At 39.0% G+C, this 115,343-nt stretch carries 112 protein-coding genes, 1 tRNA gene and 1 pseudogene (2 of these 114 only partly in view); 71 read left to right on the top strand and 43 right to left on the bottom strand.

The genetic code is table 11. The features are described 5' to 3' along the window. From prfC to deoD, 9 genes are all read left to right on the top strand, one after another. Window positions 1-1,535, top strand: the 3' portion of a protein-coding gene (gene prfC / locus ACWPWK_RS07085; RefSeq protein ID WP_109374372.1) for a peptide chain release factor 3. The gene continues 55 nt to the left of window position 1, outside the view; the window shows 1,535 of its 1,590 coding nt (coding positions 56-1,590); the start codon falls outside the window, past its left edge; the stop codon is at window positions 1,533-1,535. A 1,129-nt stretch (window positions 1,536-2,664) separates the two neighbouring features. Beyond that, window positions 2,665-3,009, top strand: a complete 345-nt coding sequence (locus ACWPWK_RS07080; RefSeq protein ID WP_109372964.1) for a BON domain-containing protein — start codon at window positions 2,665-2,667, stop codon at window positions 3,007-3,009. A 129-nt stretch (window positions 3,010-3,138) separates the two neighbouring features. Further along, window positions 3,139-4,203: a patatin-like phospholipase family protein gene (locus ACWPWK_RS07075; RefSeq protein WP_109372965.1), complete on the top strand. Its 1,065-nt coding sequence runs from the start codon at window positions 3,139-3,141 to the stop codon at window positions 4,201-4,203. Then, window positions 4,196-4,990, top strand: a complete 795-nt coding sequence (locus tag ACWPWK_RS07070) for a TatD family hydrolase (RefSeq protein WP_109372966.1) — start codon at window positions 4,196-4,198, stop codon at window positions 4,988-4,990. Before ACWPWK_RS07075 ends, ACWPWK_RS07070 begins: the two co-directional genes overlap by 8 nt. Before the next feature lie 342 nt (window positions 4,991-5,332). Next, the gene (locus tag ACWPWK_RS07065) at window positions 5,333-6,634 is read left to right on the top strand and encodes a NupC/NupG family nucleoside CNT transporter (protein WP_109372967.1); all 1,302 of its coding nucleotides are present in this window, start codon (window positions 5,333-5,335) and stop codon (window positions 6,632-6,634) included. Between the two features lie 519 nt (window positions 6,635-7,153). Continuing rightward, window positions 7,154-7,933, top strand: a complete 780-nt coding sequence (gene deoC, locus ACWPWK_RS07060; protein ID WP_109372968.1) for a deoxyribose-phosphate aldolase — start codon at window positions 7,154-7,156, stop codon at window positions 7,931-7,933. A gap of 70 nt (window positions 7,934-8,003) precedes the next feature. Further along, a complete protein-coding gene (gene deoA, locus ACWPWK_RS07055; RefSeq protein WP_109372969.1) occupies window positions 8,004-9,326 on the top strand; it encodes a thymidine phosphorylase in 1,323 nt (440 codons plus the stop codon). 66 nt (window positions 9,327-9,392) lie between these two features. Then, a complete protein-coding gene (gene deoB / locus ACWPWK_RS07050; RefSeq protein ID WP_099074519.1) occupies window positions 9,393-10,619 on the top strand; it encodes a phosphopentomutase in 1,227 nt (408 codons plus the stop codon). A 77-nt stretch (window positions 10,620-10,696) separates the two neighbouring features. Then, on the top strand, window positions 10,697-11,413 hold the full coding sequence (gene deoD, locus ACWPWK_RS07045; RefSeq protein ID WP_100158856.1) for a purine-nucleoside phosphorylase: 717 nt from the start codon (window positions 10,697-10,699) through the stop codon (window positions 11,411-11,413). Between the two features lie 93 nt (window positions 11,414-11,506). Here the strand turns inward: deoD and ACWPWK_RS07040 are convergent, their stop codons facing one another. Then, the gene (locus ACWPWK_RS07040; RefSeq protein ID WP_109372970.1) at window positions 11,507-11,956 is read right to left on the bottom strand and encodes a hypothetical protein; all 450 of its coding nucleotides are present in this window, start codon (window positions 11,954-11,956) and stop codon (window positions 11,507-11,509) included. 693 nt (window positions 11,957-12,649) lie between these two features. Here ACWPWK_RS07040 and ACWPWK_RS07035 point away from each other — a divergent pair. Continuing rightward, window positions 12,650-14,386, top strand: coding sequence for a pyridoxal phosphate-dependent decarboxylase family protein (locus tag ACWPWK_RS07035; RefSeq protein ID WP_109372971.1), 1,737 nt, complete (start codon window positions 12,650-12,652; stop codon window positions 14,384-14,386). 96 nt (window positions 14,387-14,482) lie between these two features. Here the strand turns inward: ACWPWK_RS07035 and ACWPWK_RS07030 are convergent, their stop codons facing one another. The 4 genes from ACWPWK_RS07030 to ACWPWK_RS07015 form a co-directional block, all read right to left on the bottom strand. Beyond that, window positions 14,483-14,749 (bottom strand): DksA/TraR family C4-type zinc finger protein, encoded by a 267-nt coding sequence (locus ACWPWK_RS07030; protein WP_109372972.1) that lies wholly within the window; start codon window positions 14,747-14,749, stop codon window positions 14,483-14,485. A gap of 158 nt (window positions 14,750-14,907) precedes the next feature. After that, window positions 14,908-16,068, bottom strand: a complete 1,161-nt coding sequence (locus tag ACWPWK_RS07025) for an MFS transporter (RefSeq protein WP_099660231.1) — start codon at window positions 16,066-16,068, stop codon at window positions 14,908-14,910. A 27-nt stretch (window positions 16,069-16,095) separates the two neighbouring features. Beyond that, a complete protein-coding gene (locus ACWPWK_RS07020) occupies window positions 16,096-17,397 on the bottom strand; it encodes a hypothetical protein (protein WP_109372973.1) in 1,302 nt (433 codons plus the stop codon). Window positions 17,398-17,436: 39 nt separating this feature from the next. Next, complete coding sequence (locus tag ACWPWK_RS07015) at window positions 17,437-18,624, bottom strand: ROK family transcriptional regulator (RefSeq protein WP_244185045.1); 1,188 nt, start codon at window positions 18,622-18,624, stop codon at window positions 17,437-17,439. A gap of 285 nt (window positions 18,625-18,909) precedes the next feature. Here ACWPWK_RS07015 and ACWPWK_RS07010 point away from each other — a divergent pair, with 285 nt between their 5' ends. Continuing rightward, window positions 18,910-19,314 carry a Rap1a/Tai family immunity protein gene (locus ACWPWK_RS07010; RefSeq protein WP_109372974.1) on the top strand — a complete coding sequence of 135 codons (405 nt, stop codon included), beginning with the start codon at window positions 18,910-18,912 and terminating at the stop codon, window positions 19,312-19,314. 106 nt (window positions 19,315-19,420) lie between these two features. Here the strand turns inward: ACWPWK_RS07010 and pyk are convergent, their stop codons facing one another. Both pyk and ACWPWK_RS07000 read right to left on the bottom strand, forming a co-directional pair. Then, a complete protein-coding gene (gene pyk, locus ACWPWK_RS07005; RefSeq protein WP_109372975.1) occupies window positions 19,421-20,872 on the bottom strand; it encodes a pyruvate kinase in 1,452 nt (483 codons plus the stop codon). Between the two features lie 65 nt (window positions 20,873-20,937). Beyond that, window positions 20,938-22,275, bottom strand: coding sequence for an MFS transporter (locus ACWPWK_RS07000; RefSeq protein ID WP_109372976.1), 1,338 nt, complete (start codon window positions 22,273-22,275; stop codon window positions 20,938-20,940). 313 nt (window positions 22,276-22,588) lie between these two features. Here ACWPWK_RS07000 and ACWPWK_RS06995 point away from each other — a divergent pair, with 313 nt between their 5' ends. From ACWPWK_RS06995 to ACWPWK_RS06950, 10 genes are all read left to right on the top strand, one after another. After that, window positions 22,589-23,878 (top strand): ABC transporter substrate-binding protein, encoded by a 1,290-nt coding sequence (locus ACWPWK_RS06995; protein WP_109372977.1) that lies wholly within the window; start codon window positions 22,589-22,591, stop codon window positions 23,876-23,878. A 57-nt stretch (window positions 23,879-23,935) separates the two neighbouring features. Further along, window positions 23,936-26,311 carry an ATP-binding protein gene (locus ACWPWK_RS06990; RefSeq protein ID WP_109372978.1) on the top strand — a complete coding sequence of 792 codons (2,376 nt, stop codon included), beginning with the start codon at window positions 23,936-23,938 and terminating at the stop codon, window positions 26,309-26,311. After that, window positions 26,289-27,566: a sigma-54-dependent transcriptional regulator gene (locus ACWPWK_RS06985; protein WP_109372979.1), complete on the top strand. Its 1,278-nt coding sequence runs from the start codon at window positions 26,289-26,291 to the stop codon at window positions 27,564-27,566. Before ACWPWK_RS06990 ends, ACWPWK_RS06985 begins: the two co-directional genes overlap by 23 nt. A 1,232-nt stretch (window positions 27,567-28,798) precedes the next feature. Then, window positions 28,799-29,365, top strand: a complete 567-nt coding sequence (locus tag ACWPWK_RS06980) for a fimbrial protein (RefSeq protein WP_109372980.1) — start codon at window positions 28,799-28,801, stop codon at window positions 29,363-29,365. Window positions 29,366-29,457: 92 nt separating this feature from the next. Continuing rightward, window positions 29,458-31,953, top strand: a complete 2,496-nt coding sequence (locus tag ACWPWK_RS06975; protein WP_109372981.1) for a fimbria/pilus outer membrane usher protein — start codon at window positions 29,458-29,460, stop codon at window positions 31,951-31,953. Window positions 31,954-31,979: 26 nt separating this feature from the next. Then, a complete protein-coding gene (locus ACWPWK_RS06970; RefSeq protein WP_109372982.1) occupies window positions 31,980-32,726 on the top strand; it encodes a fimbrial biogenesis chaperone in 747 nt (248 codons plus the stop codon). A 4-nt stretch (window positions 32,727-32,730) separates the two neighbouring features. After that, window positions 32,731-33,216 carry a fimbrial protein gene (locus tag ACWPWK_RS06965; protein ID WP_109372983.1) on the top strand — a complete coding sequence of 162 codons (486 nt, stop codon included), beginning with the start codon at window positions 32,731-32,733 and terminating at the stop codon, window positions 33,214-33,216. 16 nt (window positions 33,217-33,232) lie between these two features. Beyond that, a complete protein-coding gene (locus tag ACWPWK_RS06960) occupies window positions 33,233-33,724 on the top strand; it encodes a fimbrial protein (protein ID WP_109372984.1) in 492 nt (163 codons plus the stop codon). After that, on the top strand, window positions 33,724-34,260 hold the full coding sequence (locus ACWPWK_RS06955) for a fimbrial protein (RefSeq protein WP_109372985.1): 537 nt from the start codon (window positions 33,724-33,726) through the stop codon (window positions 34,258-34,260). Before ACWPWK_RS06960 ends, ACWPWK_RS06955 begins: the two co-directional genes overlap by 1 nt. Before the next feature lie 6 nt (window positions 34,261-34,266). Next, window positions 34,267-35,118: an MrpH family fimbial adhesin gene (locus ACWPWK_RS06950; RefSeq protein WP_109372986.1), complete on the top strand. Its 852-nt coding sequence runs from the start codon at window positions 34,267-34,269 to the stop codon at window positions 35,116-35,118. Between the two features lie 105 nt (window positions 35,119-35,223). Here ACWPWK_RS06950 and dhaM read toward each other — a convergent pair whose 3' ends face one another. The 4 genes from dhaM to ACWPWK_RS06930 form a co-directional block, all read right to left on the bottom strand. Then, window positions 35,224-36,672 (bottom strand): dihydroxyacetone kinase phosphoryl donor subunit DhaM, encoded by a 1,449-nt coding sequence (dhaM, locus tag ACWPWK_RS06945; RefSeq protein WP_109372987.1) that lies wholly within the window; start codon window positions 36,670-36,672, stop codon window positions 35,224-35,226. Window positions 36,673-36,713: 41 nt separating this feature from the next. Beyond that, window positions 36,714-37,346, bottom strand: coding sequence for a dihydroxyacetone kinase subunit DhaL (gene dhaL, locus ACWPWK_RS06940; protein ID WP_109372988.1), 633 nt, complete (start codon window positions 37,344-37,346; stop codon window positions 36,714-36,716). Between the two features lie 29 nt (window positions 37,347-37,375). Beyond that, window positions 37,376-38,440 carry a dihydroxyacetone kinase subunit DhaK gene (gene dhaK, locus ACWPWK_RS06935; RefSeq protein ID WP_109372989.1) on the bottom strand — a complete coding sequence of 355 codons (1,065 nt, stop codon included), beginning with the start codon at window positions 38,438-38,440 and terminating at the stop codon, window positions 37,376-37,378. Window positions 38,441-38,712: 272 nt separating this feature from the next. Then, window positions 38,713-38,973 (bottom strand): ogr/Delta-like zinc finger family protein, encoded by a 261-nt coding sequence (locus ACWPWK_RS06930; protein WP_109372990.1) that lies wholly within the window; start codon window positions 38,971-38,973, stop codon window positions 38,713-38,715. Window positions 38,974-39,476: 503 nt separating this feature from the next. On the opposite strand from ACWPWK_RS06930, the gene ACWPWK_RS06925 reads away from it, so the two are divergent. Then, complete coding sequence (locus ACWPWK_RS06925; protein ID WP_109372991.1) at window positions 39,477-39,812, top strand: hypothetical protein; 336 nt, start codon at window positions 39,477-39,479, stop codon at window positions 39,810-39,812. Between the two features lie 63 nt (window positions 39,813-39,875). On the opposite strand, the gene ACWPWK_RS06920 is transcribed toward ACWPWK_RS06925, so the two are convergent. Next, window positions 39,876-40,820, bottom strand: a complete 945-nt coding sequence (locus tag ACWPWK_RS06920) for a diacylglycerol kinase catalytic domain-containing protein (protein ID WP_109372992.1) — start codon at window positions 40,818-40,820, stop codon at window positions 39,876-39,878. After that, entirely contained in the window at window positions 40,820-41,839 is a 1,020-nt protein-coding gene (locus ACWPWK_RS06915) for an SPFH domain-containing protein (RefSeq protein ID WP_109372993.1), read from the bottom strand. Before ACWPWK_RS06915 ends, ACWPWK_RS06920 begins: the two co-directional genes overlap by 1 nt. 153 nt (window positions 41,840-41,992) lie before the next feature. Here ACWPWK_RS06915 and ACWPWK_RS06910 point away from each other — a divergent pair, with 153 nt between their 5' ends. Then, the gene (locus tag ACWPWK_RS06910; RefSeq protein WP_109373136.1) at window positions 41,993-42,706 is read left to right on the top strand and encodes an NUDIX hydrolase; all 714 of its coding nucleotides are present in this window, start codon (window positions 41,993-41,995) and stop codon (window positions 42,704-42,706) included. On the opposite strand, the gene aes is transcribed toward ACWPWK_RS06910, so the two are convergent. Then, entirely contained in the window at window positions 42,703-43,671 is a 969-nt protein-coding gene (gene aes, locus ACWPWK_RS06905) for an acetyl esterase (RefSeq protein ID WP_109372994.1), read from the bottom strand. The genes ACWPWK_RS06910 and aes overlap by 4 nt on opposite strands. Window positions 43,672-43,928: 257 nt before the next feature. Between aes and ACWPWK_RS06900 the strand changes: the two genes are divergently transcribed. Continuing rightward, window positions 43,929-44,345, top strand: coding sequence for a TonB family protein (locus ACWPWK_RS06900; RefSeq protein ID WP_160230682.1), 417 nt, complete (start codon window positions 43,929-43,931; stop codon window positions 44,343-44,345). Between the two features lie 67 nt (window positions 44,346-44,412). On the opposite strand, the gene ACWPWK_RS06895 is transcribed toward ACWPWK_RS06900, so the two are convergent. The 12 genes from ACWPWK_RS06895 to ACWPWK_RS06840 all read right to left on the bottom strand — a co-directional run bounded on the left by ACWPWK_RS06895 (window position 44,413) and on the right by ACWPWK_RS06840 (window position 56,815). Continuing rightward, entirely contained in the window at window positions 44,413-45,912 is a 1,500-nt protein-coding gene (locus ACWPWK_RS06895; RefSeq protein ID WP_109372996.1) for a helix-hairpin-helix domain-containing protein, read from the bottom strand. A 27-nt stretch (window positions 45,913-45,939) separates the two neighbouring features. After that, the gene (locus ACWPWK_RS06890; protein ID WP_109372997.1) at window positions 45,940-47,436 is read right to left on the bottom strand and encodes a PP2C family serine/threonine-protein phosphatase; all 1,497 of its coding nucleotides are present in this window, start codon (window positions 47,434-47,436) and stop codon (window positions 45,940-45,942) included. Beyond that, window positions 47,436-48,476, bottom strand: a complete 1,041-nt coding sequence (locus ACWPWK_RS06885) for a TerY-C metal binding domain-containing protein (RefSeq protein WP_109372998.1) — start codon at window positions 48,474-48,476, stop codon at window positions 47,436-47,438. Before ACWPWK_RS06885 ends, ACWPWK_RS06890 begins: the two co-directional genes overlap by 1 nt. A gap of 105 nt (window positions 48,477-48,581) precedes the next feature. Further along, entirely contained in the window at window positions 48,582-49,220 is a 639-nt protein-coding gene (locus ACWPWK_RS06880) for a vWA domain-containing protein (RefSeq protein ID WP_075672662.1), read from the bottom strand. Further along, window positions 49,220-49,861, bottom strand: coding sequence for a TerD family protein (locus ACWPWK_RS06875; protein ID WP_109372999.1), 642 nt, complete (start codon window positions 49,859-49,861; stop codon window positions 49,220-49,222). The genes ACWPWK_RS06880 and ACWPWK_RS06875 overlap by 1 nt, the downstream gene beginning before the upstream one ends. A gap of 17 nt (window positions 49,862-49,878) precedes the next feature. Further along, complete coding sequence (locus tag ACWPWK_RS06870) at window positions 49,879-50,517, bottom strand: vWA domain-containing protein (RefSeq protein ID WP_109373000.1); 639 nt, start codon at window positions 50,515-50,517, stop codon at window positions 49,879-49,881. A 508-nt stretch (window positions 50,518-51,025) separates the two neighbouring features. Further along, window positions 51,026-51,526 carry a tellurium resistance protein TerW gene (locus ACWPWK_RS06865; RefSeq protein WP_454208581.1) on the bottom strand — a complete coding sequence of 167 codons (501 nt, stop codon included), beginning with the start codon at window positions 51,524-51,526 and terminating at the stop codon, window positions 51,026-51,028. A gap of 284 nt (window positions 51,527-51,810) precedes the next feature. Continuing rightward, on the bottom strand, window positions 51,811-52,755 hold the full coding sequence (locus ACWPWK_RS06860; protein ID WP_109373002.1) for an HpcH/HpaI aldolase/citrate lyase family protein: 945 nt from the start codon (window positions 52,753-52,755) through the stop codon (window positions 51,811-51,813). Next, complete coding sequence (locus ACWPWK_RS06855; protein ID WP_109373003.1) at window positions 52,755-53,831, bottom strand: cysteine protease StiP family protein; 1,077 nt, start codon at window positions 53,829-53,831, stop codon at window positions 52,755-52,757. The genes ACWPWK_RS06860 and ACWPWK_RS06855 overlap by 1 nt, the downstream gene beginning before the upstream one ends. 2 nt (window positions 53,832-53,833) lie before the next feature. Then, window positions 53,834-54,604 (bottom strand): HAD family hydrolase, encoded by a 771-nt coding sequence (locus tag ACWPWK_RS06850; protein WP_109373004.1) that lies wholly within the window; start codon window positions 54,602-54,604, stop codon window positions 53,834-53,836. Continuing rightward, complete coding sequence (locus ACWPWK_RS06845) at window positions 54,597-55,733, bottom strand: phosphoribosyltransferase domain-containing protein (protein WP_196564179.1); 1,137 nt, start codon at window positions 55,731-55,733, stop codon at window positions 54,597-54,599. Before ACWPWK_RS06845 ends, ACWPWK_RS06850 begins: the two co-directional genes overlap by 8 nt. Window positions 55,734-55,747: 14 nt before the next feature. Next, window positions 55,748-56,815: an ATP-grasp domain-containing protein gene (locus ACWPWK_RS06840; RefSeq protein WP_109373006.1), complete on the bottom strand. Its 1,068-nt coding sequence runs from the start codon at window positions 56,813-56,815 to the stop codon at window positions 55,748-55,750. A 324-nt stretch (window positions 56,816-57,139) separates the two neighbouring features. On the opposite strand from ACWPWK_RS06840, the gene ACWPWK_RS06835 reads away from it, so the two are divergent. From ACWPWK_RS06835 to ACWPWK_RS06810, 6 genes are all read left to right on the top strand, one after another. After that, complete coding sequence (locus ACWPWK_RS06835; protein ID WP_109373007.1) at window positions 57,140-57,724, top strand: TerD family protein; 585 nt, start codon at window positions 57,140-57,142, stop codon at window positions 57,722-57,724. Next, window positions 57,725-58,879: a TerD family protein gene (locus tag ACWPWK_RS06830; RefSeq protein ID WP_109373008.1), complete on the top strand. Its 1,155-nt coding sequence runs from the start codon at window positions 57,725-57,727 to the stop codon at window positions 58,877-58,879. A gap of 25 nt (window positions 58,880-58,904) precedes the next feature. Next, window positions 58,905-59,360 carry a tellurite resistance TerB family protein gene (locus tag ACWPWK_RS06825; protein WP_109373009.1) on the top strand — a complete coding sequence of 152 codons (456 nt, stop codon included), beginning with the start codon at window positions 58,905-58,907 and terminating at the stop codon, window positions 59,358-59,360. 34 nt (window positions 59,361-59,394) lie between these two features. Further along, window positions 59,395-60,435, top strand: a complete 1,041-nt coding sequence (locus ACWPWK_RS06820; protein ID WP_109373010.1) for a TerC/Alx family metal homeostasis membrane protein — start codon at window positions 59,395-59,397, stop codon at window positions 60,433-60,435. A gap of 53 nt (window positions 60,436-60,488) precedes the next feature. Beyond that, complete coding sequence (locus ACWPWK_RS06815; protein WP_100158820.1) at window positions 60,489-61,067, top strand: TerD family protein; 579 nt, start codon at window positions 60,489-60,491, stop codon at window positions 61,065-61,067. A gap of 79 nt (window positions 61,068-61,146) precedes the next feature. Next, complete coding sequence (locus ACWPWK_RS06810; RefSeq protein WP_109373011.1) at window positions 61,147-61,722, top strand: TerD family protein; 576 nt, start codon at window positions 61,147-61,149, stop codon at window positions 61,720-61,722. Between the two features lie 90 nt (window positions 61,723-61,812). Here the strand turns inward: ACWPWK_RS06810 and ACWPWK_RS06805 are convergent, their stop codons facing one another. After that, window positions 61,813-62,487 (bottom strand): HAD family hydrolase, encoded by a 675-nt coding sequence (locus ACWPWK_RS06805; RefSeq protein ID WP_109373012.1) that lies wholly within the window; start codon window positions 62,485-62,487, stop codon window positions 61,813-61,815. Between the two features lie 417 nt (window positions 62,488-62,904). On the opposite strand from ACWPWK_RS06805, the gene ACWPWK_RS06800 reads away from it, so the two are divergent. The 3 genes from ACWPWK_RS06800 (at window position 62,905) to ACWPWK_RS06790 (ending at window position 67,337) form a co-directional block, all read left to right on the top strand. After that, the gene (locus ACWPWK_RS06800; protein WP_109373013.1) at window positions 62,905-64,431 is read left to right on the top strand and encodes a methyl-accepting chemotaxis protein; all 1,527 of its coding nucleotides are present in this window, start codon (window positions 62,905-62,907) and stop codon (window positions 64,429-64,431) included. Window positions 64,432-64,698: 267 nt separating this feature from the next. Next, window positions 64,699-66,228, top strand: coding sequence for a methyl-accepting chemotaxis protein (locus tag ACWPWK_RS06795; protein ID WP_109373014.1), 1,530 nt, complete (start codon window positions 64,699-64,701; stop codon window positions 66,226-66,228). Between the two features lie 215 nt (window positions 66,229-66,443). Continuing rightward, window positions 66,444-67,337 carry a LysR family transcriptional regulator gene (locus tag ACWPWK_RS06790; RefSeq protein ID WP_198795410.1) on the top strand — a complete coding sequence of 298 codons (894 nt, stop codon included), beginning with the start codon at window positions 66,444-66,446 and terminating at the stop codon, window positions 67,335-67,337. Window positions 67,338-67,400: 63 nt separating this feature from the next. Here the strand turns inward: ACWPWK_RS06790 and ACWPWK_RS06785 are convergent, their stop codons facing one another. Beyond that, the gene (locus tag ACWPWK_RS06785) at window positions 67,401-69,686 is read right to left on the bottom strand and encodes an FdhF/YdeP family oxidoreductase (RefSeq protein ID WP_109373016.1); all 2,286 of its coding nucleotides are present in this window, start codon (window positions 69,684-69,686) and stop codon (window positions 67,401-67,403) included. Window positions 69,687-70,389: 703 nt separating this feature from the next. Then, window positions 70,390-71,241 (bottom strand): annotated as a pseudogene (locus ACWPWK_RS06780) (bestrophin family protein); the annotation flags it as partial. 189 nt (window positions 71,242-71,430) lie between these two features. Here ACWPWK_RS06780 and ACWPWK_RS06775 point away from each other — a divergent pair. Further along, window positions 71,431-72,132: a hypothetical protein gene (locus ACWPWK_RS06775; protein ID WP_109373018.1), complete on the top strand. Its 702-nt coding sequence runs from the start codon at window positions 71,431-71,433 to the stop codon at window positions 72,130-72,132. Window positions 72,133-72,305: 173 nt separating this feature from the next. On the opposite strand, the gene ACWPWK_RS06770 is transcribed toward ACWPWK_RS06775, so the two are convergent. The 3 genes from ACWPWK_RS06770 to ACWPWK_RS06760 are packed head-to-tail and all read right to left on the bottom strand — an operon-like array spanning window position 72,306 to window position 74,374. Beyond that, entirely contained in the window at window positions 72,306-73,343 is a 1,038-nt protein-coding gene (locus ACWPWK_RS06770) for a phage integrase (RefSeq protein ID WP_109373019.1), read from the bottom strand. Further along, complete coding sequence (locus ACWPWK_RS06765) at window positions 73,333-73,782, bottom strand: hypothetical protein (RefSeq protein WP_109373020.1); 450 nt, start codon at window positions 73,780-73,782, stop codon at window positions 73,333-73,335. The genes ACWPWK_RS06770 and ACWPWK_RS06765 overlap by 11 nt, the downstream gene beginning before the upstream one ends. 1 nt (window position 73,783) lies before the next feature. Continuing rightward, complete coding sequence (locus tag ACWPWK_RS06760; protein WP_109373021.1) at window positions 73,784-74,374, bottom strand: phage repressor protein CI; 591 nt, start codon at window positions 74,372-74,374, stop codon at window positions 73,784-73,786. 148 nt (window positions 74,375-74,522) lie between these two features. Between ACWPWK_RS06760 and ACWPWK_RS06755 the strand changes: the two genes are divergently transcribed. The 9 genes from ACWPWK_RS06755 (at window position 74,523) to ACWPWK_RS06715 (ending at window position 79,944) form a co-directional block, all read left to right on the top strand. After that, window positions 74,523-74,747 (top strand): regulator, encoded by a 225-nt coding sequence (locus tag ACWPWK_RS06755; protein ID WP_109373022.1) that lies wholly within the window; start codon window positions 74,523-74,525, stop codon window positions 74,745-74,747. 30 nt (window positions 74,748-74,777) lie between these two features. Next, window positions 74,778-75,287 carry a phage regulatory CII family protein gene (locus ACWPWK_RS06750; protein WP_109373023.1) on the top strand — a complete coding sequence of 170 codons (510 nt, stop codon included), beginning with the start codon at window positions 74,778-74,780 and terminating at the stop codon, window positions 75,285-75,287. Between the two features lie 6 nt (window positions 75,288-75,293). Further along, the gene (locus ACWPWK_RS06745) at window positions 75,294-75,575 is read left to right on the top strand and encodes a hypothetical protein (RefSeq protein WP_109373024.1); all 282 of its coding nucleotides are present in this window, start codon (window positions 75,294-75,296) and stop codon (window positions 75,573-75,575) included. Between the two features lie 172 nt (window positions 75,576-75,747). Then, a complete protein-coding gene (locus ACWPWK_RS06740; protein WP_109373025.1) occupies window positions 75,748-76,218 on the top strand; it encodes a hypothetical protein in 471 nt (156 codons plus the stop codon). Window positions 76,219-76,229: 11 nt separating this feature from the next. Further along, window positions 76,230-76,577: a DUF5347 family protein gene (locus ACWPWK_RS06735; RefSeq protein ID WP_109373026.1), complete on the top strand. Its 348-nt coding sequence runs from the start codon at window positions 76,230-76,232 to the stop codon at window positions 76,575-76,577. 76 nt (window positions 76,578-76,653) lie between these two features. Further along, entirely contained in the window at window positions 76,654-76,905 is a 252-nt protein-coding gene (locus tag ACWPWK_RS06730; RefSeq protein ID WP_109373027.1) for a DUF2732 family protein, read from the top strand. Between the two features lies 1 nt (window position 76,906). Then, entirely contained in the window at window positions 76,907-79,027 is a 2,121-nt protein-coding gene (locus tag ACWPWK_RS06725) for a replication endonuclease (RefSeq protein ID WP_109373028.1), read from the top strand. Window positions 79,028-79,235: 208 nt separating this feature from the next. Next, window positions 79,236-79,670, top strand: coding sequence for a hypothetical protein (locus tag ACWPWK_RS06720; RefSeq protein ID WP_109373030.1), 435 nt, complete (start codon window positions 79,236-79,238; stop codon window positions 79,668-79,670). A 91-nt stretch (window positions 79,671-79,761) separates the two neighbouring features. Continuing rightward, a complete protein-coding gene (locus tag ACWPWK_RS06715) occupies window positions 79,762-79,944 on the top strand; it encodes a hypothetical protein (RefSeq protein WP_109373031.1) in 183 nt (60 codons plus the stop codon). A 1-nt stretch (window position 79,945) separates the two neighbouring features. Here the strand turns inward: ACWPWK_RS06715 and ACWPWK_RS06710 are convergent, their stop codons facing one another. The 3 genes from ACWPWK_RS06710 to ACWPWK_RS06700 are packed head-to-tail and all read right to left on the bottom strand — an operon-like array spanning window position 79,946 to window position 83,075. After that, the gene (locus ACWPWK_RS06710) at window positions 79,946-80,254 is read right to left on the bottom strand and encodes an ogr/Delta-like zinc finger family protein (RefSeq protein ID WP_036935239.1); all 309 of its coding nucleotides are present in this window, start codon (window positions 80,252-80,254) and stop codon (window positions 79,946-79,948) included. Beyond that, window positions 80,251-81,285, bottom strand: a complete 1,035-nt coding sequence (locus tag ACWPWK_RS06705) for a phage portal protein (RefSeq protein WP_198630072.1) — start codon at window positions 81,283-81,285, stop codon at window positions 80,251-80,253. The genes ACWPWK_RS06710 and ACWPWK_RS06705 overlap by 4 nt, the downstream gene beginning before the upstream one ends. Continuing rightward, entirely contained in the window at window positions 81,285-83,075 is a 1,791-nt protein-coding gene (locus tag ACWPWK_RS06700) for a terminase large subunit domain-containing protein (RefSeq protein WP_244185046.1), read from the bottom strand. The genes ACWPWK_RS06705 and ACWPWK_RS06700 overlap by 1 nt, the downstream gene beginning before the upstream one ends. Before the next feature lie 161 nt (window positions 83,076-83,236). On the opposite strand from ACWPWK_RS06700, the gene ACWPWK_RS06695 reads away from it, so the two are divergent. From ACWPWK_RS06695 to ACWPWK_RS06585, 23 genes are all read left to right on the top strand, one after another. Continuing rightward, window positions 83,237-84,073: a GPO family capsid scaffolding protein gene (locus ACWPWK_RS06695; RefSeq protein ID WP_109373034.1), complete on the top strand. Its 837-nt coding sequence runs from the start codon at window positions 83,237-83,239 to the stop codon at window positions 84,071-84,073. 10 nt (window positions 84,074-84,083) lie between these two features. Then, window positions 84,084-85,115 (top strand): phage major capsid protein, P2 family, encoded by a 1,032-nt coding sequence (locus ACWPWK_RS06690; protein ID WP_109373035.1) that lies wholly within the window; start codon window positions 84,084-84,086, stop codon window positions 85,113-85,115. Between the two features lie 5 nt (window positions 85,116-85,120). Continuing rightward, entirely contained in the window at window positions 85,121-85,825 is a 705-nt protein-coding gene (gene gpM, locus ACWPWK_RS06685) for a phage terminase small subunit (protein WP_109373036.1), read from the top strand. A gap of 97 nt (window positions 85,826-85,922) precedes the next feature. Further along, window positions 85,923-86,354 carry a hypothetical protein gene (locus ACWPWK_RS06680; RefSeq protein WP_109373037.1) on the top strand — a complete coding sequence of 144 codons (432 nt, stop codon included), beginning with the start codon at window positions 85,923-85,925 and terminating at the stop codon, window positions 86,352-86,354. Then, on the top strand, window positions 86,348-86,800 hold the full coding sequence (locus tag ACWPWK_RS06675; RefSeq protein WP_036935256.1) for a head completion/stabilization protein: 453 nt from the start codon (window positions 86,348-86,350) through the stop codon (window positions 86,798-86,800). Before ACWPWK_RS06680 ends, ACWPWK_RS06675 begins: the two co-directional genes overlap by 7 nt. Further along, window positions 86,797-87,288 carry a phage tail protein gene (locus ACWPWK_RS06670; protein ID WP_109373038.1) on the top strand — a complete coding sequence of 164 codons (492 nt, stop codon included), beginning with the start codon at window positions 86,797-86,799 and terminating at the stop codon, window positions 87,286-87,288. The genes ACWPWK_RS06675 and ACWPWK_RS06670 overlap by 4 nt, the downstream gene beginning before the upstream one ends. Then, complete coding sequence (locus ACWPWK_RS06665) at window positions 87,285-87,989, top strand: hypothetical protein (protein ID WP_109373039.1); 705 nt, start codon at window positions 87,285-87,287, stop codon at window positions 87,987-87,989. Before ACWPWK_RS06670 ends, ACWPWK_RS06665 begins: the two co-directional genes overlap by 4 nt. 14 nt (window positions 87,990-88,003) lie before the next feature. After that, window positions 88,004-89,122: a DUF2586 domain-containing protein gene (locus ACWPWK_RS06660; RefSeq protein WP_109373040.1), complete on the top strand. Its 1,119-nt coding sequence runs from the start codon at window positions 88,004-88,006 to the stop codon at window positions 89,120-89,122. After that, complete coding sequence (locus ACWPWK_RS06655) at window positions 89,122-89,574, top strand: DUF2597 family protein (RefSeq protein ID WP_109373041.1); 453 nt, start codon at window positions 89,122-89,124, stop codon at window positions 89,572-89,574. Before ACWPWK_RS06660 ends, ACWPWK_RS06655 begins: the two co-directional genes overlap by 1 nt. Before the next feature lie 17 nt (window positions 89,575-89,591). After that, window positions 89,592-89,885, top strand: coding sequence for a phage holin family protein (locus ACWPWK_RS06650; protein ID WP_060554727.1), 294 nt, complete (start codon window positions 89,592-89,594; stop codon window positions 89,883-89,885). Continuing rightward, a complete protein-coding gene (locus ACWPWK_RS06645) occupies window positions 89,882-90,214 on the top strand; it encodes a M15 family metallopeptidase (RefSeq protein ID WP_109373042.1) in 333 nt (110 codons plus the stop codon). The genes ACWPWK_RS06650 and ACWPWK_RS06645 overlap by 4 nt, the downstream gene beginning before the upstream one ends. Continuing rightward, complete coding sequence (locus tag ACWPWK_RS06640; RefSeq protein WP_109373043.1) at window positions 90,214-90,588, top strand: hypothetical protein; 375 nt, start codon at window positions 90,214-90,216, stop codon at window positions 90,586-90,588. Before ACWPWK_RS06645 ends, ACWPWK_RS06640 begins: the two co-directional genes overlap by 1 nt. Beyond that, window positions 90,482-90,700 (top strand): Rz1-like lysis system protein LysC, encoded by a 219-nt coding sequence (gene lysC, locus ACWPWK_RS06635; protein WP_432277949.1) that lies wholly within the window; start codon window positions 90,482-90,484, stop codon window positions 90,698-90,700. The genes ACWPWK_RS06640 and lysC overlap by 107 nt, the downstream gene beginning before the upstream one ends. Then, a complete protein-coding gene (locus ACWPWK_RS06630) occupies window positions 90,697-90,966 on the top strand; it encodes a putative phage tail assembly chaperone (RefSeq protein ID WP_109373044.1) in 270 nt (89 codons plus the stop codon). Before lysC ends, ACWPWK_RS06630 begins: the two co-directional genes overlap by 4 nt. A 44-nt stretch (window positions 90,967-91,010) precedes the next feature. After that, complete coding sequence (locus ACWPWK_RS06625) at window positions 91,011-91,154, top strand: DUF6890 family protein (RefSeq protein WP_162837603.1); 144 nt, start codon at window positions 91,011-91,013, stop codon at window positions 91,152-91,154. Beyond that, complete coding sequence (locus tag ACWPWK_RS06620) at window positions 91,154-93,670, top strand: phage tail tape measure protein (protein WP_162558376.1); 2,517 nt, start codon at window positions 91,154-91,156, stop codon at window positions 93,668-93,670. The genes ACWPWK_RS06625 and ACWPWK_RS06620 overlap by 1 nt, the downstream gene beginning before the upstream one ends. An 11-nt stretch (window positions 93,671-93,681) precedes the next feature. After that, window positions 93,682-94,017, top strand: a complete 336-nt coding sequence (locus ACWPWK_RS06615) for a DUF2590 family protein (RefSeq protein ID WP_087803460.1) — start codon at window positions 93,682-93,684, stop codon at window positions 94,015-94,017. After that, a complete protein-coding gene (locus tag ACWPWK_RS06610) occupies window positions 94,007-95,191 on the top strand; it encodes a baseplate J/gp47 family protein (RefSeq protein ID WP_109373046.1) in 1,185 nt (394 codons plus the stop codon). Before ACWPWK_RS06615 ends, ACWPWK_RS06610 begins: the two co-directional genes overlap by 11 nt. After that, window positions 95,184-95,741, top strand: coding sequence for a phage tail protein (locus ACWPWK_RS06605; protein ID WP_109373047.1), 558 nt, complete (start codon window positions 95,184-95,186; stop codon window positions 95,739-95,741). Before ACWPWK_RS06610 ends, ACWPWK_RS06605 begins: the two co-directional genes overlap by 8 nt. 3 nt (window positions 95,742-95,744) lie before the next feature. Further along, window positions 95,745-97,748, top strand: coding sequence for a phage tail-collar fiber domain-containing protein (locus ACWPWK_RS06600; protein WP_109373048.1), 2,004 nt, complete (start codon window positions 95,745-95,747; stop codon window positions 97,746-97,748). A gap of 8 nt (window positions 97,749-97,756) precedes the next feature. Next, on the top strand, window positions 97,757-98,479 hold the full coding sequence (locus tag ACWPWK_RS06595; RefSeq protein WP_109373049.1) for a hypothetical protein: 723 nt from the start codon (window positions 97,757-97,759) through the stop codon (window positions 98,477-98,479). Then, a complete protein-coding gene (locus ACWPWK_RS06590; protein WP_109373050.1) occupies window positions 98,451-99,035 on the top strand; it encodes a baseplate complex protein in 585 nt (194 codons plus the stop codon). Before ACWPWK_RS06595 ends, ACWPWK_RS06590 begins: the two co-directional genes overlap by 29 nt. 3 nt (window positions 99,036-99,038) lie before the next feature. Continuing rightward, the gene (locus ACWPWK_RS06585) at window positions 99,039-100,685 is read left to right on the top strand and encodes a hypothetical protein (RefSeq protein WP_454208562.1); all 1,647 of its coding nucleotides are present in this window, start codon (window positions 99,039-99,041) and stop codon (window positions 100,683-100,685) included. Window positions 100,686-101,186: 501 nt separating this feature from the next. Here ACWPWK_RS06585 and ACWPWK_RS06580 read toward each other — a convergent pair. The 5 genes from ACWPWK_RS06580 to rpsU all read right to left on the bottom strand — a co-directional run bounded on the left by ACWPWK_RS06580 (window position 101,187) and on the right by rpsU (window position 106,095). Further along, a complete protein-coding gene (locus ACWPWK_RS06580) occupies window positions 101,187-101,411 on the bottom strand; it encodes a hypothetical protein (protein ID WP_109373052.1) in 225 nt (74 codons plus the stop codon). Between the two features lie 170 nt (window positions 101,412-101,581). Beyond that, window positions 101,582-101,658: transfer RNA gene (locus tag ACWPWK_RS06575), tRNA-Ile, on the bottom strand. Between the two features lie 317 nt (window positions 101,659-101,975). Further along, a complete protein-coding gene (gene rpoD, locus ACWPWK_RS06570) occupies window positions 101,976-103,832 on the bottom strand; it encodes an RNA polymerase sigma factor RpoD (RefSeq protein WP_109373053.1) in 1,857 nt (618 codons plus the stop codon). Between the two features lie 186 nt (window positions 103,833-104,018). Beyond that, window positions 104,019-105,767, bottom strand: coding sequence for a DNA primase (gene dnaG / locus ACWPWK_RS06565; RefSeq protein ID WP_109373137.1), 1,749 nt, complete (start codon window positions 105,765-105,767; stop codon window positions 104,019-104,021). Window positions 105,768-105,879: 112 nt separating this feature from the next. Next, window positions 105,880-106,095: a 30S ribosomal protein S21 gene (rpsU, locus tag ACWPWK_RS06560; protein ID WP_001144069.1), complete on the bottom strand. Its 216-nt coding sequence runs from the start codon at window positions 106,093-106,095 to the stop codon at window positions 105,880-105,882. A 342-nt stretch (window positions 106,096-106,437) separates the two neighbouring features. On the opposite strand from rpsU, the gene tsaD reads away from it, so the two are divergent. After that, a complete protein-coding gene (gene tsaD, locus ACWPWK_RS06555) occupies window positions 106,438-107,460 on the top strand; it encodes a tRNA (adenosine(37)-N6)-threonylcarbamoyltransferase complex transferase subunit TsaD (RefSeq protein ID WP_098941951.1) in 1,023 nt (340 codons plus the stop codon). Window positions 107,461-107,540: 80 nt separating this feature from the next. Here the strand turns inward: tsaD and plsY are convergent, their stop codons facing one another. Then, window positions 107,541-108,197, bottom strand: coding sequence for a glycerol-3-phosphate 1-O-acyltransferase PlsY (plsY, locus tag ACWPWK_RS06550; RefSeq protein WP_023582777.1), 657 nt, complete (start codon window positions 108,195-108,197; stop codon window positions 107,541-107,543). A 104-nt stretch (window positions 108,198-108,301) separates the two neighbouring features. Here plsY and folB point away from each other — a divergent pair, with 104 nt between their 5' ends. After that, a complete protein-coding gene (folB, locus tag ACWPWK_RS06545) occupies window positions 108,302-108,652 on the top strand; it encodes a bifunctional dihydroneopterin aldolase/7,8-dihydroneopterin epimerase (protein WP_109373054.1) in 351 nt (116 codons plus the stop codon). On the opposite strand, the gene ACWPWK_RS06540 is transcribed toward folB, so the two are convergent. Continuing rightward, the gene (locus ACWPWK_RS06540; protein ID WP_109373055.1) at window positions 108,653-109,891 is read right to left on the bottom strand and encodes a multifunctional CCA addition/repair protein; all 1,239 of its coding nucleotides are present in this window, start codon (window positions 109,889-109,891) and stop codon (window positions 108,653-108,655) included. Between the two features lie 26 nt (window positions 109,892-109,917). Continuing rightward, window positions 109,918-110,538 (bottom strand): TIGR04211 family SH3 domain-containing protein, encoded by a 621-nt coding sequence (locus ACWPWK_RS06535; protein WP_109373056.1) that lies wholly within the window; start codon window positions 110,536-110,538, stop codon window positions 109,918-109,920. A gap of 219 nt (window positions 110,539-110,757) precedes the next feature. On the opposite strand from ACWPWK_RS06535, the gene ACWPWK_RS06530 reads away from it, so the two are divergent. The 3 genes from ACWPWK_RS06530 to hldE form a co-directional block, all read left to right on the top strand. Continuing rightward, the gene (locus tag ACWPWK_RS06530; protein WP_109373057.1) at window positions 110,758-111,681 is read left to right on the top strand and encodes a CYTH domain-containing protein; all 924 of its coding nucleotides are present in this window, start codon (window positions 110,758-110,760) and stop codon (window positions 111,679-111,681) included. 26 nt (window positions 111,682-111,707) lie between these two features. Continuing rightward, a complete protein-coding gene (gene glnE / locus ACWPWK_RS06525) occupies window positions 111,708-114,548 on the top strand; it encodes a bifunctional [glutamate--ammonia ligase]-adenylyl-L-tyrosine phosphorylase/[glutamate--ammonia-ligase] adenylyltransferase (RefSeq protein ID WP_109373058.1) in 2,841 nt (946 codons plus the stop codon). Between the two features lie 95 nt (window positions 114,549-114,643). Then, window positions 114,644-115,343: the 5' end (the start) of a bifunctional D-glycero-beta-D-manno-heptose-7-phosphate kinase/D-glycero-beta-D-manno-heptose 1-phosphate adenylyltransferase HldE gene (gene hldE, locus ACWPWK_RS06520; protein WP_109373059.1), read on the top strand. Its footprint extends 725 nt past the window's final position; only the first 700 of its 1,425 coding nucleotides appear in the window; it begins with the start codon at window positions 114,644-114,646; its stop codon lies off the right edge, out of view.

Below are 115,343 nucleotides of genomic sequence, written 5' to 3'. Positions count from 1 at the left end.
TTTCCCACCCCGATGCGGGTAAGACAACCATCACTGAAAAAGTGTTGTTATTCGGACAAGCAATTCAACGTGCAGGAACCGTAAAAGGTCGCGGTTCAAATCAGCATGCAAAGTCTGACTGGATGGAAATGGAAAAACAACGTGGTATTTCTATTACAACCTCAGTCATGCAGTTCCCTTATGCAGATTGCTTAGTTAACTTATTAGATACCCCGGGGCATGAAGACTTCTCTGAAGATACTTATCGTACTTTAACCGCAGTTGACTGCTGTTTAATGGTTATTGACTCCTCTAAAGGGGTCGAAGATCGTACTCGTAAGTTAATGGAAGTAACACGTTTACGTGATACCCCAATTCTGACCTTTATGAATAAACTCGACCGTGATATTCGTGATCCAATGGAAGTCATGGACGAAGTTGAAACAGAATTAAAAATTGCGTGTAGCCCAGTTACTTGGCCTATTGGTTGCGGAAAGCTCTTCAAAGGGGTTTACCACATTCTGAAAGATGAAACTTATCTTTATCAAACAGGTCAAGGTCACACTATTCAGGATTCTCGTGTCATCAAAGGGTTAGATAACCCTGAGCTTGATGAAGCTATTGGTGATGATTTAGCAAGTCAATTACGTGATGAATTAGAATTAGTATTAGGTGCTTCTCATGAATTTGATCATGAGGCATTTTTAGCTGGCGAATTAACTCCAGTGTTCTTTGGTACAGCATTAGGTAACTTTGGTGTTAACCATATGCTTGATGGCCTTGTAAAATGGGCGCCAGCACCAATGCCTCGCGAAACCGATGTGCGTAAAGTTACCGCTTCTGAAGAAACTTTCACAGGTTTCGTCTTTAAGATCCAAGCAAATATGGATCCTAAACACCGCGACCGTGTTGCATTCTTACGTGTTGTATCTGGTATGTATGATAAAGGCATGAAACTGCATCAAGTTCGTCTCAAAAAAGATGTGGTAATTTCAGATGCATTAACCTTTATGGCGGGTGACCGTTCTCATGTTGAGCATGCTTATCCTGGGGATATTATTGGTCTTCACAACCACGGAACCATTCAAATTGGTGACACCTTTACTCAAGGTGAGATCCTGAAGTTTACAGGTATTCCAAACTTTGCCCCAGAATTGTTCCGCCGTATTCGTTTACGTGATCCGTTAAAACAGAAACAGTTGCTTAAAGGATTGGTACAGTTATCAGAAGAGGGTGCTGTACAGGTCTTTAGACCATTGGCGAATAACGATTTAATCGTAGGTGCCGTGGGTGTGCTTCAGTTTGATGTGGTTGTTGCAAGACTGAAGAGTGAATATAACGTTGAAGCGATTTATGAATCCGTTAACGTTTCAACAGCACGCTGGGTTGAATGTAATAACGAGAAAAAACTCGAAGAGTTTAAACGTAAAAATGAACAAAACTTGGCACTTGATGGCGGCGATAATTTAACTTATATCGCACCAACGATGGTCAATTTGAATTTAACGCGTGAGCGTTATCCTGAGGTTGAGTTCCATCAGACCCGTGAACACTAAATACTCGTCATACTTCAAGTTGCAGCGTTGTTGACTACGTTCATTCGCACTAGTCACATACTTTTGTATGTTCCTAGCGACTCATTCACTTGTCGCCTAGCTGCACCTTGAATTATTTAGAGTATTTATTTGCCATGTTTCAAGTTGCAGCGTTGTTGACTATGTTCATTCGCACTAGTCACATACTTTTGTATGTTCCTAGCGACTCATTCACTTGTCGCCTAGCTGCACCTTGAATTATTTAGAGTATTTATTTGCCATGTTTCAAGTTGCAGCGTTGTTGACTATGTTCATTCGCACTAGTCACATACTTTTGTATGTTCCTAGCGACTCATTCACTTGTCGCCTAGCTGCACCTTGAATTATTTAGAGTATTTATTTGCCATGTTTCAAGTTGCAGCGTTGTTGACTATGTTCATTCGCACTAGTCACATACTTTTGTATGTTCCTAGCGACTCATTCACTTGTCGCCTAGCTGCACCTTGAATTATTTAGAGTATTTATTTGCCATGTTTCAAGTTGCAGCGTTGTTGACTACGTTCATTTGCACTAGTCACATACTTTTGTATGTTCCTAGCGACTCATTCACTTGTCGCCTAGCTGCACCTTGAATTATTTAGAGTAAGAGTGCTGTTATGTTTCAAGTTGCAGCTCGAATTATTTAAAGTAAGCATGCTGAAGCTGCATCTAGACTTATTTTGAGTATTTAACTCAATGAAAAGGCTATATTTTTAATATAGCCTTTTTTGTTTTTTTACGTCATTGCACATTATTTAACAATAACACTCTGTGAGATACTCGATTTCTCTATTAAATTCGTTTTGTATACCCTGAATATCCTGCCCAAAAACCCTTCTTCATTCGGAATTACTCTTTTTTTTCTGCTAAAATTATACTCGTTTTTATACTTATTTATAAATAAATGTAAAATTTTTTATAGTTTTATGGGTTATTAATAGAATAAAATCATTAGGATTAGTCTTTATTTGTTATTTTTTGCTTTATTAAATGCCAATAGATTATTAGTGTAATAGCTTAGTTTGTTAAAATTTTTTAGTACTTAATAAAAATACACATATTAAAAATACACATATTTCCTATCGCAGTTATTGTGATTAGGGGGAGAGCAATGAAACAATATAAAACGCTAAAATTAGCGTTAGTAATGTCAATGGGCTTAACTTTTTTCAGTATGGGCGCGTCAGCCGAAACATCGTGGTATAGCGAAATTAATACTGTAACGAATAACACAGGGCAGAATCTAAGCGATACTTCTATTTCTAATAAAATTAAAGGTACGCTATTGCCAATGCAAGATATCGATAGTGACAATATTTCTATTCGTACTGAATTTGGGCATGTCTTTCTTTCAGGTTTTGTTGATAGTAAAGCGCAAGAAGAAAAAATATTGCAAGTTATTGAAAAAATTGAAGGAGTTAAAAGCGTAGACTCAGATGTAAATATCAAATCATAAACATGATTTTCTTTTATATTCGTCATATTCTAAGAAGATATTGTCTAAATTATTTGTATGAATACGTAAAAAGAATGACGTCAAAAAAATGTGAGGGTATCCTTTGTTAAGTTGTATAAAGGAGACATTATGGGGAAGTATATACCTGTCACATTAAATAATATTACGGCACTCGAATTTCAATCATCATTGCCACAAGGTAAAGTTGCTTTAGTTTGTGAAGGCGGGGGACAACGCGGGATCTTTACTGCGGGTGTCCTTGATGAATTTATGCGATCACAATTTGATCCCTTTGATATTTTACTTGGGGTATCTGCGGGAGCGCAAAATTTATCTGCTTTTGCCTGTGGTCAGCGTGGGTATGCACGTAAAATTATTAATCGCTATACAACTAATAATCAATTCTTCAATCCTATTCGCTTTGTTCGTGGCGGCAATTTACTCGATCTTGATTGGTATATAGAAACAACGGCTAAAGAAATGCCTCTTGATATGCCAACAGCACTACGCCGTTTTGATGCGGGTCGCGAATTTTATATGGTGGCAAGTCGTTCTGATAATTTTCAGGCAAATTATTTTCAGCCCGATGAACCGACTTGGCTTGAGATAATCAAAGCATCCAGTGCCATTCCTGCTTTTTATCGTAATGGTGTCTTATTTCATGATGTTGTTTATCATGATGGTGGTATCAGCGATGCTATTCCTGTGAGAGAAGCTTATCGACGTGGTTGTCGTACTATTGTCGTTGTTCGTACCGTTCCTTCTGAATATCAATACACAACAGAATGGGTTGAGCGTATGGGAAAATGGTTTGAAAATAGCCGTTTACAGCGCTTTATGGCGATGGCTCAAGTACATATCGAAACCTATACCGACACAATTAAATTTATCCAATCTCCCCCAGAAGATGTTGTTGTTATTGAAATATATCCACCAACTACATTGCAATCTAGTGCATTAGGAAGTCGTTTAAATGCATTAAATCATGATTATCATGTGGGGAGACGTTGCGGGCGTTATTTTCTGGCGACAATTGGTCAGCATTTCTCTAAGAAAAAATTCAAACAGTATGATAGAAAAGTCTTTAGCTTGTTTGAACAAGAAGCGAAGGCTGATAAAGCAGAGAATGCTTCTATTATTCAACAAGGAACTCGAAGCGTACATCCTGACGTGAGGCAAATTCAGAATGAATAAATTTATTGATACTCACTGCCATTTTGATTTTCCGGTTTTTTATGATGATATTGCCAACAGCTTGTCACTAGCGCATCAAGCTCATATTGAAAAAATAATTATTCCCGCCGTTGCACGTTGGAATTTTGATGTTGTTGCAGAGTTAGCGAATAATCATCATCAATTATATTGTGCATTGGGGTTACACCCTTTATATATTGAAGAGCACACTGAACAGCATCTCTTGGAATTAAAACAGAAATTAAAAACAGCTTCTCGTTGTGTTGCCATCGGAGAGATAGGGCTTGATGACTATATGGATAATCCTCAGCCTGAGAAGCAAGAGGCGTTTTTAATTGCACAGCTTAAACTAGCGATTGAATTTGATTTGCCTGTGATCCTACATTCACGTAAAACCCACGATAAGTTAAGTGCACTTTTACGCCGTTATGATGTGCCTCGCAAAGGGGTTATTCATGGTTTTGCAGGAAGTCTGCAACAGGCAGAAAAGTTTATTCAGCAAGGCTATTTTATTGGCGTTGGTGGAACTATTACTTATGAGCGAGCACAAAAAACTCGCCGCGCAATTGCCTCGTTACCACTAGAATGTCTGTTATTAGAAACAGATGCTCCTGATATGCCTGTGAGTGGTTTTCAAGGTGAACCTAATCGCCCTGAGCGTATTCAGAACGTTTTTTCCCAACTCTGTGATCTGCGTCAAGGATCACCAGAGGTGATCGCAGAGCAACTCTATCTCAATAGCCTACAATTATTCCAATTAAAAGATAACACCTCGTCTTTATCTTAAACTTATTTAATCAAAAAGATTAAAAATACGCCTTATTTTAATTGTACTTATACAAATAAAACGTTCATTTATTTCTGCTATTTAAGATTAAAGCCATCATTTGTTAATCGAATGATATTTTTTTTAAATTAGCCTATTCAATAAGTGCGTTTTTTAGGTTTGTTTATGTGATCTACTTCTCATTTGTGGGTTTTGTGTTGCTTTTTCCAAGCGCTATTTGTGATGGATATAGAGGGTTCTTTTTCTGGACTAGGTATAATTATCTGGCAAAAAGAGTCAATAATCTCAGGTTAGAGCATTATTGATAATCCATTAAATTTTTATGTGAACAGGGATCCTTCAATGCAACTCATTATGAGCTTGGTCGGAATGGCAACATTAATATTGATAGCCATTCTGTTTTCCAGCAATCGACGTGCAATTAGACTACGTACAGTTGGTGGCGCATTCCTTATTCAGATTGGCTTAGGTGCATTTGTTCTTTATTCCGACGGTGGTCGCGAAGTGCTTCTTGCGGTTTCTGATGGTGTTAAGAATGTTATTGATTACGGCAATAATGGGATGAGCTTCCTATTTGCAGGCCTAGTATCAGATAAAATGTTCGAGTTGTTTGGTGGTGGCGGTTTCGTATTCGCCCTACGCGTACTGCCTGTTATCGTGTTTTTCTCTTCTTTAATTGCTGTGCTGTATTACCTCGGCATTATGCAAATTGTGATTAAGATTCTTGGTGGTGGTTTACAGAAAGTCCTTGGTACATCACGCACAGAATCGATGTCTGCAACAGCCAATATCTTTGTGGGTCAGACCGAAGCTCCGCTTGTTGTTCGTCCTTATATTGCAAGAATGACAACCTCTGAGTTATTCGCTGTTATGTGTGGTGGCCTTGCTTCTGTTGCTGGTTCTGTTCTTGCTGGATATGCAAGCATGGGCGTGCCATTAGAGTATTTGATTACGGCATCATTTATGGCCGCACCAGGTGGTTTACTCTTTGCTAAGCTGTTGATCCCTGAAACAGAAACGCCAGACGATCAAAAAGATGCGCTGGATAAAATGACCGATGAAGAAAAACCAGCAAATATTATTGATGCAGCTGCAGCTGGGGCATCTTCAGGTTTACAGCTTGCTCTTAACGTCGGTGCTATGTTACTTGCTTTCGTTGCGTTAATTGCATTAGTCAATGGTATCTTAGGTGGCATTGGTGGCTGGTTTGGTTATGAGAATTTCTCATTAGAATTAGTATTAGGTTGGGTTTTTGCACCTATTGCTTTCTTAATCGGTGTACCTTGGAGTGAAGCGACCGTTGCTGGCTCATTTATTGGTCAAAAACTGGTTATTAATGAATTCTATGCTTACTCTGAATTTAGCAAATATCTACAAGATGAAGCTCAAGTTGCTGCATCAGGCTTAATCATCTTATCAGAACAAACAAAGATAATTATCTCCTTTGCACTGTGCGGTTTTGCTAACCTCTCTTCCGTTGCTGTACTGCTAGGTGGTTTAGGTGGAATGGCTCCAAATCGCCGTAAAGACGTGGCTCGTTTAGGGATGAAAGCCGTACTTGCTGGTACACTCTCTAACTTAATGAGTGCGACGATTGCAGGTTTCTTCTTTGCATTAACCGCAATGGCTGTTGTTGCTGCTTAATTGATTTTGATTATAAAGAGCAGATGGGTTTTGCCTGTCTGCTCTTTTATGTTTGTTTTCTGCTGTAATGTTAACTACTTTTATTGTGAGAGATATTTCGCAATTTGTATTGAATAGGGTCAATAGCGATATCATTTCATATTGATCTCGCTTTTTTTGCGTTATAAAGACGACTTAGAGGCGTTATTCGAGTAACATTAAACCAGAAAATGACCTAATTGTGATGTTGATCACACTTATATGTCATTGTTTGCAAGTTGCATTTGATTAGTGTGACGTAAAGCACATCTAATTGTTCCTTAGCGTGTTCAAATAAGATGTGCTGAAACTTCATGGAATGGCGAAGGCTCAATGACGGGTCGCCGAAGTGAGCATAGCGCGGTGAGAGGGAGCTCAGCTGTCGTTGTAGCGCAAGTTACAACAACATCTTCAAGGAACCAAGTCCGCTCGCCAACAAATTTAATCGCTAACCTTAAGCGTACGCCCAAAAGGGCTTGAGAAACATCGTTGGAGAGTTTTATGACAGATTTAACCGCTGCAGCGCGCCTTGCGCTGTCTTTGATGGATTTAACTACATTAAATGATGACGACACTGATGCAAAAGTGACTGCATTGTGTCATCAGGCTAAAAGCCCTGAAGGGAATACAGCCGCTATTTGTATCTATCCACGTTTTATTCCGTTAGCACGTAAAGTGTTACGCGAACAGGGTACTCCAGAAGTCCGTATCGCAACCGTAACTAACTTCCCTCATGGTAATGATGATTTAGATATCGCATTAGCAGAAACCAACGCGGCATTAGCTTATGGCGCAGATGAGGTTGACGTAGTTTTCCCTTACCGTGCATTTATGGCCGGTAACGAGCAAATCGGTTTTGATATCGTTAAAGCATGTAAAGAAGCTTGCGCAGACGCGGGTGCTTTACTGAAAGTAATTATTGAAACGGGTGAGCTGAAAGATCCAGCGCTTATCCGTAAAGCATCTGAAATTTCAATCAAAGCAGGTGCTGACTTTATTAAAACTTCCACAGGTAAAGTACCTGTAAATGCAACACTGGAAAGCGCTGAGTTAATGATCCAAGTGATCCACGATATGGGTGTTGGCAAAGAAGTTGGTTTCAAACCAGCGGGTGGTGTACGTACCGCTGAAGAAGCTGCTCAATACCTTGCATTAGCTAACCGCATTATGGGTGACAACTGGGTTGATGCCCGTCACTTCCGCTTTGGTGCGTCAAGCCTGTTAGGTAATTTATTAGCTACTTTAGGTCATGGCGAACAAAAATCGTCTAGTGGTTACTAATCCATTCGTGAAATACGCCCGCTTTTCGTTATTGTGGGCGTTACCAATGCTATAAAACCAGGAGGTTGCAGTGTTTCTTGCCCAAGAGATTATTCGTAAAAAGCGTGATGGTCATCCTTTAACTGAGGAAGAAATTCGTTTTTTCATTAATGGCGTCAGAGATAATACTGTTTCTGAAGGTCAAATTGCTGCCTTAGCAATGACTATTTATTTCCACGACATGACAATGCCAGAGCGTGTTGCTTTGACATTAGCTATGCGTGATTCCGGTTCAGTACTGAACTGGAAAAGCCTAAACTTAAATGGCCCAATTGTTGATAAACATTCAACCGGTGGTGTGGGTGATGTTACTTCACTGATGTTAGGGCCAATGGTTGCTGCTTGTGGTGGTTATGTTCCTATGATTTCTGGTCGTGGATTAGGCCACACAGGCGGAACATTAGATAAGCTTGAGGCAATTCCGAGCTTTGATATTTTCCCTGATGATGAGAAATTCCGCGACATTATTCGCAATGTCGGCGTTGCCATCATTGGACAAACTAATTCATTAGCACCTGCTGACAAACGCTTTTATGCTACCCGTGATATTACTGCTACAGTTGATTCAATCCCGCTTATCACTGCATCTATTTTAGGTAAAAAATTAGCTGAAGGCTTAGATGCATTAGTGATGGACGTTAAAGTTGGCTCGGGTGCTTTTATGCCGACTTATCAAAAATCGGAAGAGCTGGCTGAGTCAATTGTCCAAGTAGCAAATGGCGCTGGCTGTCAAACCACTGCACTGTTAACTGATATGAACGAAGTATTAGCTTCTAGCGCAGGTAATGCGGTTGAAGTTCGTGAAGCGGTTCAATTCTTAACAGGCGAATATCGTAATCCACGTCTATTTGAAGTCACTATGGCGCTGTGTGTTGAAATGTTAGTATCGGGTCGTTTAGCGGATGATCGTCAACAAGCTCGCCAAAAACTGCAAGATGTGTTGGATAACGGTAAAGCAGCAGAAGTCTTTGGTCGTATGGTTGCAGCACAGAAAGGCCCAACTGATTTTGTTGAAAACTACAATAAATACCTGCCAACTGCGGTATTAAGTAAACCTGTATTCGCTGAGAAAACAGGATTCATCACAGAGATGGATACACGTGCATTAGGTATGTCTGTTGTGACATTAGGTGGCGGTCGCCGTAAAGCGACTGATGCTATTGATTACAGTGTTGGCTTAAGCGACATCGCAGCACTTGGTGCCGAGATCAATACAGATACACCTTTAGCAATGATCCATGCTAACAGTGAAAAGTCATGGCAAGAAGCTGCGGCTGAAGTCCGTAAAGCGATGGTAATTGGTGACAGCAAACGCGAAGCTTCACCAATGGTGTACCGCCAAATCAGCGAATAAGAACTCAATTACGATTTATAAGTGACATATCCGTAGCCTACGGAGAATGACACTGGAGAGAGAATTATGAAACGTGTACATATCATGGTATTAGATTCCTTCGGTATCGGTGCTGCCGGTGATGCGGAGAAATTCGGTGACCAAGGTTCAGACACTTTAGGGCATATCGCACAAGCGTTTGCTGACGGTAAAGCAGATAGAGACGGTCGTAAAGGTCCTCTTCATTTACCTAATCTTTGCCGTTTAGGTTTAGGTAAAGCTGCGGAAGAATCAACAGGTAAATTCCCTATCGGTTTAGACAAAAACGCAGATATTATCGGTGCTTATGGCTACGCGAGTGAAATCTCTTCTGGTAAAGATACTCCGTCAGGCCACTGGGAAATCGCAGGTGTTCCTGTTCTATTTGATTGGGGATACTTCAAAGAACTGAAAAATTCATTCCCACAAGAGCTGTTAGAAAACATCGTTAAACGTGCCAAATTACCTGGATACTTAGGTAACTGCCACGCATCTGGTACAGTGATTTTGGATGAACTGGGTGAAGAGCATATGAAAACCGGTAAGCCGATTTTCTATACCTCTGCTGACTCTGTATTCCAAATTGCATGTCATGAAGAAACTTACGGTTTAGATGAATTATATGAGCTGTGTGAAATTGCTCGTGATGAACTAAACAAAGGCGATTACAACATTGGTCGTGTTATTGCGCGTCCATTTATCGGTGACAAACCAGGTAACTTCGCTCGTACAGGTAACCGTCATGATTTAGCGGTTGAGCCACCAGCACCAACTATGTTGAAAAAACTGGTTGATGAAAAACAAGGCCACGTTGTTTCTATCGGTAAAATTGCTGACATCTACGCAAACGTAGGTATCACTAAGAAAGTGAAAGCAACGGGTATTGATGCTCTGTTTGATGCGACACTTGAAGAAATGAAACTTGCGGGTGATAACACTATCGTCTTTACCAACTTTGTTGATTTTGACTCCTCTTACGGTCACCGTCGTGATGCTGTAGGTTATGGTGAAGCACTTGAGTTATTCGATCGTCGCTTACCAGAACTGATGGAACTGGTAAAAGAAGATGACATTCTTATTTTAACAGCAGACCACGGTTGTGACCCAACTTGGCCAGGTTCTGATCATACTCGTGAGCACATTCCTGTTCTGGTTTATGGTCCTAAAGTTAAACCAGGTTCATTAGGTCATCGTGAAACCTTCGCGGATATCGGTCAAACTGTCGTGAAATACTTCGGTTTATCACCAGTCGATTACGGTAAAGCGATGTTCTAATTTTATTTCGGTAGGTATAGCAATATACCTACCGAATAATATTTAAATAGTAAAAAGATCAATTAAAAGGAAGAGTTATGGCTACCCCTCATATTAACGCAGAAATGGGCGATTTTGCTGATGTCGTTTTAATGCCGGGCGACCCGCTTCGTGCTAAATACATCGCTGAAACTTTTTTACAAGATGTCCGTCAAGTAAATAACGTTCGTGGTATGTTAGGTTTTACAGGTACGTATAAAGGCCGTAAGATTTCTGTTATGGGTCACGGTATGGGTATTCCTTCTTGCTCAATTTACGCAAAAGAATTAATTACTGATTTCGGCGTAAAAGTGATCATCCGTGTGGGCTCATGTGGTGCAGTATTACCAGACGTTGAACTACGTGACGTTGTTATCGGTATGGGTGCATGTACAGACTCTAAAGTTAACCGTCTGCGTTTCAAAGACCAAGATTTTGCTGCTATTGCAGATTTTGAATTAGTTCAAAATGCAGTATCTGCAGCTAAAGCAAAAGATATTAAAGTTCGTGTTGGTAATATCTTCTCTGCTGATCTGTTCTACTCTCCAGATCCAGAAATGTTTGATGTTATGGAAAAATACGGCATCCTTGGTGTTGAAATGGAAGCTGCTGGTATCTATGGTGTTGCTGCTGAATATGGTGCAAGAGCACTGACTATCTGTACTGTCTCTGATCACATCAAAAAAGGGACACAAACTACAGCAGAAGAGCGTCAAACGACTTTTAACGAAATGATTGAAATTGCATTAGAATCTGTTCTGTTATTAGAAGACTAATCAATACATCTCGTTGCTTAATGTTGCTTAATAATAGTAAAAACCCAATTCTTTGAATTGGGTTTTTTTATGTCTAATCAATAATATGGCAAATTAAGGCGCATAAATATAGGTTTCTAAATAAGGATCCATTTTAATTGAGTAATTTTTTAAATTATCCAGGCTTGGTGTTAATGGCCCTTTGCACTCTTTTTTACTGAGAATATTATTGTCTTTATAAACAATAACACCATTAAATTGCCATCCTCTACCTTCACCGTCGTAAACAACGTAGCTGTAGTTCCCATTCTTAAATCGAACATAAGTCGATGCCCCTGCAACAAACATCTGATGTCCATAAAAGACATTATTATTGGGTTGTTGAGGTACTGGTAGTGTTATCTCTGTTTTAGCAAGTGTGCCATAACGATACACTGGGGGTTTTCCCTGTTCAGCGGATACACTGACATACTTACCATTTTCAAGTTGGCAGGTAAATTCTTCAGCATGGACACTTGCGGATAATAATACGAATACAGCAACAACAGCTATATGTGCTTTCATATTGTGTTCTCCGTTAATTACCTACTCTATTACTTTAAGTATCGGCAAAGAAAACAAAATATGTAGAGTAAATATTCTGATTATTTAGCCAAGTTACTAATTTTCATTTTAACCAATATTTGTGTTATTTCCAGAATAATCAACTGCGATAATTTCTTTGTTTATTTTTTCATTGAATGTTATCTGCCAAATCAGCCTTATCCAATATTTTATACCTAATAATACTTAAAATTAGAATTAATTTGCTAATTATGAAAAATATCATAGTGATTTCGTTTGATTTTGTTCTTTTTAATTAAATTAAATGTAATTTTCACTGTGCCAATTGTAGAAATAACAGATTAATTCAATTAATTAAATTAAGAGTTCAGTAATATCAGTTGGTTAGCATTCTATTGTTATATTTTGATTATATTTCAAATAGTTAATAGTATTGCAGATGATTATTTTTGTTTTTATCTTTATTTTCATTGTGATGTCAGTCACATAAGTATATAAATGAAATAATCATATCTGTAAATTTAACTTTCCGAAGATTTCTATTGTATTGATATTAAATAAAATATTTTGTTTTATGTGGTTGCCAGCAGAACCAATGCGATCGCGTGAAGCACTAACTAATTTAATTAGAAAATGTATAGTATTGCTATGCAATCAATTTAAAATTTTGTCGGTTTCTATTTGGAGAATATAGTGAAAAATCAAGATTTATTAGGTCTATCTTCTGCTAACATTCTAAATGCGGAATTTGAGAAGAAATACCACGACGTTATTGCTCACTTTTTCAGCCGAGATCCGAAGTATTGGCCGATATTTCAGGATAAAACCATCCAATCGATTACACAGTTTAGAAAAACAACGACTAATGATAATGACCAATTACAGCGTTATTCTAATGGGCCACAATTATTTGAACGTTTAATGGCAGATACACAAATCCAACAAAACATTAATTACCCAGAAAACGATCCTAATGAATTACTGATGTTAGTTTCGACACTGTGTAAAAACTGGGAAAACCCACTCGCCGTTGAAAACGTTATTGCGATGCCAAGTGATCCAGGTGTTTATGGATCAATCTTAGGATTAATGGGCAATCCTAATATGGTGTATTGCGAATATTCAGGTGTTGCTGATGCGTTAGAAAAAGTGACGATCAAAAAAGTCGCAAAATTAGTGGGATACGATCCTGAAGTTGCCTCTGGTGTATTCACTCAAGGTGGCACCATGTGTAACTTATATGGTTATCTTTTTGGTTTACGTAAATCTATGCCAAATTCTAAGCATTTAGGTATGGCAGCAGATCAAGACTATCGCATTATTAACTCTCAAGGTGGTCACTATTCAAACATGACCAACCTTGCACTATTAGGTGTTGATGTCGATAACAAAACGATCCGCATTAAAGTATCTGAAGATAATACTATTAATCTAGAACACTTAGAGCGTGAATTAAGAGCCTGCTTTACTGTTAAGTGTAAAGTGCCAACTATCATGTTAACCACAGGCACAACAGATACCTTTGGTGTCGATGATGTGAAAGGTGTTTGTGAATTACGTGACCGCTTATGTGAAGAATTTGAGATCCCTGTTAAGCCACATGTCCACGTTGATGCTGCCGTTGGTTGGCCGATTATTTTCTTCTTAGAATATGACTTTAGCGGTAACCCTCTAGCAATTAATGATGTCACTTTAGAAGGCTTACGCCAGAACGTTGAGAAATTCAAACATCTGAAATATGCCGACTCTATCACTATCGACTTCCACAAATGGGGATATGTACCTTACACCTCAAGCTTAGTACTAGTGAAAAATGGTAATGACTTCGTTGCACTGGAAAACGATCCTGAAAACTTCACCTATTTTGAGCACGAATTAGAAGGTCAAACCCACTTACAATCAACTATTGAATGTACACGTAGTGGTGTGGGTATTTTTGGTGCTTATTCTGCGATGCACTATATGGGCATTGAAGGTTACCAAACTATTATTGCCCACTGTTTGCAAAACGCGAACTATATGCGCCATCAGTTATTAGAGATGGGCAATGCAAAAGTGATCGTGCCACAAAACCAAGGGCCAAGTGTTGGCTTTAAATTGTATGATCCAAACTTAGTGAAAGATCCTAATGTTGCTTTTGATATAGAGTTAACGTGCGCTACAGACAAAGAAGCGTATGATTTTATGGTTCACAATACTCAGTGGCATAGAAAACTTTTCTTACAGCGTGGTAGAGAAGGCTTATTTACTAACTGGGTTGATTCTATTGCTTGTTCTAAATATGCAAAAAATAACCGTTATATTTATCTTCCAGGTGAAAAAGCGGTATTTATGAACCCAAATACTGAACGCGCACATATTGATAATTTCATGAAGATTTTAACTGAAATGAGTCAAAATATGAGCTCGAAAAAGGCTGCAAAAATCTAATTAAACCCTTGTCTGATTAAATAAAACAAACTGTACTTTAATAGAGGAAACTCATATTAAGGTACAGTTTTTGTTTTATATGATAATAGTTGCAGATTATCTGAGTTGGCTATCTTTACTACCACGGCGATTATATCCACTAAAGGTATTATTCTTTTTATCAATTACCTCTTGGCAATTTAAACAATAACGTACGCCAGGAACGGCTTTTTGCCGAGCCACAGAGATTGGATCACCGCACTCATCACAAAACGCAGCGCTTTCGCCTTGTGTCATTTGATTGCGAGCTCTTGCAATTGCATCATCAATGGTGGCATCGATTTGCTCTTGAACAGCACTATCATTAGCCCATCCACTTGCCATCATATTCTCCTACTTTAACAGTGAATATAAACATTATTATTGGGGCTTTGGTGAAAAAATCAACAGATGGAAAGGAGAAATGCGTCTTAGGATATTGCAAGAGAAATAAAAAACCCCTCATGCAGAGGGGTAAATTTTAGAGGCATAATACGTCGTTGTTATTGTTTTTGTTCTCTAATAAACAGAGAAATAATAAAGAAGAGGGCGACGAATACGATAATTAGGTTAAAGCCAACAGAAACATTATAGCTTTCTGAAACCTGACCAATTAATGAACCCGCTAAGGCTCCGCCCAATCCTGAAGCAACATAAATAAGTCCCATCACCGAGCCACTTTTGCTGGTTAATTTTGTAGCAACCGCTGCGGCTGTTGGAAATAGAACAGATAATGCAAAACCAAACACCATAAATAGATAAACAACATCTTGCACAAAAATACGGCTAACAATAATGGCTATCAGAGAGAACAGTGAGAACAGAATAAGCGTTTTGCGATCACCTAATGCAAGGTTAATAAAGCCACCAATAAAGCGACCGATAGTAAATAAGAAAGCAAAACTAGAAATAACATAAGCCGCTGTTTCTGCTTTTTGCGCATTGCTCATATTCCCAATATCCATAGAGGTATAGAAAATAGGGAAGAAGTTTAAGAACGCGGCTTCGGCGGCAACATATAAAGTGATAAATAAAATAACCAGTAACAGTGACTTTTGTGTCAGTAACTCTAAAAAGTCACTGAATTTCATATCGACTTGTGCGCTACTTTCTATTTTTAAGGTGCTTAATACTAAAATAATCACAGCAACAATAACGGCAACACCCACATAAAAGGTACGCCATGAAATAGAGTGTGAGAAGAGATATTGTAAAATAAGTGGGGTGACAATCATCCCTACACCAAACATGGCGTTAGAGACGTTAAACATCATCCCTGCTTTCTCTTTATAGAAAGTGGGAATAACAGTCACGATAGAGACAAGCATCGAGCCAATCCCTAAACCAATCACCAGATAAAAGCCAAAAAATAGCATCACATTGAAAGCAAGGCTGGTTCCTGTTAAACCGACAGCCATCATTAATGAGCCAATAAACATCATGACTTTTAACCCTTTCTTATCGGTAAAATAGCCCGTTAATAAACTGGCGACTAAAAAGCCGATTTGGAAAAAGGTAATTAATGAGCCTACTTGGCTCATATTTAATGAAATATCATGTTGAACCTGTTCGAGAATAAGCCCTTTTGTATTTTGAATGCCACCGAGTAAAAACATCGTGACAAACAGAAGGAAAAAAACTTTCCATTTTTGTTGTTTAGCCATAATTTGATCCTGATTTTCCACGGTGTATTATTTTTTAACTGTGTTGTTATTATAAGAGTTATTATTAGGTGTATTGTGTTCACCAATCGCATCAAATAACTCTTGCGTCGCCCATCCGTAGCAATAATAAAGCAGAGAATCACATGCACTTTCTTCGGCAGCAATAACCGCTTCAATTAATTGAGAGGCTGGTAAATTCCACATTTGAATACCGCTATAAATAAAGGTATTTGGCTGTGAAAGCTGGCGAACTTTATTATTTTGTTCTGCAACAAAGTGAATAGGGAAGCCTTGCTGTTTAAAGGTTTCATATGAAATATCATAAGGTAGTTCAAATAAACGTTTAAACGCAGTAAATGCACGCTCTTGGCTTTCACTATCATGAGCAAAATGATTAATTAACCCTTGAACATCTGCACCACCCCCTAATTTATGATAAGGGAAATGTTTGAGTGTTGAAGAATAACGCGTTAATTCATGATAGTTCTGACCTAAGATCCAACTGTAAGCAGGTGGCCACAAATCGAGCCATAACGTAATTCCACCTGCTGTTTGTTTTGCATCAGACAGTAATTTCTCAACCAATTGAGTCACACTTTGTTGGCGAAATAGTTGCCATGCTTTTAACAGAGGTTCTTCTTTTAATGCGGTAACAGGCGTTTCGAAATCCCCTTGTTTTAATGAATCAGCTAAAGCAGCAAGGCGATGTTTGATTTCATTAACGGGTAAACCTTGTTGCACCATTTTCTTTTCGCAGTGAGGGCAAAAACAGGTAAATAACCCTGCTGGATTCACTTCTTTACCTGCCCAATCAGGGAATCGAATTCGATCAATTAAAAAGGTGTCATAACCGTAGTTTTGTTTTAATGCTGTGAATGTCTTTTGCCAAAGTTGTGCAACATCGGGAGCGTTAGGGCAGAGCCAATGCGCTTGTGGACGGCCTTTAAAGTCCACTACTTGATTATGTTCTACATCCCCTATGAAGTCGCCATTAAGAATATTAGCCCATGGGATGACTTTATATTTTCCACCATCAGTGGCTTTTTTTATCGTCATTAGCGGATCTGCACCCGCTAAAATTGTGGGATCAACACGTTGGCTCAGACGAGGAAAATCAGTATGAGTATTGATGTGTAGTGTACCAGTTCCCATAACCACATTATGAATAGGGTTATGAGGCAGATCGCCAACAGGGTAAGGGTTACGTTCAAAAATCGTATTAATTTCGACAAATAAATGCTCAACATGCTTCATACCGTCAAGGCGTTGAAGAATAGCGGGCATGCCTTCGTCTAAAATATCATGTGGGTGAAGATGTATTCCTGCCATGAGTCGCTCCCATCTCGTTTAAAGACTTTTTTATTAGGGTTATCTCAATTGGATCTCGGGCATAAATTGAATTGATGGATAAACCGTAGCTAAGGCGAGAATAGCAATGCCATAAAGCGGGCCTTTTTCCCATAATTCAGAAAGCTCGATATTCACTTTGGTGTTAGCAAATAAATGTCTATCTAGATTTGCCTGAACACGCGGTAAAAAGGTGTCAGCAGAACGGGTGATCCCGCCTGTTAATACCACTTTTTCCAGATTTGCAATGGCGACTAAATTCATAATGCCGATAGCAAGATAATCTGCCATTTCCTCAACTAAGGATTGAGCAAGCGGATCACCTTGTTGTGAGGCTTGAAGAATCTCAATCGCACTAAGATTTTCCCCTTTCAAGCTCGCCATTCGCTCACTTAAACCTGAGCCGGAGCAGAAACTCTCAAAGCACCCTTTATTGCGCCAATTACGAAAAAGATGATCACGAGCAAACATCATATAGCCGATTTCACCAGCTGCATTGTTTGCGCCGCGGATAACTTTTCCATCCATCAGCAAGGCGGAGCCTAATCCTGTGCCAATACCAATCAGTGCACAACTGTGCGTATGACGGCAGCGGCCTTTCCACATTTCACCCACAAGTGCGGCACGAATATCATTTTCGAGTACAACGGGTACATTGAGTTTTTCTGTAAGCTGTTGTGCTAAAGGTAAGTTATCCCATTGAGGTAAGTTAGGGGAGCCTTCTAGCACAACACCATTTTTGATATCGATGATCCCTGGTGTGGCGACACCGATAACATTGATCTTTTGACGGTCTACGCCGCTTTTTTCGATCACATTTTCAATACTTTGTGCAAATTGCGTAATAAAGTCATCACGGTCGTCAGTATCAAAGGTAGGTTCTTGATATTCATACAACAATTCGGCATCTAAGTTAAAAACCGCATAAGCTATCTTGGTTCCACCTAAGTCAATGCTGACGCCTAAACTGTGTTGAGGATCGAAGTTAACTAAAATACCTTTTCTGCCTTGTCCTGCTGGCGAACTGACTCCGCTTTCATAAACGATTTTTTCTTCAAGGAGATCGTTAATAATTTCAGACACCGTCGCTTTTGTAATCCCGCTAACTTTGGCTATCTGAGCCCGTGACAAAGGACCTTGATGACGAATGACATTTAATACAAGCGAGGCATTCATTTGCCGTAATGTATTGGGTACGTTCGGTGTCACGTTACTACTCCATTTGTTTAGAAACAAAACTAAAAGATGTTTTTTTTATATAAAATCGTCTGTGTTTGATAGTTATGCACCGTTTTATTTACTTTGTAAAGTATAAATAAACTAATTAGTTTAGAAACCATCCTAAATGAGTTTATGATCACAATTTGATAAGTTTGATTTGCACAATGTGATCCTCTAAAAGATCTTCAGTGTATATATTCACTGCACATATTCTTAACGCAATAAAACGACTAGAATTAAATCCATATCTATTGAAATAAAGAGAACATCAGAATGAAAAAAGGAATGTTATTAAAGGGGGTAATAGGAATGTTATTGTTATTCCCTGTGTATTCACAAGCGATAACGCTGAGTGCTTATCTTCAAGTTAAACAATTGCTTACCCAAGATAATCCTGCCAATAAACAATTAGAGTCCGTGACACAAGCTTATTTAAACGGTATTGCGAATGGATTGAATTTTTATGCTGTTGCTGTGAAAATTGAGAATCAAAATAACGATGATTTTCGTCCTCTTTATTGTCCACCGCCTAAAATAGAACAAAATGGAGATTTTATGGTTAAGCATATTGATGCTTATTTAGATAAAAATCCCATTGTTAAGCAGAAACAAAAAAATGCACCCATAGAATTGGTTTATATTCTTGCATTACAAGATGCTTATCCTTGCGATAAGTAGAAAGAAAAATAGCCACACTCCCTGTGGCTAAAATGATTTTGGTGTGCTCTTTTTCTTGTTATTTACTTCAGGTTGCCTCTCTCATAAGCCCCTTGATGGAAGACACTCAAGCCGTCGCTGCTTCAACTTGTTTTACAGGAACAAGATGACAACAATCGCTTTCACCGGTTTTCTCAAAAGTTGATAAACGGGTGATCAAGAGTGAATTCATGTCTGTTAATAATCCCTCTGTTTGCAGTTTTTGCATGATGCTTTCATCGCAGTCATTATTATTTTGACGTTGATAAGCCACAGGTGTTACACCACGTAATACAGTTAATTGACCTGCAAGTGCGGGATTATCGGTTAATGCATATACGTTGTTGTTTGGCATAAAGCGTGACAATAAGGTCACTGATTTGCCATTTTCTGTTAATGCCGCAACACTTAAATGCTTGTCGTCATGGAATGCTGTGGTTGCCGCTGCTAATGCAATCCAACGACCTGTTTGTGAATAGTAAGACGGTGATTGCCATGGGTTTTCTGCGTTTGCTGCAAAAGAACGCTCAGCTCCCTCAGCGACTCGCGCCATTGCACTAACGGCTTCTACAGGGTATTTCCCTGCTGCCGTTTCCGCTGAAAGCATCACAGCATCCGTTCCATCACCTACGGCATTTGCAATATCCATCACTTCAGCACGCGTTGGCATTGGGCTTTCAATCATCGATTCCATCATTTGAGTTGCGGTAATAACAGGGCAACCTAATGCGCGACAACGTGCAATCAGTTGCTTTTGTGCGCCTGGTAAGCTGGCATCACCAATTTCTACTGCTAAATCACCGCGTGCCACCATAATGACATCAGATGCTTTAATGATGTCATCCATGTTTTCTTCACAAGAAACCACTTCAGCTCGTTCAACTTTAGCAACGATTTTGGCGTGACTTCCTGCTGCAATCACTAAGCCTCGTGCATATTCAATATCAGCACCATTACGTGGGAATGAAACGGCGATGTAATCTGCTTGAATAGCGGCTGCTGTGTGTATGTCCTGTTTATCTTTGTCTGTTAATGCAGGAGCAGATAAACCACCACCAAGTAAGTTAATGCCTTTACGGTTAGATAATTTGCCTCCAACAGTAACGACAGTCTCTATTTTATTATTATTGACGGCGCTGACTTGTAATTGAATATTGCCATCATCAAGTAGCAGAATATTCCCTGGTGTGACTTCTTGAACAAGTTGTGGGTAGTCCAAACCAACTTGTTGCTCGTCGCCTAATGTGCTGTCTAAATCTGCATTCAGAATAAAGCTATCACCTTGTTTTAATTGAATTGAATCATTTTTAAAGTTAGCGATACGAATTTTCGGGCCTTGCAGGTCAGCTAAGATCCCGATAAATACACGATGTTTTTCTGCGACCTGACGGATAGTTGCGGCTGTGGCCTGATGCTGTTCGCGAGTGCCGTGTGAAAAGTTTAAACGAAATACGTTAGCACCTGCGATAATCAGCTTTTCAATCATCTGTTCTGAGCAGCTAGCTGGGCCAAGAGTCGCAACAATTTTTGTCTTACGCATAATGACATTCTCTTTTTAAAGAGGGATACCCAAAGGTATCCCTTGATGACAACTTAATTAATTCATTAATCCATGGTAACTTTTTTCGCATTCCAGACTAGCGTCGCTAAAATCATGGAAACGATGGCAGAACCAATCCAGAAATACTGTACTGTGGTGAAGTCGTAGTGAGTGATATCACCAACTTGTGTGACTTTAATCAGTGATGCTGAAATCAGTTCTTGAGCCGATGCTGCAATGTAAGCGAACAGTCCGATAAAGCCTTTTACTGCACCTACTGCGTTTTTCGGCATCAGGTCACAAGCGGTTAAACCGGCTAAGAACACAACCAGACCACCCATTGCAAAACCAACCATACTTAATGCAACAGCATCCATAACACGGCTTTGTGGACCCCAGAACATCAGTGCAAAACCAGCGATGTTGGCGATACCATAAATTAGAGTTGGAATATGACGGTTAGCGTTAAACAGTTTGTCTGAAGCCATACCCGCTAAGATTGCGCCGAAGAAACCAGCGATTGGGTAAGTAGACATTGCGAAACCCGCATCAATCAGTGAGTAGCCTTTTGAACCTTGTAGATAAAGAACTGCCCATGAACTGATTGCATAACGAGAGATATACATAGCCGCACATGCTGCTGCGATGATCCACACTGTTGGTTGCTTTAATACGAATAACTGAGCGCGACGTGTTTCTTTAGGATCACTTGATTTAACGGCTTCTGACTCTTCGCCATATGCGGTTGCTGGATCAGGTAAGCCATAAGTACGAGGACGGTCTTTCAAAATCATCAGTAAGATGATACCTGCAGCAATACCTGCGATACCGGCACCGATAAAACCTGCACGCCAGCCGAAGAAGCTCACTATGGTTGCCGTTAAGATCCACGTAATTGCTTCACCGATATTACGCGAGCCACCCCAGATGGAATAAACTGTACCGCGCTGTTTTGGTGAGAACCATTGGAAGATAGAGACACAAGAAGGTGCTGAACCCACAGACTGGAACCAACCGTTAATACCCCATAAAAGGATAAAGAACAGGCTCGCCGTTGACATTCCCATGAAGATACAAACAAAGGAAGAGGCAATTAACGAGATGGACATAAAGCGTCCAATATTGGCATAATCTGACAAGAAGCCGTTAGAGAACTTACCAAATGCATAGGTAAAGAAGAACGCAGAACCCATTAAACCGAGTTCAGCGGTGGTTACGATACCTGCATCCAGCATAGGTTTTTTCACCACACCGAGTGCCATACGAACCACATAGAACATGGCATAACCAAGAACAAGACCAAAGAAGACCTGCCATTGGTGCTTTTTATATATTGCGCGGATCTTTTCACTTGACGCTTCTATTAGCGGCAGATCCTTTCTGGTTTTAAAGAAACTTAGCATAGAGATGACTCCGAATATTATTCATGTCTGAAGCTGATTTTGGTTTTCAGAGCTGATGCTATTCATTTAGGTCATCTTGGTGCAAAAGAGGGAATTTGAGTCATCGATGACACATTCTGCTGAATCGGTGAGTCAAATTTGTAACATCGCTATTAGGCGTTGGTTTAAAAATGAGTGAAGATATCGTCGTATCATTGTTAGAAATGAGTCATTAAGGACTCATTAGCCAAAAATAATAAATATTGCTAAATATCAGAAGTTTGAAGTTCGACACATTTTTATGTTTATTCAAAACAAAACCAGGGGTATGTCCATGAGAATAAAAATAACACTGAGCCTCGTCTGTTTACTGTTTAGTTGGCTGTTTATCACACCCGTGCGTAGTGATGAGCAGCCACTTGTTATACTGACGACTCTTTCAGATACACCAATGCGACCACTTACAGAGGCTTTTAGTGCACGTTATCCAGATACTAAGGTGCAAGTGGTTTATCGTCGCGTTGCGATTGCGACACGGATGATGAAACAATATCCCACACAGCCAGTTGATATTGTGATGTCGTCATCGGCTAACTTTTTTCATCATCTAGATAGAGAAGGGTTACTGGCTCGATTACCCGTAAATTACGAAACGCCAAAATGGTTAACGCGCCATAGTGATATCTTAAACGATAAGATAACCACGGTTGGCTATTCTGGTATTGGTATTATGAGTAATACGCAATACCTACAAAAACTCGGTATTCCTGCACCTAAAAGTTGGGTTGATTTAAGTGATCCCATTTACCAAGGGCACTTAACCATGACCACTCCAGCGAACTCTGGCACGATGCAATTGATGGTAGAAAATGTGCTACAAGAGTACGGCTGGGAGCGTGGATGGCAGATCTTACTTGAAACCAGTGGTAATCTTTCCTCGATTTCGGCACGTAGTTCCCGTGTCAGTGATGCTATCGCCAGAGGTATTGTAGGTGCAGGCCCAATTATCGATAACTACGCTTTTAATCATCAGAAACGCTTTGATTTTGTCGAATTTAGCTATTTTGATAAGTCGATTATTTTACCAGCTTATGTTGCTATTGTTGCCGAAAGCAGTAAAAGAGACACCGCAGCTAAATTTATTGCCTTTCTTTTATCGGATGAAGGACAAGAGATCATCTATAAAAGTGATATGGCAAAGATCCCATTAAGTAAAGAGATTTTACGTAATAACGATGAACTTGCTAATAACACGGAATTTATTTTAAACAGCAATGAGGCGTATCGCCGTAGTGAAGTCGTTAATGCGTTATTTGATCAAATGATCACCCATAATTTTCCTTTAATGCGCCAAGTTTGGAATGATATCCACGAAGCAGAAAGACAGGAAAATAAAACGCCAGAACGTATTTCTGCGATCAGTAAAGCGCGAAAAATAGCAAGTTCAGTGCTTATTAGCGAAAAAGAGGCTAATTCACCGACATTACAAGCGTTATTTATGAAAGAAGCCGATCAGCGAGAATACTCTGATCAAGCATTAGCTGTGCTGTATCAATGGCGCACATTAGAAGCTGAAAGGCTTGAACAAGCACTGGTTTTATTGAAAGAGACAAAATCACCCTAACCGCCTTGTGGTTCAAATATACAGCAGGAAGCGCTGTTTTTATGAAAGGTATTACGGATGAAATTATTAGTGCCTAAACAATTTGGTAAACTAGGTAGACGCCTGTATATGGCGTTTATCTTTAGTTCTTTACTCACCTTATTGATTGGTGTGGTTATCTTTTTTATGTGGGGAAAACTGGCGACACAAATTAACGCGTCAGTGGGAGAGTCTCTACCGATGTTAACCACCAGCTATACCATGGAGCGTTATAGCACCAATTTACAGATGCTATTAAAAGAGCGAGAACAGACTCAACGAAAATCGATTTCAGAGCAACAACAGCAGGAAATTCATCAGTTATTAGATAATTTGCGTAAGTTTCCTATTGAGCAAAAGCCACAGCGTGATTTTTATACTCAACTTGTTGATGAGTTATCGGAGCTTATTAATCAACAAGATGTATTATTGGATAAACGACGTGAATTAGAAAACCGCCTTGCACAATTATTAGGGCAATTAGCGTGGATGCATGACGCCGTTGGTGAAGACATTAAACCACTCCTTAATGAAATTGAGTGGCATGTCAGCCAAATGATCAATGAAAAAAATGTACAGGAAAACAGCCTACAACTCCTATTGGAATCAACCTTATTACAAGAGTTGTTTACGACAGAAAATGAATTAATCAGCTTGGTTGAAGAAATTGCACATCAACGTTATAGCCGTGATATTGATGTCGCTTTCCACTATATCAGCGTCAAAATTGATGAAATTATTGCTTTAAATCAGAAACTAAAAAGCTATCCATCGACTATTGCCCATCGTCAGGTATTACAAGAGATTATTGCGATCACCCGTTATGACGGTGATATCTATCAAACACTGATTGATGATGTGGAAAACGAGAAAAAGCTCAAAGCATTAACCCCTGAATTAAATGAAAAATTATCACAATTTGATAATGCCGTCAGAGGTAATGTTTTTGCTACAAGTGAGGCGCTAAATAAACTTAATGATAATACCCGCAAACTAATGGCAACAGGGAAAATCGTTATTGTTGTCATCATTATTGCATCACTATTGCTGAGTATTATTGTGATGAAAATCTTGATTGATAGAAGACTTATCGCAAGATTGAATAAACTAAGTGATGACTTAGCGCATGTAGCCAAAGGTAATTTAACGGAGCCTGTACTGATTGAAGGACAAGATGAAATTGGCCTGTTAAGTCGCCGACTTCGTCGATTTTGGCGTCAAATGAAAGAAGTTGAAACCAGCAATGCGTTAAATCTTATTAATAATACCGATGCAAGTTTAATTACCTGTCACCACGATGGCAGAATAGAAACGGTAAACCCAAGTGCAGCAACACTATTAGGCACAGGAAAAGAGCAAAACAATAAGCCACTCTGGTTACTGTTTAGTGGTGAGGCGAGCACCATGCTTAAAGTGCAATTTAGTTCAAGTGGTCAGCTTTACTTATTAGGGCAGAGTGAATGCACGATCAGAATGTTAAAAGAAGGTGAGCCTCATTTCTTACAATTTAATATTCGAGAATATCCGCATAAAGATGAACACAAATATATTGTGACTATCACGGATATTACGCGCCAAGAGCTAAGCAGATTAGAGCTTCAACGGCTGGTGGCATTAAAAACACAAGATTTGCAGGATAAAAACCAGCAATTGAATGAAGAGATATTACGGCGTGAACAGGCACAGAAACATTTAATTCAGACACAAGAAGAGTTAGTACAAGCAGCTAAAATGGCAGTTGTAGGGCAGGCGATGACAAGCCTTGCACATGAGCTTAATCAGCCACTCTCTGCAATCAACACCTATCTATACAGTGCAAAACTGACTATGCAGATGGAAAAATATGATCAATTACCTGATTCTATCGAACGCATTGAAAAGCTGTGCGCACGAATGAATCGAATAATTACTGCATTGCGTAATTTTTCACGTAAATCTTCGTCTGAAATTAGTTTTGTTTCAGCGCCATTAAAAGAGCTGGTAGACAGTGCGATGGTGCTGGTGGAGTCCCGTTCTAAACGAGAGCAGTGCATTATTACGAATAATATTCCTGATGAATTAACCATTTGCGCAGACCCGACACAAATTGAGCAAGTCTTGGTTAATTTGTTTGTTAATGCAATGGATGCCATTGCGGGTGTTGGTGAAAGCCAAATCACAATTGATCTTTTATCTGTTGATCCTAAACGAAAATTAGTGGCGATCGCGGACAGTGGAAAAGGATTCAATTCAGATGTTTTACCAAAACTATTTACCCCATTTACAACCACAAAAGATGTGGGGCTTGGGTTAGGGTTATCCATTTGCCGTTCAATTATGCAACGGTTTGGTTATGAAATTTACTTGGCCTCTACATTAAATGGTGGCGCCATGGTTGTTTTGGAGTTTACAGATGACACAATCACACATGCCTGATATCGACGTTTTATTAATTGATGACGATGAAGATATTCTTGAATCTTATCGCCATTTACTCAATCTTGCGGGAATGGTTGCTAGAGTAACCGACTCACCAGAAAAAGCATTAAGCCTTTTAACACCAGAATGGCAGGGTGCTGTTGTACTTGATATCTATATGCCAGCAATGAATGGCATGGAAGTATTAGAGCGTATTAAACAAATTGACTCTCGTATCCCCGTTATCATGATCACAGGACATGGCGATATACCGTTAGCCGTAGAAGCGGTAAAAAAAGGCGCTTATGATTTTATTGAAAAACCGATTAATCCACCTATTTTCTTAGAGTTAGTGGCGAAGGCACACAAAGAGCGTCAATCCATTCTTTCGCTTAGGAATGCGGTAATAAGTACCACACAAGAGCGATTAGTGGGAGACAGTGCGCAAATCACCGCGATTAGAGAGCAAGTACAACAAATTGCCGATATCGATAAAGATTTAATGATAGAAGGTGAGATGGGAACAGGGCGACATCTTCTTGCGCAACTATTGCATGAATTAAGCCCGCATAGTGATAAAGCTATCCAAACCGTCGATTGCCAAAATTTAGCGGATATAAAACAGGTTATTGCCCAAATTGAAGCAGATGAAGTCGGAACACTGATTTTACGTTCTCCATATGATTTATCATCTGAGGCACAACGCTGGTTAAGTTCTTATCTATTAGATATGGAGCGCCAAGGAAAGCGCCACTTTAGAACGATTGCAATTTTAGAAAATAATACACAGCAACTGGTAACAGAAGGACGATTAATCCCTGAATTCTATTACTATTTTTCACAAATCACTTTTTCACTGCCTCCGTTAAGTGCCAGACGTCCAGACATTATTCCGTTATTTAGGGCTTTCTTACGACAAAGTGCACAGAGGCTCGGTATTGTAGTACCGAAAATTGATCGTAATTATCTCGATATTTTAAAGCGTTACGATTGGCCGGGTAATATTCGTGAGTTACGAAATGTTGCTGAATTATATGCGGTAGGTATTGTGAAAATGGTTGATAGTGAACAACATCGCGCCATTATTCCACCTGAAGGCCCTTTGGATAATCTTGTGGATGAATATGAGCGTCGATTAATAGAAGATGCGTTATATTTATTTGCGGGACGTGTTAGTGATGTGGCGGATTATTTGGGTATTCCACGTAAGAAGCTGTATTTACGAATGAAAAAACATGATCTCGATAAAGATAGCTATAAACCAAAAGTTTGATTTACCTGCTATTCAATAACAAAGAAGCGCCATACTGGCGCTCTTTCACAGTTTTCTTTTGTTATTATTATATTTAATATTTAATATTTAATATTAAGTTTATTTTGTCTTTTATTTTACCTGTAATCGCAAAAAGATAGAGTTTATCATTTTTTATATTTTAATGGGTCTTGTTGTGGATAAAAACTCTGTTATTTTTTTATTCAATATTTACACCTTTTGCGAGTCAAAATAGTGAGCTGTTTTAAATTTATTTTTCTTAAAATCTTATTAATAGCTAAATATAAAAGTTGGGTGTCTTTATTTGACGTTAATAATGGTATTTTTTATATAACAGTTACGAGATATTATTGTTATTATTCCATAATTGACTATATTAAAAAAGAATATTCTTTAAAAGAGTATCATATTTAATTTGTATTTATAATTTATTTTTAATTCTTGTTGAAAACAAATTAACGATATTTAAACATGTTGTCATAATTAGATTATCTAATTTTTAGTTAAATTAAAGAATATAATATAATTTCTCAATTGAGATGAATCCTAAGTGTTTTTGTATATATGCTGGCTTTATCGTGTCAGTAAGATATTATTTTCTATATTTTGATATGTTTTCGTTATAAAAAACTGGTTTGTTTTATTTATTTGGTTTTTATATTTATTTTACTTATTGTAAGTGTTAATGATGGCGACTTTATTTTTTATTAAGTAATAATATCTAATCTATATGTGATTTTAGTTTAAGATACTTTAATTGGTCATTTAAAGAATTGTTTCATTTGATAATTATCCTCGAATTATACTAATAATATCATTTTTTGATTTTTGACTTAATTTACGCCTTTTGAGAGTATTTTATTGCAAAACAAGTAAAGAAATATTATTTAAATCGTTTCTTTTCTTTAATTTTTTACTCTTACTTTCTGATTAAAATTTATTACTTATTTATATATCAAATTAAGATGTTTTTATTAATTAAGGAACTTAATTTCTAAAATATTTAAAAACGACGTTTAAAAAAGTTAATACGGTTAACTTATTCCGTGAATTAATTTGAATATGAATGCATAAAGGACGCATTCGTAGGATATCCCCTATCTTGGTTTTATATGGATCTGTGAAGTTTAAAGAAGTTTAAATTGTAGAAGGGCGATGTATTTATTATTTATCGCTTATTTAGTCAGAAGCCAAGAAATATCACTATCTTTATTGTATATAAAGGAAATTTTATGAAATTTACTAAATTAGCTTTAGGTGTTGCGTTATCTTTAGTTGTTGCTGCTCCTAGCTTTGCAGCAGATCCAGCGGAAAGCCGTGAAGGTAAAGTGCGTTTTACTGGCTTTATCAATGATGTTCCTTGTTCAATCGATGATAAAAGTTTAGATCAAACTGTTAAGTTTGGTGAAATCGCATTGCATGAACTGACTAGCAATAAATTCCGTTCAGATAGCGAAAACTTCGATATTATTCTGAAAAACTGCTCAACTGAAACTTATAAAACTGCAAAAGTATCATTCACTGGTGCAACTGTAAGTGGTTTTGACGGTTATACTGGCGAATTACTGGGCTTAGGTGGCAAAGTACAAAATGCAGGTATCGTTATCACTGACCGTGGTAATAATCCAATTACTTTTGGTCAAGGTTTCCCAGTAGCAGGTCACGCTTTAAATAATGGTGACGGCTCTCTCACAACATTGCAGTTCTCAGCTTACGTGAAAGGTAATGAAGCTGTTGATAAGAAAGCAACAACGGGTTCTTTCGACACAGTAGCTAACTTCAAAGTTATTTACGAATAATTGTTGTTTTTTTATAAGATGTGTGGCGCTTAGGCGCCATGCATCTCATCAATATTATCTTCTGTTAATAATGCTGAGGATGGCATAGCAAAATGAAAAGCATGAAAATAAATAAGATCACAAAAGTAATGCTTTTATTCTTTGTTCCTTTTTCGTTGCCTGTTTTTGCAGAAGAAGCAGTAGATTTCAATACCGACTTTTTAACTGATAAGGGTATTGAAAATACCGATTTTACTAAATTTTCTTACGCAAATTATATTCAGCCGGGCACTCATTTACTGGCGACCGACGTTAATAAACAAAGAGTAAGAAACGAAGAGCCTATTTTATTTTTTGCCCCAGATTACAACGCAGAATTATCTATTCCTTGTATCACCCCAGAGGTTTATCCCATTTTAGGTTTAAAATCTGAATGGGAAAAAAAAGTCACTTGGTTAACAACAAATAATACCCAGTGTCTTGATTTCCGCTCCGTGCCAAATATGAATGCCGTGGGTGATCTTTACACTGGTATTTTAAATATCAGCATTCCTCAAGCCTTTATGGAATATCAAGATCCGAGTTGGGATCCTCCATCACGTTGGGATGATGGTATTGCGGGATCCTTTCTTGATTACAATATGAGTAATCGCCTTATTCGATATGAAAACAACGATAAAAGGACCGAAACGGGAACCAATATTAGTGGTGTAATGGGCATTAATATGGGCGCTTGGCGTTTTCGTTCAGATTGGCAAGCCTCTGGCGGTAATTTAAATAGCAACGATAAATCATGGCGTTGGAACCAGCTTTATATTTTCCGAGCTATTCGATCTTTAGGCGCTAAATTAACGTTAGGTGAACAATATTTATCATCAGAACTTTTTGATAGTTTTCGCTATTTAGGGGCTTCATTAGAAAGTGATAACGCGATGATCCCTCCTCGTTTACAGGGCTATGCACCTGAAATTGCGGGAGTTGCAAGAACTAACGCCACGGTTATTGTGCGTCAAGATGGCCGTATTGTTTATCAAAATGAAGTAAGTCCAGGGCCGTTTCGAATTCAAGACGTCAACACATTTGGGGGCGGTACCTTAGATGTTTCTATTGAAGAACAAGATGGTTCTGTTCAAACATTTAAAGTAGAAACCTCGCGTTTAGGTACACTGACAAGACCTGGCCAGTTTTTATATAAGTTGGTGATGGGTAAGCCAACTAAAAATGAACATGACACTGAAGGTCCTGCATTTTCATTAGGCTCCTTTTCATGGGGGGCAGCGAATAACACCACGATTTATGGCGGATTATTAGCCTCAACTGAATATCAAAATATTGCTTTAGGTCTAGGGCAAGACTTAGCGCCATTTGGGGTGCTTTCTTTTAATATTTCGGCTTCGCGTGCTGAGATGGGCAGTAATTTTGATGATAAGACACTATCTGGTACTTCTTATAACGTTACCTATTCAAAACAATTTGATCAAATAAATAGCCAGATCACGTTTGCGGGTTATCGCTTCTCTCAACGAGACTATTTAAGTATGACTCAATTTTTAGATGGTCGTTATCGTGGGCTTCATATTGACAGTGGTAAAGAGCTTTATACCGCCATCTTTGGTACAGCTTTCCCTGATTACAATATCAATACGTATTTAAACTATTCTCGCCAAACCTATTGGAATCGACCTTCAACTGATAACTACAGTTTTACGGTTTCTAGTTATTTTGATTGGGCTAATTTTAAAAATCTATCCATTAACTTATCCGCGTATAAAGTGGAATCTAGCCATAATAATGACGAAGGGGTTTATGTGTCATTAGGTGTACCGCTAGAGCGTAATGACGCCAATATTAGTTATTCGGGATCATTTAATCGCCATAATACGAGTAATTCTGTTAACTATTATGAGCGACTGAATGAAAGAAGTACCTATAACTTATCTGCGGGTACGTGGGATAGCGATAAAGTGAATCTGTCAGGTTTCTATAATTACGACGGTAATTTAGCAAAACTGACGACAAGTGGAACTTATACCCAAAATAATCAAAGCGCTTTATCGATGCAATTAATGGGGGGGATAACGCTAACCCCAGAAGGGGGAGCATTCCACCGAGTCACTTCAATGGGAAATTCACGCATATTGGTTGATACCAATAATGTTGAAGATATTCCGATTAAAACAGGTTTAACACCAATTGAAACTAACCGTCACGGTAAAGCCGTTTTAATGGGTGTGCAAAACTATTCTCGTAGCCATATTACGATTGATATCAATAATCTTCCTGAAAATGCTGATGCTGTTCAATCATCGCAATACGCTACCTTGACAGAAGGGGCGATCGGTTACCGTAAATTTAACGTGATTGAAGGTGAGAAAGTCTTAGCGGTGATCACTATGGCTGATAAGAAACATCCTCCTTTTGGCGCCAGTGTTTATAACAAAGATAAATTAGAAGTCGGCATTATTTCGGATGACGGTTTTGTTTATTTATCAGGTGTAAAAGCAGGTGAAACATTAGATCTTGCTTGGAATGGCGAAACTTGCCAATTCCAATTACCTCAAGTGCTAGAAAATAATTTAAGCAACATGTTGTTGCTTCCTTGTAAGTAATTAAATTTAAGTCAACGGTGAATGAAATGAAATATATCAATACAAAAACATTTGGCGCTATCGTTACACTTTGCCTTTTTTCTCAATCCGCTTATTCCGCTATCGCATTAGATAGAACTCGTGTTTTATATAATGAAGGTGAGCGCTCAGTCAGTATGGTTTTAGAAAATGAAAATGAATCTAAACCTTATTTAGCACAGTCTTGGCTTGAGAATAGTAAAGATGAAAAAATCAATTCTCCTTTTGTGGTAACACCGCCAGTTCAGCGTATTGAAGCCGGTAGCAAAAGCCAAATTAAAATACAGGCATTACCAGCAACAAATATGTTGCCCACAGACAGAGAAAGTATTTATTACCTTAATGTTCGTGAAATTCCACCTCGTAGTGATTCTCCTAATGTTTTACAGATTGCATTACAGACAAAAATTAAAGTGTTTTATCGACCAAAAAGCATTGTTGCACCAAGCCGTTTAGAGGCTAATCCAATGGAAAAAGACATTGTGATTGAAAAACAAAGTGACCATTACAATGTGAAAAATCCGTCGCCTTATTACTTAACCATTACCAAAGTCAGAAAGAACAATACGGAAGTAAAAGACTTTGAAGCGGTGATGATTGAACCTTTTGGTCAACGTTCACTGGGAACAAAAGTGGGTGATTTAGGTGCGACACCTACCCTTGAATATCTCAATGATTTTGGTGGGCTGGTTGACTTAACATTCCAATGTCGTGGAGATATTTGTTCAGCAAATATCAAAGATAAGAAGGCGTAATATTATGCTTATATTCCGAGGTGTAATACTTTTTCTTTGTATGAGTTTTCTCGCTCCTTCTGTATGGGCTGTTTCTGGCTTTTTAAGAGTGACTGTGAGTGGGAGTGTGGAGTCACGCCCTTGCAAGATTAACGATGGTAAACCTATTGAAGTGAACTTTAATGATGTGATGACCACAAGAATAGAAAACGAAAATTATAAACAAAAAATGGATTACACCTTGGATTGTAAAACAACAGGTGACCCAAGTATGTCACTGAAATTTACTGGTGACGGCGCTGGGTTTGATACGCGTTATTTAAAAACAAGCGTGACAGATTTAGGAGTGTTATTTAAAACCGCTGACACCAATGTTTATATGACAGAGCCGTTTAAGTTTAACTATCAAACTCGACCTGAGCTTTATGCTGTACTTGTGAAAAAAAGTGGCGCCGCGCTACCAACTGGCTCCTTTACGGCGACTGCAACTATGCAGGTTTATTACAACTAACGGAGGAATAAACAGTATGCGTTATTATCCATTCCTCACGATGTTATTTTTATTTTCAATATCATCTTCACCTAGTCTAGCGAAAGATAATGAGACACAAGTGCTGATTAAAGGTAATTTATTAACGCCACCACCTTGCAAAGTGAATGACGGTAATATGATTGAGGTGAATTTTGGTCCTGTGGCGATAAAAACAATTAAAGGCTATGACCAAAAAAGAGAAATTAATTACCAAATTACCTGTGAAGAAAATTTAAATAACTGGAATATGTATTTATCAATTGATGGTAATAAAAGTAGCTTCGATCCTAATGGGCTGAGAACCAATATTAATGAATTAACCGTAAAATTTATGATGGGTGATTCCATTATTGATTTAAATAAAAAGTATTCGGTTAATTTAAATAACCCTGAAAAAATTTGGGCAGTATTGGTGAAAAAAGAAAATAGTGAACTGGTACCAGGTAATTTTACCGCGGGTGGCACCTTGTTTGTGGAGTACCAATAATGAATAAATCAATGTTATCTGGTTGTATTATTGGTGGTTGTTTATTGTTTTCATCTTCTGTCTTTGCGGCTGAAAATCTTAATATCTTTGGTTCATTAATTATCGCACCTTGCAAAGTTCTACCTGAACACTCTCAGGTTGATGTGGTATTTGATGAAATTCGCTTGGATGATATTTATAAAAGTTATTTTGAATTCGAGAAAAAGGATTTCAAAATTACTTTATCAGAGTGCGATATCTCTATTGCCAAGCAAGTGAAAATCAAATTTGAAGGGGCAACTCATAATGAACTTGCCGGATTATTAGCATTAGACGATAACGCTAATAATCCTGATTTAGGAATACAAATTACGACTAAAGAAGGTGTCCCTATCAAATTAGGTGATTACACCAGCTTATATAATATTCCTAATAATGGCATTTTTGAGCTTAATTTTATTGCTTATTTGCAAGCGACAGCAAAAGCGATCGCAGATAAATCAATTAAGCCGGGGCATTTTTCTGCTACTGCCGTGTTTTCTTTGAAATATGAGTAAAAGATAATGAAAAAAATACAGCAAATTTTAAAGTTATTAATTGTACTATGCAGTTTTTCTCTATTTAGTGTACAAGCAGGTTATTTTACTTATATTACTAAATCAGGTCCTTCTCCAGAAATTAAAGGTAATATTCGTTATGACTATGTGTTGGAATATTGGACGGAAATGGGATTTACGCCAAACCCTTGTAAAAGTTTAGGTTTGAGTGGTCGGTGTTATATTCAATTAAACCACTTCCACTCAAAACCTAATAAGGGAGGAACGGGTACTGAGCATCGAGCGAGATGGCGGTGTGATGTAGATTTACAACATTTAAGCTCTATGGCTGAAATACGCGATGTGGCTGTTAATCAATGTGGGTTGACTTTCCCTTATGTGAATTATAGTACTCATGCTGGATCTGTTACTGTTGATGAATGTATTGCTTTTTTTATGACGAGTAGTGCAACGGGAGGAAGCGGAAGAATGGTACCTGGTGGCGTATGTGGTATTGCTCCACCGCCTGAAGGTAAATGTGCATTTGTTTCTAATAATCTTACTATTTCACATGGTGTACTTGATGTGACACAAGTTGATGGTAATGAGGCGGAAGAACAATTTGCGCTCACTTGTAATGAAACTATGCCAGTAAAAATTACCAGTTCGATGGAAGATCATTTTTTAAACTTAAAACCAGATGGTAGCATCCGTTCTTTTTTAACGTTAAATGGTTCACCTGCATCAATTGGTACACAAGTTAACGCAATAATGAATGAATACACCTATGTAAGAGTGAAGTCAAAACTTCAAACTAATGGCACTCCTTCATTAGGTAACTTTAGTGGTACTACGACATTGGTATTATCAATACCTTAATAAAATTATAAGAGTCAATAATGACCTAGATTTGATAGCGTTTTTCGTTGACTTACCCGCACATTATTGTGCGGGTTTTTTTATGTGTCTAATTTGAAAAGCGGTTTATAACATTATCGGTTCAATAACTAATTCGCCCTTATTGGTATCTAATTTTAACTTTTGGGATTCAGTGACTTTTAATAGTGCGGAACCTAAATTGACTAACATCGGTAAGCGCATTTCAGCCGCGATAATGGCGCTGTGAGAGCGACTATCACCTTTTGCTAAAGCAATACCGACTAATTGACTATCAACTAATTGAATTAATGTGGAAGGAAAAAGCTCTTTTGCGACCAAAATAGCGGGTTGTGAAGGGGTAAAGCTTGGGCGAGTTTTATCTTGTAAATGGTAAAGCACTTGATTACGTAGATCACGAAGATCGAGTTCACGCGCGCGTAAATAGGGATCGGTAAGTGCGCAATACATCTGTGTTCTTTCTTGCATTTCATCCGACCAACTTTGCTGGGCACTGATCTTCTCTGCTTTGATGCGATCTATCACGCTTGTTATTAACTCATCATCATCTAACATCATGATATGACCGTTAAAAATAGCACCAATATGCTCACCTAATTTTTGGCTAGCTTTATTGGCACTCTGTTTTAGTGCTTTTAGCGTACTCTTTATTGCAAAATTAAGTTTGCCAATTTGAGCATCAATATCAATCGGTTCTGATAAGTTTTCGACGGGTGAGAGCTCTATTTCATGCCAAACAAAAGCGGGTGCTTTAATTTGAGATACAGGGGCTAAAATACCGTTTAATGTTATGGTATTAGAATCAGAAGGTAGCTCTTCACCAAAGCCATTTCGGGCAAGTTCAAGAAAAGCCGCAATCGCCTCATTTTCTTGTTCACCAGAGGCAATTAGCGTTATCTCATCGCCTTGGCGAATTTGTATTAATGAAAGCTGATTTAAACTGAGAGGATTAATACGTCTATCCCCCTTAACTAATTGATAATCAGCTTGAAAAGTAGAAAGCACCTCAACTAACGTTGCCGCCGGTCTTACGTGTAAACCATGAGGATTACGAACTACCCAACTTGCCTCTTTACCGTGAATTTTGACAGGGGCATTAATATCATTTTTAGGTTGAACGAAATTTTCACCAAGTTGGATTTTCTTTGGATATAAAGAATTTGAAGCTTCTTCAATCACTTTTTCTAGTGATGCCCCAGAAGATGCTGCTACAACTGCTGCAAGTGTACCTTCAACTAAAGGCGCAGAGCAGAGAGTGACTTTCTCAGCTAGCTCGGGATCAAGTAACTCAATCGCAGTTTCTGCACTTAAGATTGCACTGCCTAAATCCATCATCACAACAATAGATTGTGCTTGTGAAAGTGATTCTATCGCCGTCATAATTTTAACGGCATCAGTACCAATCGCATGTTCTTCATCGTTGATACCTGCGGCAACCGCAAGTTGGCAATGAGTCGGATTAAGCATCTGACTGGCAAGTTCTGCCACACCATCAGCGAGATGTTTACTATGAGAAACAATAACAATATTTATCATGGTAGACCTTTATTGGTTGCTTGTATTGGTTGCTTGGTCAGTTATGCATTAATACTATTAGCAAGAGCTTGTATCATCAGTACCACAGAAGCACTGCCAGGATCTTTATGTCCGATACTGCGCTCACCTAAGTAACTTGCTCGTCCTTTTCGAGCTTGCATCGCAATGGTGTTTTCAGCGGCTTTTTCAGCGGCAACTTGTGCTTGAGAGAGGGCTTCTTTGATAGAAAGGTTTTGTTCATTAGCGTGTTTTAATGACTCAACCACAGGCCACCAAACATCACACATGGTTTTGTCATTTGGCTCTGCTTTTCCTCGGCTTACAATGCCTTCTACACCTTCTGTTACCATTTCAACAAGTTGATTTAGTTCTAGGTTTTGCAATGAAGCTGTAGGTTTGGCTGCACGAATAAAGAAGGTACCAAATAAAGGACCACTTGCACCGCCAATATTTGAGAGCAATGTCATGCCCGTAGTTTTGAGGATAGTGCCAATATCTTGTCCTGCAAACTCAGGTAGTTTTTCCTGCACTTTTCTAAAGCCACGGTTCATATTTAAACCGTGGTCAGCATCACCAATTTCACGATCTAAATCCGTTAAATAATCACTATTTTTTTCAAACAGTAGTGCACATTGTTGTAACCAAAGAATAATTTGAGCGTGAGTTAAAGCCATTTTGTGTTCCTTTTCTTGTTATTAAAGACTTATTTCACCATCGCAGGTGTATTCACAGGGGCATCCCATAAGGTAAGTAACTCGTTATCAACTTTTAATAACGTAATTGAGATCCCTGACATATCGAGCGAAGTACAATAAGAACCAATTAAAGAACGTTCGATGGTTAAGCCAAATTTTTCACAGCATTGAGTTAAACGGTTATAAGCACCATAAAGTTCAGATTGTGGTGTGGCACCAAGGTTATTAACTAAAACAATGACGCGATCGCCAGATTTTAAAGGTTGTTTTTCCTGATTTTCCTCGATCCAAGTGCCGCTTTCACGATCCCAATTGCGTATCACTCGTTGATAGTGACCATTCTCAATCAAGGTATTAAACATGGCATCAACAGTATCATTGAGAGAGGAAAATTTACGACGGTCAATACCTGGTTCACCGTGAATACCGACACCAAACTCCATTTCATTTTCAGGTAAAGTAAAAGAAGGTTTTCCTGCGGCTGGAACGGTACAAGCTTCTAAGGCAATGCCGATAGAAAAACCATTGTTATTAATGTGATGACCTAATTTAACCAGTTTATCAAGAGAGTCTCCTCTTTCTGCTGCCGCACCCAGTAGTTTTTCTATTAAAACGGTATTGGCAACACCACGGCGTCCTGCGGTATATAAGCTATCTTTCACTGCCACGTCGTCATCAACTAATACAGTTGCGATTTTTACACCATCGTCATGAAGCAGTTCTGTCGCTGTTTCAAAGTTAAGCACATCACCGGTGTAGTTTTTCACGATCATTAAAACGCCTTCACCGCTATCAATCTCTTTGGCACAGTCATACATTTTATCAGGTGTTGGTGACGTAAATATTTCACCAGGACATGCACCATCAAGCATTCCTTTACCGACAAAACCTGCATGCATGGGTTCATGTCCGCTACCACCGCCAGACAATAGAGCAACTTTACCTTTTACTGGAGCATCTTTTCGCGTGACATAAAAAGAGGAGGGATGAAGTTTGATTTCAGGATGGGCTTTTGCAAAGCCTTGTAGTTGTTCAGATAACACATCATCAACTCGATTAATCAGCTTTTTCATCTTAAATGCTCCATTTGAAATTTGTGTTTAGTCTTCAAACCAGAAATGAGGTTTCTGGTTTGGGGGCTGACACATTATTTATTAAAGGATTGGTAAACACGGCATCAATAGGCGACGTTTGTTTTATTTAAAACATAAGAATTATTTTTATTTAGCTTAAAAATGAATCTACATCATTTATCTTTCTATAAGAATAGGTTAGTCAAATAACCTGTCAGAATGGGAGCAAGATCATAAAAATAAATGAAAAAAAGAGTGTCTGTTCGAGATGATTACATGCCTTGCAAAAGAGTAAGTGCTTTCTCTCGTTGCTCTGGAGAAAGATTTTTAATCACATCTAATAACAACGTATCTTTGTTTTTTGCACTTGGCATAAGAGTGTGACTAAACGTGAGGTTTAAAACAAAGGTATGTCCGCATTCGGGATCACGACAAGCACAATAGAGATCAGACAGCTCTTTGTGTTTACGATTACTTTTCTTTATAAGCGCTTTTTCGCCACATTCAGGACAATAAATAGTTAGGACACGCATGTTATTTTTCTCTTTGTTATCAGTTCTATCATGCTTTCTATATTAGCTTAAATTTGTATTATAACCAGTCTTATTATTGTTTTTTGATGTAAATAATTGTTTTGAAGCGATTTAAAGGCGCCAAAAACAAATAAATTTGTTTTAAATGGGTGGGTTAGTTCGGTTATTGTCGGATAAACACACATAACCGATGTTAACCGAACAAACTTACTAGCCTAAAATACAAAGTTTGTAGATAATGGCTTCACGTTAAATCATACGGAGATGAGCAACACATTGAATTTATTATTTATTTTTCTGTTGTTTTTCAGTGTGAGTAGAAAGCAATAGACAAGGATGTCTATTACAAGTTAACAAGGAAGTGAGTAAAAATACTTTTCAATAGTTGAGGACTGAGTGTGAAAGGATTTCGCATAGCGTTCAAGTGAAAAGTGTTAAAAGCTGATCTTTATAATAAAAGTCGATGAAATAAGTTTTGTCTCGAATGACTAAGGAGCTAGGTCATGTTCAACACACAAGCGTTATATGCATGGATTGCACTCATGGCGTTTAGTTTGGGTTGGATTGCTCAAGGATGGCATCGAGACAATATGACGTTAGAACAACGGATGTTAATAACGGCAATCGAAGATCAGGTGAGCATGGATGCTTGCCCTGATCTTCAACTTTTTTCTTCTTTTTTTGGCGATAAATCACTAGAACACGCTTCTTCACTTCGGTTTTCTCCGTCATATCAAGAGATGGTGAAATTGAGTTTAAATAATCAGTGTGCCAATGCTGACTTTATTACTGTGTTTAATAATACACAATGTGAAGTTGGTGGCGATTTAATTAATTGATAATTAATAGATTTATTCTGTTTTTGTCATGTCTTTATTGTTATTTATTCACCCTCATCAAGCCTAAATACGCTGACGCCCTTTAGGGCTAATCAGTTGGCCTTGTATGTCCGCGATACCAATATGTGCTATACAGCCTGCATTAAACTGTAAATAGTCATCTTCGATGCCATCAGAAAAAATAATCCCATTTTCAGGCATTAAAGATTCTAATTGTAAAGGTGAATCAGGCTCAATTGTTCCAAAGGTTAGAGCTACGCCTGTTGTTCGACTTGGAAAAGGTTCTCTCACACTAAATTGCAGCTTTTTGTCACCCCAGCTAAATCCTTGTAACAGGGGATGTGATGCTTCTCCTGTGATTGCCATCGCGCCAGCGAGAATAGATTGAAACCAACCTGTCGAGCCAAGTCCCGTAGACACAATAATTCCTGATGAAGATTGTGCTTCTTGAGCACCACTCCATTGTAAAATATAGCGTGCAGACGTGTGGCTTTTGGGGCCAATAAATAGATCATTAACGGCTAACAGTGATTGGCCATCATTGGTTGTCGCTTGTGCAAAAGTCACGGATTTAAACGGCATTTTCTGATTAATGGTATTAATCACCGTCTCTTTTAATTCACCTATTTCAAAAGGAAGTAATTTGCCATCCCACCTTGAAGGATCGGGATTAATGGCAATAATAGGCTGCCCATTAAGGTATTTCAGTGTATTGGCGACCAGCCCATCTTGACCAATCACCACCACAATATCGTGGGGTGAGAATTGATAGCTAGGTAATAAGTTTCTTTCTAATAGCTGAAAACGTCCCAATGATTTTAAAACCAGCTCTGCTTGTGTTAACTGTTTTTGATATAAGTTGTGTTCGTTGAGGTAATCCGTTACCTCAACATTGTTATGTTCTAAATAGAATTTGGCTTGTGACCACGTATTAAAACGCTCAATTAATTCCTGTAAGCGGCTTTTTCTCATCACCAGCACAAAGCGAAAATCTTCGTTACGATCCATTATTTATTGCCTTTTTTCATGAATTGGCTAAATAAATCAGGGGTGATATTTAACTCACCAATTTTCCCTGAATTCAGCGCTAAGGTTTCAAATGCCATTGCCATTAATTGCTGAGAGTCCATTTTTGCTAGTGCCATGGCTTTTAGGTTTTCAACTGGCAGTTCACGATAAGCACGCATGGTCGCTTCAATAGCATAAGCATCAGCTTCTGATTGTGTTCGCTGATTTTCAGCACTTAACGCGACCAGTTCTTTGCGTTTTGCTTCTGCATTTACTTTGGCTTCAAGGCGCTCTTTTTCAATCTCCGCCTGTTCTCGTAATAATGTGCGTTCGTTTTCTAAACGTGCTTCTTCAATTTCTTGTCGTTTACGTTGAACAGATAAGTCGGTTTCCAATTCAGCCTCTTTAATGGTGCGTTCTTGTTCTACCGAGAATTTACGACGAGCATAAATGGCATCGTCGGCTTCTTTCAGTAAGGATTCTCTTGCTTCGGCTTCGAGTGCTTTTAAGGTTTCTGGTGATGGAGTGATTGCCGCAATAGAGACATCTAAAATCGCAATACCTAATGCATCTAATGATGGGTGTTCAATTAATTGTTCCATCACCAAAGTAACTAATGATTGGCTGAGTAATAACGCTTCTCTAAGTGGTGTACTTTGGATCTTTGCTTGGATTAAGGTTTGTGCAATACGCACAACACGATCACTGAGTTTTAGTGGATCTTCTGATGCATAAGATTTGCCGTTTTTGCTCAAGTTAAAATTGAGCACTTCTGCGGCTTTTTCAGGTGTTTTGACCTGAAATGAAATTTGTCCTTGAATGCGTAAGCCCTGAAAGTCCGAGGTTTGGAAGTTGAAAATAAACGGCGCTTCTTGGGCGTTTAAAGGTAGTGCGGCAATAGAGGTTGTGGCTGAGTTATACCAAAAACTCAATCCTTTACCTTGCTGGCGAATTTTGCCGTTTACCGATTTAATAATGAATGTTGATGAGTCTGCTTTGAAATAATTTAAGTTAAACATAGGATATCTCCAGTTAGTGTCCTTATGACAATAACTGGATTGTGTCCTATCGACACTATGCTTGTCAACTGATTTAGTGTCTTTATGACAAAATTTGATTTTTTGCTGTTTAGGCTTAAAATAGTTTTATCGTTTTCTAATAAAGCTTACGCCATGAATGAACAAGATTTTTTAGCCAGTTATAACCGCCGTGATTTCCTATCCCCACTGATTACTGTTGATGCGGTACTGTTTACTTATCATGAAGAGCAGTTAAAAGTATTGTTAGTGAAAAGAGGAGAGCATCCTGAAAAAGGAAAATGGGGTTTACCTGGTGGATTTGTCGATGAAGTACAGGACAAATGCCTTGAAGATACTGTGCTAAGAAAATTAAAAGAGAAAACGGGTGTGATCCCTCCTTATATTGAGCAACTTTGTTCAGTGGGAAATAACCTGCGTGATGTAAGAGGTTGGTCTGTGACGGTCTGTTATACCGCGTTGATTGCACATCAAGTGTGTGAAGCACATATTGATACCGTGGATTCGGTAATGTGGTGTCCTATTGATGAGATTACACAACAAAGCTTAGCTTTTGATCACAATGAATTAATTACACAAGCAAGAGAGCGATTAAAGCAAAAATCACTCTATTCGATTGTTCCCGGATTTGCATTGCCAGAAGTTTTTACCTTGCCAGAGTTGCAACATGTTCATGAAATTCTGATTGGTAAAGAGATCCAGAAAAAATCCTTTAGACGACGTATCGAACAAGCTGATTTATTGATTGATACAGGAGAAAAACGGGCAGAGAGAGGACGCCCTGCAAGTCTGTATCGACTTAAAGAGGCGTCTGCGGATTATCGTTTTATTCGAAATCTTGAGTTTTAATTCTTAAGTTGTTTTACAAAGTAATGAGCGCCATCTCGAATGGCGTCATCAGCCACTTTCATCATGCGTGAGTAGTGTAAAAAGGCATGTAATGTGCCTGGATACATTTTATATTCACAAGGTGATTGATGTGCTTCAAGGGTTTTAAAGAGAGTCACGCTATCATCAATAAGTGGGTCGTATTGTGCGCTGGCGATAAAGCAAGGGGGAATATCTTGCGTTAAGTCGTTATTAAATAAGCAATAATAAGGTGCATCACGATTGCCTAACGCGGTTAAATAGGCATTATCATATTCTTCTAGATCTTGCTGGCGTAACCCATCCCATTCACCACCATAAAGCCGACGGCTGGTGGAATCACGTAAACCGTATAATCCATACCATAATAAAGCTGCACTTACCTTGCCACAGTGGATTTGTTTGTCGCGTAACCACAGTACAGTAGCAAGCGATAACATGGCTCCCGCAGAATCGCCTGCAAAACCAATGTGTTGAGTGTTAATACCGTAGTGTTCAGCATGTTGATCATAAAACTGGCAGACTTGCGCTGATTCATCAATCGCTTGTGGATAATGTGCTTCTGGTGATAGTGAGTAATCAATACCAATTACAGCACAACCTGTATAAGACGCGAGTAAACGCATAATGCGATCGTGGGTATCTAAATTCCCTAAAATAAAGCCCCCGCCATGAAGATAATAGAGTGTTGCGGGTGTTTTTTCTGTGGGTTGATAAAGGCGTGTTAGTACCTCGCCATAAGACGTGCTAACGGAAATATCTTGAATGCTAAACATTTCGGGTGCATCTGCATTCCAATAACGTCTGTCTTGATTGTAAGCAAGGCGCATAGAAGGGTAGTCATTACTTTCTGGCGCAGGTTGAGGATTATCTGCATAAAATTGCATAACTTGCTGCATTTCTGGTGAAATAAGTTCTAGTACATTGATTTTATTTTTAGTTTTCATTAGTCCCTCCAATTATCACTGTTCGGTATTGTAAATACTGGGGCTTAATAAACTGGGATCTTGATATCCAATATTGAACGTTAGCGCTAAATAGCAAGGGTGAGACGTGAATATGTGATCTGACTTTGATTTAAATAGGACGGCTGAAATATGATTAATTGCACAGTTTTTCTTAACTAAATATTTAATTGAGAATAGAAATGATAATGAGATATATTATTGTATCTTTATATTTAATCTTATTTCAGAAAAGAAAAATGAAAATAAAATTAGCTATTTTAAGTTTACTTTGCAGCACCATTTTATTAAATGGATGTGCTATTCAATCAACACAGTCGGATGTGCAATTATTGAAAGCAAAATTAGCCGATGAACCAGAGAAAATAACTCAGAGTGAAATAAATGAGTCAAATCTTACGGTTAAAAATCACCCTAAGAATTTATTACGAGTATTTCCTAATTATCCTGCAAAAGCGTATTCTCAAGGCATTGAGGGAGCGTTAAATATTAAATTTGATATTGATGAAAATGGATATGTGCAAAATATTAGGATGTTAGATTCCCCTTTAGTGGAGGTTTTTGGTTTATCGACTATTCGAGCTATGGAAAAATGGCGTTATGAGTCAGGAAAACCGACAAAAGATTTAAATTTAACAATGGAATTTAAACGTTGATTTAAAAATAGCTTATAGCAAAGAGAATAACCCACGATAAATTAAACGGATTATTCTCTCGTTATCGTTAATTTGAGACTAATTGCACCACAACCAGTCGTCCGCCTTCTTCTGTCGATAATACAAATTGCAACCCATCTGTTAGCGCAATTTTATCGCCAATGGCTATCTGTTTTTTCTCTGGCAATACCATCAATCCCTCAATACGTTCATTCACCAGCCACCATGTTGAATTGTGAAAAACGAAATAACCGACACGTTTTTTCTGTTCATCAGTAGTGCGTTCATTGGGCGCAATAAGGCGATTAACATGCCAAGGAAAGAGTGATTGATTACTCCATACCATTAAGCGGTGATCGTCAGGTCTAAAGCTACCTGCCTTGCGCGAAGAGTAGAGATTTAAAATCGGCAATTGGCCTTTATAAGGCGTATGGCAATAAGGACAAACGGGCTGTGTTTTTCCAGAAAAAACATACCATTGTTGTTCACAATTTTTATTTTGACAAGGCTGAACTAAATCTACCGTTTTGACTAATGCCGTTTCCCATTCATCAGCGGTAGGGCGTTGTGAAGGATCGTGTAATCCTGTAATAAAGGCTCTTTCAAAAAGAGGCGTTAAGTACGGCCCCATAATGGTATAAGGGATTTTTTCAGGATCAGCCCAAGGTAGCGATGAAGGTTTTACCTGATTAAGTTTTACCGCATTGCTACGATCAGTTGGGTGCTCAATAAACAATGCTTTTTCACCCATAGAGAGCGTTTCATCGCGCATTTCATCGTCAAGATCGTGAATTTTACCGCCCCGTAATGGGTGTCGATAAAACAGATACATATAGATTAATACCGCAAGTGCGTGTCTATCTGTCGTGATACTTGGCAAGATACGGTTAGGATCTTCTTTCGGTAAATGGCTGGTTTTTACTACTTCAGGCGCAATAAAGTCAGGGGTTCCCACCACATCAGGCGGATATTTACCGGGAACCACTAAACCGTCAATATCAATCACACAGGCATGACCTTGCTCAGGATCGATAAGGACGTTTTTATAGCTTAAATCACTGTGGCATAAGCCTGCTGCATGCATTCGTCGTACTGCGCGAGAGAGCAATAAACAAACTTTAAGGTAATTTAATAGATTACCTCTTTCACGAGGATCGAGAAATTTATTTTGGTTATTGGCACTTGCAAACCATTTACCTTCTTTTTCTCGACCTTTTATTGCAAGAAAGTCATTGTTTTTAGAACCATATTTAAAGAAAAAGTGGGATTGATAAGTTGGAACAACAATACCAATTTTGCCTTGATGTTCGACAACATCCGTTGGCCAGCAAAAGAGATTTTTCCAATATTCTCCACCACTTTGTTCAAAGATATTATGTCGATAAGAGCCTGTTATCATATCGATTCTATCTTTGGCTTGTGCATTCTGTTTTGTTTTATAGAAGGCAACAACGTAGGTTCGGTCAGGGGAAAAATAGACATCTTTCATTGAGCCAGAGCCAATGATCTCATTGACGTACTGAACTATTTTTCCACTTTGCGTTGTACAGGTAATGATCTCTGCCATGAAACTCACCCATTCTCTCTTTTATGATTACCAAGCTACAACCAGAGTGCGGTCATCGTGATTGCCTGCTGAAAAGAAATTCAGCCATTCAGCCAATGCGCTAGCTGCATTTTCAGGAGAGGCTAAACAAGGCGATATTTCATCAATGAGTGCAGCCCATTTATTGGGATCTTGTAAGCCATTATCCGTTTCAAATACGGGATCGGACACTCCGTCAGTCATTAAAATAAGATGTGAAATTTCTTTCCACTTACCAATAATAATGCGTCGATTAAATTCAGCATCGTTGAGCGCACTATCATCAAGAAAACGGGTTTGTCCTGCATATTCACCACTATCAGGAATACCTAAAATACGCACTTTTCCGGCAGGGCCATAAGCGGCAATCGCACCATCTCCCATCCAAAATGAGGCAGCAAATAACTCATCATTGATACGCAAAGAAACCGTGGCTAATAACGTTGTTGAAAATGATTTTACGGGTTCATTAATATGAATCGCTTCATTTTTGAGGTTATTAATCGCTAATTGGGCGGCATTACGAAAGAGTTGTGCAAAGAAGCTTCCTACTTGATTAATGGCGCTGTTGTCATTCCATTGATGGATGGTTTCAAGATGAGGTTTAATTGCTTCATTTTCCAAACTTAATTGTGATTTTAAATAATGGCTGACCGTATTGATAGCAATGAGTGAGCCTTCGCGAGAATAGCGAGCACTGCCTGCACCATCAGCGACAATTAAAATATTCCATTGGCTTTGGTTATCGTGGTGAATATAAAAATCATCATCACGGAATGTGCCTGCATGTTCATGAGAACGTCCACGACGGCTTGCTCCTACAATTCGAATGTCTTCTTCAAGAATAAGTTGGCTATCGATGTGGGCTTTGGGATAAAGGCTATCAGCGGGAGGTTCATTGATTTGCCATAAGCTACGCGGATCAGGATTGATGATTAATAAGACTTTATCTTGATAACGAATAGCATTAACAGACCAATGGACAACCAATGTAAAATTGCCACTTTTTGTTGGCATTCCTACTAAGCAGCAACTTTCATGATCAAAGGTTATTCCAACTCCTTCAGGGACATCAACCGCTTCAATTTCGGCAATTTCGAGGGTATTTAGCTCGATACTGAGCGTAGAATTGAATGCAGTGCCTACTTTTGCATTAGAAAGGGTAATTTTTGCCGTAGGGCGATGAATAATCGGTTTTTCTGTTGGCATTGGTGATGAGTGTGTTGGAATTTGACCTGGCTTTAATGGACACTCTTCTGGTAATGATGTTTCTTCAGCAGCTAAATTGCGAGCTGGTGGCAATAACAGAAGAATAGGGGGGATTTTGTCTTGTGGTGTTATTTTTTCTGCCGCTTTAGTATTGATTTTATCAATAATAAAATCAATGTATTGAGCGATTTCCACATCTTCATACAACGCAATAACGAGCTCTTCATGAACAGGAATGCGATGTTGTGTCAGCGTGTCATCAATAATCAGTTTTGTGAGTAGGGCTTTTTTATCCATTAGCCTTTACCTCGTGTGACATCAAAGTCAGATTGGTTGCTGTTATCACCAAAGGTGATGTTGTTATCACACCAAGGGCAAACAACGCTTTCAGGGCCATTCACACAAAGTAATTTACCACATTGGCAAACGGCAAAAGCAGTAGCATTGCCACAATAAGGGCAGCCAGGTGTACCATGAAGTTCGCTGGTGTTAACTTGATATGCCGTGGCACTGAGATCACTCCATGTAAAGTAATCTTCATTTAAGGTGTAGCAACCCGTTAAGTTAAAACCATTAAGATTGAGGTTAAAATCGAGCCCTGAAGCTTTCATTGGCGGACGTTCATATTTCATTAAATAAGGTGAACGTGTGTGGCTACAACGCCCGACAAAAGTGACACAAGACTCATCATAGGCACGAGCAACATCATCTTTCGCAAGACGAACAATATACTCTGTTTGATTTAAAAGTGGCGGCGGCTCTTCGCCAACACTTCGGCTATGAGAAACCACTGACATCGTTATCCATTTAATGAAACGAGTAAAATCGCCTTCTTGTGCTTCGGTAAATAACAGCACGTTTTCAGTTAATTGCGACAGCACATGTAAGTCTGCACTTAAGCCTAACCCAATCGCAATTAAGTTAACTTTGTTGGCGTAGTGAGCTTTCCAGCGCTTGATCTCTTGCGCGTAATCATCAGTAGGTCTGCCGTCAGTTAAAAGGTAAACGACAGGTTTCCAATCGCCTTTTTGCTCAAGTGTGGTTTTTCTTACTTGTGTGTCGATTTGGTGAGAAAGTTCTCGTAAGGCGCTGCCTAATGAAGTGCCTCCGCCTAAAGGAAGTTGAGGAGGATAAAAAGAGACGACTTCAGTGAGTGGAACAATCGTTTTTGCAACGCCAGCAAAGGCGATAACAGAAATACAAGCCGTTTCAAGGGCGTGCGGATCTCGTCTCAGATCGTTAATAATAGTTGTTAGACCGTCATTCATCTTTTTTAGGTTTTCACCGACCATTGATTCTGAACAATCTAAAACAAAGAAAATGGGTAGCCTTCTCATTGTTATACCTTATCACTTTATCGTGGCTGTTATGTATTGTGATGGATAAATCAAAGCCTGAATAAAATAAAAGCAAAGCCTTTTGGAGCGCTTTGCTTTTGTAGATCACAGTACCAGTTGGATTTCAGGAGGTGGTGGCGGTAGGGTGTCTTTATCCGTATTCACTCCTGCACTTGAACTGCCGGATGCGACACTGGCAGAAACCCATTTAAAAAAGCCAGAGAAGGCATTGGAGTCTAGCGTTTCTAAAGCTACCACTTGAGATGTAAGCTCTTTAAGGTGATCGTGTTTGGCTTTAGGGCCAACAGCACAAGCGATGATCGAACCAAATGAACGCTTTTTCACTTCTTTAATCGCTTCACCATAGGCGTAAGCATCAGACGGTGTGCCATCCGTCATTAAAAAAACGAGAGGACGCCAGTCACCTTTTTGGTCACCATCGGAACGTTTAATATCACGATCGACACACTTGATTAAACATTCCAGCGCAGCACCCGTGAAAGTACCGCCAGAGCTAGGTACGGTGATATCTGAGAATTGGAAATCTTCTAATGCAGTTAATGGGATAAATTCACGAGCCTCGTTATCATAGGTAATGATAGAGATATGCACGCTTTCTAATGCGTAAGGATCTTGTCTCAATGCATTAAGCATTGTTTGTATCCCAACGTTAACCGCATGAATAGATTCACCTCTCATTGATCCTGAAGTATCAATCAGCAGGTAAACGGGAAGTCTTCTCATTAGGCGAAATCCTTTAAGTAAGAAATAAAGCTATCTGAACTTGAAGGCTCACCAATGGCGTTCAGTTTCCAGCCATTATCTTCTCTGACTAATTCAGCAAACAGCATTGAACGTTGGTTGTTGAAGGCTTCGCCTCCAGATAAATCAAAACGAGCCATTTCTACATTTTTCGCATCAACAGCGCGGATAAAGGCGTTTTGTACTTTACCAAAATGTTGTTGTCGTTCTCGACCATTGTAAATCTGAACAATAAAGACAATTTTGGTAAATTTAGGATCAAGTGTGTTTAATTTCACGATGATCTGTTCATCATCGCCATCACCTGCGCCTGTTCGGTTATCACCCGTTAGCCAAATTTGTCCTGATTTGTGTTGTAGGCTATTAAAGAAAATAATATCGCCATTAACGAGAGAAGGTTGCCCACCTTCAATTTGTCCTAAATCGTTTACTTTGCCATTTTCACCACATAAGAAGGCAATAACATCTAAATCGTATTCTTCGCTTTTTTTACCAAAAAGCCCACCAAGGAATCCGCGTTTTTCTTCGTTGATATCCCAGCCTAAACCGATAGTGACAGAGGAAAGGTCATATTCATTTTTCTTTAAACTAACACCTTGTCCTTTTTTTAAACTAATAGACATATTCATTCCTTTTTTATTTAAAGTACAACGTTAACCTCAGGAGGTGGCGGTGGTAAGTCATCAAGATCACTAATATCTTTCTTAGTTAAATCGACTTTTTGACTACCGACAGAAATACTAGCTGAAACCCACTTAAAGAATGACTTAATGGTATTGGAGTCCGCAGTATCTAGCTGTAATACAATTTCAGTGATATTTTTTAGTACATCAGTTTGTGCTGATTGTCCTGCTGCACACGCAATAACAACGTCAGTGCGTGCCGCTTTAAATTTCTCAACGCCTTTTTTCCAATCGTCTGTGGGGGCACCATCTGTCATCACAAAAACTAACGGACGCCAATCTCCTTTTGTTTCAGTTGTAGTTTTTTGTACTTCTTTTTCAATACGACTAGAAACTAAAGTGAGCGCAGAACCTAATGCTGTTGTTCCACTTGCGACTAAATCAGGTACTTTAAAATTGATTAAATCAGTGAGTGGCACAACCTGTTGTGCGGTTGAGTCAAAGGTGATGATAGAAATATAAGCAGTTTCTAATGCGTAAGGATCTTGGCGTAGTGTTGATAAAAGCATTTCAACGCCATTTTTTACTGCTGCAATAGGCTCTCCATACATGGAAGTCGATGTATCAAGCAAAAGGTAAACTGGCAATCTTCTCATGCATTTATCCTGTGAGTGAGATAGAAATAAGCGATTAATATACTAACCGACTCATGAAGGTGTTCAATTGAGATTATGCTTAGTTTAATTAAATTAGAGACAAAACGCAGTGATGATTGTCCAATATTATTAATCTGAATGAAGATAGTATGAAAAGTAAAATAAAAGAGGAATTAGCCTGTTTGTCACCCTTAAATTGAGTGATGGAGAGATTTTCTTTTATTAAAGAAAATATATTTATTGAATTCTCTTAATAAGAGTAATGCTAAATGAATGACTAATAGTGATTAGGTATAAATACTCTTTTTATTAAAAAAACAATAATTATAAAAGTCAATAAATTCAAAGCATTAATTAATTGGTGTTTTTTTGTTTTTAAAGTGATTTAAAATAAAGAAAGAGTGTAATGAAATATATAAAATAAGTCTATTAGATAACTGTTTCTATATATTTTCTGTTTTGTTATTTTTTATAAAATAACTTGATACCGAAGTATCAAGTTACTTTTTTATTTAATTCGAATTCTTTTTTCTTTTTCTTTCTCTGCTATTTCAGCGAGTGTTGATTGAATTAAATTTTCAATATAGTGATCAACTAATAATTCAACAGCTTCACTACGTGTAGAATTATTTAAATAAGATAATCTATCAATCTTGCGTAATGCTGACATTTTTAATGAAAGTGAAACAGATTTCTTCTTATCTTTATCGAGATAAACTCGGCTTGTCATTCCATTGTGGCGTAGATCTTCGCTGGCGGATAATGCCTCACGCATACGGCGTAACGCCTTACTATCGAGTTGACCTCGTTCAGTCATTTGATATGCACGAGAGGCTTTGCTGTATTTTATTTCAGCACCATAAGAATCTCTTATCTCTTTTAATACGCGAGTTAACGTAGGCTCTGAGCATTCAAGAGCAGAAATAATCTTAATGGTTGGAACCTTTTTTCCTGAGCTTAAAAGGGTTGCCAGTGTAAAGACTCTGACCTGACGAGTGCTTAATTGCATGCTTAGTTACCACTTGTTTTGTCATTGGTGTGTTAAAATATTCAGCAATAATTTCTATTATTCTTGTTCTCTGTTGACAAGGATAAATAAAATAAGCTTCCTATTAAATGTAGTATAAATTAATAACTGAAATAAAAAAAATACACTTTTTTAAATAAAAAGATTCACGTTATTCTTATAAGTTCTAGTTAAAGATAACATGCTTTAACTAGAAACTTATAAATCGAAATCAATATAAGATAATTATTTTATCTTATCGAATTCATCACCAGTTATAGAGTATTTTATGTTGCGTTAAAACGTTGAGCATTATTTTGTTGGTTAGGAATAATGCCATAAATTTTAGCTCTGGTTAAAATACTCAATGCCCAGCGACGATGTGTTGCTGGTTCACACATTGCACCTTGTGATTTAAAGACGGCTTGTGTTGAATTTAAAATACGTAATGCATCTGAATGATCGGATTGAGACACCATGAGAGCTTGTTCAATTTTATGAATTTGCTTTGGATGGATCGCTGTTTTACCTACAAGGCCATTAGCAATATCAAGCGCCAGCTCTTTATCCATAATATGGTGATCATCAATATGCTCACAAACAGGTGCTGTGAGGGCAAATTGGCGAGCACCAAAGACAGCAACTAACATTTTTATCACGTAACCCATTGGGCCATCATAAAGTGTTAATTGGCGATTACGTCTAAGAGAAATGACATTCATTAAATCATTACCACCAATACGTAATGCAATAATTCTGTTATGGCAAGGGTGAGTCAGTAGGTGGTTTGCAAGCTCTGTCATTTGAATAACATCAAACACTTCTTCTGTTTCAAGTGTTGGCATCATACATAAATGCGTATTTTCAATAATATTCCACCAAATTGGCAGAGAAACTTGTGTGAACTTAGGCAAAACAAGCCCATCGATGGCACTGACATCAAGATTTTCAGTGATCCATTGACCCATTTCAGTGTGGCGAGGGCGAATAAACAGCAGTGGCCAATGGCTACAATCGCTGTTTTTTTTGTGCTCTGCTAAGGTATTTAATAAGGCTGCCAAGTTTTCTAATGCAACAGGAATATCTGCATCACTCACGGCATCTTCTAAACAGATAATTAAAGAGCGTAACCCTTCAATTTTCTGGTTGATGATTGTGGGTGCGATATCTGTTCGTGTCGCGGGCATATAAAGCGTTGCCCCTAAATTCCATGGGGATAATCGTTCAATCATTATTTCACCTTTTTAATGATAGTCACTGCACGATATTGACCAAGCGCTTGCCCTGTTTCAATAACAGCAATATTTTTTTCCTGCGCAAGATAAACCAGTAACGCGACATCAGGATCGGTTATTTCTCTCACAAGAACATGATCAGGTACACGGCGTAAAACAGCGCGTGTGGCTTCAGCAATACCGGGTTTTATACGATTGATATTTGAAATATCATATTTGTTTGCAAGTGAACTAACGACGTTTTCGCTCAGCTTTTTTAAGTCTGATTGTTGTTCTTTAAATGTAGCTAGTGGAATATCGTTATCGATTAATGCATCAACGACTTTTCCAACAGTATCAACAAGGTAACGACTGCATTCATACTGTTTTAAATGTTGGCAATCCACAAAACCGTGAAAGCCTTCTTCAGTCCAAATTGAACGTGAAATTAATCCTGAAACAGGCGCTCCCATGATCCCAAATGGGATAAGCCAATCTTCATCGCTGGCACTTAACCATGCACAGCCACAAGGATCAGCAAGGACGACAAGACGAGGCTGAGCTGGATAGCCTTTTCGCCCGGATAACGAACGAATAAGTTCACCTGTAATAGCGCCTTTTCCTGTCCATCCATCGACAAACACAATACCTTCTGTACCGTGGCGTTGTTCTATCCATGAAAGCGCTTCGCTATCAATGCCTCTATCTCGAATAATACTAATGCCGTAGTGATAAGAGGTTTTTCCCATTTTACGTAATGTTTGTTGCAACATGACACCTAAAGGAACACCTGCACGAACAAGGCTTGTCAAGATAATTGGGGTATCACCAAAGCGTTCAATCAGTGATTTAGCCAACATTATGACTTCAGTTGCTAAGCGTGTAGCACCTGTTTCTAGCGCTTTTTCAAAGAGATCTAGATGCCATGTTGTTGGCTCTGGCTCTTGACTTAGCATGTCAGAATAGTGGCGCTTACCCGATTGTATCAGCTCTTCTTTTAACTCAACGGGCGTCATTTCGATATTAACCGGTTGAAGTAAGAAATCGACATCTCCTGATACATAAGAGCCAGAAAAAGGCTTATGATCCATCATGTTTATTCTCCAAAAATTTTTGTGTTGATCACATCCGCAAATTGGCTTTGACGAGGAAGTCCATACCAACTACATAATTTCATAAAGCGATGATCACTTAGGCTGTCACCGAGTCCAATCACAGGAAAAACACCACGCTTAGCTTTTAATTTATTGAGCAAATAGGTGGCAGCTTTGCCTTTTTCGATAGGCTCAGGTAACCAAGCAATATTGTTGCTGTTACGATGAATATAAAAACCTTCAGTTGAGAATGTTTTTTCTATCTCATCACCTATGGTGTATAGCTCGTCTAATCGGGTGCTATCGTTATGCTTCATGACTAAATAAATAGGCAAATCACCGTATTCATAGTTAATTCGCGCCCAACCATCAATATTTCGTTCCGCCATTAATTGCGTGATTGATTGTTGCAGAGTCAATAAACGCTGTGTATATGGTGCTAAGCTCTGAGTGATGTGGTTTTGCCATTGTGTATCAGCATTGCCTTCTGGCGTTAATATCACCGCACCATGTGTAGTAATCGCCCAAGAATGAAAAGGAATGGTGACTCGGCTAATCTCTTCTGTTCCACGAGCAGTAACAGGAATTAAATCCGCGTGCTCTAACATCCAATCTACAAGCATGGCCTGCTCTTGAGTCATAAAGCTACGGGGTTCTAAGCTTCTATCTAGCGCGCCAGTCTTATAGGGTTCTAGTGCTAATTCATCCACCATCTTACGACGTGTTTGAAATAGTGTGTCATCGAGATCAGTTAAAATAACGGGCTTAGTCATAACTAATTACCTCAACAATAGGTGCAACTTTATTGAGGGCTTCAATCAGTTGGCTATCAATGCTTTCAGCTGGTGTTTCACAACAAAGCAAAATGCGATCAAATTGTTGATGCGCCACGTTATAGACGAAGTTAGGAATACCTAAACCATAATTATCAGTAAATGTGATCGTTGATTGAATGGCAAAATTAGTTGAAATAGGTGAACGCGTTGTCGAACTATATTTTACGATAGCACCTTGTTTTTCAAGACGTTCAGCTAATAAAAACGGCTCCCAAACAAATTCTCCCGATCCTAAAACAAGGATTTTTTCACCTAAAGAAGCATTAATGGATAAACCCAGATCGCTTGCGGGTATTGTCATCCCTAATCGACCCCAGCTCTGTTTACCAGTGATAGCAACTTGCCCTGATGCAGTGATATTAACATTAGGCATAATAGGTAAAGGCGCATTTGGATCGGCATCCCATTGCCACTTTCCTTGAACTAAAGAGAGGGTTTTAATCGGTAATGGGGAGCGCTCAGCGATAGAATCGCCACTCCAATCGGTTAAGGTTACTGCTATAACCTGCTCAATATGGATTAATCCACCTTCTTCACGTAGTGCTGAAAGCAGGTTGATAAAGGTATTACCCGTAGTCGCTTCATCATCAATTAATACAACGGTTTTTGCTTTTTGTACCCACTGGCGTTGCTCTGCTGTTGTAGGTAAATAGAGTAAGTGATCAGTCGCGTGGCTGTGATTTTCTTTAAATTCACACAGTAACTCACCTTTATCAACAGGATGACGTGTTGATGTTAAATAAATGGCTTGTTGATAGCGATTTCTCACTTCATCAAAAATGCCAGCACCTAAACCCACCGCAGTTTCTGCCATACCAATAAACAGTACAGGACCTTCAAGTGAGTCAGGAAATTGACGGGCAAGTTTTTGGTAGGTTTCACGCATTTTTTTCGGTGAAACAGGAATATGACGACCTAATACTTTACTGACAAATAGAAATGCACGCTTAGGATTGCGTCTTTCTGCAATATCAAATAATTCATCAAGTAACTCAATAGAACAATTTGGCGTCACACTTAATGTGCCACAAGAAAGAAGGCGACGATAAACGGATGAGTCACTCATACTATTTTCCATTATTAATTATTATCCGTACTGATTAAGTTTGTTAACGCTGAATTGAAAACAATAGAATCGGTGATTGAGCGTATTTTTGTTGGTGTAAAATGGTTATTTTGGGCTTCAGCTTCTTCAATAGTTATTAATCCTAATTGGCGTAAAGCAAAAATACCTGCAAGATTAATTCCACAATGTTGGGTATAACCAATACCACCAGAGGGGCGCATATTAATTTCAAGTAAGAGTGGGCGGCCTTGATGATTATTTCGAGTTTGCACATTCACAAGACCATCGGCTTTCATCGCCGTTGCGCACGCTTTACCTAATTCATAAGCCTCGCCTGAGATTTCTAGATGTTGTATTGCACCCTCTTTGCGTCGAGCTACAGCTGCAATAACATCACCTTGTTCAACCACCATATCAACAGAGTATTCAGGGCCAGGCAAATAAGGCATTAAGACTAAAGGTTCAAAATGTTCAACCGCCTTTAATGCATCAAGATATTGTTGAGGATTGACTTGACGATTTTCTGGGTGATTAAACAGTGCTATCGGTGAAACTTGATTATCAAAGCGCCAAAAACCCATACCATAAATCCCTTTTACAGGTTTAATGCATAAAGGTATTTCGCCAAAAGGAGGCTCTTTTATATGCGTTTCTAATTCATCGATAGATTCAATGTAAATAGAAGGTACTGCTGGAAGCCCACATTGTTCCATCGCTTGTGCAAATGCAACTTTATTATCAGCTAACTGAAGCTGTTCAAGTTGTGTGGCCCCAGTTGTTAATTTTACCCCAAATGACTCAATTTCTTGGCGGTGTAATTCAAACCATGCGCTATTACGACCGGTGTGAATGGCACTGACTTGATGCTGTCTCACAACATCATCGATAAATTGTAAGCGTAATGTCTCTTCAAGAGGTTCATAAAAAGCCCCATCAGCAAGCGATAAAATCTCATTTCGTGTATGACGATGAGATGCTAGCACAAAGATCTCTTGGTGCTGCTGTTTTGCAAAGTCTTTAACACTTTGAATTATATCGCGTTGTGATGATAAACCTTCCATAAACCAAATTGTGTTATTCATTACTCTGTATACCGTGAAATAAAAGTGTAGGGTTCAATGCCTATAATCATGAAGATTTCGAAGAACTGTGTCAATCATAATATGATTTATTTGAGTTGATTTTTAAATTAGATTGTTTAGCAAGTTATTATTATGATTTTCTTGTGTTTTTAACATTTTTTTACAATAAAAATATCATTAATATCAATAAATTGACAAAACTTTAAGTTTAAGTGAGAAAAATAGTCTTGCTCGTGTACTTCATCATGATATGATGATTTTCATGATATGGAATTAATCACAAATGGCGTTATTGTTTCACTCTACCTCTGAAGGAATTTAATTATGGTTTCATTAAGCAAGAATCAAACAGTTTCTCTCAGTAAACAAGTACCTACACTGAGTCACTTAATGTTTGGTTTGGGCTGGGATCCGATTAAGAAAAAAGGATTATTAGGCGGTCTTTTTGGTGGTGGTGGTTCTATCGATTTAGATGCAAGTTGCGTATTACTTGACGCAAGTGGTAATCAAATCGATACCATTTGGTTTAGAAAATTAAAATCAAGTTGTCAGTCGGTTATTCACTCTGGTGATAACTTAACGGGTGACGGTGATGGCGATGATGAAACAATTTTCGTTGATTTAAACCGTTTACCAACAAATGTTGAATACTTGGTATTTACAGTAAATAGTTTCCGTGGACAAACATTTAATGAAGTTGAAAACGCATTCTGCCGAGTTGTTGATAAAACAACGAATAAAGAGCTGGTGCGTTATACCTTAACAGAGCAAGGCTCTCATACAGGTATCGTGATTGCTTCTTTACAACGTAATCATGGTCAATGGGATTTCACTGCGTTTGGTGCGCCTTGTAAAGGCCGTGTTATTAATGACATGATGCCTGATATTGTGGCTACGGTGGTGCGATAAATGAATATGACTCCAGGTGGGAACGTACCTGTTCCTAATCAAACATTAATCATTAGAATTCAATCAGGTGCACCAGTTGATGTGTCTGCTTTTAGACTTTATGCGTCAGGTAAAGTGAATGGCGACACCGATATGGTGTTTTATGGACAGACAGCTAATGATGATCGCACCGTTATTTATGCGACAGCAGGAAACAGCACATCTTTCACGGTGGATCTAACGCGTTTACGTCCAGATGTTGAAAAAATTGCGTTTACGGCGACTTGTGAAGGTCAACAAACTATCGCAAATTTACAACGATTATCAATTCAAGTTGATGCTAATAACGAAGTTGTGGCGAACGGTAATGTTGATATTAACGGCCGCCCTGAAGCGGCATTAATTTTAGGTGAATTGTATCTTCGTAATGGTAGTTGGAAGTTCCGTTTTATCGCTCAAGGATTTAACGGTGGTTTAAAGCCATTAGCTGAACATTTTGGTGTTGATATTGCAGACTCTGCACCAGCACCAGCACCAGCACCGGCGCCAGCGCCAAGTTCGGTGAACTTAAGTAAGGTTTCTTTAACTAAAGAAAAACCGGCAATTAGCCTAACGAAGAAAGATGACTTCGGTAAAATTCGGATCAACCTTGATTGGCATCGTGAAAGCAAAAGTGGGGGTTCTGGGTTATTAGGTGGATTGTTCGGTGGCAATAAAGGTATCGATTTAGATATCGGTGCTTTTGTTGAACTTCAGCAAGGACATAAGTCCGTTATTCAAGCATTAGGAAACGGGTTTGGTGATTTCAATCGTATTCCTTATGTTGAATTGCAAGGCGATGATCGTACTGGCGATGTTGCTGGTGGTGAATGGATCTTTGTGAATGGACGTGAATGGAAAAATATCAAGCAAGTGCTGATTTTCGCGTTTATTTATGAAGGTGTACCGAATTGGAGCAAAACAGATGGTGTTGTCACCATTCATGTACCAGAACAACCTCCTATCGAAACCCGTTTAACTGACGGTAATAATGGTCGCAATATGTGTGCGATTGCACGACTCGTTAATGAGAATGGTTCGATAAAAGTTGAACGTCTCAATGAGTTTTTTAAAGGTCACCGTGATATGGATAATGCCTACGGGTGGGGATTTCGCTGGACAGCGGGTTCTAAGTGATCAAGTTGATATAAGGAAAAATAGCATGAGTTTTTTTAACAAATTAAAAGATGGTTTTAATTCAGGTCGCTCTGAGTTAGCAAAGCAAGTTGGTCGCTTTAAAAACAAAAAATTTATGCAAGGCACTGTTGCTGTTTGCGCACGTATTGCCATTGCCAGCGGTGGAGTGAGTTCTGAAGAAAAACAGAAGATGCTCGGTTTTTTAAAAGCATCGGATGAACTTAAAGTTTTTGATACTTCTGAAGTTATCGAATTCTTTAATAAGCTAATCCTGAGTTTCGAATTCGATACTGAAGTCGGTAAAGGCGAAACCATGAAGTATATTCTGGCAATGAAAGATCAGCCAGAAGCTGCGCAATTAGCTATTCGTGTCGGTATTGCTGTTGCGAAAAGTGATGGTGATTTTGACAATGATGAAAAAGAAGCTGTGCGCGCTATTGCCATTGCATTAGGCTTTGAGCCCGCAGAATTTGGTTTGTAATTAATTTAATATAGGGAACCGTTTAGGAATTATTATGGTATCCACACATATTGGTTTTCCGACAGAAACTGTCATTGTCTTTGTTGTACTTGCGATTGGCGCTATTTTTATCGACTTATTTATGCATCGCTCAGATAAGCCGATAACATTAAAGAATGCCATATTTTGGTCTATATTCTGGGTTGCTATTGCAATGGCATTCGCAGGATTCCTTTATATTCACCATGGTGCAGAGGTTGCGAGCTTATTCGTAACAGGTTATGCGCTAGAGAAAGTGCTTTCGGTTGATAACTTGTTTGTCATGATGGCGATTTTCTCTTGGTTTGCAGTGCCTGATCGCTTCCGTCACCGCGTTCTTTATTGGGGTATCATCGGTGCTATTGTTTTCCGTGGGATCTTTGTTGCCATAGGTACAGGACTGTTAAGTTTAGGACCATATGTTGAGATAGTATTTGCCTTAATCGTGGCTTGGACGGCAGTTATGATGCTGAAAAGCGGTGATGATAGTGAAGAAATTGAAGACTATTCGCAGCATCTAGCTTATCGCTTAGTAAAACGATTTTTCCCTATATGGCCAAAAATCACTGGACATGCATTCTTACTAACACAAAAAGAAGTTGATGTAGAGTTAGCGAAACCTGAAAACAAAGATATTACTATCGGTCGTGGTACAAAAGCTGCGCTATATGCAACGCCACTGATGCTGTGTGTGGCAGTCGTAGAGCTTTCTGATGTGATGTTTGCTTTCGACTCGGTTCCCGCTATTATCGCAGTAAGCCGTGAACCTTTAATTGTATATAGTGCAATGATGTTCGCAATTTTAGGCTTACGTACGCTTTACTTCGTGTTAGAAGCGTTAAAACAGTATCTCGTTTACCTTGAAAAAGCGGTTATTGTGTTGTTGTTCTTTATTGCTGTAAAACTGGGTCTAAATGCAACAGATCATATTTGGCAACATGGATACAGCATCTCCGCGACAACCAGCCTATTTGTTGTGCTTGGTGTTCTTGCTCTGGGTATTATTGCAAGTTTCTTATTCCCAGAGAAAAAGGATAATGAAGGTAAGTCAGAATAATTAGTATTCTTGAGAAATCAGAATATCAAAAACTAAATTAAAGAGGTTAAAAAATGAGCGTTTCTCTTTCTAAAGGTGGTAATGTCTCTCTGAGCAAAGCAGCCCCAACGATGAAAAACGTCCTTGTCGGACTTGGTTGGGATGCCCGTTCTACAGATGGTCAAGATTTTGACTTAGATGCATCTGTATTTCTGTTAGCGGCTAATGGAAAAGTACGTAGCGATGCCGATTTCATTTTTTATAACAACTTAAGATCTGCTGATGGCTCTGTTGTTCACACGGGTGACAACCGTACTGGTGAAGGCGATGGTGATGATGAAGCGCTGAAAATCAAATTAGACATGATCCCAAATGATGTCGATAAGGTTATCTTCGTTGTGACTATCCATGATGCACAAGCTCGTCGCCAAAGCTTTGGCCAAGTATCAGGTGCATTTATTCGTTTAGTCAATGATGACAACCAAATTGAAGTTGCTCGTTATGACTTAACGGAAGATGCATCAACAGAAACAGCAATGTTATTTGGTGAGCTATATCGCCATAACTCGGAGTGGAAATTCCGCGCTGTTGGTCAAGGTTATGCGGGTGGTTTAGGTTCAGTTTGTGCTCAATACGGTATTAATGCCTCTTGATAGTGGATTTATAAGACACTAACCGCTGGCAGTCATAAGATGTGATTGCCAGTTTATTCAATAAAGTAGGAGCTTTGATATGGCAGTTTCCCTTGTTAAAGGCGGTAATGTTTCTCTGACTAAAGAAGCACCAACAATGTCGGTTGCTATGGTTGGTCTAGGATGGGATGCCCGCGTGACTGATGGCGCAGAGTTCGATTTAGATGCGTCAGTGTTCATGGTAGGTGAAGATGGAAAAGTACTTTCAGACGCAAGTTTTATCTTCTTTAATAACAAAGTGAGTCAATGTGGAAGCGTTGAACACCAAGGAGATAACCGTACTGGGGAAGGCGATGGTGATGATGAGCAAGTAAAAATCACCCTATCAAAAGTCCCTGCTGAAGTGAAAAAATTGGTATTCGCAGTCACTATTTATGATGCTGAGAATCGTAAACAAAACTTCGGTATGGTGAGCAACAGTTTTATGCGCGTTTTCAATAACGACAATAATACTGAAATTGCACGCTTTGATCTTTCTGAAGATGCATCTACAGAAACTGCAATGATCTTTGGTGAGTTATATCGCCATGGTACAGAGTGGAAATTTAAAGCTGTAGGTCAAGGTTTTGCGGGTGGTTTAGGTGCATTAGCATCACAACACGGCGTGAATATCTAATCTCTACACTATTAGTACATATAGTACATAGTGCATAGTAAAAACCCTCGTTAATCGAGGGTTTTTTTGTGCTCAATTTTGTGGGTAAGATTATTTTTTTGTTTCTATCTTTATGGGTGATTTTTTCGATTTACTTTTACCTGTATGAAAGTGGCGCCAATGAGGATCTTGCGCTGCAAAAAGCAGTTCATGATCACCACGAGAATCACCCCAAGCTCTTAAATGATATTGAGTGAGATCCCCATAAACACTTTCTAACCGCTTAATTTTTTCACCACAGCGACAGTTATTACCAATAATTTTCCCCGTTAATACACCTTCAACAACTTCGAGCGTTGTACCAATTAATTTAATACCTAAGCGATCAGCAAAGGGTTGTAATACCATTGCTGGTGATGCTGAACAAATGGTGACTTCAGCGTGACTGTTCACCTCTTCAGCAACGGCTAATAAACCGGTAGGGCGCATTAGTTTAGCCCAGTAAAGTTGGCAGAAGGCTTCGGCTTTTTCTTTTAACCATTTCTCATCAATGTTGGTTAAAAAGGTTTTAATAAGTACTTCCTTTAATTCATCACGAGTGAGTTTGCGTCTAAAGCAACGTAATGTGGGCAATACCATCTTAATCAAACGGCGTGAAAATTTACGTTTACCAAAAGCAAACTTTAAAAAAGGAATAAAACTGTCGTGATAGGTTAGCGTGCCATCAAAATCAAACACTGATAATGTTTTTACGGTGTTTTTTGAGTTTTCAAACTGAGGTTGCATAAAAAGTTAAGCTCCGTAAATCATCAGAGTTTTTTAAGGTCATGGCGCATATTATATCATCGTTCTCAAAATGAGATAGTACGGTTGTTACTTATTGAAAATAAAACTATTTATACTTTTATGAATAATAGAGTGTAGGAGTAATCGATGAAAAGCATCAGCAGATATTGGCTACCCAATAAAGTAATGCGTGATTGATAAAAAATAGCGTATTTATTATTAACATTATTGGTTGCATTATTTTATAAAATAAGAATAAAGTGTGATTTATTTAAAATATGATTAGTGGTTATTTATAGAATAAAAATTTTTAAATAAAAATTATTAACTTATATGTATCAACGATAATTAAATAAAAAAATAACTTCGTCGATAAAAAATAAAGTTTATCGATATGTACATATAGGTATTTTTATTATGAGTATTAAACAAAGTGCTAAAATAGGCACATCTTTACTGTTATTAATTTTTATTTTATCCTCTGCATTATCTACATTTTTCATCTATAAAATGAAAAATAATTTTACTCAAGTTGAAGTATTATTGACACGTTACACCGATGTTTTGATGGCGCGTTATCAATTAGCGATTATGCGTTCTAATGTGAATTTTCTGATACAAGATACCGCCGAAACAAATGCTAAAGATGCTGAAATTATTGAGAAAAACAAAAAAATTGCGGTAAGTGCTAAACATGCAATGGATATATGGGTAAAAGAAAAGAAAGTCACAGTAGAAGCACAAAAAAGTGCAGATGAAATAGCAAAGTTATTTTATAGCCTAATTGATAGACTCTTGATTGCGTCAAATGGCTCAGAAGCAATACATATAAAGGATACAGAGTTTGCCAATGATTTTGATAGATTAAATAATTTATTTGATAACTATGTTTCTGTTAAAGCCAAAAATAGTGTTGGGCTCAGAAATAGACAAGATACGATGGTTCAGCTTTCTATTTATTCCACTCTCATATCCTTATTAATTCTATCCGTTATTTTATACTTTGTTATTCGTTGGATAAACAAAACTTTTATTTATAACCTTAATACGTTATCTAATGTGTTAAATAAAGTTGGTAAAGGGGAATTAGTTTTCGATTTACCTAAAATGAAAAAAGATGAATTTGGTGAGTTATTTTCACATGTGAGTGATATGCAAAAAGCGTTAACTTCTACCATTCTTACCGTAAAAAGAGAAACGTTAGAGATAAAACGAGGGGCTTCTGAAATTGCATCAGGTAATCAGGAGCTCTCTGCTCGTACTGAAGAGCAAGCTAGTGCATTACAACAAACCGCAGCCAGTATGGAAGAGATTAAAACCGCAGTAGCCAATAACACCGAAAATACTCAAGAAGCCAATGAGATTATTAATCAATCCAATGACATCGTTATAGATGGTGCTAGTGTAATGAAAGAAGCTATCTCATCGATGAAAAAAATAGAGCAAGGCGCGTTAAAAGTGGGTGAGATTAACGACGTGATTAATAATCTTGCGAGTCAAACGAATATTTTAGCGCTAAATGCAGCAGTAGAAGCGGCGAGAGCAGGGGAACAAGGGCGAGGTTTTACCGTTGTTGCGGCTGAAGTAAGAAATTTAGCAGCCAAAAGTGCAGATGCTGCAAAAGAGATCAGCCAGATATTAAAAGCATCTATAAAAGATGTCGCAGAAGGAACCGCTCTCGTTAATAAAACGGGAAAACATATGCAAGAGATCGTTTCTTCAATTACAAAAGTAAATAATATTATGCAAGGGATAAGTCTCGCTTCTGAAGAGCAACGGATTGGTATTGAACAAATTGCGGTGGCGATTAATCAGATGGATACGGTTGTGCAACAAAACGCCTCTTTAGTGGATCAAGGCGCATCTTCAACGATGATGTTAGACGAAAAAGCGCAGGTATTGATGGATAATGTAGCGGTATTTCAGATTGAGGAATCGATGTAATAACGATTAAAACAGCTCACTTTGAATTATTGTATTGAAGTGCGCTGTTTTATTTTTAACTTATTAATAACACTAAAATATTATTTCATTGTGATATATTATCAAAGTTAAAATATGAATATCAGTATAAAAAACTAGTCGTAATCATTGATTGAAAACTGTAATAAGTGTTTGTATCGATAATTCTGATTAATAAGTAAATAAAATCTATTTCGTGCCGATAAATGAGTACATTTGTATCACTTTATTACCGGGGTGGATTATTTCATGAGTATTGAAAGATCAGCTAAAGTAGGTTCTATCATATTATTAGCCATTTTCTTATTATCATCTGTATTGTCGTCATTTTTTATTTATAGAATGCAAGAGAACTTCGCATCATTGGATTCTTTGAATACCAGATTGAATAGTGTTCAAGAAGCAAGGTATGAATTAGCGACCATTCGTTCTCACGTCAACTACCTAATGTTGTTGAAAACAATGACGGATGAGAATAAGCAAGAAACAATTAAATCACTTGTTGCTGAAGCGAAAGAGTTGGCGACAAAATCAAAAGCGACTATCGCACATTGGGTAGGCGTGAAGAAGATAAGTCCTGACGCTCAACGTAATTCAGAACAACTATCAGTGTTATTCTATTATCTTCTAGATGAACTTATTGCACCTATCGATACGCTAGATTACACAGAATCAAACCTCTCTGGTGACTTTAATCGTTTATCTGATCTCTTTGATGAATATCTTATGATCACTAAAGCTGTGAATGATGATATTAAAACACAGCAAGCTTGGATGGTTCATCTTTCTATTTATACCTCGATTATTGCGTTAGCCATTATCCTTTCTCTGCTTTATACGGTTATTCGTTGGATAAACAAAACTTTTATCTTCAATCTCAATACATTGTCTTCGATTTTACAAAAAGTGGGGGAGGGAGATTTAAGTTTCACTCTACCTAAGAAACGAAATGATGAGTTTGGAACTTTGTTCTCTAATGTAGGGGATATGCAAACTTCGCTAACATCGACTATTCAACTTGTTAAAGAAGAAGCGCTAGAGATCAAAAAAGGTTCGGCAGAAATTGCTTCTGGCAACCAAGATCTCTCTTCTCGTACTGAGGAGCAAGCAAGTGCTTTACAACAAACAGCAGCAAGTATGGAAGAGATAAAAATCGCAGTAGTGAATAATACGGATAATGCGATTTTAGCAAACTCCATTACCGCAGAAACACGCGATTTAGCGATTGATGGTTCTAACATTATGAATGATGCGATTAACTCAATGAAGAAAATTGAGGTAGGAACATTAAAAGTTGCTGAAATCAATGATGTGGTTAATAACATAGCAAGCCAAACCAATATTCTGGCATTAAACGCAGCCGTTGAAGCGGCGCGTGCAGGTGAGCAAGGCCGTGGATTTACTGTTGTTGCAACAGAAGTGAGAAATTTAGCAGCAAGAAGTGCAGATGCTGCGCGTGAAATTAATCAAATTATCAGAGAATCCGTTGCTGATGTGGCTCATGGCCGTGAGTTAGTTAATAAAACGGGTGAGCATATGCAAGAGATAGTCTCTTCTATTACTAAAGTCAGCGATATTATGCAGGGCATTAGTATTGCATCAGAAGAGCAAAAAGTCGGGATCGAACAAATTGCTGTCGCAATTAACCAAATGGATTCTGTTGTACAGCAAAATGCGGCCTTGGTTGAACAAGGTGCAACATCAACAATGATCTTAGATGAGAAAGCACAAAACTTAACGGATAAAGTTTCAGTCTTTCAAATTAAAGAACAATATTAATCCGTTAAGTTAGTCTGTTAATATTGTATTCAAAACAAGCTCACTCTGAGTGTAAAACTCAAGTGAGCTTTATTATTTAAAATACTTTTGCTCTTTTCTTCTTATTATCTCATTGATAAAAGGCTGGTAGATAAACAGAACTACGCGTATCGTTTATCTTATAATATAAAAAGAAGACTTTTTCTATTCACCTGCTTATCACGAGGTTATCGCATATCGACATAAAACAGTTATTTTATTTAATTGCATTAGATAAAACTCAACATTTTGGTCAAGCGGCTGAAATGTGTCATGTTACGCAACCCACTTTATCTATGCGATTACGTAATTTAGAAAAAGAGCTTGATGTAGTGCTTATTAAGCGAAGTTCTCGTTTTGAAGGATTCACGGAAGAAGGCGAGAAAATTTTAAAATGGGCGAAAACAATGGAATCTGCTTATGATGGATTACAAGCAGAAGCAGCTAGTTTTCGGCAACAGTTATTGGGTCAATTGCGTATAGGTATTGTGCCATTAACCAATTTGAATTCGATGCAAATGTTGCAGAAAATATCATCTGTTTTTCCTGAAATTCGCTTTCAAGTTATGTCTAGTAATAGTGAGAAGATCATCGATTGCCTTAATAGCAATAGTCTTGATATTGGTATCTGTTATTTAGAGAAAGCGAATGCTCAACAACATGAAATTTATGCGTTAAAGCAAACAGCATTGGGGCTTTTATTTCATCGTAATCACTTTATGCCTTCGGCAAAAACGATTTCATGGGATGAAGCTGTTAAATTGCCATTGGCACTACTTAATAAAGAAAATCATTTTAGACAATCGGTTGATCTGGCATTCCAGCGCTATAATTTGCACCCAAAAGTATTAGTTGAAAGTAGTTCTACACTTCATCTTATGCAATCAGTCGATGCAGGATTTTGTGCCTCTATCGTTCCTCTTTCAAAAGGAATAGAAAAACTAAGTCAACATCTTGATGTTGTTCCTATTGCTGATGCCACAATAAATTCTCCTCTTGGTATTATTATTCGGCGAGAAGAGCCTCGCTCAATACTTATTGAAAAATGCTTTACTGAAATGCGTAATTATTTAGTTGATATGAGTTTGTAGATAAAAATAAAAGCTGAGCCTAAAAATAGACCCAGCTTTTTATTTTTTAGTTGAATTAAAACATTAGGCAACTTGCATTTTTTGAGCGTAAATTCTAACGGGGGTCGCTTTATATGAAGGTGTTCCACTTTCTTTATCAATATAGTCCAGTGGAATAAGAACATTAGCTTCAGGGTAATAAGCTGCAACAGTACCCGGTGCAATACTAAATGAAACAACAGTAATATCATTAAGCTGTAGCTTTCTATTTTGACTTACGGTTTCAATAGTCACTTTATCGCCTTCTTTTAAACCTCTTGCGATTAAATCAACCTCACTCATAAAGAGCACATCACGTCTACCGAAAATACCACGATAGCGGTCATCTAATGCATAAATTGTTGTATTATATTGGTCATGACTACGTATAGTGACTAGGCGTAATATATCTTCTCCAGCGACAGGTTCATTCTCGTTAACTCCGTCAAAAACAGAAAACATCGCTTTGCCTGTTGGGGTATCCCATACTCTATCCACCGCAGGAAGTGGCATACGAAATCCACCAGGTACTCGAATGCGTTGATTATAGTTATCAAAACCTGGGATCGTTTTTTCAATCATGTCACGAATAAGTTCATAACTTTCAGTAAATCTCATCCAAGGCGTTTTGCTATTAGATAACGTAGTGGCAGCCATTTCAGCAACAATAGCGGGTTCTGATTTTAGCAAGGGAGATGCGGGTGTTAATTTACCTGATGATGCATGTACCATCGACATAGAATCTTCAACGGTGATTGATTGGTGTCCTAATGCTTGTATATCGGATTCAGTACGACCTAAACAAGGTAAAATAAAGGTATTTTTAGCGGTTAATAAATGAGAGCGATTTAGTTTTGTTCCAATATGAACACTGAGATCCAATTTTCGCATTGCTGAAAAGGAAAGCTCTGGATCAGGCAATGCCACAGCAAAATTACCACCCAAGCAAATTAATGCTTTTGCTTTACCTTCAACCATTGCTTGCATGGCATTAACAGCATCATGACCATGTTTATAAGGTGGTTTGAAACCGAAGGTTTGTTCTATTTTTTGCAGAAATTCTGTAGAGGGTTTTTCAGTGATCCCTACAGTTCGATTACCTTGAACATTAGAGTGTCCGCGTAGTGGGCATATTCCTGCTCCTTTTTTACCGATATTGCCTTTCATTAATAATAAATCGGCAATTAAGCGAACATTTGCGGTTCCTTTATTATGTTGGGTAATACCCATACCATAAGTAATGATGGTGGCTGGTGAATTCGCATAGAGTCGCGCAACCTTTTCAAGGGAATCTTGTGATAGTCCACTTTCGCTTTCAATATCTTGCCAAGTCGTTTGATTTAGATCGTCAATAACGGCTTCAAATCCTTGAGTGTGTTCTGCAATAAAATCATGATCAAGAATATCGCCACGCTCATTATCCCATGTTAATAAGGTTTTCATTATGCCTTTTAAAGCCGCCGCATCACCTCCCGCCTTAACTTGATAGTAAGATGATGCAATATTGGTTGAGCTATAAGTTACCATCTCAATTACGTTTTGAGGATCTGTAAAGCGCTCTAATGCACGTTCTTTTAATGGGTTTAAGACGACAATGGGAACACCTCGGCGAGCCACTTCATGTAGTGTTCCCATCATTCTAGGGTGGTTGGTGCCGGGATTATGGCCGATAGCAATAATTAATTGTGTACTGTCGAAGTCATCCAAAGAAACTGTACCTTTACCGATGCCAATGGATTGCGGCAATCCTACGCTAGTGGGTTCGTGGCACATATTTGAACAGTCAGGAAAATTGTTAGTGCCATATTCTCTAGCAAAAAGCTGAAATAAATAGGCCGCTTCATTTGAGGCTCTACCTGATGTATAAAATTCCACACTATCTGGTGAAGGAATTTCTCTTAATAGTTCACCAATACGACTAAATGCATGATCCCAAGAGACAGAAATAAGTGTATCAGTAATAGGATCGTAAGAAAGTGGGTGGGTTAAACGACCGTAACCTTCAAGTTCAAAGTCTGATTTTTTCAGTAATTCTGTGACCGTATTCTGAGCTAGAAATTCAGGTGTGACTCTTTTTTTGGTTGCTTCCCAAGTTACGGCTTTGGCACCATTTTCACAAAATTGAAAAGTTGAGTGGTGCTCTTTATCAGGCCATGCACAACCTGGGCAATCAAAGCCATCAGGTTGATTGGTATTAAGCAATGTTTTAGGTGCAATAAATGCATCCATTTGAGTGCGTACCGCGATTGCCGTTGCTTTTAATGCTCCCCATCCTCCAGCGGGTCCGTTATACGGTTTTACTCCAGGAATAGGCAATTTATTTTTACTCATATATACATTCCTAAAACGTAATAATAATATTTGTTTATAAAAATATTGGCAGGTGAATATGAAAATTAAAATGGTTATATAATTAAATATATATTGATGTCTAAATTAAAGAATATATTTAAATTTATCAACATTAATGGTTAATAAGTATGTAATCCTGAAGTTATATAAACATACGAATTTTCTGTTGTTTAAAAAGTTAAAACAATGTGTCTTATTTGTCAACGAAGCTAACATTCTAAATAGTGCTTTATCGCTATATTTTAAGGCGTGATAGAGCATATCTATCGCTCAATAAAATCAATTTATTTGACTAACTGTTATAGGCTGGTTAAAAATATTAACACGTTAGTGAATATACACTCTGCAACTCTACATTTTTTAAAATGTACTTGTTAATCAATGTGGTGCAAATTTATTATCGATATATATTTAAATATATAAAATTGATTATTATTTCTATTTTTATTAGAAAAGATAAAGATGATTATATGAATAATATATAAATATAAATTAAATACTTTTATTTTTAATTTTCCAAAAATGGAATAAAGGTAATTGGTATTAATAATTAAAAATTAAGAATAATTTATTTGAGAAAAATAAAAATAGGAAAATAGAAATGAATAAATTTATGACAAATAGATTTATACTAGGTGGGGCATTATGTTTGGATTAGATGCATTTCACTTAGCTAGAATACAATTAAGTTTCTTTCAATCGTATTACAAAGGGCATTTAAGGGTAAGTCATTTGCAGATACACCAAAAGGATCTTCTAATTCTTCAGCTAATGAATCCCAAGATAAAAAAGTATAAGAGATAAAAACTGATACAAACGGTGTCATATAATGGAGATCGGCTACCAAAGCAAAAGGTAATAATGTACAAAATAAATAAACAGTACGTTGCAATATCAAAGTATAAGCAAATGGAACTGGGGTATTTGAGATCCGTTCGCAACCTCCGAGTACATCAGATAAATTATTAATATCTTTATTAATTGATTGAAAAATAACGTCACTTATCACCTTGTTATCTCTCAATTCACCTATTTTTAAACCGATATGTAATAAAATACGATTAGTGGGATAAGGGCTATTCATTATTTCATTAAATAAAGTTCGAGGTAATAGGCGGTAAAGATCAACCATTGGATCTGTTTTTCTTAGCTCGTGTTTTAAGCTCCAACTAAAAGCAATTAATAAATTAGAAAAATCTCGATTAAATTGTTTATCTTCAGGTAATAATGCTTTTATATTTCTTAATATATTACGATGAGTAATTAACATATTACCCCATAGGGTTCTGGCTTCCACAAGCCTGCTATAGCTTGCATTATTTCTGAAACCAAGAAATATTGCGATGGCAATACCGAGTAAACTAAAAGGAGCAACTGTTAAGTGTATTCCTAATTGTTCATACCATTGATAAATCAAAATAGCGATAATTGACATAATAACATTAAGGCATAAACGAAAGATTATTTTTGAAAGCACAGAACCATGCCAATCAAATAACCGAAAGAACCAGTGTTGATTAGGACGAATGACCATAATAGTAATTATATAAGACAAGATTTGAATTGTGAGAATATTATTGCAATAAAATAAGAGACTATCTAATTAATTTTTTTGGAAATTTTTTATTTCTTTGAGCTTGTTCTAATTAATTAAAGATTAGGCAATCTATTGGAAATTTTGCTCTATAGTTAAAATATTTATTTTAGATTAAACGAGGATAGTATGAGTGAACTGAATATAAAAGATAAAGATGGTTTCGTAGATACATTTTTAAAATATTATCTAAATGGTGGATTTGGTAGTTTAAATAAGAGTGATATTGATACATTAGTTATGCATTTATTGATGCAATATTGTGATGATTTAAAAAATGATAAAAATTATGAACTAAGTATAAAGTTAAAAATTACAGAAGCTAGAGTTAAATCAATAAAACATAAAGCTAAATTACAATTTCTGCTCAATGATGATGCTGATAATTATATTAAAGGTGAATTTTTTGCATTGTTACATAGAGCGAAATTACAAGGTGAGAGTAAACAGGGGGCTTCAGCAAAAATAATCATGGTTATTGAAGACTTATATGTTAAACAAGGAATTCAAGGAAAATTAAAATCCTTAGGGCATTTCGCAGATAATTCATTTAATAGTGAAATAGTTAAGATATCACAGGAGTCATTCATAGATTTACTTGAAGATTTTTTCTCAGATGATGAGCGTAAAGAGTTAGTTGAAAAAGTGAAAAAAGCAATACCTGATAAAAATTCGATTGAATTTAAAACATTACTGAAAGAGTTTCTAGCTGGAGCTGCTAATAAATCGGGGGAAAAATTTATTGATTTTAGTGTTCTTTTCGCGACAGGAGGAATAAGCGAAATTACAACATGGATAGATAAAATTCAGGAAATGTTTGAGAGCAAATAATTTTAATAGAATTTGGTGGCCCCTACTGGACTTGAACCAGTGACCAAGCGATTATGAGTAATTTGATACATGTAATATAATCAATGAGTTATATTAAAATCAATATGTTAAGAATCAAATAGAGCCAAATAGAGCCAACCTGTGATTAGCTGATGGGGCAAAAATGGGGCAATTTAACCATTATCTTTTGCTATCTGTGATAGTGGATTTAATTTGACGGCTTCGTCTAAATGATCTGGTGCAAAATGAGAATATCGCATGGTCATTTTTATATCAGTATGACCAAGTATTCTTTGTAATACTAAAATATTTCCACCGTTCATCATAAAATGAGAAGCAAAAGTGTGTCTTAATACATGAGATAATTGACCGTCAGGTAATATTATTTTTGTTCTTTTTAGAGCACTTCTAAAGGCAGAGTAACAGGATGTAAAGAGGGTACCACTTGTTCTATTGGCGAATATTTCATTATAAAGGGGTTCATCAATAGGAACAGTACGATTGCGGTTACCTTTTGTGTTTGTATAAGTAATGCGATATTTGCTTATATTCGAGCTTCTTAATGATTCAGCTTCTGACCACCGTGCACCTGTTGATAGACAGATTTTTACAATTGTTAATAAGTGTGGGTTAGAACTGAGTTCACATTCTTTTAGCAATAACCTTATTTCATCATGAGTTAAAAAACTCATTTCAGATTCTTCTGTTTTAAATGGACGGATAGATTCTAACGGGTTTTCATTTTTCCACTCACCAAGACGTGTTAATTCATTGAACATAGCTTTAAAGTAAGCCAATTCAAGATTCATTGTTCTGGGTGAAACTTTTTCTATCCGTTCAGTACGCCTAAGTTTTCCTGAAATTCGTTTTTCTCTATATGAGGAAAATAATTTAGCAGAGAATTCGCGTGCTAAAGGGGAACCCATACAATCAGTTGCATATAACATGGAAGATTTTCTTTTATCACCATCATCAATGGTGACACCATGTAAACTATACCAAGTGTTAATTAGCTCACTTAATTTACGATTATCCTCTTTTTCACCAAGCCAAGGCTGATTATTAGTATTATCTAAAATATAGCGCTCATAATTTAAGGCTTCACCTTTGGTCGTGAAAGTCTTACGTATACGTTTTGCATTATCATTTTTCTTACCTTCAGGATAAAAATCTAAGCGCCATTGCCCATTAGGTAATTTCTTAACGCTCATACTTCTTACCGCAATCTTCTGCTAATTTATTGTATGCATTTTCAATACGTGATTTAGCATCTAACATTGATTTGAAATCATTATCTTGCTTATTTTTCATGTAGTTATTTAGAGATACTGTGAAATTATCTACTTCAATAATAGAAACAAAGCCTAGATATATAGGATTATTGCTGTCATTAGTTTTATATTGATTGTACTTATTAAGAAAGTTAGCTTGTTTTTTAGGGTAGATTTTATTAAACCAAATTGAAAATTCATCATAAGTAACGGTGGAATTTTTTAATTTCTCTCCATCATTAATAGCCATTGATATGCCGTCAGACATAATTAAACCAGAGTCTTCAAACATAGTACTAGCTATTGTGCAATTTTCAGTCATTGCAAAGGAGTAAGATGCTGATGAGAAAATAACTAAACCTAATAAAATATTTTTCATATTAATAATCCTTTATTTCTTTTATAACACTACCTAACACTGTTAAAGCATTTAGTTCACAGTCAAATGCCATACCAATCCCAGACACCCTAACTCTTTGTCCTGGCATTCTAGTTAATTCTCGGATGCTCTTTTTCCCATCAATTTCAACAAGCCATTTGCCATCAAAAATATCATTGAATTTTTTATTAATGATGAAATAGTCATTATCAATTTGAATTGAAATGGGGTCTTGAGGAAGTTGCGATGTAGTAGGGAATATTACTTTATCAATCATTATTATGTCAGCAGATAATAGAGCACCACTTTTCAATCGAAAATTAGGAATTTTTAAAATATCTAATTTTTCTTGGTCAAAAGGTTTACCTTTACCAAATACTAACCACTCTAAATCTACCCCAGTTTCATACATACATCTAACTACCATGTCCGCAGGGAAAATATTTCGTTTATATCTTCCGCTGAGGCTACTTGCTCCCATATTGAAATGTGTTGCCAGCATTATTTTATTAGTAAAACCATACGCTTCTATCATTCTATCAAGAATTTCAGCCGTGTTTTCACATGATACAAAATCAAATGAGCTATTCATTCGCATCCTCAAAACTTCGCATTAGACAAAAAATATGTATTTTTAATGTTGACTATTCGTCTCACGCGAAGTATCTTCACTCTCAGTTCGTGGGGAACCAAATAGAGACAAATAGATACAAATAGACATAATGCGGAGATTTTGCCCTATGAGACCAAATATTACAATCACAATCCCAGAGCCATATATAACGATTGAAGAGTATGTTAAGCGCTCTGGATTATCTAGAAATACAGTAAAAAATATGATTGCCGATGGTCGTTTACCTGTAAGAGCTAAAAGCAAAGACCTAAAGCAATCTACAGTATTTATTAATTTGGCAGCTTTAACTGTTGAAGCCTTATCTAAAGCCAATATTTCACTAGAAGCGTAGTCAGTCTTTCGCATTTTGAGAATAAACACCATGTTTGATTATCAGGTTTCCAAACAAGCGCACTTTGATAATGCATGCCGTGCTTTCGCAAATACCCATAAAGGGGATCTTGTACAAATTGCTGAAAGCATCGGCATGAACGCCCAAATGTTGCGTAACAAGTTAAACCCTGAACAACCGCACCAATTAACGTGCATTGATTTAATGAAGCTGACTGATGCAACCGAAGATGCATCCATTCTTGATGGTGTGTTAGAACAAATGCAATGTCAGCCGTCAGTGCCAGTTAATGAAATGAGTGATTCTAATGTGCCCGCTTATTTATTAACGGCAGTCGGTGAGGTTGGAAAGTTAGCAACAAATACAGTATCGGGCGGTAATTTAAATAATGCGCGAGTCGCTGATTTTAAACGCTCTGTTAATACAGCAATTCGTTGTTTAACGTTGGCAGGAATAACATTATCCGCAAGATTACATACTAACCCAGCGTTCGTCTGTGCAGTGGATGCAGTAACAAATCTTAGCCCATCAATGATGTGAGAAAAAATGAGAACATCAGCCGAAGTGTTGAAGATTAAAGAGTTAGTAAAAGGGGTTTGTACTCCATGTTTATTGCATGGTGATGATGTGATTATTGATCCAATTTTACTAATGAAACTAATTACTGAAATTGAGAGACTTAATTCTATTCAGCCTTTTGGTTTTGTGAAAGTGTCTAAATTAGGTAAAAGTGAATTTACAGAATCACACACCACTTTATATAGATGGATTGTTTTTAATGAAAAAGTCAAAAATAATTCAGATGAAATATTTCCGTTGTTTAAATAATTTATGTGAGATTTCAAAATGAAATTAAATTCATTACAGCTTCAACAACACAAATATAAATTATCCAGTGATTCATTTAAAAATGAAAATAACAATTCTATTTATATTGTTAGCTTTATTTTATTTATGGGTTATTTATTAATATCAGCTTTAAGTTAATTGAGAGGTAGTTATGTCAGAGACTAATTTTGGAAGCGTTACAATAAGAGTGAATAACCCAATACTTGAGTATGAAAATATAGATATTCCTAATACCTCTTTTTGTGGACAAGCATTCATTTATCATAAAGGTGCTGAGGTGGCTCGTTTGAATTTTATTCCTAATCCAGAATATGAAAATGATAATTTTGAATCATCAAAAATAAGAATGGGGTTTGATTTGAGTGATAAAGGTGACGAGACAGTTTCTTTAAAAAAAGAATTATCTGGATACATACATAAACATAATTGCATAGCGGAAGGGTTAAAAGAATTACAGACTAAAAAACAAATGTTACGCGAGCAATTAATAGATGCAGTTAATAATGCACAAAATAGTGGTTTATGTGTAGACCTTATTCATGATGAATTAAAATCTTTTGCGCATGAATTTATTATTGTCTGCGAAAATTTAGAAATTGATTGTGACGAAATACCATTTTAAGTGAGGTTATTATGTATCAGAATCCATCAGAAAGCGGAGATAGAGCTATTTATATTCCATTGAAAAATAGAATTGATGGATTAAATGCAATAGCTAAATTACGCGCTATCTACTTTAAAAGAAATAATGAGAAGTTAGGTTTTTTTCTTGATGACATGAAAAATAAGCACGATGAAATGTATGAAGAAAAAAGAATTTTTTTGGCAGGAATATTGAGAGATGCAGGGATAAAAAAAGAAAGAATGAATCTTGATATTGATAAATTTAGCAAGGAAGAAATAAACAGTATCATTAAAGAAATAAATCGTCGTATATCATTTAGTAATTTATTACCTAAAGGCTTATCTCTAGTCGAATAATTAATTAAACCCAAAGTAAAAATAAATGACCTTAATCGGTCAGGGCTTTTTGCAACCTAAATAAAGGAAATTAACTATGAATACATCAATACCAACCCCCATTTTTACGCCTAGTTTAGTGTCTGAAATTGAACAAGCATTAGTTTTAGATTCTGCATTAGTGTTCGCTCGTAATGAGCAAAAGCAAGCCTGCGCTGATAAATACGCATCCCGTATTCGCAAGTTATCTAGCCTTATCATTCAAAACAAAATGGATTATTCCGACGTTGCTGAACTGTTGGAAAGTGAAGCGTCAGAGCTAGAACGTCAAGCACAAGAACTGGTTTGATATGACTATCGCGGTGGAGAATAACAGCGACGTATTTATCTCAATGCGTCGCCAAAAAGAAGAATTTCAGCCAGAGTTATCGCCAAAAGCGTCCTTGGCTGAACGCATTATGTATGATGCAAACCCGCTTGATATTGAGTATCGCAATAGCATTATGGGTAATATGCCTGATAGTTTGGCTATTTATTTTGCTACCCGATATTCAAAAATATTTAAGACTGCTAAAAAAGATAATAGACGTCTTGCTAATACCTTTTTACGTAAAGTGGCTAAGAATGTATTACCAAGATACAACCTTGTTTTATCTCAATATCAATTTAATGGCGTAACATCAGGTTATGATTTCTTCCCTGAAAATTATGTCGAACAACTTTCTAACTTACACTCCCTAGACCGTGGAACCATCAAAGAGCTGGCGAACGGTATTGCTCGTTATCTCACTTCTACATTTACCGAATTTTGCCAACGTGCAAATTATAGCGAGACTTCTGAAGGTGCTAAATCTGGCTACAAAAAAATAAGTCAGATTACTTTACAGATTGGTACCATCCCGCCGTATTGGAAACAATTTATTAGGGGTAGACGTAAACCAACAGAAAACCAGTTGCTTTCTGGTTTATTACGCATGATGTCTGATAAGTGGTGGTATGGGCGTTTAAAGCGTATGCGTGATTTACGTGCTGAGCATCTTGCTATTGCTGTCGGGCAGGTACAAAAAAGTGCGTCACCTTATATTTCAAGAAAAGCCCTACATGAATGGATAGAGCAAAAAAAACGTAACTGGGATTACATAAAAAGTTTCGATTTAACCAATGAGCATGGTGACCGCGTTTCTCTTGAAGAAATGGTATTAGCCAGTGTTTCTAATCCTGCTGTTCGCCGTTGTGAATTGATGGTGCGTATGCGTGGGTTTGAAAATATGGCTAACGAAATGGGTTATGTCGGTGAGTTTTACACGCTCACTGCTCCATCAAAATATCACAATGCATACAGTAAGGGCGGTTTCATTGAACAATGGAATGGCGCATCCCCTCGTGATGTTCAGAAATACCTTTGCAAAGTCTGGTCAAAAGTTCGCGCTGAATATGCCCGCGAAGGAATTCGTCCATTCGGTTTCCGTGTTGTAGAACCTCATCATGATTCAACTCCTCACTGGCATTTATTGTTATTTGTTCATCCTGACCACGTTGAAAAGCTGAGAGAGATCTTCGCGGAATATGCACGTGAAGAGGATGCCTTTGAGTTAAAAACCAAAGAGGCAAAAGAAGCCCGTTTTTATGTTGAGCCTATTGATAAAGAAAAAGGTTCCGCCACGGGTTATATCGCTAAATATATTTCTAAAAATATAGACGGTTACGCCATGGATGACGAGATAGACGATGAAACGGGGCAGAAATGCAAAGACATGGCCAAAGCCGTTTCAGCATGGGCGAGCTTACACCGCATTCGACAATTTCAGCAAATTGGCGGTGCTCCTGTGTCGGTTTGGCGTGAGTTGCGTCGCTTGCCAGGTGAAGAGCAAATTCTAGCAACGGAAGATATGGACAACGTGCGTTTTGCGTCAGATGTGGGTGATTGGTATGCCTACACCGAGTTGCAAGGTGGTGCAACAGTAAAACGCCGAGATTTAACAGTGAGACTTTCTTATGAAGTCACAGAAATGGGGAATGAATACGGCGAAGACGTTAAAAAAATTAAAGGAGTTTACTCACCGCTTGCGTGTGAGGACTCTTTTTATCTTACCCGCACAGCTAAGTGGGAACTGGTCGCCAAAGAATCCACGTCTGTTAAAGGGAGTGGTTTGGCTTTTGATGGCGCGATTAGCGCCCCTTGGAGTTCTGTCAATAACTGTACGGGGGAAACCCGAACGATTAACGATGAAGAAAAGGTGGTAACGGAAATTTTAGATAATTTCAGGTCAATCGGGCATGAAATCACCTTTGATGATGCCCAAAAAATGAGAAATGGGTCGGGAATAGTCATTGATGATAGGACGTTTAGAAGTTTCAAAGACGGTTCTTTGATAAGAGCGGGCACGACACAGCTGAAATACCGTCAATTTAATGAACGAAAAGACCGTATTTTTAATAAAGTAAATAAGTTGAGAGGAATGAATGTATAAATACTTGGTTTTATTTTATTTATTGATATCAATAGTTCTTTTTATACGCAGAACTATGAAGTCTAAAAAAAGCTATCATGACAAATACAGCCTAGGTGAAGCGATAGATTACTCAATGCTATGGCCATTTTATATTTTGATTGCATCCTATTTTTTTCTTGCAGAGAAATATCGCAAATTTATTGGTATGAGCGAGGAGAGATAATCTATGAGTGTGAAAAAAATAAAACTGATGTTAGATTTATTGGCTCGCCTGTATTTTAAGCAAGTCAGTGTTTTGTCCGAAAAGGCAAGTTTCTCTCATGAGGAGTATTTTTCTTTAGAATCAATTTTGAACGCATTATTAACAGGGAAAAATAAATTCTTCATTGGAGATGAATGCGAGGTTAACCATATTTTAGATTGTTTTTGCGATCATCTTGGTATTGAAAATACAAGTGTTAGGCGATTTGTCTTGGATGGTGCAAAATTTTATTTTGTTAGTCATGACGATTTTAAAAAGCCATTATTTGGCGGTCTGGCGGGGGATGTTTATTATGCAATACCTCAACAACCAAGTGATATCGAAGCCTATTTAATTGATTCATTATCATGCCATACCCGATATTACGTGACGAAATATCAAGGTTCACACAATAAGTAATTATATCTCACATTATTATCACTTAGGGGTTCACAAAAAACACAAATTGACTATACTGTTTATTCATACAGTATTCTTTAAGGGTATGATAATGACAGATAATATAAAAAGCATGGAAGCACTTGAAAGAATAGCTCTTATCGCAAAAGTAGGTAGTTTTGATTCTTTCACATCACAGGAAAAAGATATTGTTTTATCATTAATATTTGAGTTAGCCGACAATGCCAGAGTGGACTTATTGGAAAAAAATAAGCCACAAAATGTGGCTCAATAATTTAAGCAATGGGCGCTTTGAGTAAATCAAGCGCCATTTGTTTATTATCTGGTAGCAGTTTATCAATCATTTTATTCACGTCTTTGGCGCTAGGACTTAGTGTGTGACTAAAAGTGACGTTTAAAACGAAAGTCATTCCGCATTCTAAGTCTGTGCATTGACAATAAAGGTCAGCAAATTGGCGATGTTTTCTATTTGTTGTTCTTATGATTGCCTTTTCACCGCACGCGGGGCAGAGGACTTTCATCACTTTCATATTACGAACTCCAAAATAATCGAACTTACGTAATTTTACCTTTTTTTGCCTCATTCTGCATCCAAACTGTCGTTATCTTTCTTAAAGTTGATATGCAAATGTGACGGTATTTCAGGGTCACTATTGACGGCATTCTCAAACATGCGTTGCACAGGAATAACTTCATCTTGTCGATAGGCTTCACGGGCTTTGATTGGGTCACCTAAACCGCCAACGTTGCCAGGAATAATCCCTGCTAAACCCGCCGGGAAGCGATGCGCGGTTAAAATATCTTGGGCACTGATATTTTTGACATTATTAAATTCATCTTTAGCCGAAATATCCCCAATAGGCATAAATTTAATCCCTTCGGGATCGCCTTTAGGAATATGCACAAACATCGTAGAAAAATTACCGATACCTTTGCTATTTTCTAGATTTTTAATGATTTGGGCTTCCACTTCATCAGTGAGAGAAGGGTCATTACAATAAAAAACGCCTCCCGTATGTGCCCCGTTGTGGTAATAACGACGACGAAAAATGGTGGCTTCACTATTTAAGAGTGCCGCATGTATACCACCGATATAATCGGGAATACCGTAAACTTGCTGTTGAGGGTCATATTGTTTGATAAAAATGATATCTTCAGGTGGATACACTAACGGTTCACCTTCTATCAAAATGACAAAATCACCGTCTTTTCGACAACGAAGATAAAGTGACGGCAAAACAAAAAGTTGAATGACATTTCCCCAATAATCTCGTACTTTTAGAATGGCTGTATCACCAAAAATAAGGTAACTCATTACGGACGCTTTTAGTTGTTCATGGCTAAGACCACCGCCTAAAAAATCGGATAAAATCATATTTTGACGCGCATAAATCACCCCGCCATGTTGGGCATTTAAATTAACTAATTGAGCAAGCGCAGTTCTATCAATCGGGAGTGAATAATGATCATGTTCATTGTCATACCAGATATTTTGATAGTCTGTATGCGTTGTTAATATCGGCTCGGGTTTACCCAGTGTAATAATGCTCATGTTTTTTTTCGGGGTACTGGATGCCGAAATAGAGAGGTTCTTCCGTGATTTTTTCTTAGCCATTATGATGCCTTTTGAAATATCCATTTTGATTTACGTTGATTATCCGTGTTCAACGGTTCATTGATTGCGCCATGAGCAATTGCCCAAAAACTATCGGCATGACCTGTTTCCATACTGCGGTCAGCCACAAAGGTCATGGCACCGCCCTTGCTGGTTGTGTCTCGACGAATAGCCAAGAAACTGGCGGTGATTTCTTTTTGCTCTCTATCCCATTCGATACGTTCTTCATCGACTAAATCCACCATTTTTAAAACAAGTTGGGTTTTCATGCTAAGGCTGTAACGAATTTCCATCGTTTCGCGTGGCGCAAAATCTTGCACCATCTCATAGACGCCATGACCTATACCTGTCGTATCAATGCCGATATGTGTGAAGCGATAACGCCCATAAAGTTCTTGGATTTTTTTGGCTTGATGTTTCCACGCCATACCTTGCCAGTAATAAATGGCCAGAACACGGAACCGTTCACCAGGTGCAGAAGGCGGTGCTAAAATAGCAAATGCGGAGGTATCTCCTGAACGGGCAGGGTCATAACCGCCCCAGACTTCACGATTACCAAATGGGCGCGGTTCATCAGGAAAGTGATCTTCCCATAGCCCTACATCAACCCAACATTTTTCTAAATCGTTATATTTAAAGACGGATGCGCCACTATCGACAAAGACACACATATACAACATATCGAACGTATCTTTGTTATAACGATTGCGAAGTTTTTCAATGGATGCCAGGTTAAAACCGCCCTTAATCGCATCTTCCAGCGTAATGACATAACGCCATTGTTCATCAGGACAATCGCGTCCACCGTCCTGCATTTCTTTAAATGACGGAAATTTAACGTTCTTGCGTTCTTTTTCATTTCCGCGCCATTCGTCACCCGTCCAAAACGGGTATGCGGGATGCGTTTTTGAGCTAGGCGTAGAAAAATAGGTTGTGCGCCATTTATCGTGGGTTGCCATTGCAGAGGCAACTTCATTTAAATGTTTAAAGTTAGGTACCCAAAAATATTCGTCACAATAAAGATGACCTGAATAACTTTGCGCGGTGTTTTTATTGGTAGAAAGAAAACGGAGTTCTGCACCGTTGCTTAAACGAATCGGGTTACCCGTTAATGTCACCCCGAAAAATTGCTCTGCAATATTGACAATATAGGAGCGGAAAACCTCGGCTTGCGGTTTTGATGCCGATAAAAAGATTTGTGGGTCACCCGTGAGTACCGCATTTTCCAGCGCTTCAAAAGCAAAATACCAAGTCGCCCCAATTTGGCGTGATTTCAAAATATTACGAATGGATTTTTTAATGTTATTGCGTAAATGTTTTTGATAGCCAAAAAGCATTTTGTCAGCGAATTGCTGAAATTGTTCTTCTGTTAATTCAGAAATATCATTTTTACGATAGCGTTTTTTCTTCCTTGGTTCACCATCGTCAGACTCATTATCATTTGAGAAGCCAGATTGATTATTTTGTGCTTTTGCCTGTGCTAACTTCTCGGCATGTTTATTTTGTTGTGCCATCAATTGAATATGACGGCCAATTAAACGGTCTAACTCCTCTTGCTCATCGCCAGTCTTATTGTTTCGCTCACTGAGCAAAATAATGCGTCGATTAATCGCATCTAAAACCGATTCATGACTGAGTAAATCCTGCCAATTTCCTTTTTCAGCCCAATAGTAAACGATCCGCCGATTCGGCAAATTAAGCTCGGTTGCAATTTCTGCAGGAGTATAGCGTCGCAAGTACAGCGATTTCGCTACTCCTATTAGTTCATCTGAATATCGTGAGTTCGCCATAATGTAAAACATTATGCCGAGTCACAGCCTATCTGGCGTTGCCACAAATTTGGTTATGCGCCATATCCAAATTTAACCATTCGCCCACCTGATGGAATTTCGCAATACTATTGACTCAAACGGAAGTGATGAAAATACCCACGGATGGGGGATGCTATGTAATGTCACAATTAATGACAAATTGGCTTTGTATCGCAACAGCGGGAGATACGGTTGATGGTCGAATTATTGAGGACAGTTGGATTTTAGATTCTGCTGAACTTTATGACCGCCAACTCTATACCGCGTGTATTTGGCCAGAGCATGAGCGCTGGTTCGGTTCGATGGGCGAAGTGTTAGAGTTAAAAGCCGAACGTGACGAAGAAGGAACGTTAAAACTTTATGCTCGGCTACGTCCTAATCAGCATTTACTGCAAGCGAATCGTGACGGCCAATTGCTTTTTACCTCGGCGGAGTTTACCCCAACGGGTAATTTTCGTGGAACAGGGAAAACGTATCTTGAAGGGCTTGGCGTGACTTGTTCGCCTGCCAGCGTTGGTACTGACCGATTGCAGTTTAATAAAAAAGGTAAGAAGTTTCGCTATGGTGCATTAAAACCGTTGGTTTTTGATGAAGTTAAACAGTTTAAGGAAGAAAAAATGGCTAAAGGAAAAGGCTGGCGTAGTTTTTTCAATATTGATGAACCAAGTGTTGATGATACACCAGAAGAAACAGGTGCCTCTGATGCAATGCAAGCACTTGCGGAAGCATTATCTGCGCTTGAAATTCGTGTCACAGCAATTGAAACACAACTGACTTCAACAACAGAAAAAGTGGAAGATGTTGAAGAAGATGTGGAAGTCATCAAAGACGCTGTTGATACACCTGAATTTAAACAATTGAAAGATAACTTATCTTCCATTTTAGGTAAATTCAGTAAGTTGGATGATGTGGCAACACGCATCCCTGGTAAAAATCCACGCGGTAGTAAAGAAAAACGCTTTGCTAACCTAGTGTAAGGGGATTGTGATGTCATTAAATAATCAACGTGCTAGTGAGTATTGGAATGCGTATAGAGCCGCATTTTCTGCATCATGCGGTGTGCCTAATGTTAGTAAATATTTTTATTTAACTGAACCTAAAGAAACACAATTACGTGACGCATTATTAGAAACATCTGAATTTCTAAGAATGATTACGGTTGCTGATGTTGACCAATTAACAGGGCAAGTTATTTCCGTAGGTAATCCTGGTCTCTTTACGGGACGTTCTAAAGATGGTCGCTTTGGTCGTAAAGTTGGCGTTGATGGTAATGAATATAAATTAGTCGAAACAGATTCGGGTGCGATTTTACCGTGGGATTTATTGTCAGTTTGGGCAAATGCAGGCGGTGAAGCAGAATTTATTAATCGCATGCAAGCTTTTGTTCAAGAATCTTTTGCATTAGATATGCTTCGTATTGGTTGGAATGGTCAATCTGTTGCAGTAAATACTGACCCTGTCAAAAATCCAAATGGTGAAGATGTTAACAAAGGCTGGCATCAAATCGCAAAAGAGTGGAATAAGGGTTCTCAAGTTCTGACTGACCCTATTACATTAGATGATAGCGGTGATTACCGTTCATTAGATGCGATGGCGTCAGATTTAATTAATAACTGTATTCCGCCTCAATTTAAAAATGACCCGCGATTAGTGGTCATGGTTGGCGCTGATTTGGTTTCTGCAGAGCAACACCGTTTATATCAGTCAGCTGATCGCCCAACAGAAAAGATTGCCGCACAAATGCTCGGTTCTACGATTGCAGGCCGTCCTGCTATGGTTCCACCATTTATGCCTGGTAAACGTATGGTAGTCACCATCCCAACAAATCTTCATATCTATACGCAACGTAATACTCGTCAGCGTAAAGCGGAGTTTGTTGAAGACCGTAAACAATACGAAAATAAGTATCTGCGTAATGAAGGTTATGCCATTGAACAACCAGAGTTATATGCAGCTATCGACGAGTCTGCTGTCACTATCGGTAAAGTCACTGAACCGACTGAAAAAGTAGAAGGTTAAGCGTCATGCTATCACCCGTTCAAAGACACAAGCAAAAAATTGAAATGCAACAAAAACTAGAACAGCGACAGGCAGTTGCCATTGCTGACGGTGAAAGTATGCATCTTCAAGCGCGTGCCATTGAGCGGGATGTCAAACGACTGCGATCACTCAATCAAACGTATGAACGTGTGGCCATGAAACGTGACGAATTATTACCCATGTATCTACCGACGGCACAACGCTATTTAGATGAAGGCGAAGTGTATCAAAACCCGATTTTTGTGTATTGCGTCATTTGGCTCTTTGATGTGGGGGAGTTCGATAAAGGACTGGACTGGGCGGATATCGCCATTGCGCAAGGACAGCGCACCCCCGACAATTTTAAAAGTGGTTTCCCTGCTTTTGTGGCTGACACCATCCTTGAATGGGCACAGTTAGAAGCGGAAGCAGGAAACCCCATTGAGCCTTATTTTTCAAGGACATTTAAGAATGTCACGGAAATTTGGCGAGTTCACGAAAAAATACAAGCGAAGTGGTTTAAATTCCACGCGTTAGAGTTATTAAAAGGCGATATGGGCGATGCAAGAGCCAGTGCAATTGATTGTGTTGATACGCTGAATCAAGCGGATGCCTATCTTGCCAGAGCACATCAATTAAACCCGAAAAGTGGCGTTAAAACGCATCGTTTGCGCATTGCCTCACGATTACGGGCATTAGAGCAAGAGTAAAGACTACCGCAAGCCAAAACGGGCAGGGTGGAGACAAAACAATTTGATTGTTATTGGTCGTGGAAACCTGTTCGCCCGTTTTTTTAAGGATAAAAGGATGAAAGGGAAGATATTACGTTGGGTTATCGTTCTGTTATTTTCAATCCCGTTGTTAACGGGTGTTTTAACGCAGAACGAAAGTCTTTTAAATATTGGTGTGTCAATGGCTTGGATTACAGTGTTATTGGCTTTGTTTTGTAGCAGTATTGTTTTTATTGCTTGGTATGCAGTTTCATTTATCAAAAATTTACCTGAAAAAAACAGAAGTGAATTAAGTAAGCTTTTCTTTGAGGTGACAAACACACCTAAAAATAGATTTTTCTGGTTATTCCTTGCCAGTGACATTGTTGGAATTATCTGTCTGATTTTATCGGGTTGGATTATTACCGCGATAGCCTTCATCTTTGTTTATTTTTTGAGTCAATTAATAAAGTATTTTTCTTTAGATGCACTCGATACCTTGAATAAAACGAGTACAAGTGAATGTTAAACGGTAATAGCGTTACTTATCAAAACGAAACACTGACAAATGATGAATTTTGGCCTGATTTAAATTTAGGTGATTTTCAAAAAAGTCGCGCTATTCCTGCCAATATCGATGCCGATTTTATTGCTGATGCATTATTAACCACGGTCACAGAAATTAATTGTGAATTAAAAGACGTAAAAAGTTATTGGCTATCAAAAGGTGTTAATCAGGCAAAAGACGCCCCAGGCGCAAAAATAAAAGGCGTTAATGCCCTTTGTGCACAATATAAAAAAGCCGTTTATGCCAGGGCAAAAGCGGATTTATTGGGTGAATATTTGTCGATTGTCAGTCGAGCGCCCAACCCACAGCAAGAAAGCGACGAATTACGGTCACGGTTATTAGCGGAATCAACCTTTGTTATTCGCAATATGAAACAGTTGCCTCGCATTACGGTGAAAATGATATGACCCGACTACAAAAATTGACTGCGTTCTTACGTGCAAATTTGCCTGAATCCTTATTTGCGACGGAATTTAGTAGCGAAATGGATGATATTGAGTTTAAACCTGCTCACAGTGATTTAGGTAAGGATGAGTCGGATAAAGAACAATATCAAATGTTAACGCAAGAGTATGAGGCCGTGATTGCTTGGGGGCGTTGGCCTTATCGTGAGGTTGATGCACGTTATATTCCTGTATTGATTGAAGCTTGGCGTCAAGAGTTAGAAACGGATCTTACTGAACCGGATTTTGATGATGAACAGCCAACCATGAGCGTGGATGTGATTGACGATAATATTGCGATGGTCATTGTTACCCTTAAATTAAGTGATGCCATTGTGTTAAAAGAAGATGAAAAAGGCATGGTGCCTTTTAATGATAAACGTTACTCACTCGCCAATCCTGAAGTGTTATTTGCTGAAAATATTGACGTGATCCCCCGTGGTGTGAAATGAGCATTCAAGGGCAATTAAACGCAGAGCAACTAAAAAAATTACGGGCACAGCTCAAAGAATTGGAATTGCCACCGAAAAAGCGCCAGCGGTTACTTTGGCGAATTGCTAAATACGGTGTGATTGTTGCTTCAAAACGCGCGGTAAAAAATCAGCAGACACCTGATGGTGAGGCATGGCAAGGGCGACACGGTAACTACAAAAAAAAGATGCTCCGTAAAATGCCTAAGCTATTAAAAATTCGTGAAATTCCCGAAAAAGGCATAGTCCGTATTTATCTCGGGGGCGGAAATTATCGCAATGGCAGTAAACCTGTGGGTGCTGGTGTCGTGGGATATAGCCAGCAATATGGTATGACAGCAAAAATTAGTCGTAAAAATGCCAACGACAATAACATACGAAAAGCGACTGAAGAAAAGCCGAAACCGCCAGAGCCTACCGCAACACCGAAACAAGCCAAAAAATTACGGGCATTGGGCTATAAAGTCAAAAAAGGAAAGCGTTGGGTAAAGCCTCCTTTAAAAGAGATTACAGGAAAGATGCGTTTTTTTCAGGCGGGATTATTAATCCGTCTTTTACAAAATAAACCTAAAAAAACCAGTTGGGAGGTAGATATCCCCAGTCGTGAGTTTTTAGGTATCAGTGATGAAGACTTTATCAAAGCGTTAGAGAGACAACTTCAAGGCATCGGCTACGGTGCATAAAAAAGGAATTTACTATGTGGCCAACTGTTCAGGTTAATCAACATAACCAACTGCAAGGCGAAACAAAGGAAATTGAGCGCATTTTGCTGTTTATTGGTAAAGGAAAAACCAATGTCGGTAAAACTATTGCGGTCAATACGCAAACCGATTTCGATGAGGCGTTAGGAACGCCAGATAGCCCGTTAAAAAGTAATGTGTTATCGGCGATGCGTAACGCAGGTCAAAACTGGTCAGGCTATGTGCATGTATTAGCAGAGGATGCGGAAGAATTGGCATTTGTTGACGCGGTGATGGATGCACAAGCAGTTGCCAGTTGCGAAGGGTATGTATTAATTGGTGATGCAACAAAAGCCGTTATTCAATCGGCTAAATCCTTACGCTCTGATTTAATCGCAAAACACGGGCGCTGGTTATTTGCCATTTTAGGTGTCGGTGCAACGCAAGACGATGAAGCGTGGTCGGGCTATGTTGAACGCTTGTCTGCTTTATCAAAAGGGGAAGCGGAATCCTCCATTCAATTGGTGCCAATGCTTTGGGGCAATGAAGCGGGGGCATTAGCGGGTCGATTATGTAACCGTGCGGTGACGATTGCCGATAGCCCAGCTCGCGTTAAAACGGGCGCATTAACCGATTTAGGTAGTGCGTATCTTCCATTAGACGGCACGGGGAAAAGCCTTGATTTGGCGACACTGCAAGCGTTGGAAAAACAGCGTTTTAGTGTGCCGATGTGGTATCCAGACTATGACGGCATTTATTGGTCTGATGGTCGTACTTTAGATGTTGAAGGCGGTGATTATCAATCTATTGAGAATTTACGTGTCGTTGATAAAGTCGCGCGAACGGTGCGTATTCGTGCGATTGCTAAAATTGCTGACCGCAGTTTAAACAGCACACCGTCCAGTATTGAAGCCCATCAAGCCTACTTTGCCAAAGTATTACGTGAAATGTCACGCAGTACGCAAATTAACGGGGTAAGTTTCCCTGGTGAAGTAAAACCACCCAAAGAAGGTGATGTGGTTATTACATGGAAAAACAAAAATAACGTTGAAGTGTATATCACGGTGCGAACTTATGAATGCCCGAAAGGGATCACCATTGGCATTCTGTTAGACACGTCCTTGGAGAATGAATAATGAGCGGGAAACGGATTTCTGGGCAGTCGATTGATTTTAATATCGACGGTGATTTAGTTCATGTTGAAAAAGTCAGTTTATCGATTACAGATAATACAGGTGTCGCTCAAACTAATGGCGTGCCTGACGGTTATGTGAACGGGGATGTATCGGCAGAGGGTGAGCTGGAATTATCCACCAAGTATTTAAATGTGATTACAGCCAAAGCCCGTAGCGCAGGTTCTTGGCGTGCTATCCCCTTAGTCGATTTGATGTGGTACGCAAAAGCAGGGTCGGAAGAACTTAAGGTTGAGTCTTTCGGCTGTAAATTAAACGTCACCGATATTTTAGACGTTGACCCAAAAGGCGGGGCAGTCATGACGCATAAAATTAAATTTATCGTCACTTCCCCCGATTTTGTGCGCATTAACGGCATTCCATATTTGGAATCAGAACTTACCGACAAACTGTAATAAAAGGACAGATGTTCATGGAAGAACATAATAAGACACTTATTTCTTTGATTATTATTGGCGCATTGATTGCCCTGGGCAAAATGATGACAGGTAATGAGCCGATTACGTTACGCCTCTTTATTGGGCGAATGATTTTAGGCTCTGCGGTTTCTGTTATGGCGGGGGCATTGCTGATTTGGATCCCTGGTATTTCTCCTTTAGCGATTACGGGGCTAGGTTCTGCGTTAGGTATTGCAGGCTTTCAGTTAGTGGAATTATGGCTGAAAAAACGAGGCAGTGACTTACTGACAGGGAAGTTGAAAAAATGACACTCGGCGAAAAACAACGCAAGTTTACGCGCATGATTGCGGACTTGATTATCTTTGCTTACGACAACGGTTATGAACTGACATTTTCAGAAGCGTATCGCACAGAAGAACAGGCAAAGTTAAACGCTAAATCAGGCACTGGTATTAAAAACAGCTTACACACTCAGCGATTAGCTGTGGATTTCAACCTATTTAAAGAGGGGATTTATCTCACAAGGACAACTGACCATCAGCCCCTTGGCGAATATTGGGAATCCATTGGCGGTACGTGGGGCGGTCGTTTCAATGACGGTAATCACTACTCGTTAGAGCACAACGGCGTGAAATAATGAAACAAGCAACGGCGATCATCTTTGCGTTTATTTTAACTTTTGGAGCTGGCTGGTTGGTTAAAGGTTGGCATCAAGACAGTCTTGAACTGGTCGCATTAAAAACAGCTAATGAAGTTAATAACGCCAGTTTAAAGGCTCAACAAGATTTAGCGAGTCAATCAGCAAGAACGTTAGAAAATAAATTGGAGGCACTCGCCAATGCGCAACCGCCTGAAATACGCACCGAAATTATTAAGCCTGTGTTCACTCATCTTTGTGTTAGTGATGATTTTGTCAGGATGTACAACGAAGCAATCGACAACACTGAGCGTGCCTTATCAGGAAAATCTACTGACAAAATGCACGACAACCTTACCGAAACTAAACGGTAATACAGGGGCAGATTTAGCCACTGCATTATTAAAATACCATGAGATTTACGGAAAATGTGCCGTTCGGCACAACCAATTAACGGACGAAATTCGTCAAAGGATGGAAAAATGAGTACCAAGAAAAACACAATTACCTTAGTCGTGATGGGTAAAGAGCTGGTTTTTGAGCCGAATATGACGGCGTATAACGGCTGGTTAAATGAAATTTCAGCAACGGATAAAGTCGCGCCCACTGTCACTTATTTACGCCGAATTATTACCCCAGAAAGCAAAGAAGCCTTAACAGAGGTTTTAAATATCCCAGGTTCGGCGATGCAATTACTGGAAAAGGTGAATTCAGAATACGCACCTAAATTGGATATTGAACTAAAAAACTAACGGCGCGAGTCGAAGCGATTGAACGCAGTGCCCTCGGACAATATATGGCGTTACGACGGCACTATCTCCCTCATGAGCAGGATGATATCGACAGCTTCGCATGCGCAATTTGGCTAGATAACCACTTCACAGAAAATCACCGCATTGCGGTCGCAAATGGCATTGCATTAGCTTTCAAGGGTGAATGATGAGTACATTAGATTTTACACTCAGCATGATTGATAAAGTCACTCAGCCCTTGAAGGCAGTGCAAGCAGGCGTGACTCAATTCGCTGAAACCTCACAAGAAGCATTTAAAAATATCGCGGTCGGTGGGGCTGGCTTGGCTGGCTCTGTCTTTGCGTTGAAAAACGTTTTAGACCCCGCGTTAGCTATTCAAGACGCACTCGACATGGCAAAAGTCACGGGTGTAGACGATGGCGCGATGAAAAAAGTTACCAATGATGCGCTGACGTTTAGTGCACAATACGGTAAATCGGCGGTGCAATTCGTTGAATCTTCTCTTTCTATCCGAAAGGCCATTAGTGGCATTTCAGATAATGAACTCCCGCAACTGACCAAAATCAGCAACATTACGGCATCAGCATTAAAAACCACCGCCGAAGAATCCAATGCCTATATGGGGAAAATGTTTTCCCAGTTTCAAGGCTATGCCGATAGCGTGGGCAAAGTGACGTTCGCGGAAGAGCTGGCGGGCAAGGCCGTTATTATGTCGCAAACATTCGGCACCTCAATGGCTGAAATCACTGATTTGATGGAAGGCACACGCTCTGCGGGGACGCAATTTGGTGTTGGTATTGATGAACAGTTAGCGGTGTTAGGCGAGTTGCAACGTTCATTAGGCACAGAGTCCAGTGGCGCGTATGAGTCGTTCCTGTCAGGGGCAACAGACGGGGCGAAAAAACTCGGTCTATCGTTTGTTAATGCGTCAGGGCAAATGCTGACGATGCCCGAAATGCTGGATAAATTGCAAGGGAAATACGGCAAATCCATTGCAGGTAATTTAAAGGCTCAAAAAGAGATTGAGGATGCCTTTGGCGATTCGGCGATTGTCGTGAAATCGTTGTTTAATAACGTCGAGGTGTTACGCAAAAACATCACGGCATTAGGCGGTGATGACGGGATGAAACGCGCCACCGAAATGGCGAGTATGTTAGCCAATCCGTGGGAGCGGTTATTGTCGATTTGGGAGTCTATACGCATTGCGGTCGGCATGACTCTGTTACCCGTGATTGTGCCTCTGATTAATAAAATTGCCGATATGGGGCAAATGCTCGTGCGTTGGTTAACATTATTTCCGAATATTGCGCGCGCGATTGGTTATGTGGTGACAGGGTTTATTGCCTTCACGGCAATGGGTGCGATGGCGAATATCGTGCTGGGTATCGGTCGGTTGCTGTGGGTCGGTATTCTGCCGTTGTGGAAAACGGGCGGTGTGTTGTTGTCACTGATGAAAGGCAAATACGATTTAGTGACGAAAGCCACCGGCTTTTTTAGTAGTTCTCTTGCCAAACTGACGGGGTTTTTAAATACCACAAAAATTGCCTCTTTTGCCACAGCTTTGGGATTTACCTCTATCACATGGCCAGTTTTATTATTAATCGGATTGTTTGCCTTAATTGCGATCGCCGTTGTGAAATTTTGGCAACCCATCAAGGCATTTTTTAAAGGGTTCGTGCAAGGATTTTTAGAGGCCTTTGACTCTATGTCGCCCGTTGGCTCTATGTTTGATGAACTCGGCAAAGCGTTGGGCGTTGTGTGGGAAGCGGTAAAAACCGTTTTCAATTGGTTTACTGACTTACTCACGCCGATTGAATTTTCAGAAAAGACACTGAATAAAACCACGATTGCAGGTCAAGCCTTTGGTAAGAGTGTGGCGAAAGCCATTGCATTACTGACATTCCCATTAAGAATGACCATTAAAGCGGTGATGATGGTTGCCACCGCATTTACGAATAGTGCGAAATGGATAGTGAAGGAATGGGATGGCGTAAAAACCAATATTGTTCATGGTTGGGATGCTACCGTTAAATTTTTAGAGCGCATCAATCCCGTCAGCGTATTTGCCAGTTTTTGGGCATCCATTACTCGTATCACGAATTTGATGTATGCAGGGATTGCTAAAGGTTGGGATGCGGTGTGCCAATGGTTTTTCTCATTGTCACCTGTGCAAGCCTTTATTGCGATTTATAACACGGTGTCGCAACTGTTTGCCAATTTATGGAATGTGGTCGCAGGCGGTTGGGATGCGCTTTGCAGTTGGTTTGAAAACTTCTCTATCGGTGACACGTTTAACGGTATTTCAGATTCTATCAAAGGCGTTTTTGATGGGCTTTGGACATGGTTAAGCGACAGTTTTAACGGCGTGTTTAATGCGGTGGCTAGCAAATTAAATTATCTCCCTGGCGTGAATATTGATTTAAAAGAAACCGAAACCGCCGTCGTCAATTCGGCATTGCCAAATGTGCCGATTCAACCTGATTTTAATGCCATTAATCAAAATCAACCTAACCGTCGTTTTGATTATCAGCCGTCATTATTAACGGGCGGGGATTTAAAAGGCATTAATAAAGGCGGTTTAAGCAAAGAAATTAATAACAATCAAACGAGTGTTGATAATCGCAGACAATACGGAAATATCACGATCAACAATGGCAATGTGATGTCACCTGCGGATTTGGAAGAGTGGAGCGCGCTTAATTAAGGATATAGGCCATGGAACAGGCGAAATACATTGATTTACTAATAACCGAGCGTGACTTTACGCTCAATGCAGGCTTTGAGCCAATATTGTGTGATAACCGCCAAAGTATCACACAAGACATTGCGCATGCGATTATTGAAAGTGGTTTAGCGACACAATTAGTCGCCGAACGTAGCCCCACCTTACGCGCCGATATTCGGATGCAAATTGTGTTACTGGTTGAAGATGATGTGCGACTGATTCCAGGCACCATTATCGTTGATGAAGAAAACGTAAAAAAATTATGGGTGACCGCAGACACTTATGATTTTGGCCGTATTAGTGTCGGGGTGAATTATGGCGAATAAACAACGTCCACAAATTGACTATGAATCGGCATTAAAAGACAACGGCATGCCCATCACTGTCGATGAAATTAATCAGCAATTTAACGACATTGTGAAAGAAGAAGGCTTAATCACCAATACTTCCAATATGTCACCGTTTTGGCGTTTGATTAATACGATTGTCACAACGCCCGTTCAGTGGCTCAAAGATGCGTTAATTAATTTGGTGTTCACCAATATGTATCTGGCTACTGCATCGGGGACGTGGCTAGAAATGTTTGCCTGGGGCGTTAATCTGCAACGCAAGCCTGCCACCAAAGCCAAAGGACAAGTGCGCTTTTATCGTGTCGCAGGGCAAAACAGTGTCACGGTGCCAAAGGGCACCATCGTGCAAACAGAACGCATTAACGAACAGATTTACAGTGTGGTGACTACGGAAACGGTCACGATTGAAAAAGAATCAGCCTTGATTGCGGTTGATGCGAGCGAAGCAGGCGGGGCGTTTAATCTCGCGCCAGGTTATTTCCGCATTTTGCCCGTTGCGGTGCCAGGCATTGAACGGGCGCAAAATGAGGAAAACTGGTTGTTAGTGCCTGGCGCGGATAAAGAGAATGATGATGATTTACGTGACCGTTGCCGTAACCAATATAATTTAGTGGGGAACTATCATACTGACGCGGTATATCAAGGGATGATTGCCAGCGTGGTGGGTTTGAGTATTGACCGTATTTTCTTTTTGCATGATGCGCCTCGAGGCGCAGGCACTGCCAATGCCTATTTATTGTTAGACAGTGGCGTGATCAGCCAGCCCTTTATCGACAAAGTAAATGATTACGTCAATACACAAGGGCATCACGGGCACGGTGATGATATGCAATGTATGCCCATGCCTGAAACGCAACACGCCATTACATTGACGGTGTACGTGGAAAATATCACTAATTTAACCGTCAATGAGCAAACAAAACTCAAACAAGATATTGAAAATCTGGTGCGCTGTGCTTTTCGTGAAAACACCAGTTATGACGTGAAAAAAACATGGCCATACTCGCGTTTTTCATTTTCCAATTTAGGTCGTGAAATTCACCGCCATTTTACCCTGGTCGATTCCCTACAATTTAATCAAACGGACATTATCAGTGAATTGAGTGTGCCCCGTTTAAAATCGCTGACCGTGGAGCTACAAGATGCCTGATTTCAAGGAACGATTAAGAGGCTTAAATTTGCCGTCATGGATGAACAAAGGTGAACCTGCCAAATTATTAAATGCGGTACGCAAATTTTGGTCGGGTGTTTATGACTGGATGTTATGGCCACTCAAACAATTGGACGCAGAAACCTGCTCAGAAGAATTGTTATCGGTGCTTGCGTATCAACGCGATATTCACCGCTTTAAAGGTGAACCCCTTGATTTATTTCGCAAGCGCGTAAAGTTTGCGTTTATTAATGCGCGCGATGCGGGTTCGGTCAGTGGCTTTATCGCTATTTTTGAGCGCCTCGGTGTGGGTTATGTCGAACTGTTAGAGCGCCAGCCTGATATTGATTGGGATGTCATTATTTTACGAGTCAGTGACGGACAAATCGCAGGCAACCCCGATTTATTGATGGGCATTATTCGCCAGTATGGGCGCACGTGTCGCCGTTATCGTTTTGAAGTGATCACCAATAATCAATTAGTGATGCGTTTTGGTTGGGCTGATTGTGAATATCAGACCTTTAGCGCATCACTGTTACAAGGAGAGTAACAAATGTCACAATCTATTATTACAACGGCATTTGAGCGCTGGAAAGCCCAAGAGTCGATTGATGGAAACCTCATTGTGTTAGACGAATTCGTCTTTGCACATATCCCAAATTTAGAGCTTGAAAAACCGATTGACCGCAATGAAGGGTTGCCCGATGCAAAATATTTTGTGCATCGTCAAAGGGTGAATAAAGTCGGTGTCGTTAATCAAAATGCGGTGGCCTACTCGGTGACTATCGGTGCCGAAATCGGAGATTTTGATTTTAACTGGATTGGTTTATTAAATAAAAAATCAGGCACGGTGGCGATGATTGTGCATGCGCCTACCCAACGCAAAATTAAAACCCAAGCGGGGCAACAGGGCAACGTGTTAACCCGCTCTTTCTTGCTGGAGTATTTAGGTGCCAGCAAAGAAACGGCTATCAATACCCCTGCCGAAATGTGGCAGATTGATTTTACCGCAAGACTTTCTGGCATAGATGAAATGCAACGCCTGATTAATACCGACAGTTACGGTGAAGCTTCATTTTTTGGCGATGCTTTTTTAGTGGGTAAAACAGGGAATCAATATTTTGTCACAAAAGGTATTGGTTACATTGGTGGATTACGGGCGGAATTAACCTCAAATCAAAATATTACCGTACCCGCGGAAAATACTAAGGTTTATGCCGATGTGAGTTACCAAGGAAACATTACTAGTCGCTGGCAAACTCAGATTCAACTGACCGTTAAGCCTGATTTAAAAAACACTATCGATAATGCAGGTTTTCCGCATTTTGTGTTTGCGATTGCGTCTATTTCAGCAGATGGGCAAATTACCGATTTACGCCCTAAAGGAACACTGGATTTTCAACAATTAGATGATGCGTTAAAAGCGCACGAAAAATCCCGTAATCATCCTGATGCGACGTTGACGGCAAAAGGATTTACCCAACTAACGGATAAAACGGGCACTAGCCAAGCATTAGCTCCGACACAAAAATTAGTGACTGATTTGCATAATAGCGCCATGGCTTCAGCAAAGTCGGCGAATGACAATGCCAATACCCGATTACCGTCAACAGGAACGGCCGTTGCCTCGCAAAAACTGGCAACACCGCGCAAAATTTCGGGGGTGCCTTTTGATGGAACACAAGATATTACGTTAACGGCGGGAAATGTGGGGGCAGCTACGCCCGCACAAGTGAATGAAGCCAAAACTATGGCCACCAATGCACAAAATACGGCAAATAGAGCGGAGACTAAAGCCGATAATGCCCAAGGAACGGCAAATAGAGCCGAGACTAAAGCCGACAATGCCCAAAAGACAGCCAATGACGGCGTGAGTAAAGCCAATACCGCCCAAACCACAGCCAATAATGCCAATACCAATGCCAATGGTCGTGTGCCTAATACCCGTAAAGTGAATGGTAAGGCATTAAGTACTGATATTACGTTAACGGCTGGCGATGTGGGCGCATCCACGCCCGCACAAGTCAATGAAGCCAAAACCATGGCGACTAATGCACAAAATACGGCAAACAGTGCCGTCACTAAGGCTGATAATGCCCAAAGAACTGCCAATGACGGCGTGAGTAAAGCCAATACCGCCCAAACCACAGCCAATAATGCCAATACCAATGCGAATAGTCGTGTACCCAATACCCGTAAAGTCAATGGTAAACAGCTGAATACAGATATCACATTAAATGCGGGAGATGTGGGGGCACTGACAGAAGGGCAGGCAAATAATTTATACCTACCAAAAAAATGGATTGGGAGTATTCATAAAGGGCAAATAAATGAAGGGGAGTCTGTGAAAGTTTCGCATGATGTTAGGTGTCGCTCTCTCTATATTCGCACAGATAGAACAGATATAGGTGTAACAGAAATTCGTATTCCAGCGGATAACATTTTAGTCACTATCAATAATGGTGATAGATGGACTCGAATGAAGACAACAGAAAACGGAACCAGAATTCATTTAGTTGCATCTACGCTAATGATTTTAGAAATCTATTTGATGTGAGGTTGATAATGAAATGGCAACGTAAGCAGTTTTCACTATCAGGCGATTTAACAGGCGTTACCTGTTCGTTATTACCCGTTCACCCCTTTATTTATGGTGTTGGGCAAAATACCGCCACAGGCAGTTATTTAAGCCCCACCAATGCGATTAATTATATTGCGAATAAAATTCAGGGGGCGGGCGAGGTTGATATTGTCGTGACGATGATTTGCGCCCGTACTCATGACGAATTTATCAATGCAATTCAAGCCTTTTCGGGTGTGTTGCCTTTGCCTGTTTTTAGCCAAGTTGAACGTATGGCCAAAACAGCCGAAAGCCTGAATATCACCAAAATGCAGATACCCGCTAAGACCTTGGCGGGTATTCCTGAACCTCAAACGTTATCAACAAATAATAGCCGTGCAGTGGTTAATGCGGGATTAATTGAAAAGGCAAAAAGTGAAGCCTCAAGCGGGGCAAGTGTTGCTGGGTTACTTTCTAGCGTAAAAGGATTTGCGGAAAGTCGAAAAAACATTTTGCAAGGCATGGCAGATTCATTGGCGGGCTTGCTGGGAAAATCAACCACTGTTTGGGTGTTCCAGGGAAAAGGTAACGGTGCAGAATTAGCGGATAAAATGAAAAAAGAAATCCCTGAACAGGATGCGGTTTATACCTTGGCCACATTGTTTGCGGGCGATATTGATGTAATCAAAGGAATGATGCATGACACAGACACCACTCAACGAAAATAACACACCGAAAGTCAGTCAAATCATTACATTGGCGCTGGATGGTGAAGCCATTTTATTAAAAAACCTTACTGTTACCCCGTCCATGATGTATCAAGATAAAGACCAGTCGGGGCAGTCCTCAAGTACCGTCAACAGTGAGCAGGGTATCAAACCCAAAGAGCTACGTATCACGGGCACTATTCCTTTCACCGAAGAAAAAACGCTAACCCGTTTATTTGCGCTAGCTGAAGCCAAAGAAAATGGATTACTAAAACGCTATCGTGTCGCCAACCGTATGGCCAGCGCGATTAATTTTCGTCTTGGCACATTTACCAACGGTATTGATGCATCAAAGATGGACGGCAAGCAAGCCTGGCAAATCACCTTTACCTTACGTGAACATTTATCGGTGCCTGAAAAACGCGAGAGTCGTTCAGCAGGGCAGGTTAAAGGCAAAACACAAAATATGAGTGATAAGCCGAAAGCCAACGGCGAAGGAACGCTAGAACAAGAGCAGGAATTGAGCTGGTTTGAGAAAAATGTGTTGAAGCCCGTTAATGATGCTTTGGGGGATTAAAAGATGAAACCGATTAATCGACTTTATTTATCGGGTGATGAAACGCACCTTGTTGACGTGAAAATGGTGCTGGAATTATCCCAATGTGGTCGTGGATTTATTACTGCTAAAACCGATACTGATTACACAGGTAAATTGGTGCGTCTTGATATTGGCTACACGGATTTATTATTACGGTATTTCACGGGTTACGTGGAGCGTTCGCAACCGTCACAAAATGGTTTTCAAAAATTGTTCGTGCGCGAATTGGTTGGCGTATTCGACAGAATGTGGCCATGCTCTTTTCAGCATCCCACCTTAAAACAGATCACCGATTATCTAAAAGAGCACAGCGGATTACATTTTGTGTTACCGGATGCCGAATATGTGAATACCCCTATTCCACATTACACTCATAACGGTACGGGTTATCAATTATTAAATAGCCTGGGAAAAGTCTTCAATATTCCCGATTATGTTTGGTATCAAACGCCAGACGGTGACGTGTTCGTAGGAAGCTGGAATGATTCATTTTGGAAAGATAAAGAGATTGAAATAGACAATCAGTTTTCTTCTGAACAACGTGCGGGTAATCAAATGACCATCCCCATGGTGCAAAGTTTACGCCCTGGTGTGAAAGTGAATGATAAACGCTTAGAGCGTGTGGCGCTGGATAACGACAATATGACGCTAACGTGGATCAGCCCCGATGCCATTACAGGACGAGCCGAAAACCGCACCATAGCACAACAACAAATTGATAATGCCTACCCCGAGCTTTCGGCAGGATTGCACTTGCCGAAATTTGCCCGTGTTGAAGCACCCACCGAAAACACTACCGCGGGGGATATTTCTGATCCATTCAGACCAAAATATGCGGTTGATGTGCAAATGGTTGATGCCGACGGCAATGATGTGGCACCCGTTTATCACGCGGTGCCGTTACCGTTGCCCATGGCAGGCAATGAGTCGGGGGTGTTTCAATATCCGCCTGTGGGTTCAATGGTTGAAATTGCGTTTGAAAATGGCCGTGCAGATAAGCCCTTTATTCGTCAAGTGCTAAGTCATGGCAATACCTTGCCCGACATTAAGCCAGGCGAACAACTGCAACAGCAACGCCAAGAGGTATCACAACGGGTTACGCAGGACGGCACATGGCATCGTCAAACTGACCAGAAAATTATTGAAGAGTCGATGCATCGTGAAGTTAAAACCGACACAGAAAATCGCACCGTTATCACCAGAGAAACCACAGTACAAGCTACCGATAAAACGACAGTCATTGGCACAAGCACGTTAATGGCAGGTGCCATTATGCAAATTGCTGAAGGTGACTTTAGCCAAGCAACGCAAGCCAATAAAGTTGTGGCGGTTGGTAAAAATATGACGGTTGATGTTGGTCAGAAACTGGAGGAAAAAATCGGGGCAGTGCGTTCGAGTATTGCAGGCGCGATGCAAAAAATCATGGCACCGGTTGTTTATCTGGGTAATGAACAATTGAATGTGATGCAGTGCATGTTAGATACGCTAGATGTGGTGAATGAGTTGGCCACACTCACGGCAAACCATACCCATAACAACACGGGCAGTCCGTTAAATGCCTCAGCCATTAGCAACACAGGCACCAAATCAACAGGGCTTAAGCAGAAGTATTCACCTGTCATTGGGTGATAAAATCGTTACCATCCTTGCCCGCGCTTGCGGGCTTTTTTATGCCCTCAATATAGCCACGCCTACGCCATTATAAGGCGCTCAATTCTCATAATACATCTGCGTTAGCTCAAAATGGATCGCATCGATAGCGTGCGACACAGTGCGCATAATCCCCACGAAATAAAATCATTCACCACGTAAAACGCACTAATCCGCACCCGCCTGCACAATTTGGATCTAAAAATTATTTCAGTTTGAATTTTTTACAAAACATATTGCGAGGGCGTGCTGTGATTGGGTTCTTTGCGTAAGCGTCAAACTGAAATGATTGAAAAAGATTTCAGGTTATTTCAGTTTGAGACATAGAAAAAGGATCGCGATAAAAAAATAACGCATTGATAGTAAAAGAAATTTCATGCTTTACGCGGGGGTAATGATCTAAATAAAAAACCAGAGAAAATAAAATAACTCTGGTTAATCATGAAGGTAGTATTTTTTGAGACTGAAATAGTTAGGGAATTAGTTAATTCCTGCAATGACGCAACGAACTCTATCATCACTGATTAAATCACAATCACGTGCAATGGGGTAGTATTTCCCATTATATGGAAAATACTCAATAGGTCTTTCTCTAATATCTTTAGGAACTAAAGAAATATCAGTTATTTGTACTGTGGTATCTTTATCATCGACGCTTTTGATTTCTGTTGTGCTATCTGATTTTATAATAAGAACATTTTTCATTATTAGTATTCCTTTAGTTTATTTCTTAACTATATAAAGGTTTAGCATAATTATAAGAATGTAAGGTTAAATAATATTTCTTATGGGGCAAAAATGGGGCAACGGTTCATATAAACAAAAAAGCCACTTGCTAAGAAGTGGCTTAATGTGCTGATTTAACAGCTAAAATTTGGTGGCCCCTACTGGACTTGAACCAGTGACCAAGCGATTATGAGTCGCCTGCTCTAACCAACTGAGCTAAGGGGCCTTAATGGAGTGTGATTATACGTGCCATTTGGCACGAGGTCTAGCCTTTGAATGACTGTATGCGCAAATTCTGTTCAATCTAAACAATAAAAAAATAAAACAGAGAATAACTGTGATATCAATAACATAGAGTAACGATTTATGGATAAGCTTACGCACAGGTACAATAATATAAATAATAAGGCTATTTTTTATAAATATATGTAGGTGAAATCTATCGTAGATTAGATAGATTGTAGATACCGTATCGAAATTCCATAAAAAAACGCCTGTGATATCACAGGCGTTTGTTATAACTTTTATTGAAAAGTAAGTCGATTACTCATCAAGGAAGCTGCGTAACACTTCAGAACGGCTTGGGTGGCGTAATTTACGCAGTGCCTTCGCTTCAATCTGACGAATACGTTCACGGGTAACATCAAACTGTTTACCCACTTCTTCCAAGGTATGGTCGGTATTCATATCGATACCAAAACGCATACGCAGGACTTTCGCTTCACGCAATGTTAAGCCTGCTAACACTTCGTGAGTTGCTGAACGTAAGCTTTCTGATGTTGCAGAATCCAGTGGTAATTCGAGAGTAGTATCCTCGATAAAATCACCTAAATGTGAATCTTCATCGTCACCGATTGGGGTTTCCATGGAGATTGGTTCTTTAGCGATTTTCAGTACCTTACGGATCTTGTCTTCAGGCATCAGCATGCGTTCTGCAAGTTCTTCTGGTGAAGGCTCACGCCCCATCTCTTGCAACATTTGACGAGAGATACGGTTCAGTTTATTAATCGTTTCGATCATGTGAACAGGGATACGGATTGTACGCGCCTGATCAGCGATTGAACGAGTAATTGCCTGACGGATCCACCATGTTGCATAAGTTGAGAACTTATAACCACGACGGTATTCAAATTTATCAACCGCTTTCATCAGACCAATATTCCCTTCCTGAATCAGGTCAAGGAACTGTAAGCCACGGTTGGTATATTTTTTCGCGATAGAGATAACGAGACGTAAGTTCGCTTCGACCATCTCTTTTTTCGCACGACGTGCTTTTGCTTCACCGATAGACATACGACGGTTAATATCTTTAACCTGTTCGATTGTCAGTCCAGTTTCAACTTCAATTTGTTGCAGTTTTTGTAAGCTGCGTTGTACTTCTTCTTCAATACCTGCCAGTTTTTCAGACCAAGGCTTATTCATTGCACGAGCAGCAGTGAACCATGTGTCATTGGTTTCGTTACCTGTAAACAGCGTAATGAAGTTTTTCTTTGGCATCTTAACTTGATCAACACAAAGACGCATGATGTGACGTTCTTGTGCACGAACTCTGTCCATCATGTCACGCATATTGTTAACCAAATAATCAAACTGTTTCGGTACTAAACGGAACTGTTTGAAAATTTCAGATAATAATAAGATTTCAAGCTCTGTATCTTTGTGGTTGCGACCTTTCGCCTTGATAGTTTGGCGAGTTTTTTCATATTGCTCACGAAGCTCAGTAAACTTCTGACGCGCTAATTCAGGATCGATGCTGTTATCATCATCGCTATCGCTGTCATTATCGCCATCTTCATCTTCGTCTTCATCTTCGTCTTCAGCGCTGTTGTCAACTTCATCATCATCTTTGCCTAAGTTGACATCTTCACTTTCTGCCATTTCTTCGGCATTAGGGTCAATAAACGCAGTAATTAAATCTGAAAGACGTGCTTCGCCAGCTTCAACGCGATCATACTGTTCAAGAAGATAAGTAATTGCTTCAGGATATTCTGCAACGGAACATTGAACTTGGTTAATACCATCTTCAATGCGTTTTGCGATATCAATTTCACCTTCCCGGGTGAGCAGTTCAACGGTACCCATTTCGCGCATATACATACGCACAGGGTCGGTTGTACGGCCAATCTCAGATTCTACACTAGAAAGTACCTGAGCTGCGGCTTCTGCAGCATCATCATCAGTATCATTTGAATTTTCTGCCAGCATCAGATCATCGGCGTCAGGTGCTTCTTCCATAACCTGAATGCCCATGTCGTTAATCATCTGGATGATGTCTTCGATTTGATCTGAATCGACGATATCTTCCGGCAGATGGTCATTGACCTCAGCATAGGTCAGGTAGCCTTGCTCCTTACCTTTAGTAACAAGTAGCTTCAGCTGTGACTGCGGGTTTTGCTCCATAAGACGGTATCCACACTTCAAAGTAATTTGGGTTGGTGTCGGTCGGCGATAACTGTTCAGCCAACAATAACTACGGAGGGGCATTTTCATTGTCGATTGCTACGGTCCCCTCAGCGTAGCAAATGTAGGTTTTTAGTACCTACCGATAGCGGCAATTAAGCCGTGTTTTTAATCTTAATTCTGTATTTACTTTTTAACGCGTGCCTGTATTATCAATTGGACTTCTTCGCGTTCATCTTGCGTTAGGCCTTCTGTTCTCTCTTTCGCAATAAGCGTGTTTAAACGTTCATCCATTGCGGTTAAAAAAAGATGATCTAACGTGTCTGTAAAGGTTTTTTCTGCAATCTCATCTATATCTATATCGTTCCACATTGCCAATTTTTCAAGCTGTTTACCGAATTTATTCTCTCTATAGAGTTCGATAATCTGTCCCGTATTTAGGCCAGGTTGTGCTTGGCAAACAGAAACTAATTCAATAAAAAGTGATAGACCTGCAATTTTTTCTGTACTTAATCCCTCGAGAGGGGGCACTAATTTAGAGAATTCTGGGTTTTGTATCAATAGGGCAATCAATATACGCATCGGTGTTGTGCGTAATTTTGTCGGTTGATACGATAACTCGTGATTAACCGGCGTTCTACCAAATAAACGATCCATCTGCTCAATATCGGGATTTCCCGTTAAGCTTCCAAGCTCTCTTAATAAATATAGACGTAAAGTTTCACTTGGGATCTTATCTATTAATGGTCTGGCTAAACTATATAGCTTACCATTGCCTTCTTGAGTACTCAGATCCACTTGAGGAACGAGTGAATCAAATAAAAATTCTGATAATGAATGTGCTTGTTCCATACGTTTTTCAAAAGCTTCTTTACCTTCACGACGAACCAATGAATCGGGATCATCACCTTCGGGTAAAAACATAAAACGTAAAGAGCGACCGTCATTTAAAAAAGGAAGGGCGGTTTCTAATGCTCGCCATGCAGCATCACGTCCAGCTCTATCTCCATCATAGCAGCAAATAATGTTATCCGTTGTCCGAAAGAGCAACTGGATATGTTCTGCTGTGGTGGAGGTTCCTAATGAGGCAACGGCATAATCAATACCAAACTGCGCTAATGCCACAACATCCATATAACCTTCAACAACTAATAGCTTTGTGACGTTATTATTAGATTGTTGCGCTTCATAAAGTCCGTAAAGTTGACGTCCTTTATGGAATATCTCTGTTTCTGGTGAGTTTAAGTATTTAGGTAAATCATCACCTAAAACACGCCCACCAAAGGCAATAACACGACCACGTCTATCTCGGATAGGAAACATGACTCGTTGGCGAAAACGATCATAAGTGCGACCATTATCGTTAGTTATTACCATACCCGCTTCAAGAAGTAAGGCTTTATTATCGGCACTTTGACCAAAACGTTTTAGGACGTTATCCCAACCTGTTGGTACAAATCCAATAGAAAAACGGGTAATAATATCTTCACTAAGCCCACGATGCGCAAGGTAGTTTCTTGCTTCCTGTGCATCAGGTTTATTGAGAGCGCTACTATAATACTGATTCAATTTCTCCATCACTTGATAGAGATTTTGTCTTATATGTCGTTCAATAGGGCTACTGCTTGTTCCTGATTCATAAGGAACTTCTAACCCATGCATTGCTGCTAACTCTTCAATGGTTTCGACAAAATCGAGTCTGTCGTAATTCATCAAAAAATCAATAGCATTGCCATGCGCGCCGCAACCAAAACAGTGGTAAAACTGTTTGTCGCTATTTACTGTGAAAGAGGGCGTTTTTTCATTATGAAACGGACAACACGCTGAATGATTTTTGCCTTGTTTTTTTAACGGCACACGAGCGTCGATAAGATCGATGATATCGGTTCGAGCTAGCAAATCATTGATAAATGAACGTGGAATTCGTCCAGCCATAAGCCCTTTTACGCCTGTTGTTGAACGAGAATAAGCCGCGCTCTCAGAAGAAAGCACGGCCTTTAACTGCGACTACAGTGTCTGCATACGTTGCGGTATAAGCCGCAAAATATTAGTACAGACGAGTACGACGTGCGTTTTCGCGAGCTAATTTTTTAGCGTGACGTTTTACTGCTGATGCTTTAGCGCGTTTACGTTCAGTCGTTGGTTTTTCATAAAACTCACGACGACGAACTTCTGCTAATACGCCTGCTTTTTCACAAGAGCGTTTGAAACGACGAAGAGCAACGTCAAATGGCTCGTTTTCACGTACTTTGATTACCGGCATGTGCCTCTCACCTCAATAGAAATCGGTTTGCGCTGGCATTATTTAAGCCAGCCGACATTTAAAATGGTGCGGAATTTTACTTCAAAGCAGGGCACTTTGTAAAGAGATGCACAAAATTGAAACGCAAACTCTCACTTTTGTGTCTTTTTAATAAGTACACAAAAAGCGACAGTCGCTAACCACACATTTAAATCACTTAAAATAGGTGAATAATTATAGACCAGAAAAAGGAATTTGTCACATGCTGGTATGTAAAAGATGTTGCGAAGGCGTATAAAATCACCGAAATAATGATACAATCGATTCATTACGCGAGTTAGCGAAGAAGAATTTGGAAGCGTCATGCGAGTTTTAGGTATTGAAACATCTTGCGATGAAACCGGTATCGCAATCTATGATGATAAAGCCGGCCTATTAGCGAATCAACTTTATAGCCAGATTAAACTGCACGCCGATTATGGTGGGGTAGTTCCTGAGCTTGCTTCACGGGATCATATCCGTAAAACAGTACCTCTTATTCAAGCGGCACTGAAAGAAGCAAATCTTACGGCGCAAGATATTGATGCGGTTGCTTATACTGCTGGCCCCGGTCTTGTTGGCGCGTTGCTTGTAGGGGCAACTATTGGACGCTCATTAGCTTTTGCGTGGGATGTCCCAGCTATTCCTGTTCATCATATGGAAGGCCACTTATTGGCTCCAATGCTTGAAGAGAAAACACCAGAGTTTCCATTTGTGGCACTTTTGGTTTCTGGTGGCCATACACAGTTAATTAGTGTGACGGGAATTGGCGAATACACCTTATTAGGTGAATCTATTGATGATGCTGCTGGCGAAGCTTTTGATAAAACGGCAAAACTACTGGGATTAGATTATCCTGGTGGTCCAGTATTATCGAAAATGGCGCAACAAGGCACAGAAGGTCGCTTTGTCTTTCCTCGACCAATGACAGATAGACCTGGACTTGATTTTAGTTTCTCGGGTTTAAAAACCTTTGCCGCTAATACTATTCGTCAAAATGATGATTCAGACCAAACTCGCGCTGATATTGCACGGGCATTTGAAGATGCGGTTGTTGATACGCTTGCGATAAAATGTCGTAGAGCGTTAGAACAAACAGGCTTTAAACGTTTGGTGATGGCGGGTGGTGTAAGTGCTAATCGTACATTACGTGCAAAAATGGAAACCGTAATGAAGCAATTAGGTGGCGAAGTTTTTTATGCGCGTCCTGAATTGTGTACTGATAATGGTGCAATGATTGCACTAGCAGGAATGATCCGCTTTAAAGGCGGTACAGAAGGTCCATTAAGCGTAACAGTAAGACCGCGTTGGCCTTTAGCTGAGTTGCCAGCACTTGAAAATAAGTAGCGCGTCAGTACGTCAGTAGTAAAAGAAAAGCCACTGAAAAGTGGCTTTTTTATCCATCCTATCTTTACGATTTGGTGAGGTTAATCTTCTTTTTCTTGCTCTTTAGCTTCTTGAATGATCTCTTTTTCTGTTTTTTCAGTCTTTTTCTTTAATTTATGCCAGATACGGCTCTCTTGACCACGCCATAAACGTTGAATATTGTCGTGATGACGGTAAAGTACCAGACATGATAATAAAGCAACGGGATAAGTGAATTCTGGTTTAAACCACCAAACATAAAAAGGGGCAAGCAGTGCGCTGATAATCGCACCAAGCGATGAATAGCCACTCAGTAAGACGGTGAGTAACCACGTTCCTGCGATAAGCCCACTTAAATCCCAACCAATGGCAGCGATAGCACCAAATGCAGTGGCTACACCTTTTCCGCCTTTAAAGTGGAAAAAAACAGGATAAATATGACCTAGACAAGCTGCTATTGCGACAATACCGAGGTAAAAAGGAGGCACATTTAAGTAATAGGCGAGCCAAACAGGGATCATCCCTTTTAGGACGTCACAGATAAGAACGGCTGCTGCAGCTGCCTTTCCTCCAATACGTAGGACGTTGGTTGCTCCGGGATTGCCAGAGCCAAATTTTCTTGGATCAGGTAGTCTTGCCAGTCGGCAAATCAATATCGCGCTGGAGATTGAGCCGCACAAGTAGGCGAAGATGATCATTCCAAGTGCGTTAGCACTCATTTGTATTCTCCAATGTTTATGTAAGTTCGTTAGGCATGTATGGATAATACGCATATTTCATCGGAAGTGGTATCCGATGAGCAGAAAAAATAAGAGATGACGTGATGGATATCGTATTTATTGAGCAATTATCAGTAATAACCACAATCGGTGTTTATGATTGGGAAAAAACCATAAAACAAAAATTAGTGTTCGATATCGAAATGGAATGGGATAACAAACGCGCATCCCAAACCGATGATGTGGTTCATTGTTTAGATTATGCCAGTGTGAGCAATGCAATTATTGACTATGTTGAGACTCGACGTTTTGAATTAGTTGAACGTGTTGCTGAAGAAGTGGCACAGCTATTGATAACGCACTTTGCTGTACCAAGAGTAAAAATTAAATTAGCGAAACCAGGAGCTGTTGCACAAGCCACAAATGTAGGTGTGATTATTGAGCGTAAAGCTTAATTAGCGCTGTTCCTGATTAAGTCGCGATTTCCATTTTATAATCGCGGCTTCTCGTTGCTTGGTTAGCGCATCTCGTATTGCACTGCCTTTTAATCTACTTTCAATGATTGGCTTAATATCCACATTATTTGCAACAAGGAAAGCTTGGCAAAGAAACGCACGTTGTGGATAAGCAATATTTTCTAAGCCCTTACGTCCTCTCGCATCGGCTTCACTCACCATTGCAAGTTGTTCAACACGTTCTGGTTTTCGCCATGCATCAATAGCATCAAATAAGCGGATTATTTTAGAAGGGCGCATTCTATCAATACGATGGATATGATCATGAAATCTTGCCGTTAAACGCGCGAGATCACGGATATGATTAGGAATACGATAACGTTGACACAAGGCTTCAACTAAAGGCACACCCGCAGGGCCATGACCGTGATGATGAGGCCAATTTTCAGGAGGTGTTAATCCTTTTCCCAAATCATGGCATAAGGCACTAAAGCGTACCGCAATATCGTCTGTTAATTGACTGGCGATATTAAGTACCATCATGGCATGAATGCCTGTATCGATTTCTGGGTGCCATTTTTCAGGAGCAGGTATACCAAACAAAGCATCAATTTCAGGAAAAAGAACGCTTAAAGCACCACATTGACGTAAAACTTCAAAATAGACTTGAGGCGCGGGGCTCTCAAGAGCTTTTTCAGTCTCTTTCCAAACACGTTCAGCAGTCAGTGCATTTAACTCACCACTTTGTGCCATCGTCTTCATTAATTGCAGTGTTTCAGGTGCAATATTAAATCCTAAAGGCGCAAACCGTGCCGCAAAACGTGCAACTCGCAAAACTCTTAACGGATCTTCTGAAAATGCCTCAGAAACATGGCGAAGTTGTCTCGCATTGATGTCATCTATGCCGTGGTAAGGATCGACATATCCGCCATCAACGGAATAAGCGATAGCGTTAATAGTGAGATCACGACGCGCAAGATCGTCTTCTAATGTGACATCGGGTGCTGCATAGCAAGTGAATCCCGTGTAACCTGAGCCTGATTTTCGTTCTGTGCGCGCAAGGGCATATTCTTCATGAGTATCTGGATGAAGAAAAACAGGAAAATCTTTGCCTACTTGTTGATAGCCTTGTTGTAATAGCATTTGAGGTGTTGCACCAACAACAACCCAATCTCTGTCTTTTACTGGCATCTGTAACAGTTGGTCGCGTACAGCGCCACCAACAAGATATATATTCACGGGATCACTGTTCCTTTGGTTGGATATTAGTTCATCCAACGATCATTACGTTTACGACGACGCGGAATAATATGTGGAAGGATCAGACCAAAGACAAGACCTGCACCAGCAACACCACCACCATACATAAACCACTGTAAGATGATATCGCGTTGTCTGTCATCTAATTGTTGATTAGCAAAATCGAGTTTTTTCTCTGCGACAGCGAGCTTAGTTCTCATTTGTTCATTTTCTTTTTTCAAGCCATTGATGATGTCATCACTGTTTGAAACTTTATTTTGCATATCTATTGTACGTTGATTCCAACTTTGGTCGATATTCGCCAGTTTGTCGCGCAGTGTTTGGATCTCTTTTTCCATTGCAGGAATGCGAGTACGCATGCTTGGCTGAGCACTCAGTTGGCTTTCAGGTATCCAAACAGTACGATCTTTATCGTCTTTAATTTGTACGTAGCCCGTTGCTGCATTACGAGAAAGTACAGTGACTGTTGAGCCAGAATTTAAAGAGCCAACAATTCGATACTGATTTCCTGGTCCACTATGCACATAAGTGGATAATTCATCGGAAACATAACGAGTTTCTGCGTGTGAGCTCAGAGAAAAGCCTAAGCCAAGTAAGGAAAGAAAAAGTAAGGGTAATTTTCGCATTATGTTTTCAACTTTTTTATCTATACAAGAGAATATTTTTACTGATACTAAAGAGTAAAGTTTGCGTAAGCAAATAGTAAACCAGAATGAGAACAGTCTTAACTGGTAGAATATAGGGATAATCTGCCTTTTATTCATTATTGTTATTAGGCTATCACTTGCAAAATGAAAATGCGTCAAATATTTTACTAATCAATTGATTTACTTAAGGGAAATAGAATGAGCCAATTAGAAACTGAACTCAAAATGAGTGCCATACCTGCCGCTATTCCTCACATTATTCAGCGCATTCTGACTCTACCTCATCAGCATACTGCACCCAAAAAGCTGACTAATCTTTACTTTGAAACCGCAGATAATCAAATTCGTCGCTGGGATATGGGGCTGCGTATTCGTGGTGTTGATGAACGTTATGAAATGACAATTAAAACTGCCGGTAAAGTCGTTGCTGGTTTGCATCAACGTCCAGAATATAACGTGGAATTAGAACAACCTAAATTAGATCTAGCACGCTTCCCAGCAGAAATCTGGCCTGAAAATACCGACCTTACACAATTAGAGTCTCAACTTGATGTGCTGTTTAATACGAACTTTTACCGTGAAATTTGGTTGGTGGATTTTCAAGATAGCCAAATTGAAGTGGTGTTAGATAAAGGTGCTGTTCGCACTCATCAATATGAGTTGCCCATTGAAGAGTTCGAGTTAGAACTCAAAAAGGGCAATGTGTCGGATGTTATCGCATTAGCGACTTATTTAGGTGAAAAGGGCGGATTGCGTCTTGCTTCTCGCAGTAAGGCGGCTCGAGGCTACTATTTGGCGAAAGATAAACCTGCATTATCGTTGAGTGTGGTGAATCTTTCTCCTAGTGATACAACGGCTCAGCAATTGACTAAATGGTTAAGTGCGATACAGGCATTAGAAGAAGCGATTTTTGCCAATCCGACGCCACCAACAATTACCATGCCTGCCATGTTGGCATTATTTTCAGATTGGTGCAAAAAACAGTCTGATTTGCCTAGATCTATGGAACAATCACTCAATGCGATTTCGCCGTTAACATTTACAACAGCAACCGACTATTATCATGTTTTATGGTTGAATTTTAAGTTATCTTCTATGGCATGGTTACTGTCTATTGCTTAATTTCCTGACAACTTGAGAGTCTATTTATGTCTGTTATTGGTGTATTTCAACAATTGTGGAATAAAGCACAGTGTGGGTTCTCTTCTCAATTGAATGCGTTAGCGCCTTTTAGTGAACAAGAACAACAGTTTTTTGCTTTTACCCCCTTTGCAACAGAGCATTTGCGCGTTAATCCTCAATGGTTGACTGATATCAGGCAAAATCCGCCAACGAGTGTGGAATGGCAGAGTTATGAGCCTCAATTGACAGCAAAATTAGCCGATATTGATAATGAAGATGACGTTATGCGAGTTTTACGCCAATTTCGTCATCAACAATTAGTGCGCATTGCATGGCTACAATTTTTTCAATTAGCCGATATTCCTTGTGTGCTAAAACATTTGAGTGTATTAGCTGAAACATTAATTTGTGGCGCAAGAGATACGCTTTATCAGCAATGTTGCCAACAATGGGGAACGCCTTGTGATAATGAGGGAAAACCTCAGCCATTACTGATTTTAGGAATGGGAAAACTAGGTGGGTTTGAACTTAACTTTTCTTCTGATATCGACTTAATTTTTGCCTATCCTGAAAATGGGTTTACACAAGGTGGACGACGAGAATTAGATAATGCGCAGTTTTTTACGCGCTTAGGTCAAAAGCTGATTAAAGCGCTGGATCAGCATACTATTGATGGTTTTGTCTACCGCGTTGATATGCGGTTACGTCCTTTTGGCGAAAGTGGGCCTTTGGTAATGAGCTTTGCAGCACTGGAAGATTATTATCAAGAGCAAGGGCGCGATTGGGAACGTTACGCCATGATCAAAGCACGCGTTTTAGGGGCAGAAAAGAAAGAGTATTGCCAAGTATTGCGCCAAATGTTGCGTCCTTTTGTTTATCGTCGTTATATTGATTTTAGTGTTATTCAATCACTTAGAAATATGAAATCCATGATAAGTCGTGAAGTTCGTCGTCGTGGCATGATTGATAATATAAAATTAGGCTCTGGTGGTATTCGTGAAATCGAATTTATTACGCAAGTTTTTCAGCTAATTCGTGGTGGTAGAGAGCCTGAGCTTCAAAGCAATTCATTATTAACGGTGCTTAACGTTATTGCGAAACTTGAATTACTCACCGCAGAAGAAACGGCACAATTGGCTGAAAGCTACCTTTTTCTTCGCCGATTAGAAAATCTTTTACAGTCTATTGGTGATCAACAAACCCAAGCCTTACCTGAAAGTGAAGAAGATAAAGCCAGATTGACTTTGGCAATGGGATTTGATGATTGGAAAGCGCTTTATCAAGAAATTAATCACAAGATGCAGGCTGTTTCCGTAATTTTCACGCAATTAATTGGTGAAGAAGACGAAAACGATGATGAAGACGATATCTCTGAATTTAAGCGTCTTTGGTTACTTGGTCGCTTGCCTGAAACATCGTCATTATTTCATGAAACATTAACCAGTGAAGCGCTTGAGGCAATAAATCAGACGTTGCAGAATTTTCGCCAAGATATTGGCAAGCGAACCATTGGGCCGAGAGGACGCGATGTTCTTGATGCCTTAATGCCAAAACTATTGGCTAAAATTTGCCAGCAACCCCTTACTTTAGTGACACTACAACGTGTGACGCCTTTGCTATTAAGCATTGTGAGTCGTACAACGTATTTAGAGTTGATGCAAGAGTCGGATGAAGTTTTAACGCATGTTATACGACTCTGTGCAGCATCTCCGATGATTGCTGAACAATTAGCGCTTCATCCTTTACTATTAGATGAATTACTTGATCCTAATTCTCTCTATCAACCTTTACCTTTAGATGCGTATCGTGATGAATTACGTCAATATTTATTACGTGTACCAGAAGAAGATGAAGAGCAACGATTAGAAGCATTACGCCAGTTTAAGCAAGCCCAATTACTACGCATCGCCGCTGAAGATATTACAGGTGTATTGCCAGTAATGAAGGTTAGTGATCACTTAACATATTTAGCGGAAGCTATTATTCATGCTGTTGTTTATCAAGCTTGGTCATATATGGTGAAACGTTATGGTGAACCTGAACATTTAGCTCATCGTGATGGGCTGGGTTTTGCGGTGATTGGATACGGTAAATTGGGGGGATGGGAGTTAGGATATAGCTCTGATTTGGACTTGGTCTTTTTATTAGATTGTCCAATAAACACTGTGACAACAGGGGCAAAAAAGATTGATGCCCGCCAGTTTTATCTGCGTTTAGCACAGCGTATTATCCATTTGTTTAGTACCAGAACATCTTCTGGTGTGTTGTATGAAGTCGATGCGCGTTTACGTCCTTCGGGTGAATCAGGTATGTTGGTTAGTACTATTCAAGCTTTTGATGAATATCAGAAAAATGAAGCTTGGACTTGGGAGCATCAAGCTTTAATTCGCGCTAGAATGATTTATGGCGATGATAAATTACAACAGATGTTTTCACGTATTCGTCATGAAACGTTATGCCTTTCTCGTGATGCTGATGTGTTACAAAATGAAGTACGCGATATGCGTAAAAAAATGGTGCAACATCTTGCACCAACACAAGCCGATAAGTTTGATTTAAAAACCTCATCTGGCGGTATTACTGATATTGAATTTATCGCGCAATATTTAGTATTGCGTTTTTCTCACCAATACCCTGCTTTAACTCGTTGGTCTGATAATGTGCGTATTTTTGAGTTAATGGCAAAGCATCAAGTGATGGATGAAGATGAAGCTCTCGCTTTAACACATGCTTATGTCACATTGCGTAATGAATTACATCATCTGGCGTTACAAGCATTACCTGCCATTGTGGATAATCATTGTTTTATCGCAGAGCGAGAGTGTGTATTAAAAAGCAAATTGAAGTGGCTTGGTGAACAAGAGTAATGGTTTGTTGGCATGAAGTCTTATGTGTATCTCTTTTTGCCTAACAAGTTATGGTATTATTTCGGCTTATTTTGAAAATAAATGTGGAGTATGGGATGAAAGTAACGCTACCGGATTTTAATAAGGCCAATGTGTTGGTTGTCGGTGACGTCATGTTAGACCGCTATTGGTATGGCCCAACAAGTCGAATTTCACCAGAAGCCCCAGTGCCAGTGGTTAAAGTTGATACCACAGAAGAGCGACCAGGTGGTGCAGCAAACGTTGCGATGAATATTGCGTCTCTTGGTGCTAATTCGCGTTTAGTGGGTTTAACAGGTATTGATGAAGCCGCAAAAGCATTGAGCAATACATTAAATCAGGTCAATGTGCGTTGTGATTTTGTCTCTGTTGCGACACACCCAACGATCACAAAATTACGTGTACTTTCACGTAATCAGCAATTAATCCGTCTTGATTTTGAAGAAGGATTTAGCAATGTTGATCCTCAACCTATTTATGAACGTATTCAGCAAGCATTACCTTCTATTGGCGCATTGGTTTTATCTGACTATGCCAAAGGGGCACTTTCTCATGTTCAAGAGATGATCCAACTGGCAAAAAAAGCTGGTGTACCTGTATTAATCGATCCTAAGGGATCAGATTTTGAACGCTATCGCGGTGCGACGCTATTAACGCCAAATATGTCTGAATTTGAACAAGTGGTTGGTGTTTGTAAAACTGATGATGAGCTGGTGGAAAAAGGGACTCAATTAGTTCGAGATTTAGATCTTGAAGCGTTGCTGATCACTCGCTCAG

It is taken from the genome of Proteus sp. Marseille-Q3619 (assembly GCF_965283115.1).
This window is presented reverse-complemented; position numbering and strand designations above follow the sequence as displayed.

Excerpts from the sequence above, each read along its gene's own strand:
- ACWPWK_RS06875 (WP_109372999.1), bottom strand. The coding sequence starts at position 49,861 with ATGTCTATTAGTTTAAAAAAAGGACAAGGTGTTAGTTTAAAGAAAAAT.
- ACWPWK_RS06605 (WP_109373047.1), top strand. The coding sequence starts at position 95,184 with ATGCCTGATTTCAAGGAACGATTAAGAGGCTTAAATTTGCCGTCATGG.
- ACWPWK_RS06870 (WP_109373000.1), bottom strand. The coding sequence starts at position 50,517 with ATGAGAAGATTGCCAGTTTACCTTTTGCTTGATACATCGACTTCCATG.
- ACWPWK_RS06955 (WP_109372985.1), top strand. The coding sequence starts at position 33,724 with ATGAATAAATCAATGTTATCTGGTTGTATTATTGGTGGTTGTTTATTG.
- ACWPWK_RS06975 (WP_109372981.1), top strand. The coding sequence starts at position 29,458 with ATGAAAAGCATGAAAATAAATAAGATCACAAAAGTAATGCTTTTATTC.
- ACWPWK_RS06680 (WP_109373037.1), top strand. The coding sequence starts at position 85,923 with ATGAAAGGGAAGATATTACGTTGGGTTATCGTTCTGTTATTTTCAATC.
- ACWPWK_RS06985 (WP_109372979.1), top strand. The coding sequence starts at position 26,289 with ATGACACAATCACACATGCCTGATATCGACGTTTTATTAATTGATGAC.
- ACWPWK_RS06920 (WP_109372992.1), bottom strand. The coding sequence starts at position 40,820 with ATGGATCGTAACGAAGATTTTCGCTTTGTGCTGGTGATGAGAAAAAGC.
- ACWPWK_RS06725 (WP_109373028.1), top strand. The coding sequence starts at position 76,907 with ATGACTATCGCGGTGGAGAATAACAGCGACGTATTTATCTCAATGCGT.
- ACWPWK_RS06855 (WP_109373003.1), bottom strand. The coding sequence starts at position 53,831 with ATGATGGATCATAAGCCTTTTTCTGGCTCTTATGTATCAGGAGATGTC.
- ACWPWK_RS06600 (WP_109373048.1), top strand. The coding sequence starts at position 95,745 with ATGTCACAATCTATTATTACAACGGCATTTGAGCGCTGGAAAGCCCAA.
- ACWPWK_RS07080 (WP_109372964.1), top strand. The coding sequence starts at position 2,665 with ATGAAACAATATAAAACGCTAAAATTAGCGTTAGTAATGTCAATGGGC.
- ACWPWK_RS06655 (WP_109373041.1), top strand. The coding sequence starts at position 89,122 with ATGAGCGGGAAACGGATTTCTGGGCAGTCGATTGATTTTAATATCGAC.
- ACWPWK_RS06845 (WP_196564179.1), bottom strand. The coding sequence starts at position 55,733 with ATGAGTGACTCATCCGTTTATCGTCGCCTTCTTTCTTGTGGCACATTA.
- glnE (WP_109373058.1), top strand. The coding sequence starts at position 111,708 with ATGTCTGTTATTGGTGTATTTCAACAATTGTGGAATAAAGCACAGTGT.
- ACWPWK_RS06745 (WP_109373024.1), top strand. The coding sequence starts at position 75,294 with ATGAGAACATCAGCCGAAGTGTTGAAGATTAAAGAGTTAGTAAAAGGG.
- ACWPWK_RS06925 (WP_109372991.1), top strand. The coding sequence starts at position 39,477 with ATGTTCAACACACAAGCGTTATATGCATGGATTGCACTCATGGCGTTT.
- ACWPWK_RS07030 (WP_109372972.1), bottom strand. The coding sequence starts at position 14,749 with ATGGCAAGTGGATGGGCTAATGATAGTGCTGTTCAAGAGCAAATCGAT.
- ACWPWK_RS06970 (WP_109372982.1), top strand. The coding sequence starts at position 31,980 with ATGAAATATATCAATACAAAAACATTTGGCGCTATCGTTACACTTTGC.
- lysC (WP_432277949.1), top strand. The coding sequence starts at position 90,482 with ATGATTTTGTCAGGATGTACAACGAAGCAATCGACAACACTGAGCGTG.
- ACWPWK_RS06755 (WP_109373022.1), top strand. The coding sequence starts at position 74,523 with ATGAGACCAAATATTACAATCACAATCCCAGAGCCATATATAACGATT.
- ACWPWK_RS06910 (WP_109373136.1), top strand. The coding sequence starts at position 41,993 with ATGAATGAACAAGATTTTTTAGCCAGTTATAACCGCCGTGATTTCCTA.
- ACWPWK_RS06850 (WP_109373004.1), bottom strand. The coding sequence starts at position 54,604 with ATGACTAAGCCCGTTATTTTAACTGATCTCGATGACACACTATTTCAA.
- tsaD (WP_098941951.1), top strand. The coding sequence starts at position 106,438 with ATGCGAGTTTTAGGTATTGAAACATCTTGCGATGAAACCGGTATCGCA.
- ACWPWK_RS06750 (WP_109373023.1), top strand. The coding sequence starts at position 74,778 with ATGTTTGATTATCAGGTTTCCAAACAAGCGCACTTTGATAATGCATGC.
- ACWPWK_RS06840 (WP_109373006.1), bottom strand. The coding sequence starts at position 56,815 with ATGAATAACACAATTTGGTTTATGGAAGGTTTATCATCACAACGCGAT.
- ACWPWK_RS06895 (WP_109372996.1), bottom strand. The coding sequence starts at position 45,912 with ATGGCAGAGATCATTACCTGTACAACGCAAAGTGGAAAAATAGTTCAG.
- deoC (WP_109372968.1), top strand. The coding sequence starts at position 7,154 with ATGACAGATTTAACCGCTGCAGCGCGCCTTGCGCTGTCTTTGATGGAT.
- gpM (WP_109373036.1), top strand. The coding sequence starts at position 85,121 with ATGCTATCACCCGTTCAAAGACACAAGCAAAAAATTGAAATGCAACAA.
- ACWPWK_RS06690 (WP_109373035.1), top strand. The coding sequence starts at position 84,084 with ATGTCATTAAATAATCAACGTGCTAGTGAGTATTGGAATGCGTATAGA.
- ACWPWK_RS06580 (WP_109373052.1), bottom strand. The coding sequence starts at position 101,411 with ATGAAAAATGTTCTTATTATAAAATCAGATAGCACAACAGAAATCAAA.
- ACWPWK_RS06705 (WP_198630072.1), bottom strand. The coding sequence starts at position 81,285 with ATGGCTAAGAAAAAATCACGGAAGAACCTCTCTATTTCGGCATCCAGT.
- ACWPWK_RS06535 (WP_109373056.1), bottom strand. The coding sequence starts at position 110,538 with ATGCGAAAATTACCCTTACTTTTTCTTTCCTTACTTGGCTTAGGCTTT.
- ACWPWK_RS06585 (WP_454208562.1), top strand. The coding sequence starts at position 99,039 with ATGAAACCGATTAATCGACTTTATTTATCGGGTGATGAAACGCACCTT.
- ACWPWK_RS07075 (WP_109372965.1), top strand. The coding sequence starts at position 3,139 with ATGGGGAAGTATATACCTGTCACATTAAATAATATTACGGCACTCGAA.
- folB (WP_109373054.1), top strand. The coding sequence starts at position 108,302 with ATGGATATCGTATTTATTGAGCAATTATCAGTAATAACCACAATCGGT.
- ACWPWK_RS06980 (WP_109372980.1), top strand. The coding sequence starts at position 28,799 with ATGAAATTTACTAAATTAGCTTTAGGTGTTGCGTTATCTTTAGTTGTT.
- ACWPWK_RS06815 (WP_100158820.1), top strand. The coding sequence starts at position 60,489 with ATGAGCGTTTCTCTTTCTAAAGGTGGTAATGTCTCTCTGAGCAAAGCA.
- ACWPWK_RS06900 (WP_160230682.1), top strand. The coding sequence starts at position 43,929 with ATGAAAATAAAATTAGCTATTTTAAGTTTACTTTGCAGCACCATTTTA.
- ACWPWK_RS06760 (WP_109373021.1), bottom strand. The coding sequence starts at position 74,374 with ATGAATAGCTCATTTGATTTTGTATCATGTGAAAACACGGCTGAAATT.
- ACWPWK_RS06890 (WP_109372997.1), bottom strand. The coding sequence starts at position 47,436 with ATGGATAAAAAAGCCCTACTCACAAAACTGATTATTGATGACACGCTG.
- pyk (WP_109372975.1), bottom strand. The coding sequence starts at position 20,872 with ATGCGTAAGACAAAAATTGTTGCGACTCTTGGCCCAGCTAGCTGCTCA.
- deoB (WP_099074519.1), top strand. The coding sequence starts at position 9,393 with ATGAAACGTGTACATATCATGGTATTAGATTCCTTCGGTATCGGTGCT.
- ACWPWK_RS06595 (WP_109373049.1), top strand. The coding sequence starts at position 97,757 with ATGAAATGGCAACGTAAGCAGTTTTCACTATCAGGCGATTTAACAGGC.
- dhaK (WP_109372989.1), bottom strand. The coding sequence starts at position 38,440 with ATGAAAAAGCTGATTAATCGAGTTGATGATGTGTTATCTGAACAACTA.
- ACWPWK_RS07020 (WP_109372973.1), bottom strand. The coding sequence starts at position 17,397 with ATGGCAGGAATACATCTTCACCCACATGATATTTTAGACGAAGGCATG.
- ACWPWK_RS07040 (WP_109372970.1), bottom strand. The coding sequence starts at position 11,956 with ATGAAAGCACATATAGCTGTTGTTGCTGTATTCGTATTATTATCCGCA.
- ACWPWK_RS07025 (WP_099660231.1), bottom strand. The coding sequence starts at position 16,068 with ATGGCTAAACAACAAAAATGGAAAGTTTTTTTCCTTCTGTTTGTCACG.
- ACWPWK_RS06645 (WP_109373042.1), top strand. The coding sequence starts at position 89,882 with ATGACACTCGGCGAAAAACAACGCAAGTTTACGCGCATGATTGCGGAC.
- ACWPWK_RS06665 (WP_109373039.1), top strand. The coding sequence starts at position 87,285 with ATGAGCATTCAAGGGCAATTAAACGCAGAGCAACTAAAAAAATTACGG.
- ACWPWK_RS06805 (WP_109373012.1), bottom strand. The coding sequence starts at position 62,487 with ATGCAACCTCAGTTTGAAAACTCAAAAAACACCGTAAAAACATTATCA.
- ACWPWK_RS06820 (WP_109373010.1), top strand. The coding sequence starts at position 59,395 with ATGGTATCCACACATATTGGTTTTCCGACAGAAACTGTCATTGTCTTT.
- ACWPWK_RS06800 (WP_109373013.1), top strand. The coding sequence starts at position 62,905 with ATGAGTATTAAACAAAGTGCTAAAATAGGCACATCTTTACTGTTATTA.
- ACWPWK_RS06995 (WP_109372977.1), top strand. The coding sequence starts at position 22,589 with ATGAGAATAAAAATAACACTGAGCCTCGTCTGTTTACTGTTTAGTTGG.
- ACWPWK_RS06650 (WP_060554727.1), top strand. The coding sequence starts at position 89,592 with ATGGAAGAACATAATAAGACACTTATTTCTTTGATTATTATTGGCGCA.
- ACWPWK_RS06720 (WP_109373030.1), top strand. The coding sequence starts at position 79,236 with ATGAGTGTGAAAAAAATAAAACTGATGTTAGATTTATTGGCTCGCCTG.
- ACWPWK_RS06885 (WP_109372998.1), bottom strand. The coding sequence starts at position 48,476 with ATGAGAAGGCTACCCATTTTCTTTGTTTTAGATTGTTCAGAATCAATG.
- ACWPWK_RS06695 (WP_109373034.1), top strand. The coding sequence starts at position 83,237 with ATGTCACAATTAATGACAAATTGGCTTTGTATCGCAACAGCGGGAGAT.
- ACWPWK_RS07065 (WP_109372967.1), top strand. The coding sequence starts at position 5,333 with ATGCAACTCATTATGAGCTTGGTCGGAATGGCAACATTAATATTGATA.
- ACWPWK_RS06765 (WP_109373020.1), bottom strand. The coding sequence starts at position 73,782 with ATGAAAAATATTTTATTAGGTTTAGTTATTTTCTCATCAGCATCTTAC.
- ACWPWK_RS06730 (WP_109373027.1), top strand. The coding sequence starts at position 76,654 with ATGAATACATCAATACCAACCCCCATTTTTACGCCTAGTTTAGTGTCT.
- ACWPWK_RS06615 (WP_087803460.1), top strand. The coding sequence starts at position 93,682 with ATGGAACAGGCGAAATACATTGATTTACTAATAACCGAGCGTGACTTT.
- ACWPWK_RS06735 (WP_109373026.1), top strand. The coding sequence starts at position 76,230 with ATGTATCAGAATCCATCAGAAAGCGGAGATAGAGCTATTTATATTCCA.
- ACWPWK_RS06880 (WP_075672662.1), bottom strand. The coding sequence starts at position 49,220 with ATGAGAAGACTTCCCGTTTACCTGCTGATTGATACTTCAGGATCAATG.
- ACWPWK_RS07070 (WP_109372966.1), top strand. The coding sequence starts at position 4,196 with ATGAATAAATTTATTGATACTCACTGCCATTTTGATTTTCCGGTTTTT.
- ACWPWK_RS06775 (WP_109373018.1), top strand. The coding sequence starts at position 71,431 with ATGAGTGAACTGAATATAAAAGATAAAGATGGTTTCGTAGATACATTT.
- dhaL (WP_109372988.1), bottom strand. The coding sequence starts at position 37,346 with ATGGCTTTAACTCACGCTCAAATTATTCTTTGGTTACAACAATGTGCA.
- deoD (WP_100158856.1), top strand. The coding sequence starts at position 10,697 with ATGGCTACCCCTCATATTAACGCAGAAATGGGCGATTTTGCTGATGTC.
- ACWPWK_RS06770 (WP_109373019.1), bottom strand. The coding sequence starts at position 73,343 with ATGAGCGTTAAGAAATTACCTAATGGGCAATGGCGCTTAGATTTTTAT.
- dnaG (WP_109373137.1), bottom strand. The coding sequence starts at position 105,767 with ATGGCTGGACGAATTCCACGTTCATTTATCAATGATTTGCTAGCTCGA.
- ACWPWK_RS06830 (WP_109373008.1), top strand. The coding sequence starts at position 57,725 with ATGAATATGACTCCAGGTGGGAACGTACCTGTTCCTAATCAAACATTA.
- ACWPWK_RS06670 (WP_109373038.1), top strand. The coding sequence starts at position 86,797 with ATGACCCGACTACAAAAATTGACTGCGTTCTTACGTGCAAATTTGCCT.
- ACWPWK_RS06960 (WP_109372984.1), top strand. The coding sequence starts at position 33,233 with ATGCGTTATTATCCATTCCTCACGATGTTATTTTTATTTTCAATATCA.
- ACWPWK_RS06610 (WP_109373046.1), top strand. The coding sequence starts at position 94,007 with ATGGCGAATAAACAACGTCCACAAATTGACTATGAATCGGCATTAAAA.
- ACWPWK_RS06950 (WP_109372986.1), top strand. The coding sequence starts at position 34,267 with ATGAAAAAAATACAGCAAATTTTAAAGTTATTAATTGTACTATGCAGT.
- ACWPWK_RS06915 (WP_109372993.1), bottom strand. The coding sequence starts at position 41,839 with ATGTTTAACTTAAATTATTTCAAAGCAGACTCATCAACATTCATTATT.
- dhaM (WP_109372987.1), bottom strand. The coding sequence starts at position 36,672 with ATGATAAATATTGTTATTGTTTCTCATAGTAAACATCTCGCTGATGGT.
- rpoD (WP_109373053.1), bottom strand. The coding sequence starts at position 103,832 with ATGGAGCAAAACCCGCAGTCACAGCTGAAGCTACTTGTTACTAAAGGT.
- ACWPWK_RS06865 (WP_454208581.1), bottom strand. The coding sequence starts at position 51,526 with ATGCAATTAAGCACTCGTCAGGTCAGAGTCTTTACACTGGCAACCCTT.
- ACWPWK_RS06860 (WP_109373002.1), bottom strand. The coding sequence starts at position 52,755 with ATGATTGAACGATTATCCCCATGGAATTTAGGGGCAACGCTTTATATG.
- ACWPWK_RS06710 (WP_036935239.1), bottom strand. The coding sequence starts at position 80,254 with ATGAGGCAAAAAAAGGTAAAATTACGTAAGTTCGATTATTTTGGAGTT.
- ACWPWK_RS06620 (WP_162558376.1), top strand. The coding sequence starts at position 91,154 with ATGAGTACATTAGATTTTACACTCAGCATGATTGATAAAGTCACTCAG.
- ACWPWK_RS06930 (WP_109372990.1), bottom strand. The coding sequence starts at position 38,973 with ATGCGTGTCCTAACTATTTATTGTCCTGAATGTGGCGAAAAAGCGCTT.
- rpsU (WP_001144069.1), bottom strand. The coding sequence starts at position 106,095 with ATGCCGGTAATCAAAGTACGTGAAAACGAGCCATTTGACGTTGCTCTT.
- ACWPWK_RS06785 (WP_109373016.1), bottom strand. The coding sequence starts at position 69,686 with ATGAGTAAAAATAAATTGCCTATTCCTGGAGTAAAACCGTATAACGGA.
- ACWPWK_RS06990 (WP_109372978.1), top strand. The coding sequence starts at position 23,936 with ATGAAATTATTAGTGCCTAAACAATTTGGTAAACTAGGTAGACGCCTG.
- ACWPWK_RS06740 (WP_109373025.1), top strand. The coding sequence starts at position 75,748 with ATGTCAGAGACTAATTTTGGAAGCGTTACAATAAGAGTGAATAACCCA.
- plsY (WP_023582777.1), bottom strand. The coding sequence starts at position 108,197 with ATGAGTGCTAACGCACTTGGAATGATCATCTTCGCCTACTTGTGCGGC.
- ACWPWK_RS06965 (WP_109372983.1), top strand. The coding sequence starts at position 32,731 with ATGCTTATATTCCGAGGTGTAATACTTTTTCTTTGTATGAGTTTTCTC.
- ACWPWK_RS06640 (WP_109373043.1), top strand. The coding sequence starts at position 90,214 with ATGAAACAAGCAACGGCGATCATCTTTGCGTTTATTTTAACTTTTGGA.
- ACWPWK_RS06825 (WP_109373009.1), top strand. The coding sequence starts at position 58,905 with ATGAGTTTTTTTAACAAATTAAAAGATGGTTTTAATTCAGGTCGCTCT.
- ACWPWK_RS06530 (WP_109373057.1), top strand. The coding sequence starts at position 110,758 with ATGAGCCAATTAGAAACTGAACTCAAAATGAGTGCCATACCTGCCGCT.
- ACWPWK_RS06715 (WP_109373031.1), top strand. The coding sequence starts at position 79,762 with ATGACAGATAATATAAAAAGCATGGAAGCACTTGAAAGAATAGCTCTT.
- aes (WP_109372994.1), bottom strand. The coding sequence starts at position 43,671 with ATGAAAACTAAAAATAAAATCAATGTACTAGAACTTATTTCACCAGAA.
- ACWPWK_RS06795 (WP_109373014.1), top strand. The coding sequence starts at position 64,699 with ATGAGTATTGAAAGATCAGCTAAAGTAGGTTCTATCATATTATTAGCC.
- ACWPWK_RS06835 (WP_109373007.1), top strand. The coding sequence starts at position 57,140 with ATGGTTTCATTAAGCAAGAATCAAACAGTTTCTCTCAGTAAACAAGTA.
- ACWPWK_RS06810 (WP_109373011.1), top strand. The coding sequence starts at position 61,147 with ATGGCAGTTTCCCTTGTTAAAGGCGGTAATGTTTCTCTGACTAAAGAA.
- ACWPWK_RS07010 (WP_109372974.1), top strand. The coding sequence starts at position 18,910 with ATGAAAAAAGGAATGTTATTAAAGGGGGTAATAGGAATGTTATTGTTA.
- ACWPWK_RS06590 (WP_109373050.1), top strand. The coding sequence starts at position 98,451 with ATGACACAGACACCACTCAACGAAAATAACACACCGAAAGTCAGTCAA.
- ACWPWK_RS06700 (WP_244185046.1), bottom strand. The coding sequence starts at position 83,075 with ATGGCGAACTCACGATATTCAGATGAACTAATAGGAGTAGCGAAATCG.
- ACWPWK_RS06630 (WP_109373044.1), top strand. The coding sequence starts at position 90,697 with ATGAGTACCAAGAAAAACACAATTACCTTAGTCGTGATGGGTAAAGAG.
- ACWPWK_RS07000 (WP_109372976.1), bottom strand. The coding sequence starts at position 22,275 with ATGCTAAGTTTCTTTAAAACCAGAAAGGATCTGCCGCTAATAGAAGCG.
- ACWPWK_RS06660 (WP_109373040.1), top strand. The coding sequence starts at position 88,004 with ATGTGGCCAACTGTTCAGGTTAATCAACATAACCAACTGCAAGGCGAA.
- ACWPWK_RS06675 (WP_036935256.1), top strand. The coding sequence starts at position 86,348 with ATGTTAAACGGTAATAGCGTTACTTATCAAAACGAAACACTGACAAAT.
- ACWPWK_RS06625 (WP_162837603.1), top strand. The coding sequence starts at position 91,011 with ATGGCGTTACGACGGCACTATCTCCCTCATGAGCAGGATGATATCGAC.